Below are 112641 nucleotides of genomic sequence, written 5' to 3'. Positions count from 1 at the left end.
GGGCGGTTGGGGTTGAGCTTGGTGATCGACACCCCGATCAGGACCACGGACAGACCGGTGGCGACGAAGCCGACCACCTGCCACACACCCTTGCTGGACTCACGGCGGTCGATCATCTCGTCGTAGCTGAACGTGCCCCCGCCGCCGCGATTGGAGATGATCTGGCACACGTTGTTCCGGGTCATCGTCTTGCCGTCGCAGTCCGGGGCGCTGGTCGGGTCGGACTTGCCGACGACCAGCGCCAGGAAGAGCCCGAGGCCGGCCAGCAGGACCAGCACCACCACGGCCGTCGTCCGGCTGCGGCCGGTGTGCAGTCGGGTGCGCTCCTTCACCGCCGTTTCGATCACAGCGTGAGCCATGTTGCTGCCGTCGACCGCCACCACGTGTCTCCTGTTGTTCGCGTTCTGTGCCTCGTTGTCCCCCGGCGGACCGGGGCCGACACGAACCCACCATCATCAGGGCTTTCCCGCGCGGTACTTGGTGAGAGCTTGACCCTGCCGTGACAGCTTCGACACCGGGCCCCTGGCATTGGCCCCGCTGCCCGGCCCCGGCACCCGCGTTCAGCTCCGGGGTCCGCTCCGGGTGCTCAGCCCCGGGGTGCCAGCGACGTCAGGTAGGCGGCGGCCTTCTCCGGGTCGAGCAGCCACTGCTCGACGTCCGCCGGGTCGTCGAAGGAGTTGGCGAACCGGTCCGCCACCGCCTGGAACCGGCCGGCCGCGCCGAACAGCTCCACGGCGTGCGCGGGCGCCGGGCGGAGCATCGCGTTCGACCAGTCGGTGACGGCCCGGGCGGTGTCGGCCCAGAAGCGGTCGAAGGCGGCCTGCTGGAAGTCCCGGTCGAAGGGCTTGTCGCCGTGCGCGAGGATCGCGTCCAGGTAGCCGGCAGCGCACTTGGCGGCGGCGTTGGCGCCCTGCCCGGTGATCGGGTCGTTGGTGACGACCACGTCGGCAACGCCCAGCACCGCGCCGCCGCCCGGCAGTTCGCCGACCGGCCGGCGGACCACCGGGGCGAAACGGCCGGCCAGGGTGGCGCCGGCGTCGGTGAGTTCGACGCCGGAGCGGGTCCGCTCGTACTCCCAAGGAGTGAAGGCCTTCATCAACTCCAGCATCACCCGCAGGTGTTCGCCCGGGTCGCGGAGCCCGTCGAAGGCGTCCGCCGGACCGCCCGGCTGGGCCTCCCAGAGCAGGATGTCGCAGGGCCCGGCGGCCGTCAGGGCCGGCATGCTGAAGAACTCGCCGATGCCGGGCACCAGGTTGCAGCGCACCGCCGGGAACTCCTGGTCGGGGCGCGGCGCGAGCCCGTACACGTAGCTCACGGCGAGTGCGCGCTGCGGCCGCTGGTACGGGGAGCGCTCCTCGTCGCGCTCGAACAGCGCGGCCAGTCTGCCCTTGCCGGAGGCGATCAGCACCAGGTCGTAGGAGCCGGCGAGGTGTTCGACGTCGGCCGGGCTCACCTGCCGCACCTCGACCCGGCCGCCCCGGGCGGCGTAGAGGTCCAGCCAGGTGGACATCTTCAGCCGTTGGTCGACGGACTGGGCGTAGGCGTCGAGCCGTCCGGTCCAGTCGATCACCCGGGTCGCGTCCGGGCCGCTGATCGACAGGCCGATGCCCTCGATCCGCGGCGCCTGCTCGGCCCACAGGTCCAGGCCGAGGGCGCGCTCGGTGTGCAGCGCGGAGTCGAACATGCACTGACTGGACAGCACCCGCCCGTCCCGCACCTCCTGGGCGTCCCGGTCGGTCAGCAGCGTGACGTCGTAGCCGTGGGACTGCAGCCCGAGGGCCAGTTGGAGGCCGGCCTGCCCGGCGCCGACGATCAGAATCCTGCGCATCGCCCCTGCTCTCCTGATGGTCCGTCCGGCCCGGGCCGCCCGCCCGGCCCGGTTGCCAGGGTTTGGATATCAGGCCGGAGCCTCCGCGTCCACGGCGCGGACGGAGCGGGCGCGCGCCGGTTGGGGGCGCGGGAGCGGCCGGAGGGCGCGGGGTGCCGGGATGTCGATTTGAAAAATTCTTCAAGTTCATACAGGCTGGCGTGCCGCCGACCCCGTGCCGACCGGACAGAACAGGACAGCCCGCACCCATGAGCGACACCCTGCCCCCGTGCCCCTCGTGCTCCAGCGAGTACACCTATGAGATGAACGCCCTGCTGGTCTGCCCGGAGTGCGGCCACGAGTGGGCGCCCGCCGACTCCGAGGCCGAGGCCGGCGCGGGCGAGCGGGTGGTCCGCGACTCGGTCGGCAACGTGCTGAGCGACGGCGACACCGTGACCGTCGTCAAGGCCCTCAAGGTCAAGGGCAGCGCCTCGGGCATCAAGGCGGGCACCAAGGTCCGCAACATCCGGCTGGTCGACGGCGTGGACGGCCACGACATCGACTGCCGGATCGAGGGCTTCGGCGCGATGCAGCTCAAGTCCAGCGTGGTGAAGAAGGCCTGAGACCGGCCCGGTCCGACCTCTGACGGCCCGTACGAGCGCGTGCTCGTACGGGCCGTCGCCGTTTCCTCCTCAGACCTGCGCGGCGGGGTCCTCCCCCGCCGCGCCGCGACCGTCGGCGGGGGATCGGGCGCGGGCGGCCCGGCGCGGGAGCGGCGGGGCGGGAGCGGCGGGCCGTCAACGCGTGGCCGACCTCGGGAGACCGCAGCAAGCTGGTGTGGTCAGCGTGTGCGGGCCCGCCCCGCGCCGACCTCCGTGAGAAGGATCGCCATGGCTGCCACCACCCCCGCCTCCCCGACCCTTGACGGCGCCGTGCGCGCCGTCCACGTCGCCGCCCCGGGCGGGACGCCCGAACTGGTCGAGGTCCCCCTCCGCACGCCCGGCCCGGGTACCGTCCGCATCACCGTCGAGGCGTGCGGCGTCTGCCACTCGGACCTGCTGATCGCCGGCGGCCTGCTGCCCGGCACCACCTTCCCGGTCACCCCCGGTCACGAGATCGCGGGCCGGATCGACGCCCTCGGCGAGGGCGTCGAGGACTGGCGGGTCGGTGACCGGGTCGCGGTGGGCTGGTTCGGCGGGAGCTGCGGGCGCTGCGAGGCCTGCCGGGACGGCGACGCCATCCTCTGCCCCCATCTGAAGGTCCCCGGCGCCGCCTACCCGGGCGGCTACGCCGATTCCGTCATCGTGCCCGCCGACGCGCTCGCGGCCGTGCCCGACGGCCTGACCGCCGCCGAGGCCGCACCGCTGGCCTGCGCCGGGGTGACCGTCTTCAACGCCCTGCGCCGCTCCGCCGCCCGCCCGGGCCACACCGTGGCGATCCTGGGCCTCGGCGGCCTCGGCCATCTGGGCGTCCAGTTCGCCCACGCCATGGGCCTGCGCACGGTGGCGATCGCCCGCGGCGCGGAGAAGGGCCCGCTGGCGCACCAGCTCGGCGCCGACCACTACGTCGACAGCACTGCCGGGAACGTCGCCGAGGCGCTCCAGGCACTGGGCGGCGTCAAGGTCGTACTGGCCACCGTCACCGACTCCGGTGCCATGTCCCCCACCGTCGACGGCCTGGGCCGCCGCGGCGAACTCGTCATCGTCGGGGTGTCCCCCGACCCGCTCGCGATCAGCCCGTTCCAGCTGATCGCCGCGGACCGCAGGGTCTACGCCCACTCCTCCGGCTCCGCCCTCGACACCCAGGACACCCTGCGCTTCGCCGAGCGGACCGGCGTCCGGGCCTGGATCGAGGAGCTGCCGCTGGCGGAGACCGCCGCCGCCGTCGCGAAGATGAGCAGCGGGCGGGCCCGGTTCCGGATGGTCGTGACGACCGGCCGCTGACCGGTCGGCCGCCAGCCCGATCCTCGGGTCAAGCGTTGGCAAAGACCCCGCCGTCGAACGCCCGATCGACGACGCTTAGGCTGGTCCGCGCCCGAACGACCGGGCCGGCGGCCGCACGACCGGACCGGCCGGTACCGGGACGGGCCCGCAAGCAGAGGAAGTAACCAGGGGGGACACAGAGCCATGCACCACGACCACGCACGCGAAGAGTACGAACCGTACGAGGACCACGGCTACGACGACCACCTCGTCTCCGCCGACGGCCACCAGGAGGACCGCAGCCGTCGGCGCTCGCGCCGGATCTGGCTGGTGGCGATCGGCGGGGTGTTCACCACGCTGCTGGTGGTCGGCGGCTACGGCGCCTACAACGTGATGACCGCCGTGACCGGCGGGTCCACCGCGGGCGGGGGCGGCGCCGACCCGACGGCGTCCAAGGGTCCGCAGACGCCGCCGAGCGCCGAGCAGGCCGACGCCGTCGCCAAGGACTTCCTGGCGGCCTGGGGCCGCGGCGACCTCACGGTCGCGGCCGGACTCACCGACCGCCCCGAGGCCGCCCGGATGGCGCTCACCTCCTTCCACGACGGCGTGTCCGCCCGCTCGCTCACCCTGAGCGGGACGGGCCCCGCGCCCGCCGGCACCCCCGCCGAGCCCGCCGTCGGCTACCGGGTACGGGCCGAGTTCGACGGCACCACCGAGACCTGGGAGTACGAGAGCACGCTGGGCGTCGTCCGGGCCTCCGACGGGCGCGTGCTGGTGCGCTGGGCGCCGACCGTGGTCCACCCCAAGCTCGGCGCCGGCCGGACCATCGCCGTGAAGGCGCTGCCCGACCCGGTGTCGAAGCCGGCCGACCGCAAGGGCCGGTCGCTGGAGGCGTTCCCGTCGCTGAGGTCCGTCCTGCCCCAGATCGCCCCGCCGGACGGCGCGAAGGTGGTCACCGGGCAGGCCGTGGTGCTCTCCGGCGGCGGGCAGGAGGCGGAGCAGCTGTTCGTCCTCACCCCGCCGACCGCGCCGCAGGTGAAGCTCACCCTGGACGCCGACCTCCAGCAGGTCGCCGAGGAGGCGGTGAAGCAGCAGTCGGCCGGTGGCAAGCCCGCCTCCCTGGTGGCGATCCAGCCGAGCACCGGCAACATCCTGGCGATGGCCTACGCCCCGCAGGACGGCTTCAACCGCGCGGTCGGCGGCGGGCAGCCGCCCGGTTCGACCATGAAGGTGATCACCGCGGCCGCGCTGCTGGAGGCCGGCGTCACCCCGGACGCCGCCGCGCCCTGCAAGGAGACCACCAACTCCCCCAGGAGCTGGCACAACGACGAGGGCGGCAACCACCTCGACTACACCCTCAGCGACGACTTCATCCACTCCTGCAACACCGGCTTCATCGACAAGGGCCTGGAGAAGCTCCAGCTCAACACCCTGACCTCGGTCGCCCGTGACCAGTTCGGCCTGGGCCTGCAGTGGCGGATCGGCATCCCGAGCCGCGACGCCACCATCCCCGTGCCGGGGAACAAGGACGAGGCGGCGGCCGAGTACATCGGCCAGGGCCAGATCCAGGTGAACTCGCTGGCGATGGCCTCGGTCGCGGCCACCGTGCAGAGCGGAACGTTCCGTCAGCCCGTGCTCCGCGAGGACGCCAAGCGCGTGACGGCCCCCGGGAAGCTGCCCGGCGACGTCGCCCAGGGGCTGCGCTCGATGATGGCCAGGACGGCCACCCAGGGCACCGCCCGTACCCCGATGTCCGGGCTCAGCGGCCAGATCGGCGCCAAGACCGGTACCGTCGAGGCCGGTTCGAGCCAGGCCACCAACAGCTGGTTCATCGCCTACCGCAACGACCTCGCCGTCGCCGCCGAGGTCGAGGGCGGCGGCCACGGCAACAGCGCGGCCGGCGTCGCGGCCGCCCAGGTGCTGAAGGCGGGCGGCAAGGGCTGAAGCCGCCCGAGCTCAGAGCGGCTCGACCTGCTCCGGGGTCACGCAGTGGGTGGACCCGCCCGCCTCGACGGTGTACCCCGTCGGCGGCTCCAGCAGGCTCTGCCACCACAGCCCGGTGACCACCCCGACCGCCGTGACCGACCCGGCGGGCGGGACGGCCCCGGTCGGCCCGCCCTCCGGGGCCGGGTCGACCGTGGCCGGGTCGACCGGGATCCGCACCCGGGTGCCCTCCGGCAGGTCGCTGCGGTAGCGGGGCGGCAGGTCCGCCGGGTCGCCGCCCAGCGCGGTGAGGAACTCCGGCCGCAGCCGCCAGGGGCTGCCGTCCTCGGTCACCACCCGGTAGACCGGCCCGACCCGGCCGTCACACCCGTCATGCCCGTCGCGCTCGACCTCGCAGCCGACCACCACGCCCCGGCTGCCGAGCAACTCCGCACCGAGCCAGCCCAGTTCGGGCGTCGGCGGCTCGGGCGAGGTCAGCTCCACCCGTGCGCCGTACGCCAGCCCGGCCTCCTCCGGCCACGGCGTCTCGTCCAGCGGCCAGCGGTGCGCGCCCGTCACGTCCGTCCTCCCGATCCCTGCATCCCCGCCGCTAACGGTCGGCCTCCAGCAGCTCGGGGCCGTCCTGCCGCTGACCCGCCTCCGGCGCCCCGGGCCGGGTGCGCTCGGCCCAGGCGGCCACCGGCGGTCCGGCCGCACCCAGGGCGGCGAAGAACACGCCCAGCAGCAGCCAGCCCGGGTGCCCGAGCGCGAGGACGGCCCCGGTCAGGACCACCGGGGCGAGGGCCTGGCCCGCGTTGAAGCCGATCCCGAACAGGCCCTGGTACTGACCCTGGGCGTGGTCGGGTGCGAGGCCGAAGGCCAGCGCGTAGCCGCCCGAGGACTCCCACACCTCTCCGACGCTGTGGACGCACACCGCGAGGACGGCCAGCACCGGGGCGACCCAGGCGGGGACGTCGGCCGTCAGCGCCATCAGCGGGCAGCTCACCAGGAACAGCAGCCCGGCGAGCCGGAAGGCCCGCCCGCCCTGCCGCGGGGTCTCCACCGTGGCACCGAGCCTGCTCTGGAGCAGCGCGCAGACCCCGCTGTTGACGGCGTAGACCGCCGCCACGGTCCAGCGCGGCGCGTCGGTGTGGGCGCTGAGCCAGATCGGCAGCAGCAGGGAGACGGTCTGGTACTGCAGGCCCATGGCGCTGTAGAGCGCGACGAAGGACACGTACGGCCGGTCCGCCAGGACGGACCACCGGCGGTGCTCCGCGGGCTGGGGCAGCGGCGGGTAGTCCGGGACGCCGAGGAAGGCGATCAGTCCGGCGCCGGCGAAGCTGGCGGCGTTGGCGAGGATCAGCGCGGTGTAGGCGGCGCGGGTGTCGACCTGGATGGCGACGGCCGCCCCCAGGGTGCCCGCGACCACACCGAGGTTGACGAAGGTGCGCAGCCTGGCCCGGAACGCGGCCGGCCGGTCACCGCCCGCGCGAGCGATCAGCGCACCGCCCGCGGCGCCGCTCGCCGTGGCGGCCAGCCGGTCCAGCGTGGCGACGAGCGTGAAAGCGAGCCAGCCGTCGATGAGCACGAAGGACGCCATGGTGACGGCCTGCAGCCCGAGCCCCACCAGCCATACCGTACGCGGCCCATGGCGGTCGGCCAGGTTGCCCGCCGGTATCCCGGCCGCCAGCCCGCAGAGCCCGGCGACCGTCAGCCCCACCCCGACCTGGGCGGCGGGCAGGTGCACCACGAGCGTGAAGTAGAGGACGGCCGCGGTGTTGAAGAGCCCGTTGCCCACCCGGCTGACGAAACTGGCCGCGATCAGAGCCCGTTGCGCCCCGGAAGCCGAACCGCCGTCCACCCCTCGCCCGGACTTCCTCATGATCATGCCGATCAGGCTAACAGCGGCCCTCCACGCCGTCGATCACCCCTTCGAACTCACTCCACTGGACAAGCACTTGCCCGTACGAACGGAGCTGCGGCTCGGGCCGTGACGGCGGCCTGAGCGGTCGGGCATCATGGCGCGATGCCCGAACTGATCACCCCGACCGTACGGCTGCGGACGTCCTTCCTGGCCGCCGTGGCCGAGTTCCACGCCGAACCGGGGCAGCCCGTCCCGTGGTTCGTCAACGACGTGGACCCGCCCGCACTGACCGACCCCGAGGCCTTCGCCCCGTACGTCGCGCGCGTCCTCGCCGAGCGGACCGAGGCGGGGATGCGCGCGGACGCGGGAGTCCCGATGACCACCCTGTGGTGGGCCGAGGGCGACGAACTGCTGGGCCGACTGGCCATCCGCCACCGCCTCACCCCGAGCCTGGAACGCATCGGCGGCCACATCGGCTACGACGTCCGCCCCACCGCCCGCCGCCACGGCCACGCGACCGCGATGCTCGCCGCCGCCCTCCCGGTAGCGGCCGAACTCGGCATCACCGGCGCCCTGCTGACCTGCGACGCCACCAACACCGCCTCCCGCCACGTGATCGAAACCAACGGCGGCCACCTCATCGCCACGAAGGGACCCAAGCTCCGCTACCTCGTCCCGACCAGCGGAGCCCCAACCACCTGACGCCCCCGCCGCAGTTCCCCGTCAGTCCCCGCGCGCCGGCTGGAGGATCCGGTCCACGACGGCCGCGGCCCCCGCCGGATACTCCGCCAACCAGCGGCCGAGCCGCTCCTCGACGGCCCGTGCGACGCAGGCGCGCACGGCGGTGTTGCCCAACCGGTCGCAGGTGGATCCCTCGAACTCGGCCCGCTCCAGGCTCACCGACACGACCGCCGTCAGGCCCCTGGCGACCAGGTCCGCATCGAGGTCGGGATCGTTCGCCGTCAGCAGCCGCCGCTCGCGCGCGTAGGTGTTGACCGCTGCCGCCACGCCGTCCAGGAAGCCCAGCTGATGGGTACCACCACCAGGAGTGGGGCGGCAGTTGGCGAAGGCCCGGACCCGCGGCTCCGGTGAGCGGTGCCACCGCCAGGCCACATCCATCATCCCGGCCATCCCGGGCTCTTCCCGCGTGACGCCCACGACCTCCGGATGGACCGGATCCTCGCCCCGGCCGTCCAGGAAGGTCCGGCCGTCCAGGAAGGTGACGAAGTCCCGCGCCCCGCCCGGGAACCGGAACCGCTCCGCGCGAGGCTCGCCCGGGTGCCGCTCGTCGGTCAGCGAGATGTCCACGCCCCGGTTGAGGAAGGCGAGTTCGCGGAAGCGCTCCGCGAGGCCGTCGTACGAGAACTCCGTCGCCCCGAAGATCTCCGCGTCGGGCCAGAAGGTGACGGTGGTTCCGCTCCCGGCCGTCGACCCTGCCCGGGCGGGCGGAGCGAGCGCGACACCGCGCACGTACTCCTGGACCCAGCGGACCCCGTCGCGTCGCACCTCGGCGACGAGCCGGCTCGACAGGGCGTTCGCGGTGTCGGGCCCGACACCGAAGTAGCTGCGCGTCGAGTCGAGGCGGCCACCGGTCCCGGGCCGGGTCAACACGGCTTCGAGGCCGGGGCTGTCGGCATCCCCCTCACCCTCCACTCGAATGCCCGGTCCGTCGTCGACGACCCGCACCCCGCCGTCCGACCGGAGGATGACCTCGAGGCGACCCGCGCGGCCCGCCAGGATCTCCATCACCGCCCGCTCGGAGACCGCGAACACCAGCTCCCGCAGGCCCCGTTCGCCCGTCGATCCGACGTACATCCCCGGCCGTCTCCGAACGGCCTCCGGCCATTCGTAGACCTTGATCCGCATCCCCTCGTACGGATTGCTCTCCGCGCTCACGACGCCCCCTCCGAAAGTGTCCGTCAGAACTCCCACAGCCTAGGAGAGTTCTGGGAAAACGCCAGGTCAGAGCATATTTGCCGAAGCCGCAACCAGCCGCCTGAGCGCCTGCGGGCGGGAGTCCGACCCAGCTTGTCGCGAACGTCGCCGGAGTGCCGTCGCAGCCCGCGCGAGGGCGCGCACGGCACCGTTCCGGGCGGATCCGAGGTCCCCGATTCCGAGAATTTCCCGCCGTCGGCCGCGGCGCCCCGCCGCACTCCCGGGTCAGCCGAGGGTGACCCGGAAGACCGGGAAGCCCGGGGCGATCCGGAGGAGTTCGGGGGTCGGCGAGTCGGCGTCGATGTCCTCGAAGAAGTAGCCGACCTCCCACTTCCAGCGGCGCAGGTAGGCGCGGAGCACCTCGGGCTTGTCGGCGTCGGGCAGTTCGGTGGCGCGGAAGGTCTCGGTGCGGCGGCCGACCCGCAGTTCGCCGGTGCCGGCGGCCCGGAGGTTGCGGACCCACTGGGTGTGGCCGCGCGGGGCGACCAGGTACTGCGCGCCGTCGTGGGTGAGCAGGTTGACGGGGGTGGTGCGCCATTCGCCGCTCTTGCGGCCGCGGACGGCGAGGACCCGGGAGCCCCAGAGGCTGATGCCGGCCTTGGTGAGGGCGGCGACCGCGGAGTTGAGCAGCTTGCCGGCGGCGATCCCGAGGCGGGTGGTGGGCGCCACCAGACGGGTGGCGGGGTCGGGCGACTGGGCGGGCTGGGCGGGCTGGGCGGGCTGGGACATCGGACTGCCTCGATTCCATGACTACCGCTTCGATTCGAGAGCACCGCTCTCGGCGACGACTCCAGCATGGCACCGGCCTCCCCTCAAAGCAAGAGCAGTGCTCTCGAATGAGGGCACCGATCCGATCTGTGGCAGACTGCCCCCATGCCAGCGATCCGCACCGCACGCGAACGGGCCCGCGAGGAACTCACCCGGGAGATCAAGCAGGAGGCCCGCCGACAGCTCGCCTCGGTCGGCGCCCAGCAGCTGTCCCTGCGCGCCGTCGCCCGCGAACTGGGCATGGTCTCCTCGGCCCTGTACCGCTACTTCGCCAGCCGCGACGAGCTGCTCACCGCGCTGATCATCGACGCCTACACCGAGCTCGGCGAGGCCGCCGAGCGGGCCGTCGCGGCCGAGCCCGACGCGTCCGCGCGCGAGCGGTGGCGGGCCGGCTGGCAGGCGACCCGCGACTGGGCCCGGGCCAACCCGCACGAGTTCGCCCTGATCTACGGCACCCCCGTCCCCGGCTACACCGCGCCGGAGAGCACCGTCGAAGCAGCCGCCCGCCTCCCGCTCGCCCTGCTCGGCGTGGTCCGCGCCGCCCCCCTGCGCCCCACCCCGCCCGGCCCCACCCCCCGGGGCACCCTGCCCGGGCAGCTCGCCGGCCTCGCCGCCGCCGTGGCCCCCGACCTGCCCCCGCCCACCCTGGCCCGCGCCGTCTCCGCCTGGATCCAGCTCGTCGGCCTGATCGGCTTCGAACTGCACGGCCACCTGGTCGGCTCGCTCGACCCGGCCGCCGACTTCTTCGCCTGGACCACCGAGGAGACCGCCGACACCCTCGGCCTCTGACCGACGGCCACACACAACCGACCGCCCGCCTCAGTCCCGCGACAGCCGCCAGGAGGCGAGCGCCAGCCGCGCCCGGGTCACCCCCCGGGGGTCGGCGAGGTCGAAGCCCAGCACCTTCGCGATCTGGTCGAGCCGCCGCGCCACGCTGCTGTGGTGCAGGTGGAGCAGTTCGGCGGCCCGGCGCAGCGAGCCGGTGGCGCAGTACGCGTCCAGTGTCGCCAGCTCCTCCTGGCCCGCCGCGATCCGGCCGACGGCCACCACGTCGCCGTTGTCCCGCAGGGCCGCCGCCGGCACCTCGGCCAGCAGCGCCAGCGCACCCAACCCGGCGTGGCGGACCACGGGTTCACGCTCGGTCGTGAACCGCAGGGCGGTCCGGGCCTCGCGCCAGGAGCGCTCGGGGCTCCCGGCAGCACCGACGCCGGCCCGGAACCCGGCCGGGAGCCCAGCCGTGTCCGGCAGCGCTTCCCGGGCGGCGGCCAGCACGACGCCCACCTCCGCCAGCGGCGCCGCCTTCACCGCGGCGCCCGGGAAGCACAGGGCGGCGGCCCGGTCGAGCGGCAGCGACGACCGTACGGCGACCGCCACCAGCGGCCCGGGGGCGAAGCCCAGCAGCCGCAACGCCCGGGCCCGCGCCGCCTCGTCGCCGTCCGGGCTGATCGCCAGCTCCACCAGGGCGGGGTCGGCCATGGTGGTCCGGGCCGGTCCGTAGCGCTCGACGGCCGCCGCGACGGCGATGGCCAGCCGGTCGAGCACCACCTCGTCCAACGGGCCCGCCGGCCCCGGGCGTTCCAGCCACACCGTGCCGATCTCCTCGTCGTCGAGGGTCACCGGCGCCTCGCTGGAGGCCGGTGCGGGCGCGGCGGTCGGCTCGGTGCCGTGCGGCGAGACCCTGGTCACCCGCCCGGTGCCGTGCAGCCGGATCCCGGTCACGCACTCGGCGAGCCCCGCCGAGGCCCGCGCCAGGGCCGGCAGGTCCACCCGACGGCGCATCAGCGTGTCGTAGAACGTGACGATCCGGAGCGCGCCGTCGACGTACGGATCGAACCCCGACAGCCGTACGGCCAGTGCTTCCATCCCAGCAGGATAGGGGGGTCGGCCCGGTGGCACCCGCACCGATCGGCGCGCGATCGGCGCGGGAGGCGCGACGGACGGCGGGTGACCGGCCGCCGGGCGGCCCGCCAGGATGGTCGGCATGGATCCCGAACTCGAAGCCTTCGTCCCGCTGTTCCCGAAGTCCGACCTCTCCTCCCCGGCCGTCTCCCGCAAGCAGCTCGCCGAACTCGCCGCCTCCGTACCGGTCCCCGACCTCGGGGACATGGTGGTCGAGGACCGTACGGTGCCCGCCGATCCCCCTGTTCCGGTACGGATCTACCGGCCCGCCGGGGCTCGGGGGGCGGTCGTCTGGCTGCACGGCGGCGGATTCGTCATGGGCACCGTGGAGACCGAGCACCCGTGGGCGGCCCGACTCGCGGTCGAATCCGGCGCGCTGGTGGTCTCGGTGGGCTACCGACTGGCGCCCGAACACCCGCACCCGGCCGCCCTGGACGACGCCGACGCCGTCCTGCGCTGGACGGTCGACCACGCGGCGGAACTCGGCGTCGCCCCGGACCGGATCGCGGTCGGCGGCCACAGCGCCGGCGCCGGGATCGCGGCCGGACTCGCCCTGCGGGCGCGCGACGAGCAGGGGCCCGCGATCCGCTTCCAGCTGCTCCACCAGCCCGGCCTGGACGACCGGCACGAGACCTGGTCGGCGCGGAACTTCACCGACACGCCCTGGTTCGACCGCTCCAAGGCCATCGAGGCCTGGCGGCACTACCTCGGCGGCCGGCCCGCCACCCCGTACGCGGCCCCGGCCCGCGCCACCGACCTTACCGGCCTGCCGCCGGCCTACATCGCCACCGCCGAGTACTGCCCCAACCGCGACGAGGACCTCGACTACGCGCTGCGCCTGCTCCAGGCGGGCGTCTCGGTCGAAGTGCACCAGTGGCCGGGCACGTTCCACGGCTCGCACGCGATCGTGTCCGCCGACGTCTCCCAGCGGCAGCACGCCGAACTCGGCGCCGTGCTGCGCCGGGCCCTGGCGGGCTGAACGCAGCCGGGGGAATCCCCCAACGGCCGTTCCGCGCAAGCTTCTTGACGATTGACCGTGCACGGTCATAGCTTCGTGCCCGTCCCGGGGGAACGGGCGCGGACCCGCGCCCACCCGGGACGGCACGTCGAGTCATGAAGGGGAATCATGATCGGCAAGAAGCTCCTCGCCGCGTTCGCCGCCACCCTCGCGGCCGGCACCCTCACCGCCCTGGGCCCGGTCGGCACCGCCTCCGGCGCCACCACCGGCACGTCCTCCCCGGCCTCCTTCGGCTGGTGCGACGGCCGCAACCCCTCCGGCCACAGCGACCCGACCACCCTGCGCAGCGCCTTCGCCCGCGGCGCCCTGCTCGAGCTGCGCTACAGCCCGTCCGCCCGCTGCGCGTGGGGCCGCCTCAACCGCGCGTACAGCACCGACTCCGTCTGGGTCGACCGCTCCTTCGACGGCGGCTCCACCTGGGACGGCCCGCTCGGCACCGTGCAGGGCAACACCTACACCATCGAGTTCGACGACGCCGACGTCATGATGCGCGCCTGCACCAACCACGGCGGCGCCTACACCTGCACCGCCTTCGCCTGACCACCTGCCCTACCTACGCCACCTACACCACCTACACCAGCTGCACCGCCCGGGCCGTGACCACCCACCGTGGTCACGGCCCGCCGTCCCCGGTCCGGCTCGCCTCCAGCCCATCGGAGCTCAGCGGGAACGCCCTTGGCGCCGTCGGGCGTTGGCCGGTCATGGTGATGACGGTGAGCCTGCTCTCCATGGCAGTGCTGGTGATCGTGCCCTTCACACTGGCCTCGGCCCGGCACCTCGTGGTGCGCTCCGGCCGCCCGGGCCGGCTGAGCCGCCGGCTGGCCGCTCGAACGCGGGGCGGCGGCCTCGGGCTCGGCGCCACCGCGACCGAGGAACTGCACGCCTTCTTCAACGCCAACAAGCGCGTGCAGATCGAGCGGCGGCAGGCCCAACTGGTCCTGCGGGACGACGACCACGCCTGCGCCCCGCCCCGCACGGGCATCGACCTGGACGGCGGCACCGCGGTGATCCACCGGCAGCGGTAGCCCGCGCCGATCCGGCGCCCGGAGAACGTGGACCGAGCCCCCTCCCGCTCGATAATTCCGGCGACACCGACCGGCCGTCCCGGGATACTCCTCCCCATGGATGAGGTCGAGGTCGTTGTCGCCCACTCCGAGCGCGCGACCCTGCGCGTCGGTGACGTGTTCCTGAAGGTGGACGCCGATCAGGCCCGGATGGACGTCGAGGTCCAGGCGATGGCCCTGGCACCGGTCCCGACCCCGGAGGTCCTCTGGCGCAAGCCGCCCGTACTCGCGCTCGCCGCGCTCCCGGGGGCGGCGCTCGGCCATCTCGGCAAGCCCTCGACCGCCTCGCCGGCGGCGTGGGCCGCGGCGGGGGCCGCCGTCCGGGTCCTGCACGACGCGCCGCTGCCGCCCTGGCCCGGCCGGGGCCCCGCCGAGTTGGCGGCGCGTCTCGACGCCGAGTGCGAGTGGCTGCTGACGAACGGCGTCCTGCCCGCCGACCTGGTCACCCACAACCGCCGGATCGCCGAGGCCGCGCTGCGGCCGTGGACCCCGGTGTTCATCCACGGCGACCTCCAGCCCAGCCATGTGTTCGTCGACGGCGACGAGGTCACCGGCATCATCGACTGGTCCGACGGCGGCCCCGGCGACGCCCTGTTCGACCTCGCCATCCTGACGCTCGGCCACGAGCGGCACCTCGACGACGTCCTCGCCGGCTACGGGGCTGACGTCGACGTCGACGTGATCCACGCGTGGTGGTCACTGCGGAGCCTGGTGGCGGTCCGCTGGCTGGTCGAGCACGGCTTCGACCCCTCCGCGCCGGGCTGCGAGGTCGACGTATTGAGATCCCGGATGTGAGCCCGCCCGGGCCCGCCAACGCTCCTGGGCCGCCTACGGCACCTCCGGCCGTCTGCGCCACCACCCCTCAACGCCCAGGGGCGGCCCGGGGATCCGCGGCCCGGACATGAGCGCGCTCCGGCGGTCGAACTCGGCGTCGAGCCGGGCGACCAGGCGCCCGAGGTCCACCCGAGCACCCCTGGGGAGCCAGCGCAGCACGGCCTCCAGCTCGTCCCGGGCCAGTACCGGGTTGCACTCGTCGCACCCGACCTCGGGCTCCGGCAGCACCCGCCCGGGCTGCGCGAGGTACCGCCGACACTCGGCCAGCGCCCAGAACACCGCGTTCGGGCCGAGGCGTTCGTCCTCCACCCGCCGGATCGCCGCCCGGGTCAGCCCCGAGACACCACGGATCCGGCGCACGGGCACCGTCTGCCGGGGCCGCCATCGCTCCGCGCGCAGCCCCTTCGGCCGCCTACGCGGCATTGCTCCTTGAGATCAGCATGCGGCCATCCTGGCACCGGAACGCCGCCCTCCACCACCGGTTTTCCGACGGTCCGGAGGCTCCGCCCGGAGCCCCGGACGGTCAGTGCCGCCGCCCCCACCACAGCGCCAGCGCCTCCCGTTCGGCGGCCGTCATCAGATGGCCGACCACGGCCTCGGCGGGCCGCCCCTGCCGCACCAGCATGTGGGTGAGCTCCCCGACGGCACCGTACGCGACGGAGGAGCGCAGCAGCTCCAGGGCCTCCTCCACCCGCCCGTCCTTCTCCAGCAGGACCGCCAGGTCGATGTCCCACTCCCCCGGTTCCGTGTCCGGCCGGGCCGCCTCGAGCTCCGCCTCGATCTCCGCGACGGCCTCCCGGCTGCGACCCGCCTCCCCCATCAGCCACCACCGGTTCGACCGGACCCAGAGCGGGTCCTTCCGCAGCCACGCCCCGCCGCACTCCGTCAGCAGCACCAGTGCCAGGTCCGGCCGGCCGTGGTCGGCCAGCAGGTGCAGCGCCGACTCCAGCAGGTTCCCGTCGCCGTCGGCGTCGTACCCGAAGGTGTGCCGGGCCGCCGCGATCCCCTCCTCCAGGCGGCCCTGCCGGGCCAGCAGGCACATCAGGGCCGCCGCCCGGCTGGAGTGGCGGTCGGGGTCGTCGGTGGGCCGCCGGAGGAAGGCCTCGGCCTCGGCGGCCCGCCCCTGCTCCTCCAGCACGGTGACGTAGCGCGGCCAGAAGACGTTCCCGCGGTCGCCGACCGCCAGCTCGTACAGCTCCCCGACCCGCCGGTGCCGCACCAGCAGGTCCGCGTGGGCCACCAGCGTGTTCTGCGAGCCGTACCGCCTCTCGGCGAGGTCCTCCCCCAGCAGCCGGATCGCCTCGTCGGCCCGGCCGGACCGCTCCAGCACCTCCGCTTGGAGGATCAGCGCGTTCCACGGCTCCCGGAGGCTGTCGGCCTCCGCACACCGGAACCGTTCGGCCGGCCCGGCGAGCAGGGCGAGCACCCGCTCGTCCCGCCCCCGCCCCTCGGTGATCCGCACCAGGTGGCGCAGCAACTGCCAGTCCTCGACGTGGGGTTCGAGCAGGTCGATCGCCTCGTCCACCCGCCCGGCCCGCGCCAGCAGCCCGACGAGGATCTCGGTCTCCTCCCCGTCCGGCTCCCGACCCGCCCAGGCCCCGCGTGCCAACGCCAGGGCCGCCTCGGCCCGTCCGTACGCGAGCAGCACGTCCGCCGTCGCCCGGATCCCATGCCGCCAGCCGGTGGCGGAGAACGGCTCCAGCACCTCCAGGGCCCGCGCGAACTCCCCGGCCGCGCAGAGTCCGCGCACGGCGGCCTGCGCGCAGGCCCACTGGCCGCGCTCGCGCGCCGCCCACACCAGCAGCTCCAGGTGGCCCTGCTCCAGAAGCGTGTCCGCCAGCCGGGTGCTGATCCCGCCCCGGCCGCGCCGCTGCCGTTCGAGGTCGTCGATGTCCATCCCGGCACCCTAGGGACTGACACCGACAACAGGCGCGGACAACAGGCACGGACACCAGGCGCAGACAGCAAAGGCGAGGAGGTCAGAGCCTCCCCGCCACTATCAAGGTACCGCGCCCGGGGGGCCTTGCCGCAAGGCCCCCCTCAGGGCGCACAATCGTCGACCGAGGCCGGATCCTGGCGATATACGCGGTTCGCACCGAACGTGCACCGCTGCCCCGATCCACCGGCCTCGTACGACACTCACTGGGGGATGTTCTGATGATCGACGTGATCGTGGTCGGTGGCGGGCCGACCGGCCTCATGCTGGCGATCGAACTGCGGCTGCAGGGCGTGCAGGCGGTCGTGCTGGAGCGGCTGAGCGAGCCGACCCGGGAGTCCCGCGGCCAGGGCCTGCACGTGCGCAGCGTGGAGATGATGGACCAGCGCGGCCTGCTGGACCGGTTCCTCGCGGAGGGCCGGAAGTTCCGGATCGGCGGCTTCTTCGGCCACATCCACAAGCCGTGGCCGGAGACCATGGACACCGCCCACGAGTACGGCCTGTCCATCGAACAGCCGGTCACCGAGCGGCTGCTCGGCGCGTACGCCCGTGAACTGGGCGCAGAGGTCCGGCGCGGCCAGGAGGTGGCCGGGCTCGAGCAGGACCAGGACGGGGTGACGGTCGAGCTGGCGGACGGCACCCGGCTGCGCTCGCGCTACCTGGTCGGCTGCGACGGCGGCCGCAGCACGGTGCGCCGCCTGCTCGGCGTCGACTTCCCCGGCGAGCCGTCCCGGGTCGACACCCTGCTCGCGGAGCTGTCGCTCGCCGAGGACCCGGCGACCGTCGAGGCCGTCGTCGCCGAGGTCCGCCGGACCGAACTGCGCTTCGGCGCCGTCCCCCGGGGCGAGGGGCTCTACCGGGTGATCGTGCCCGCCACGGACGTCGCCGAGGACCGCACCGGGGGCCCCACCCTGGAGGAGTTCTGGCAGCAGCTGCGCGCCGTCGCCGGGACCGACTTCGGCGCCCACTCGCCCCGCTGGCTCTCCCGCTTCGGCGACGCCACCCGGCAGGCCGAGCGGTACCGGGTCGGCCGGGCCTTCCTGGCCGGCGACGCGGCGCACATCCACCCGCCCACCGGCGGCCAGGGCCTCAACCTCGGCATCCAGGACGCCTACAACCTCGGCTGGAAGCTCGCGGCCGCCGTGCACGGCCGGGCCCCCGCGGACCTGCTGGACAGCTACCAGGCCGAGCGCCACCCGGTGGGCGCCCGGGTGCTGGCCAACACCCGGGCCCAGATGACGCTGCTGGGCTCGGAGCCCGGCGCGGTGGCGCTGCGGGAGCTGCTCTCCACGCTGATGGACTTCGAGGAGGTGAACCGCTACATGACCGAGATGGTCTTCGGGGTCGGGGTCCGCTACGACTTCGGCGAGGGTCCGGAACTGCTCGGCCGACGGCTGCGGGACGTGCGGCTGAAGCAGGGCCGCCTGTACGAGCGGATGCACGGCGGCCGGGCGCTGCTGCTCGACACCACTGGCGGCCTCTCGGCGGCGGGCTGGGCGGACCGGGTCGACCATGTCGCCGAGCCCGTCGAGGAGTTGGACGTCCCCGCCGTACTGCTGCGGCCCGACGGGTACGTGGCCTGGGTCGGCGAGGACCAGCGGACCCTGGACGAGGCGCTGGCCCGGTGGTTCGGCGCCGCCGCCTGAACGGGGCGGGCGCGCTGAGTTCCCCGTCGGCGGCACCTGAGTAGCCGTACTCATGCGGCGCGGGGAGCGCGTCGGCGAGGCTCGATCCGTCCTTACCGACGCGCTCCTCCGAAGGAAAACCCCATGACCGCACCGTCCGTGCCCCTGGCCGATCGGGTCCTGCCCGCCCGGCTGATGCTGACCGGGACCTGGCTCTGGGCCCTCGCGACCTGCTACGCGCTGATCGCCCGGCCGTGGCTCGGCAGCCACCTGCCGCCCCGCGACCAGTGGGGCGCGGCGGAGGAGGAGACCGCCCAACTCGACGGCCTCGTCATGGGATTCACCGGCTTCCTGATCATCGTCCTGGGCGCGGCCGCGGCACTGGCCTGGGCCTGGGCGACGCACCGGCTGCGGCAGGGGTCGTCGAGCGCTCCGGTGGTGGTCTGCCTCACCGCGCTCGGCACCGCCGTCCTGGCGTTCCACGGCAGCACGACAGTCTTCCCCGGCCCGCTCGACACCCGGGCGCTCGCCGCCCTCGCCCCGCTGCTGCTGATCAGCCTGGCCGCACCGGCCGCCACCCTCCGGGCCTGGTCCCGGCACGCCCGGACGCGCGGCTGAGCACTCACCCGGCGGCCGGCGGGCTCGGGTCGATCCTGAGCAGCGAGCGCTGCACCGTCCCGTCCGGCTGGTAGACGGTGCGGTACAGGTACGGGCGGTCCGAGCCGGGGAGCAGCACGACGCCCTCCTCGACCAGCGGCCGCTGTTCGGCGATGGCCCTGAGCCGGTGGTCGGCGTCGGCCGGGAGCTCGGGCTCCGGCGGGCGGCGGTGGCGTCCGGCCACGGCGGCGCTCCGTTCTCTCCTGGTCCGTTGTCCTGGACGGCGACGCGCCCCGCCCGCCCGGAGGGGTCCGGGCGGGCGGGGCGTTCGGGTGGGGCGTTCGGCCGGGGCGTTCGGCCAACGCGACTTGGGTGACTACATCGGGCGGACCTTGATCATCGCGAAGGGGGCGCCCTGCGGGTCGGCGACCACGGTCATCCGGCCGGCCATCATGTCGAAGGGCGGGGCGAGGACGGTGCCGCCGCGCTTGACCACGACGTCGGCGCAGGAGTCCACGTCGTCGACCGAGAAGTAGGTCAGCCAGTGCGCGGGAGTGCCGGGCGGGTCGTTGGCGAGCAGCGAGACCCCGCCGACGGAGCGGCCGCCGACCTTCTGCTCCCAGTACTGCTCGTTGCCCTCCATCGGCTCGATCTCGATGCCGAAGGCCTCGCCGTAGAAGGCGGTGGCGCCGGGGACGTCGCTGGTGTGCAGCTCGTTCCAGGTCAGCGCGCCGGGCTCGTTGACCACCTGGGCGCCGGAGAACTCGCCGGGCTGCCAGACGCCGAACACCGCGCCCTGGGGGTCGGCGGCGATCAGCATCCGGCCGAGCGGGCCGACGTCCATCACCGGGACCAGCAGCGTGCCGCCCGCCGCGACGATGGCGTCCTGGGTGGCCTGGGCGTCGGTGGTGGCCAGGTAGCTGGTCCACACGGTGGGCGGTTCCGGCGCGCCCTCGGGGGCCATCGCCGGGCCGATGCCGGCCGCGGCCTTGCCGTTGAGCTCGCAGACGGCGTAGCCGCCGAACTCGGCCGGGCCGGGCTGCCCCTGCCAGCCGAGCAGGTCGCGGTAGAAGTCCAGCGCGGCCTGCTGGTCCTGCGCCATCAGGTCGACCCAGCACGGGGTGCCGGTCACGTACGGGGTGGTGACTTCGGGCATGCTCGCTCTTTCCTCTTCCTCGTGAGGTCCCCCGCCAGTCACCCTCCCGTCCCTCCCCGGGATCCGCCACCCGACACGCCGCCGCCGCGAGCCCCGTCGGACCCTCGCCCGCCACTCACCCGTTCGGCGCAACGGGGGCTCACGAACGGCCCGTGCGGGCCTCCGACCACCGGGTTTGACCGCGACCGCTCATTGTTGTGACGCTAGGTCAACACAGCGTGCACCGTTGGCTCCTGGGGGGACCGTGGACGAACCGCTCCGAATCCGTGTGACCGACGCCGACCGCGGCGCCACCGCCTCCCTGCTGGCCTGGCTGCGGGCGGAGGACGAGCTGCGCGGCCGGGTCGCGCTGGAGGCCGCCCCGCCGCAGCCCGGCTCGCTGGGCACCCTCGCCGACGTGCTCACCGTCGCCGTCGGCGCCGGCGGTGCCGTGTCCGGCCTGACCAGCGCACTGATCGCGTGGATCCGGCGCCGGGCCGGCGAGACGGTGGTCCAGGTGACCCGCGCGGACGGCAGCTCGGTCGAGCTGCGGGCGACGGCCGTGCACGGGCTCAACGCGGACGGCGTCGCGGCCCTTGTCCGCGAGGTCGGCCAGTCGCTCGCCGACCGTCCCGGGTCGGCCGCCCTGCCCTCGGACCCATCCGGCCCGGCCGCCCTGCCATCGGACGCCGATGAGTGACCCGGCGGTGAGCGATCCGGCGGTGGGCGATCCGGCGATCAGTGCCGCCGGGCTGCCGCTGGGGCTCCCCGGCGCCCGGGCGCTGATCATCGGGACCGGCACCCACGTCCCCGGCTCCGTCCTGCCCGACGTCCCCGCCGCGGCCGCCACCGTGCGCGCCCTCGCCCAGGAGCTGGTCGCCCGCTGCGGCCTCGCCCAGGAGCACGTACGAACCGTGGTCGACCCGGAGAACCCGGTCGTGCTCGGCGAGGAAATCACCGCCGCCGCCGAGTCCGCGGACTCCGTACTGCTGGTGTACTACGTCGGCCACGGCCTGGTCGGCGACGACAACGAGCTATACCTGGCGACCCGCGTCACCGACCACCTCACCCGCGGCCTCGCCTACAAGGGCCTGCGCTACGCCACCCTGCGCGAGACCCTGGCGGGCTCCCAGGCACGCTCGGTCGTGCTGGTCCTGGACTGCTGCTTCTCCGGCCGGGCGGCGCCCGTCGGCGGCGCGGGCCGCGCCTTCGAGGCCTCCTACCCTGGCGGCGGGTTCGTCCTGGCCTCCGCCGCACCCGAGGAGCTCGCCCTCGCACCGGTCGGTGCCCCGTACACCGCGTTCAGCGGCGAGCTGCTGCGGCTGCTGAGCGAGGGCGACCCGACGGAACCGCCGCTGCTGACCCTGGACGACCTCCACCGGGCCCTGTCCCGCACCCTGCGGGACCGGGGCTTCCCGGCGCCGCGCCGCCAGTCCGACGGGCGGGCCGGGGAGCTGGTCCTGGCGCCCAACCCGGCCTACCGGCCGCCTGATTCCGGCCCTGGCCCCCGCCCCCGCCCCGGTCCCTGCCCCTACCGGGGCCTCGCCGCGTACGGCGCGGAGGACGCCCGGTACTTCTTCGGCCGCGAGGAGCTGACCGCGAAGCTGGTCGCCCGGGTCGCCGCGCGGCTCGGCGAGGGCGGGCCGCTCGTCGTCGTCGGCCCGTCCGGCGCCGGAAAGTCCTCGCTGCTGCGCGCCGGACTGCTGCCCGCGCTCGACCACGGACTCCCCGAGGCGCTCCGGGCTCGCCGCTGGCCGCGCGTGCTGCTCACCCCGGGCGAGCGACCGGTGGCCCGGCTCGCCCGCGCCCTGGCCGAGCTGCCCGGACCGAACGGACCGGCCGGGTCGGAGCACGGCGATCCCGAAGCCATCCGGGCCGCGCTGATGGCGGCACCGGAGTCGATCCTCGCCCGGCTGCCCGCGGACGGGTCGCGGCCCGTCCTGGTCGTCGACCAGTTCGAGGAGCTGTTCACCGCCTGCACCGACGAGCGGGAACGGGAGGCCTTCATCGCGGCGCTGTCCGCCGCCTGCGGCCGGGGCCCGGAGCCGGGCGCCTTCCCCCGCGCGGTGGTGCTGCTGGGGCTGCGCGCCGACTTCTACGGCCACTGCGCCGCGTACCCGGTGCTCGCGGACGCGCTGCAGGACGGCCAGCTGCTGGTCGGCCCGATGCGGACCGGGGAACTACGCGACGCCGTCGAGAAGCCCGCCCAGCTCGCCGGACTGGCCCTGGAACCCGGCCTGGTCGACCTCCTCCTGCGCGACCTGCGCACCGGCGGCGACCGGCAGCACGGGCCCGGGGCAGCGCTGCCCCTGCTGTCGTACGCGCTGCTGGCCACCTGGCAGAAACGTGCAGGCCGACTGCTCACCATGGCGGGCTACCAGGCCTCCGGCGGCATCTGGGGCGCCGTCGCCCAGACCGCGCAGGCCACCTACGACGGGCTGGACGCCGAGGCGCAGCGGGCCGCCCGGCAGATCCTGCTGCGGATGGTGCACGTGGTCGACGGCGCCGAGGACACTCGCCGCCGGGTCCCGCTTGACGAGCTGGGCCGCGACGCGGACCCGGCCGTACAAACGGCGCTCGACGCGCTCGTCGCGGCGCGGCTGGTCGTCCTCGGCGACGACCACGCCGAACTCGCCCACGAGGCGGTGCTGCGCGCCTGGCAGCAGCTGCGGGACTGGATCGAGCACGATCGGGCCGGCCTGCTGGTCCGCCAGCGCCTGCACGACGCGGCCGACGCCTGGGAGCGCGACGGCCGCGACGAAGGGGCGCTCTACCGGGGCGTCCGGCTGGCCACGGCCGTCCAGTGGATCGAGGAGTCCGCACAGCGGCACGGCACCACCCCGACGGCCCGCGCCTTCATCGCCGCCGGCCAGGCCCGCCAGGCCGCCGAGCGGCGCGCCGAACGGCGGCGCACCACCCGGCTGCGGGCCCTGTCCGGCGTCCTGGCCGTGCTGCTGCTGGTAGCGGTCGCCGGGGTCGGCGCGGCGGCCTGGCAGAAACGGGTCGCCAATGAGCAGCGGGACTTCCTGGCCTCCAAGGTGGGCGCCCAGGCTGTCACACGCGTACGGCCGACCGATCCGACCCTGGCACTCAAGATCGCGCTGGCGGCGCGGCAGGTCGCGGACACTCCGGAGGCGCGCGGCAGCCTCCTCGACTCGGCGCTGACGCCGTACTACACGCCGGTCGACGAGCACACCGGCCCGGTCAAACAGCTGGCCTACCGCCCCGAGCGGCACCTGCTGGCCGGCGCGAGCACCGATCACACCGTCCGGCTCTGGGACCTCTCGGACCCGCTCCGAGGGCGCCTCGTGTCCAGCACCGCGAGCGCCGGTGCGACTCTGGCACTCGACCAGGACGGCCGGCTGCTCGCGACCCAGGACACCGAGACCTCGGTACGGCTGTGGAATGTGACCGATCCCGCCCACCTGGAGGCCGTCGCCACCCTGCCCGACACCTCCGGCGCCCTCGCCCTCAGTCCGGACGGGCACCGGCTGGCCGTGCTCGGCCAGAGCGGGTCCGTGCTCTGGGACCTCACCGACCCCCGCCGCCCGGTTCGGGTCGCTGCGCTTCCCGCCGCCATCGTCCCGATCCAGTCCGGCGCGTTCAGCTCCGACGGACGCCTGCTCGCCCTCGCGCACTATGAGTCCGAGGACTCCACGTCCGTCCAACTGTGGAACGTCGCGGACCCGGCCAAACCGGCGCTCGCCGCCACCCTCACCGACACCCACGCGCTCTCCGTGGCCTTCAGCCCCCGCAGGCCCCTCCTGGCGATCGGCACGAACGGCCGGGGCGTGGGGCTCTGGGACACCGGTGATCCGACCAAACCGACCCCGGTCACCGAGCAGGGCTACAACGACCCGGAGCCGGTGGTGATCGACTCGATCCAGATCGTGGCAGCCCTCGGCTTCTCGCCGGACGGCCGAACCCTGGCCCTCGGCGCCTCGGCCGACACCGACGCCCAGAGCAGTCACGTCGAGGCCGTGGACATCGGCGATCCGCACAAGGCGGTCCGCACCGTTCGCTACCCCACCCCCGGGGCCGTCTACTCGGTCGTGGTCGCCGACAACGCGCAGACCCTGCTCGATGCGGGAGCGGAGCCGGTGATCCGCAGCTGGCATCCGGCGCCGTCCGTCGTCCTGGGCTACACGGGTGCCGACGGAGCGTTCACCGAGGACAGCCACACCCTCGCCTGGGGCCTCTCCCCGCCGTCCCGAGGGCCCGTCCCGGAGGATCGGCAGTACCGGCTGTGGCGCACCACCGGCCCCTACGACGCGCGCCCGGCCGGGACGTTCCCGGTCCTCCACGGAGGCATCGTCCGCGCGGTCGACGCCCGCACCCTGATCGCGTACAGCGATGTCGGCCTCCCCCAGCTCTGGGACGTCGCCGATCCGGACCACCCCCGGCAGGGCGGCACGCTCAACGAGCTCGCGGAGTACGTGGAGCACGCCGGGGACCTCGCCACGTTCACCACCAACCTGGCCATCGGAAACGACGGGCTGGTCGTCACCAACGGCCGGGACGGCCGGACCCACATCTGGGACGTCGGCGACGCGCACGCCCCGAAGGAGCTCTCGTCCTTCGAGTCCCCGAAACCGCCCGGCAGGCTCTACCTCACCAATCGGACGCTGCTCTCCCTGGACCGGGTCGAGGCGCACCGGATGAGCATCTGGAGCCTCAGCGACCCCCGGCATTCTGCCGCCCTTCCACCGATCGACCTCAGCGACAACATCGCCTCGGAGGACGGCGCGTCGAGTCTGCTCGCAGTCGCCGTGGCCAAGCTCAAGGAATCGAACCCGAAAACCATCCAGCTGTGGGACATCAGCGACCCCCGGCACCCCGACCACGGTGCACTCCCCCCGAGCGTCGTCAACGCCTTCGCCCTCAGCCACGACCGACGCACTCTCGCGGTGGCCACCGACAAGACCATCGACCTGTGGGACGTCACCGACATCCACCACCCGGCGCCGGTCTCCTCCCTCGCCGCCGAACGGCAGTACGGCCTCGAGTTCAGCCCCGACAACCGGACGCTCCTGAGCCACGTCAGGACCTCCCTGTCCTCCGACCCGGATATCGCCCAGATCCACCTGTGGCGGGTGGCCGACCCCCGTCGGCCGGTCGAGCTCGGCATGCTGGCGCTCCCTCACAGCACCTACGCCACGGGCTTCAGCCCCGACGGGAACAGCGTGCTGGTCAGCGAGTCCGGCGGGAGCGACGACCCGAGCCAGGTCGTCCTCATCGACCCCGACATCGACCGCCTCACCCGCCGTCTCTGCGACTCCGTGGGCGCCACCATCACCGACGACCAGTGGAAGCAGTACTTCCCCGGCACCCCGTACGACCCGCCCTGCCGCTGACAACTCCACCCCGACTGTCCGTCAACTACCGCTCTCCCGTAGGTTCGTACCACAACGGACCCGCGCGACCTGGGAGCAGCCATGGAGAACCCCCGTACCGGTGAGGAGGCGGCCGCCCTGGCCGCGCTGGGCAGTCGGGTGCTCGCCGAGGCGGGGCACGGGGACATGGTGTGGGGGCACCTGGCGGTCCGTGATCCGGAAGGGCGCGGGGTGTGGATGAAGGCCTCGGGCTGGGGCCTGGAGGAGATCGGCCCCGGCCGCGTCCTGCTGGTCTCCTGGGACGGTGAGCGGCTCGCGGGCGGCGAGGAGCTCGACGGCGGCGGACGGGTGCACCTGGAGTACCCGATCCACACCGAGGTGATCCGGGCCCGCCCGGACGTCCACGTCTCGCTGCACACCCACTCGGGCACCGTGAACGCCTTCTCCTCCCTCGGCGAGCCGCTGCGCCCGCTGAGCCACGACGCGGTGGTCTTCACCGAGCACGGCCTGCCGAGCTTCGGCGCGACCGCCGGCCTGGTCCGCAGCGGGGAGCTGGGCCGGGCCCTGGCCTCCGACCTCGGCGCGGCCCGGGCCTGCCTGATGCCGCAGCACGGCCTGCTGACGGTCGGCCGGGACATCGCCCACGCCGTGATGTACGCCGTCCTGCTGGAACGGGCCTGCGGCCTCCAGCTGAAGGCCCGCGCGGCGGGCGGGCCACGCCACTGGACGGACCGCGAGGAGAGCCTGGAGAAGGACGCGACCGTCTGGCCGCCCAGCCAGATCGAGGCCGGCTGGCGCTACTGGGTGCGGCGCACCCAGCGCTGACCCCGGCCCCGGTCCCGGGCCGCCTCACCCGCCGGCCCGGTAGCGGCCCGGGGTCGTGCCGACGAGGTCGGTGAACGCCGCGATGAAGCCGCTGGGGTTGGCCCAGCCGCAGGCGTGGGCGGTGTGGGTGGTGTCGTGGCCCTCGGCCAGCAGCACCAGCGCGTGGTGCACCCGCAGCTGCGTGCGCCATTCGTAGAACGTCATGCCGAGTTCCTCGCGCAACAGCCGGCTCAGGGTGCGGGCACCGGCCCCGACCTGCCGGCCGAGCGTGGCCAGCGTGCTGGTGTCGGCCGGGGTCCGGGTCAGGATCCGCTCGACCGCCCGCAGCCGGTCGTCGCGCGGGTGCGGCAGGTGCAACGGCTGCTCGTCGGCCTCGCGCAGTTCCTCGACCAGCACCCGCAGCAGCCGCTCACGGGCAGCGCGGCTGTACCCGGGAGCCGACAACCCACCCCTGCCCCCGCCGCCCGTGCCGTCGCCGCCCGTGCCGTCGCCGCGAGGGCCGGTCAGGACGAGCAGGACCTCCCGCGCCAGGCCGGAGACGCAGAACACCGCTGGACGCCCCGGCACCAGCCGGGCCAGGGACGGCGGCAGGAAGACGATCCGCATGTCCGTGTCCCCGTGGGCACGGTGACGGTGCGTGAACCCGGCCGGCGTCCAGGCGACCCGGTTGGCCGGCACGATCGAGGTCCCGCCCTCGGTGTGCAGCACCAGGACCCCGCTGGCCGCGTACACCAGGTGGCCCCGCTCGTGCACCGACTCGCCGCTGCTGCCGCCCGACGGCCACAGGTGACGCCCGCCGGAGGGCCAGGTCAGCGACGTGGCGCCGGCATCGGGGCGGGCTTGGCGAGGTACAGGCATCACTTGGCATCCTATCGGTAGCACGCCATGACCCGCGCCGACGAGACTTTCCGTCATGAGCGGTGGCCCCCGGTGCCACGGCCGAGCAGGAAAAGGGAATCCCATGGCGACGTTCGTTCTCGTACCCGGCGGTTGGCACGGCTCCTGGGCGTTCGAGGCGGTGGCCCCGCTGCTGGAGCGGGCCGGCCACACCGTCCACGCGCTGACCCTGACCGGCCTGGACCCCCACGACGACCCCGCCACGATCGCCGCGGCCAACCTCGACACCCACGCCGAGGACGTGCTGCGCCTGTTCGAGCGCGCCGACCTCGACGACGTGACCCTGGTCGGCCACAGCTACGGCGGGATGGTGATCACCGCCGCCGCCGACCGCGCCGGCGGCCGGATCTCCCGCCTGGTGTACCTGGACGCCTGCGTGCCGCGCGACGGCGAGTCCTGCTGGTCCCTCATGAACGAGGGCTACCGGCAGTCGTTCGTCGCCGGCGCCGCGACCACCGGCTACGCCGTCCGACCCCCGTGGCGGCCGGACGGCGACCCGCGCCGCCGCCCCCACCCGCTCGCGGCCTTCCTACAGACCGTCCGCCTGACGGGCGCCCATGCCGACGTCCCCCGCCGCGAGTTCGTCTACTGCTCGGGCTGGGAGGACCGCACCCCGTTCGCCGACCAGCGCACCCGGCTGCTCGCCGACCCGGGATGGACCGTCCACGAGCTGCCGACCGGCCACAACGTCATGCGCGAGGCCCCGCAGGCGGTCGCCGCTCTCCTGCTCGACGAAGCAGCCGCGCTCGCCGGGCCTTTGAGCCTCACCCACGCTTGAGGTCACGGCACTTGGAGCTCCGCCGGAGCCGGATCGTCCGGAGTCCCAGCCTGAACCGGAGCCGGAGCCGGAGCCGGGGCCGGTGCCTGAGCCGGTGCCTGAGCCGGTGCCGAAACTGACGCAAGGGACCGGATCCGCAGCACCGGCGAGGGCAGCAGCCACAGCAGCGACAGCGCCCCGCCGACGGCGGCCGTGATCAGCGTGGCCCTGAGCCCGATGACCGTGGCGAGCCCGCCCCCGACGAGGGCGCCGATCGGCCGCATCCCGTAGTTCACCGTGCCGTAGGTGCCGGCCACCCGGCTGCGCATGCCGTCCGGTATGACGGCGGCCTGCAGCGAGTTGAGGTTGACGTCGAAGAGCATCACCCCGACACCGGAGAGGAACTCGGCGGCGCCCAGGACGGCCGCACCGGCCCAGCCGGGGCCGCTCGCGGCGGCCACGAGGGCGATGGGGGCCGGGAACAGGACGGCGCCCACCGCGATGCTGCGGCCGACCCCGATCCGACGCGAGACCTTCGGCGCGATCACCGCCCCCACCAGGGCTCCGGTCGATCCGATGCCGAACGCCAGTCCGACGATCCCCGCCGAGAGTCCGAGCTCCCGGACGGCGAACAGCACGATCAGGTTGGTGCCCGCCGCGAAGGTGAAGAAGTTGAGGGTCGTCGCACAGCCGAGGCCGGCCCCCAGCACCGGGTGGCGGACGACGAAGGCCAGCCCTTCCCTGACCCGTCTCAGCAGCGGCGGTCCGGCCGGTCCGTCGGCGCCGGCCGCCGGTTCCTCTACCCGGATCGGACGCAGCAGCACGGCCGAGGCCAGGAAGGACAGCGCGTCGGCGATCACCGCGACGGGCGCGGTGAGGAGTTGGACGAGGGCACCGCCCACCGCGGGGCCGAGGACGAACGAGGCGGACCGGCTGGCGCTGAGCTTGCTGTTCGCGTCGACGTAGGACGAGCGCGGCACCAGGTGGGCGAAGAAGGGCGGGTACGCGGTGTTGAACAGCACCGCCGCAGCACCGGTCAGCAGCGCCACCGCGTACAGCTGGAGGAACGTCACGCTGCCGAACAGGTGGGCGACGGGCAGCGTGAGCAGCACGCCCGCGCGGACCAGGTCGGAGAGGATCATCAGCCGACGCCTGCCGACGTGCTGGTCGACCCAGGCGCCCACCACGACGGCGAGGAGGTTCGGGGCCCAGGCGAGCGCGGTCAGCCAGGCGACCTGGCCGGCCGAGGCGTTCAGCGCCGCCACGGCGATCAGGGGTAACGCGAGTTCGGAGATCCGGTCGCCGAACTGCGACACCGACTGCCCGGCCCAGAACCGGACGAAGCGCCGGTCCCGCCACAGCGATGCCGAACCAACCTTTTCCTGAGGGGAGTTCACGCCGTCTCACCCACCCCGTCCGTCGCGGCCCCGTCCGCAGCAGCCCCGTCCGTGCCAGCCTCGGGCAGGACGTAGCGCAGCAGCCGGACGCCCCGGCTGCCGCCCGGCCGCTGCGCCGGGTCGCGCGTCACATAGGGCGCCAGTACGCCCTCGATCGCGTCCTCGATGGCGGCGAGCTCCTCGGGGGACACCACGATGCGGGCGTTCGCCAGCCCGGCGGCCTCGCGCCACTCCGGGGCGAGCCCGGGCTCGGTCTCGGCCACCCACCGCTGCGGCAGGTCGGCGGCGCGGGCGAACAGCTCCCGGGAGAGCACCCGCGCGGCCGCCCGCCCCGCCTCGTCCTCCGGCGCACCGAACCGGAACCCCCGCGCCACCGCCTCCCACCGCCGCTCCCGACGGTCCTGACGATCCGCCCCGGTCCCGACCCCGGCCCCGACCTCGGCGTCCCGGACCAGCCCGTAGCCCGCCAGGTGCCGGAGGTGCCAGCTGGTCACCGACGGCGTGGCCCCGACCTCCGGTGACAGCTGCGTGGCCGTCGCCGGCCCGTCCCGGGTCAGCCGTTCCAGGATCGCCAGGCGCACCGGATGCGCCAGCGCTCGCATGGCCTTCGGGTCGGTGATCTCGATATCGCCCAGGCGATTCCCGTTCTCCATGACCTGAGAGTGTTCTCTCACAATGCGTGAGAGTCAACTCTCATACCTCATCAGGTACGGCGGAGCCCGGATAGGGTGCCCACGTCACGGTGACAGGTCACAGTGACGGGTCGCGGTGACGGGCAACGGGGAGGCGAGGCGCGCAGATGGCAGCCGAAACGGCAGCGGTGCAGGCGGAGTTGGCGGCTGCGGCGCAGGCCGCCCTGGGTGGTGGGCGACGACTGACGGCCGTACAGCGGCTGGCAGGCGGCAGCAAGAAGGGCGTGTACCGCCTGGTGATGGACGACGCCACGACGGCGATCGCCTACCGCTGGTGCGCCGCCGAGAACTACTGGCCGGCGGCCGAGGGCGACGACGACCTCGCCGACCCGTTCTCCCCCGGCCTCGGGCTCGACGTGTTCGAGGCCGCGCACGCACGGCTGGACGGGCTCGGCGTCCGCGTCCCGGCGATCCGGCTGGTCGACCGCAGCGGGGCCCGCGGCCCGGCCGAGCTGGCGATCGTCGAGGACGTCCGGGGCGAGAGCCTGGAGTCCCTGCTGGCCCGCGACCGGCGGGCCGCGGCCCCGGTGCTGGAGCGGCTCGGCGGGGCGCTGGCGGCGATGCGCGACCACCGCGCGCCCGGCTACGGCAAGGTCGTGGTGGTCGACGCGGGCGCCCGCTCGCACGGGAGTTCCTGCGAGCAGGTCGTCCTGGACCGGGCCCGGCGGGACCTCGCCGAGGCGGCGGCGCGCGACCCCCGGGTGGCGGAAGCCCGTGACCGGCTGGCGGATCGGCTGTCGGCACTGGCCGAGGCGGTCCGGCCGCGCGCCGAGTACGCCCTGGTGCACGGGGAGTTGGGGCCCGACCACGTGCTGGTCGACCCGGCCGGGCGGCCCGTGGTGATCGACATCGAGGGCACGATGTACTTCGACGTCGAGTGGGAGCACGTCTTCCTGCGGATCCGGCTGCACGACGACTATCGGCCGCTGGAGCCCGCCGGACTGGACGAACACCGGTTCGCCCTCTACCTGTTGGCCCAGCGGCTCTCCCTGACGGCGGGCCCGCTGCGGCTGCTGGACGGGGACTTCCCCCACCGGGCGGCGATGGCGGGCATCGCCGAGTACAACCTGAACCGGGCGCTGGAACTCGCCCGCTGAGGAGCGGGCTCACCCTCGGGCGCTCTCCCTCCGCCCGTACACACACCCGCCCGCCCCGGATGGCGGAAATCGTCACCTCCGTGTCCTTGCCGCCATCGGGGCGTGCGGCCAGGCTGGAGGGGTGAGCAGTCCACGCATCGTCTTCGCGGTCTTCCCCGGCTTCCAGATCCTCGACCTGACCGGGCCCCACGAGGTCTTCACCCAGGCGGGGCGCCTGACCGGCGGCATCACCATCGACACCGTGGCCGCCGCTCCCGGTCCGGTGCCCGCCAGCGGCGGTATCGCCGTCTCCCCGACCCTGACGATCGACGAACTCGACGACCACAACGCAACCGACGGCGCCGGCGCCCCGGTCGACACCCTCATCGCCGTCGGCGGCACGGGCGTCCACCGGGCCTGCGAGGACCGCCGCTTCGTCGACTGGTTCGCCCGTACCGCCGGGCGCGCCCGCCGTACCGCCTCGGTGTGCAGCGGCGCGTTCCTCCTGGGAGCGGCCGGACTGCTGGACGGGCGGCGCGCGGTCACCCACTGGTCGCGCTGCGCCCAGCTGGCCGAACGGTACCCGCTCGCCACGGTCGACCCCGACCCGATCTTCGTCCGCGACGGCGAGCTGTGGACCTCGGCCGGGATCACCGCGGGCATGGACCTCGCGCTCGCCATGACCGAGGCCGACCACGGTCCGGAGGTCTCCCGCGCGATCGCCCGCCAGCTGGTGATGTTCGTCCAACGCCCGGGCGGACAAGCCCAGTTCAGCGCCCAGCTGGCCGCCCAACGGCCTGAGCGGGCACCACTGCGGGAGGTCCTCGACTGGATCGCCGACCACCCCGGGGAGGACCTCGCCGTCCCCGCCCTGGCCGCCCGGAGCGCCATGAGCGAACGGAACTTCACCCGGGTCTTCCGGGCCGAGACCGGCCGCACCCCCGGCGCGTACGTCGAGAGCGTCCGGATCGAGGCCGCCCGGAGGCTGCTGGAGACCACCGCGGCGACCCTCGACTCGGTGGCCCACTCCTGCGGCTTCGGCACCGTCGAGACCCTGCACCGCAGTTTCCGGCGCACCCTGCGCGTCACCCCCGGCGAGTACCGCCGGCGCTTCTCCGCCCGGTGACGGCCACCACCCCGCCCGATCCGCACCACCCCACCCACCACACCCGAAAGGCCAGAACCCCCATGCGCATCGCCATCCCGCTCTTCGACGGTTTCACCGCCCTCGACGCCGTCGGCCCGTACGAGGTCCTCCGGATGCTGCCGGAGGCCGAGGTGGTGTTCGCCGCCGCCGCTGCGGGCACCTACACCGACGGCGAGGGCTCGCTGGGCCTCCGCGCCACGGCCGCCTTCACGGACGTCACGGCGGCCGACGTCCTGCTGGTCCCCGGCGGGCCGGGTGCCCGCCGGGGCGTCACCGACGGGCCGTTGCTGGACTGGATCCGCCGGATCGACGCGACCAGTTCCTGGACCACCTCGGTGTGCACCGGCTCCCTGCTGCTCGGCGCCGCGGGCCTGCTCGACGGTCTGGAGGCCACCACCCACTGGAGCGCCGTCGAGGCCCTGGAGTCCTACGGCGCCCGCTACACGCCGCAGCGCGTCGTGGAGCAGCCCGGCGGCGTCATCACCGCCGCCGGCGTCTCCTCGGGCATCGACATGGCCCTGCGGCTCGCCGAACTGATCGCCGGTCGGGTCGCCGCCGAGGCCTTCCAGCTCGCCATCGAGTACGACCCCCAGCCGCCCTTCGACTCGGGCTCGTACGCCAAGGCCTCCGACGAGGCGAAGGCGTACCTGGCGCAGCGCGGCCAGCGGGTACGCGACAACCGGTGACCGTACGTCAGTGCCGCCCCCGCACGCCCGGGCAACGGCCCGCCCTCAGCGGTACCAGGTGCGGATCGCGGTCGCGGTCTCCCGGACGTCGGCACTCCCCGCGCGGATCCGGGCGGCCAGGTCGACGGCCTGCTTGGGTTCGGCGGTGACGATGACGCCGGAGGCGCTCAGATAGGAGGCGGCGACCACGGCGGCGAAGTGCTCGTTGGCGGACTCCAGCGCCGGGACCCGGATCAGCTGGTGCATGAGTGCGGCCGCGCGCTGGTGCACGGCGCCGTAGACGGGCACGTCCATCACCTCGTCGGCGTGCCGGGCCACGGCGGCGGCCAGCGTGCCGTAGTCGGTGATGTCCGGGTCGCTGGGCAGGAACTGGTGGGCGATGTCGAGCAGCCAGACCCGGTCGATCCGCAGGATCACGCCGCGTCCGCCGTGGCGTCGCGGGTGCTGCGCGGGTACGGCCCGAACTCCTCCTCGAACGCGGGCCCCCAGGCCTGCGCGAAGTGGGCGGCGGCGGTCAGGAACCGCTCGCGCCGCTCGTCCGCCTCCTCGGCCAGCACCTTGCGCGCGTAGTCCGGCAGGCTCATCCCGGCGGCCTCCGCGCGCTGCTCCAGGGCCTCGTGCACGGCGTCGTCCAGTCGGACGTTCAACTGCTTCATGGCGGTGAGCGTAGCCGCAGGTACGGCCCGCTACAAGGCGGCCTCCCGGCCTCGGAACACTGACAGGACACGGTCAGCCACGCTCAGAACACCGGGGGCCGGCCCAGCCGGGTCATCCGCCACACCGTGCTCCAGCGGATCGGGCGGCGGGGCGGGCACGGGGTGCGGACGCCCTCCAGGAAGCCGGCACCCCAGGCCCGCAGCCCGGCCCCGGGCGGGCGTCGGCTCAGGGTGAGGAGCGTCCAGGAGGCCAGGTAGAGCGGCACCAGGACGGCGGGCAGGTGCCGCTTGGCCAGCCAGACCCGGTTGCGGGCCGTCCGGCGGTAGTAGCCGGCGTGCCGGGCCGGGTCGGTGCGCGGATGCTGGAGCAGCAGGTCGGCGCGGTAGTGGACGCTCCAGCCCGCGTCCAGGACCCGCCAGGCGAAGTCGGTCTCCTCGTGGGCGTAGAAGAACGGCGCGCAGAACCCGCCGAGCTCGGCGAAGACGTCCGCCCGGATCGCGTGGCCGCCGCCCAGGAAGCCGGTGGTCTCGCCGGAGCGCAGCGGGTCGGCGGCCCCTGGGCGCGGGACGTGCCGGCGCTGGGTGTGCCCGGTCTCGTCGGCGATCCGGAAGCCGACCACGCCCAGGCACGGGTCCTGCTCGAAGGCCTCCCGCAGACGCCGGAAGGTGTCGGTGCGGGGCAGCAGGCCGTCGTCGTCCAGGTTGACCAGGACGTCGATGCCGCCGAGCCGGCGCAGCCACTCCGCGCCGGCGTTGCGGCCGCCGGGGATGCCGAGGTTCTCGGGGAGTTCCACCGCGTGCACCCCGGGCGGGAGTCCGGGCAGCGGGGCGCCCTGGCCGAGCACCACGACGGTGGCGCGGTCGCCCTCCTGGGCGGCCACCGAGTCCAGCAGTGCGCGCAGTTCCCGGGGGCGGTCCCCCATCGTCAGGACCACCACGCCCAGTGTCACGCCCATCCGCACCCGCTCCTCGCCGCCCGCTACCCGCCGTCCCGCCCGGCGGACCCGATCCGCTCGCCCGGCACCCGCTCGTCCAGCACCCGGACGTCCAGGGCGGGCCAGTGCGCCGCCCACCGGGTCAGCCGGTCGGCGTCCAAGGAGCTCATCGGGAGCAACGAGGTGTCCGGGTGGAAGGTCACGCAGGTGCCGGTGGTGCCGTCCGGCTCGACCGGGTCGAGGCCGGTGACCGGGAGGCCGTGTTCGTAGCGCTGGGTCCAGGCGCCGCCCCGCCGGCGGTTGGTGTGCAGCAGCCGGGTGCTGAGCGCCGCGACTACGGACATGCCCCGGCGCGGGTGGCCGTCCGGGAGCGCCTCCGCCCCGGGGTCGTCGAAGAAGCGCAGGTCCTTGGTCGCCATGACGGGCTTCTTGACCACCTCGCCGTACTCGTCGACCCGGGTGTCGGTGCCCCGCCCGTCGTCGCGGACCGAGACCGAGCCGTCGGCGTGCAGGGTGACGACGCATCGGCCCGCGCCGCGCGCCTCCGCCTCGTCGGCCGGGTAGGCGAGCACCTCCAGCACGAGATGCGCCACCCCACCCGGGGCGAACCCGCCCGCACCCGCCCGGACCTCCTCGAGGTGCCCGGCGTCCACGGCGGCCGCCCAGTCGTGGGTGGTGTTGGTCCAGGTGTCCCTCGCGGTTCCGTCCATCCGAGGAGTATGCCCGAAGGGGTTTGCCCGACCGGTCAGCCGCCACCCGCCACCAGCTGGTCCCCCAACGCGCTGCGCCGGTACAGGACTTGCCGGCCGTCGCGGGCCCGGGCGACCAGGCCGGTGGCGTGCAGCACCCGCAGCTGCTGGGAGACGGCGCTCGGGGTGACGCGCAGCCGCCGGGCCAGCTCGACGGTGGGCAGGGGTTCCTCCAGCAGGACGAGCAGCCGGGCGCGCGGGGCGCCCAGCAGGGTGGTGAGGGCGGTCGGGTCGGGGGCCGGCGGGGTGTCCCAGAGGGTGGCCACGCCGCGGCTGGGGTAGACCAGGCGCGGTGGCACGTCCGGGCTGACCGGCGGCGCGGGCTTGTGGGCGAAGACGGACGGCAGGAGCAGCAGGCCCCGGCCGGACGGCGCGACCCGGTGGTGGCCGATCATCCGGTCGACGTGCAGCACACCGCTCTCCCAGCGCAGGTCGGGGTGCATGTCGGCGAAGAGCAACCGAGCGCCGCCGAGGGCGAGTTGGCGGGCGCGGTAGGTCATGTCCGCCTCCAGCACCAGCCGCATCCGCGGCCAGAGCGGCTCGATCGCCGACTCCCAGTAGCCGCGCAGCAGTTCGCAGATCGCGTCACGCAGCCGAAGGACTGTCGCGTCGTCCTCGGCGAGCGCGTCGCGCAGCGCCTCCGGCAGCGCGTCGGGCGCGTGGGCGAGCTGCAGGTCGTGCCGCAGCTCCGCCGCCGGCGCCCGCCGGACGAGGGCGAGTTCCTCCTCGAAGCCGGGCGCGAAGCCACCGGCCGCCGGGGTGAGGACATCCGGCAGGGTGCGTCTGCGGGCCACCAGCGACATCAGCAGTCCGGTGTCCAGAGCGCCGAGCCGGCCGAGCACCGAGCGCCGCCAGGGCAGGTGCAGCGCGGACAGCCCCGGGTCCTGGAGCACCCGGAGGCTGAGCACCGTCTCGTGCAGCGGGGAGAGCGCGAAGCGGGTGTCGGCGAGGTCCTCGACGTCGAGCTCGAAGCTGATCATTAAGCCCCACGCTACATCCGTTGGCACGGCCCGGGCGATGCCGTGCACTGCCTCCATGGCCTCCCACCCAGCTACGGCTTCAGTCCGATGACCCGCCCCATGACCCGCCCGATCGTCCCCCTGCTCACCGTCACCTGCGCCGTCGCGGTCGGCAATCTCTACTTCCCGCAGGCCCTCGGCCCACTGATCGCCACCGGCCTGCACGTGTCACCGGACGCGGCCACCACCGTGGTCACCGCAACCCAGCTCGGCTACACCGCCGGCATCGTCCTGCTGGTGCCGCTCGCCGACCGGCTGCCCAACCGCCCGCTGCTGGTCGCCCTGCTGGGCGTCAGCGGGCTCGCCCTGCTCGCCGCCGGCTGCGCCCCGGCGCTGCCCGCGCTCGTCGCGGCGAGCGCGGCGGTCGGCCTGACCACCATCGCCGCGCAGGTGGTCGGCCCGCTGGCGGCCGGACTGACCGCCCCGGACCGTCAAGGGGCGGTGATCGGCATCCTGTTGAGCGGTTCGACCGCCGGGATGCTGCTGGCCCGCACCTTCGGCGGCGCCCTCGGCGCCTGGCTGGGCTGGCAGGCCCCGTACCTGGCCGCCGCGGCCGCCGCCCTGCTGCTCGCCGCGGTCCTGGCGAAAGCCGTCCCGACCACCACGCCGAGCTCCCGGCAGCCGTACCCGGCCCTGTTGCTCGGACCGTTGCTGCTGCTGCGCCGCGAGCCCGAGCTGCGCCGCTCCAGCCTGTACCAGGCGACCGTCTTCGCCGGGTTCTCCGCCGTCTGGACCTGCCTGGCGCTGTTGCTGACCGGCCCGGCGTACCGGCTGGGCGCCCCGGCGGTGGGCCTGCTCGCGCTGGTCGGCGCGGCGACGGTCCTCTGCACGCCGTACGCGGGCCGCCTGGTGGACCGGCACGGGCCGGACCCGGTGAACCTGGCCTGCCTGCTCGGGGTCCTCGCCGCGGCCCTCGTGCTGCTCCCGGGGGCCGGCGGCGGACCGCTGGGGCTGGCCGCGCTGGTACTCGGCACGCTGCTATTGGACGTGGCGATGCAGTGCGGCATGGTGGCCAGTCAGGCCCGGGTGTACGCGGTACGGCCGGAGGCGGCGGGCCGACTCAAGACCGCGTACATGACCTGCGCCTACCTGGGCGGCAGCGCGGGCTCCTGGCTCGGCGTGCGGGTCTGGGACCGGGCCGGCTGGTGGGGCGTGTGCGCGCTGCTCGCCGCGCTGGCCGCGCTCGCGCTGGGCCGCCACCTGCTGGCCGTACGGCCGTCCGGGCCTCGGCCGTCGACCGGTGACCAGCCAGCGGGCACCGTCACCCGGTGACCAGGCGGCGACCGCTGATCTCGGCCGGGCGGATCCGGACCCAGCGGGGCCGGTCGCCGCCTGCCCACGGGGCCGCGCCGGGGAGGCCGTCGAGGCGGTGCAGCTCCTCCGGGTCGTCCACGTAGGCCACCGAGCCGAGGGCGAGCACGCTCCAGCCGCGTCCCAGGTACTCGTCGATGCGGTCGACCTGGAAGGACACCTCGGCCCCCGGTTCCGGGGCGGTGGCGGCGTGTTCGCTGGTGCGGTAGGCGAAGGTGGCGTGGTCGACCACGTAGTTGACGGGGTAGACCGCCGGGCCGGGGCGCACCGGCAGGGCGATCCGGCCGATCCCGTGGGTGCCGACCAGTTCCCAGCACTCGGCGTCGGTGAGGTCGAGCAGCCGGGGTCGCGGGCCGGGTGCGCCGCGGCCGGGCGGGGCGTCCGCGCGGCCCTCCAGGAGTTCCTCCCGGCTGGTGCCGAGGGCGGCGGCGATCCGGACGAAGCCGCCGGGGTCGAAGGCGGGGCCGGCCACGAGCAGGTGGCGCAGGTACTGGGGGGCCATCGCGGCCCGGTGGGCCAGCGCGTCCTCGGTGAGGCCGAGTTGCTCGCGGCGTTCGGCGATCCGGTCGGCCACGGCGGTGGGGTCGGGATCGGGGGTGTCGTTCACGGTGGTGGCTCCTCGGCTCGCCAAGGGGGGTGCCCGGACCGGTGTCCGGGCGGTGACCAGGCCGGATCCATCCAAGCGTCCGGCCCACTCCGAGTCGAGGAACGGCGGGGCCCCGTGCGTGTCGGCCCCTCCCGCACCCGGCGACGGGAACCCCGACCTTGATCCCCCCTCCCCCGCCTGCGATCATCCCCCCTGACGTGGAATCAAGTCCGCGTCGGCAACGGGGAACAACGGGGAAGCAAGGAGACACATCCGTGATCGTCGTGACGGGTGCCACCGGTACGGTCGGCTCGAAGATCGTCGTCGGGCTGCGCGAGCGCGGCCTGGAGGTGCGGGCGCTGGTGCGCGCCGGGTCCGCGGGCCCGGCCGAGTGGGACGCGGGGGTCGAGCGGGTCGCTGCCGACTTCACCGACCCGGCCTCGCTGGACGCCGCGCTGGACGGCGCCGACACCGTCTACCTGCTGGTCGCCGTGCACCCGGAGATGGCCCAGCACGAGCGGAACGTGATCGACGCCGCCGTCCGCACCGGCCGCCGCCCGCGGATCGTGCTGCACGCGGCCGCCGGTATCGAGTACCGGCCGGAGGGGGTGCGCTTCGTCGGCTCGCACGTGGCGGGCCTGGACCACCTCAAGGCCTCCGGCCTGCCGTGGACCGTTCTCGGCCCGAACGGCTTCCACCAGAACTTCCTCGGCACCGCCCCGACCGTCAAGGCCGGCCACCTGGCCGTGCCGGGCGGCGAGGGCGCGGTGTCGTACGTGGACGCCCGGGACGTCGCGGCCGCCGCCGTCGAGGTGCTGGCGACGGAGGGGCACGAGGGCGCGGTCTACACCCTGACCGGCCCGGCCGCGCTCACCCACGGCGAGCTGGCCGAACAGCTGGCCGCCGTCGCGGGCCACCCGGTCTCGTACACCGCGCTCACCCCGGAGGTCGCCCTGGACGGCCTGCTCGGCATGGGTTGGGAGCCGTGGCGGGCCGAGGGCATGGTGGAGCTGTACGGGCTGTACGCGGCCGGGACGGCCTCGGCCGTCAGCCCGGACGTCGAGAAGCTGACCGGCCGTCCGCCGCGCTCCTTCGCCGAGTTCGCCGCCGAGCACGCGGACGCCTTCCGCGCCTGAACCGAGCCCTGAGTCGAGCCCTGAACCAAGCCCGGGGCCGCGCCACAGCCGCCGACGTCGCCGCCGCCGTTGCCGTGAAGCGGCAGCGACGGCGCGGCCCCGGTGCCCGGATCGAGCGGCGTCGTCAACGCTGCGTCAAGATCCCCCTGCACACGCCTTACCGTGCCCGCCGGCCGGGAGCATACTGTGCTGCGCGCGGCGAGCGCCCGGCGACAGGGCCACTCCGGACCCGGCCCGGCCGCACCGCGACGGGGAGAAGGTAGAACTGGCGTGGCATCAGTACTCGTGATCGTCGCCGTGGTGGTCCTCTTCTTGCTGACGACCGGCGTGCGGGTGGTGCAGCAGTACGAGCGCGGCGTGGTGTTCCGGCTCGGCCGGGTGCGCGGGACGGTCCGCGAGCCGGGCCTGACGCTGCTGGTGCCGGTGCTGGACAAGATGCGCAAGGTGAACGTCCAGGTGGTCACCATGCCGGTGCCCACCCAGGAGGGCATCACCAAGGACAACGTCTCGGTGAGCGTCGACGCGGTGCTGTACTTCCGCGTGATCGAGCCGATCAGGGCCACCGTGGACGTGCAGAACTACAACTTCGCGATGCTGCAGGTCGCCCAGACCTCGCTGCGCTCGATCATCGGCAAGAGCGAGCTGGACGACCTGCTGTCCGGCCGGGAGAACCTCCACCACGACCTGGAGGTCATGCTGGAGAGCCCCGCGACGGGCTGGGGCGTGCACATCGACCGGGTGGAGATCAAGGACGTCAGCCTGCCCGACTCGATGAAGCGCTCGATGGCCCGCCAGGCCGAGGCGGACCGTGAGCGCCGGGCCCGTATCATCACCGCGGACGGCGAGTTCCAGGCGGCCGCCAAGCTCGCCGAGGCGGCGGCCAAGATGTCCGAGACCCCGGCGGCCCTGCAGCTGCGCATGCTGCAGACGGTGGTCGAGGTGGCGGCGGAGAAGAACTCGACGCTGGTGCTGCCGTTCCCGGTGGAGATGCTGCGGTTCTTCGAGGCGTCCGCGAACCGGCTCACCGAGGGCGCGGCCGCCCCGACCGCACCGGCACCGACCGTCCCACCGCAGGTGCCCGCCACGCCCACCGCTCCGGCCGACGCCGACTGACGTCCGGCCGGCCCGGGAAGTTCCCGGGCCGGCCATAGGTCGGCTCTATGAGGTCATAGATCGACACCGCCTACACCTCCGCGCGACCAGCGGGTTGGCTGCAAGGGTCCAGACCAGTCGGCCCCCGCCGTGTGCCCGCCCGGAGGATTCACCCGCATGACCCGCTCGATCCGAGTCGCCATAGTCGGAGCCGGCCCCGCCGGGATCTACGCCGCCGACGCCCTGCTCAAGTCCGACGCCGCGAAGGCGCCCGGCGTCTCGATCGACCTGTTCGAGCGGATGCCGGCCCCCTTCGGCCTGATCCGCTACGGCGTGGCCCCGGACCACCCGCGGATCAAGGGCATCGTCACCGCCCTGCACCAGGTCCTCGACAAGCCGCAGGTCCGCCTGTTCGGCAACGTCGACTACCCGACCGACCTCACCCTGGACGACCTGCACCGCCACTACGACGCCGTGGTCTTCTCCACCGGCGCGATGGCCGACCGCTCGCTCGACCTGCCCGGCATCGACCTGGACGGCTCCTACGGCGCGGCGGACTTCGTCTCCTGGTACGACGGCCACCCGGACGTGCCGCGCACGTGGCCGCTGGAGGCCAAGAAGGTCGCCGTCCTCGGCGTCGGCAACGTCGCCCTGGACGTCGCCCGGATCCTCGCCAAGACCGCCGACGAGCTGCTGCCCACCGAGATCCCCCCGAACGTGTACGAGGGCCTGAAGGCCAACCGCGCCGTCGAGGTCCACGTGTTCGGCCGCCGCGGCCCGGCCCAGGCCAAGTTCAGCCCGATGGAGCTGCGCGAGCTCGACCACTCGCCCACCATCGAGGTCATCGTCAACCCCGAGGACATCGAGTACGACGAGGGCTCGATCGCCGAGCGCCGCGCCGTCAAGCACGTCGACCTGGTCGCCGCCACCGTCGAGAACTGGGCGATCCGGGACGTCGGCGACCGCCCCCACCGGGTCTACCTGCACTTCTTCGAGTCCCCGGTCGAGGTGCTCGGCGAGGACGGCAAGGTCGTCGGCCTGCGCACCGAGCGCACCGAGCTGGACGGCACCGGCAATGTGCGCGGCACCGGCCGGCACACCGACTGGGACGTCCAGTCGGTCTACCGCGCCGTCGGCTACTACTCCGACGAGCTGCCCAAGCTGCCCTTCGACCCGGTCTCCGGCACCGTCCCGCACCAGGCCGGCCGCGTCCTGGACGGCGACGGCTCGCACGTCCCCGCCGTCTACGTCACCGGCTGGATCAAGCGCGGCCCGGTCGGCCTGATCGGCCACACCAAGGGCGACGCCAACGAGACCGTCGCCTGCCTGCTGGAGGACCACGCCACCGGCCGGCTGCCCGGCGCCACCGAGCCCGACCCGGCGGCGATCGAGGAGCACCTGCGCGCCCGCGGTGTCCGCTTCACCACCTGGGACGGCTGGAAGCAGCTCGACGCCCACGAGCGGGAGCTCGGGCAGGCCGAGGACCGCGAGCGCGTCAAGGTCGTCGAGCGCGACGACATGCTGCGCCACAGCGGGGCCTGAGGCACGCCCGCGGTCACCGGCGGACGATCGGCAGCAGCACCTCGTCGACGATCGCCACCGGATCGAGCTCCACGGCGCCCCCGCCGCACATCTTGATCCGGTACAGCATCAGCGCCGGCACCGCGTCGGTGACCATCGGGGTGACCGCCCCGGGGCGGACCTCGCCCCGGGCGGTGCCCCGGTCGAGCACCTCGGCGATCAGCGCGGTGGTGGGCTCGACCACCCGCTCCTGCACCAGCTCCAGGAAGACCCGGGCGCGCTGGTGGTCGATCTCGCTCATGATGGCGCGGACGGCGGCGCCCAGGTCGCTGAACATCGCGGTGCGCAGCCCGGTCACCACCTCCAGGAGGTCCCCGCGCAGGCTGCCGGTGTCCGGGGCCGGCCGGGCCGGGGGCAGGGCGGCCCGCAACGCGTCCATGACCAGCTCCTCCTTGGAGGACCACCGCCGGTAGAGCGCGGCCTTGCCGGTCTGCGCGGCGGCGGCCACACCCTCCATGGTGAGGCGGGCGTAGCCGTCGGTGGTGAGCTGCTGGAGGGCGGCCCGGTAGATGGCGCTCTCCAAGGCCTCGCCCCGTCGGCGGGCCGGGGCGGCGGCCACGATTGCTGCTGCTCCTGCGCGCACGGTGCCGCCCTCAGCGCTTCGGGCTTCAGCGGACATGGCTGCACACCTTCCGGGGGTTCCCTGTTCACCAGGCCTACGGCCAATGTTAGTGAACGAATCCGTTCCCTCCCAAGCACCGCGCGCGGTTCGGCCCCCGGGACCGGACGGCGGCCCCGGGGGCCGGAGGGGCGTGGGTTCAGCGGTCGGCCTGGTAGGCGTTGAGCTTGCTCAGCGGGCCGTAGCTGCCGTCGGAGTAGACCGGCTGCATCTGGACGTCGCCGTAGATCTGGAACAGCTTCTTCGCCGGGTCGGCGGCGGTCGGGTTGCAGTTCGGGAAGCCGGTGTACCAGTAGATGCTGGCCACGCCATCGCCCTGCACGGGCGGCGAGACGGTGGTGTAGAAGGTGACCACGCCCTTCTTGGCCGGATTGGGCCCGTTCGGGTCGTGCAGCTCCCAGGCGCCGGAGACCGTGGCGGGGGTGGCGTTCGAGGTGACGGTCAGCGTCATGTCGTCGTTGAACTGGACGGCCGAGATGCCGAGCCAGGTGCTGATCACGTCGTCGAACTGGTAGGCCCGGGCCGGGTAGGTGTAGTCGGCCACGTTCCCGCCGCACTGGCCCGCCGCCCGGGTCGCCGCCTGTGCCGTGCCGCCCTGGGCCAGGGTGCCCGCCGCGGCGATCAGCACGGCCAGTGCGGCCAGGCTCTTGCGGGTCGTCATGTGCTTCATGGTGCTCAAGTCCCTTTGCTCGGTGGTGGTTCGCCTGATGCGTCGACGGAACCCGCCGACGCCACCAACTAGCGCATCGGCCACCACGGGCCGCAAATCCCATGAAGCAATCAGATGACACGTATACATAGGGATCGATTCGTGCGCCGCCCCTGCGCTGTTGGAACGACTCCCGGGCCGGTCGCCCGTCCGTCGACGGGCGCTTCCGCTACCAACGAGGGACGCCCCCCCATCGAAAGGCGGCTCCCTTCGTGCCCGTACCCACCACCTTCGACCAGAGCGCGACCGGCTACAGCCTCGCCCACGCCTACTGGCTGGCCAAGGCCGCGGACCTCGCCTACCAGAACGACGCCACCATCGACCGGCAGGCCCGGGACTGGGGCTTCGACACGGTGCGCCACCACCAGACCCGGTTCACCCCGCCGTTCCCGCTCCAGGACACCCAGGCGTACACCATGGCGAGCGACCGCATGATCGTGGTCGCCTTCCGCGGCACCGAGCCCAAGGAGATCCGCGACTGGCTCACCGACTCCACCACCCCGCCCTGGCCCGGCCCCGCCGGCACCGGCTACGTCCACTACGGCTTCGGCGAAGCGCTGGAGTCGGTCTTCCCCGACGTCCTCAAGACCCTCACCGAACTCCGCACCGACGACCAGACCGTCTGGCTCACCGGCCACAGCCTCGGCGGCGCCCTCGCCATGCTCGCCGCCGCCCGCCTCAGCCTGGAGGACCCCCGGCTGACGGCCGACGGCGTGTACACCTTCGGCCAGCCCCGCACCTGCGACCGGCTCCTCACCGCCGCGTACGACAAGGCCTTCCAGGGCCGGAGTTACCGCTTCGTCAACAACAACGACATCGTCCCCCAGCTGCCGCCCGAGCCGGCCTTCACCCACGTCGGCGCCCTGCGCTTCATCGACTCGGCCGGGACGGTCCACGAGGGCGCCAGCGGCCTCCTCGCCGGGGTCGCCAACCGGGCCAAGGGCCTGACCTCGGCCGCCTTCGAGCCCACCGGCGAGGGCGTCCGCGACCACTTCATGCGCAACTACCTGACGGCCCTGGAGAAGAACCTGTGAACGCCCGCCTCGCCAAGACCGCGCTCGCCCTGCTGCTCACCCTCGGCCTCGCCCCGGCCGCCGTGCCCGCGCACGCCGTCACGGCCACCCGGGCCCCGGCCGCGCTCCTCCAGCCGCCGCTGCCGCTCGACGCCTTTCCGCCGCAGGTCGCCCAGTCCTGCGAGACCTGGCGCCAGCTGGAGTGGCCGGCCACCCCGGAACCCATCACCTACCGTCTCCCGGACGGTGAGTTCATCCGCGGCGGCAACCCGTACGGCAACCGCAGCGGCGACCTGCCGCACTCCACCACCTACCACGAGTACGACGTCAACCCCCGCCCCACCGCCAACACCCACCGGGACGCCGAGCGCATCGTCCGCGACACGGTCTCCAAGCGGGTCTACTACAGCGACGACCACTACGCCGACTTCCGCGAGATCTCCTACGGCTGCTGACCCGCAGCCCGCCCCGGGCACCCGCCGCCACCGCGACGGGTGCCCGCTTCCGTGTGCGGCGCTCGTACGGGCGGCACGCCGTGCGGGGCGGGCGGCCCCCGGCGAGACTCGGTCGCAGGACGGGGCCCAGCCACGTGAGAAACCCGAAGGAGCGGTGAATGCCGGAGCCCGAGCCGCCCGACGCGCCCCCGAGGCAGGGCGACGGCGGCCCCACCCTGCGCGAGGTGCTGCTGCACCGGGGCTACCTCGGGCTGCTGCTGGTCGCGGTGCTGGTCGGCATCCCGATCTCGCTGGTCGCCTTCGGGTTCGTCGGCCTGGAACACGAGCTGCAGCACTGGATCTGGGAGAGCCTGCCGGACACCGCCGGGTTCGACCGGGCGCCCTGGTGGTGGCCGCTGCCCGCGCTGGCGCTGGCCGGGCTGCTGCTCGCCCCGGTCGTCACCCGGCTGCCCGGGCGCGGCGGGCACGTGCCGGTGGACGGCCTCGGCGGCGCGCCCAGCCTGCCCCGGGACGTCCCCGGGGTGGTGCTGGCAGCGCTCGTCGGCCTGCCGCTCGGCGCGGTGCTCGGCCCGGAGGCGCCGCTGATGGCGCTCGGCGGCGGACTCGCGCTGCTCGCCGTCCGGGCGCCGACCCGGGCCCGGAACCCCCGGGTCGTACCGGTGCTGGGCACGGCGGGGGCGTCGGCGGCGATCTCCACCATCTTCGGCAGTCCGCTGGTGGCCGCGGTGATGATGATCGAGGCGGCCGGGCTGGGCGGCCCGCAGCTGGTCGCGCTGATCCTGCCCTGCCTGCTCGCCAGCGGCGTCGGCGCCCTGGTCTTCACCGGCTTCGGACACTGGACCGGGCTGGCGGTCGGCGCGCTCTCGCTGCCGCACGTGCCCGCGACCGGCACCCCGGATCCCGGCGACTTCCTGTGGGGCGTTCCGCTGGCCGTCGCGGTCGCGGTGGTCTGCGTAACGGGGCAGGCGCTCGGCCGCCGGGTGAAGGCCTTCACGACGGGCGGTCCCGGCGTCGGTTCGACCACTCGACGGACCGCCCTCCGCACCGTCGGCTGCGCGGTCGCGGTCGGCGGCTGCATCGCCGCGTACGCGCTGCTCACCGGCCGTTCGCCGGAGGAGGCCGCGCTCTCCGGCCAGGCCACCCTGGGCGCCCTCGCGGCCGATCCGGCCGCCTGGCCGATCGGCGCGCTGCTCGCGCTGGTGCTGTGCAAGACGCTCGGCTGGGGCATCGCGCTGGGCAGTCTGCGCGGTGGGCCGATCTTCCCCGCGATCCTGATCGGCGCCGCCCTCGGGGTGGCCTGCGCGCCGCTGCCGGGCCTGGGCACCGCCTCGGCGCTGGCTGCCGGGCTGGCCGCCTCCGGCGCGGCCCTGACGAGACTGCCGGTGACCAGCACGGTGCTGGCCACGATGCTGCTGGGCGGGCAGGCGGCGAACGCGATGCCGCTGCTGATCGTCACCGCCGTGACGGCCTTCCTGACCGCCGAGCTGCTGCGCGGACGGACCGGGCCGACCCGAGAGGCATCGGCAGCACCGGCACCGGTCGAGCACCCCTGACGCCCCTGTTCGGCGCTCTTGTCAATGTTCGGTGCCGCGGAAACCCGTCCGGGGGACGGCAGATGAACAAACGCCGATTCCCCGGCACCGCGCCCGGCCCGTGCCCGATAACGGAGTTGCTCCTGGCCGACCCCACCCGAGGAACCACCCCATGCCGATCAGCAACTACGGCGTGCTCACCGCCACCGCCGTCGACCGGCGCCGCGAGGGCGCCACCGGCACCCCGCACTACCAGATCCACCTGCGCGACGCCGCCGGCACCGACTACCGCGCCGCCGTCAACGTGCTCTCCCAGCAGGCCCCTTCGGACCTGCTCTACCTCGCCGACGAGGACTTCCGGCACCCGGTCACCGACCTGCTCCCGCCCGCCGGCAGCGGCTGGACGGAGCTGGACTCCCGCCCCGGCACGGCGAGCCTGGACTTCGTCCGCGGCAAGCTCTTCGACCACTCGGCGATGCACGTGCTGCCGCCCGACCTCCCGGGCCCGGACGACGACCTCGCCGACCTGCTCGACCACTACGTCCAGCACGCGATCGCCGACCGGAACGCCGCCGTGTACGTCTTCGGCCAGCGCTTCGGGCCCGAACCCGGCGTCCCCGACAAGGTGTTCGGCTTCCTGCCCGGCAACGGCGTGCACGACGTGCACATGAACCAGGGCAACAGCGGCCAGTTCCGCAAGGACGACGGGGTGTACCAGGACGGCGCCCTGCTGATCCACCTCCCGGACGAGAACCGCTGGGCGGCGGTGTTCCTCGCCTTCCAGTCGCAGTCCTGGCACACCGACGACCACACCGGCCACGGCCTGCCCGGCGCCGTCCCGCACCCCACCCGGGCGCCGCAGGACTCCCCCAACGCCCAGGCGTAGCACGGCAGAAGCGGCGCCCGGGGCCGCGCCGCGACGGACCCGGGCGCCCGCCGGCGGATCAGCTGGCGATCGGCGGATTGGGCCTCGTCAGTCCGCGGTCGTAGGCGAAGATCACCGCCTGCACCCGGTCCCGGGCGCCGATCTTCGCCAGCACCCGGCTGACGTGGGTCTTGACGGTCGATTCGGCCAGCACCAGCCGCTGGGCGATCTCGCTGTTGGTCCAGCCCTGGGCGATGGCCACCAGGATCTCCCGCTCGCGCTCGGTGAGCGCCTCCAGCCGGGCGTCCTCGACGGGCGCCGCGCCGGCCGGGCGGACCGGCAGGTGGTGGGCGTAGGCGTCGAGCAGCCGCCGGGTGATGGCCGGGGCCACCACCGCGTCGCCCTCGGCGACAGCGCGGATCCCGGCGAGCAGTTCCTCCGGCCGGGCGTCCTTGAGCAGGAAGCCGCTGGCCCCGGCGCGCAGCGCGGCGTGCGCGTACTCGTCGAGGTCGAAGGTGGTGAGGACCAGGATGCGCGAGCGCCCGCCGCTGGAGACGATCCGGCGGGTGGCCTCGATGCCGTCCATGCCGGGCATCCGGATGTCCATCAGGACGACGTCGGGCCGCAGGTCGGCGGTGAGCCGGACGGCCTCGGTGCCGTGCGCGGCCTCGCCGACCACCTCGGTGTCGGGCTGGCTCTCCAGCAGCATCCGGAAGCCGTAGCGCTGCAGTGGCTGGTCGTCCACGATGAGGACGGTGGTCACGGGTGGCCGCCTGTCGGGTCGGGGGTGAGGTCCAGTACGGCCTCCACGGTCCATCCTGCCCCAGGGCCGGGGCCCGCCGTGACGGTGCCGCCGTAGAGGGCCGCGCGTTCGCGCATCCCGGCCAGGCCGTGCCCCTCGCCGTCCGGGCGCGCCGGTGGGCGGGCGCCGCCGGGCGGGCCGGCGTCCTGGACCCGGACCCGCAGCCGGGTGGCGTCGACGGTCAGGGTGACGTGCGCCCGGGTGTCCGCTCCGGCGTGCTTGAGGGTGTTGGTGAGCGCCTCCTGGACGATCCGGTAGGCCATCAGCTGGACGCCGCGGTCCAGCCGGTCCGGGTCGCCGGAGACGGTGTACACCACCTGGGGTCCGGCGGCGCGGATCCGGGCGCACAGCCCGTCCAGGTCGGCGATGCCGGGCTGGGGGTTGAACTCGGCGGTCTGGTCGGCCTGGTCGCGCAGCACGCCGAGCATCCGGCGCAGCTCGCCGAGCGCCTGGCGGCTGGTCTCGCCGATCAGCTGCAGCGCCTCCCGGCCGCGCTCGGGGTGGGTCTGGGCGGCGTAGGCGCCGCCGTCGGCCAGGGTGACGATGACGGACAGGTTGTGGCCGATGATGTCGTGCATCTCCCGGGCCACCCGGGTGCGTTCGGTGGCGGTGGCCAGCCGGCTGCGCTGGTCGCGCTCGATCTCCAGCCGGGCGGCGCGCTCGCGCAGTCCGGCCAGCTGGGCGCGGCGGATGCGCACCGCGATGCCCAGGGCCACGCCTGCCGTGGCGGCGCTGACCAGGAAGAACAGGGCGTCCCCGACCGGCAGCCCGCCGCCGGACACCTCCACCGCGGCCAGTGCCATCGCCCCGACCATCACCAGGCAGGACCAGGCCAGGTGCCGCAGTCGCCCGTGCAGGGCCAGGCTGTAGAGCGCCACCAGCAGGGCGGCGTCGGCGCGCAGGCCCACGCCAAGCGACCACTGGAGCACGAACACCGCCATGATCGCGGCGAAGGCCGCCGTGGGCCGGCGCCGGCGCCACAGCAGCGGCAGCACCAGGCCGGCCTGGAGGGCCAGGGTGGCCGGCAGCGGGAGCCGGACCAGGTTGAGCCGGTGCTCGTGCGGGCCGCCGTCGCCGTGGCCCGGGAAGAGGTCGGGCAGGGCGAACACCAGGAACACCACGGCCACCACGGCGGCGTCCAGCACCCAGGGGTGGTCGCGGTCCGCCTCGCGCAGCCGCTGGCCGATCCGGGCCAGCCGGGCGAACAGCGGGTGGCCGGACAGCGCGTCGGTGGCCGCGAACGGGCCGGCGGAGGCGGAGTGGTCCTCGCTCACCGGGGGTTCTCCCTGCTGGTCGTACGAACGGAACGGGATGGGACAGAACCCTACGGAACTGGATGAAGCGGTGCGGCGCCGGTCTGGTCCGGCGCCGCACCGCGAGTGTCTCAGGCGCCGGAGCGCCCGGGCTCAGGCGTCGCTGCGCACCAGCCGTACGGCGGCACCGGCGAGCGCGAGCACCGTCCAGCCGAGGAAGACCAGCAGGCCGGCCGTCGGCGAGAGCGTGGTCGAGTCGTGGTGCAGGGCGAACATCGCCTCACCCGCGTGGCTGGGCAGGTAGGGGCTGATGTGGCTCTGCCAGGACGTCGGCAGCAGCGAGGTCAGGCCGGGGATCAGCATCAGCGAGGCGACCAGGACGGCGATGCCGCCGGCCACCGAGCGCAGCAGCGCGCCGAGGGCCACGCCGATCACGCCGACCAGGCCCAGGTAGAGCCCGGCACCGAGCAGGCTGCGCACCACGCCGGTGTCGGAGAGGGTGATCGCCGCCCGGGTGCCGGACAGGATGCCGCTGTCCGCGGTGAAGGTGACGAACACCCCGACGGTGCCCAGCACCAGCGCGATCACGCCGTACACCGCCGCCTTGGACCACAGCACCGGCAGGCGGCGCGGCACGGCGGCCAGGGTGGAGCGGATCATGCCGGTCGAGTACTCGCCGGCCGCGACCAGGACGCCGAGGACGCCGAGCGCCAGCTGGGCGAAGTTGGTGCCGAACAGCGACAGGCTGAGCGCGCTCGCGTCGGCGAAGTCCCGGTCCATCGGGCCGCCGGAGTTGATCCGCGACTTGTAGTGGAAGGCCGCGATCAGGCCGAAGGCGACCAGGAACAGCAGCGCCAGCCCGAGGGTGATCCAGCTGGAGCGCAGCGACCACAGCTTGGCCCACTCCGAGCGCAGCACGCGCGCGGCCGTCACCTTGTAGGCGGGGCTCGCGGGGCGCGTCCCGGCGGGCGTGGACGACGTCTGGCTGGGGGCGATGGTGCTCATGCCGCGCTCCTCTGGGTGTCGACGGTGCTCTCGACGGTGGTGGTCCCGTGGTACTCGACGGCGTCCCGGGTCAGCTCCATGAACGCCTCCTCCAGGGAGACCGTCCGCGGGGTCAGCTCGAACACCGCGATGCCCTCCTCGGCGGCGGTGAGGCCGATCTCGCGGGCCGTCCGCCCGGTGACCAGCAGCTCCTCGGAGCCGGAGCGGCCGGTGATCTCCACGCCCGGTCCGGCGAGCGCCGAGCGCAGCCGGGTCGGGTCGGCGCTGGCGACCTTGACGACGTCGCCGCCGGCCTGCTGGACCAGCTCCTGCACGGTGGTGTCGGCCAGCAGCCTGCCCCGCCCGACGATGATCAGGTGGTCGGCGACCAGCGAGACCTCGCTCATCAGGTGCGAGGAGACGAAGACGGTGCGGCCCTCGTCGGCGAGCGAGGTGAGCAGGTTGCGGATCCACAGCACGCCCTCGGGGTCGAGCCCGTTGACCGGCTCGTCCAGCATCACCGTGGCCGGGTCGCCCAGCAGGGCGGCCGCGATGCCGAGGCGCTGGCCCATGCCGAGCGAGAACGCCCCGGCGCGCTTGCGGGCCACCGACTGCAGGCCGGTCAGCTCGATGACCTCCTCGACCCGGCGGCGCGGGATGCCGTGGGTGTGGGCCTGGGCCATCAGGTGGTTGAAGGCCGAGCGGCCGGGGTGGATGGACTTGGCCTCCAGCAGCGCGCCCACCTCCTGCAGCGGCGCGGCGTGCTCGGAGTACCGGCGGCCGTTGACCCGGACCGACCCGCTGGTGGGCGCGTCCAGTCCGACGATCATCCGCATCGTGGTCGACTTCCCCGCCCCGTTGGGGCCGAGGAACCCGGTCACCGCGCCCGGTCGGACCGTGAAGTCCAGCCCGTCCACGGCGGTCTTCTCCCCGTACCGCTTCGTCAGCTGGTGCGCCTCGATCATCGCTAGCCCTTACGTTCAGGGGCCGGGCCCTCCCGGCCGCCCACGGTTCCACGCTAGGGCCCGGCGGGGCCCGATCCGTGGCACTGCGGACTGATCATCGGACGCCGCGTAGTACCGCGGTACCACTCCGTCGCCATACCCGCGGAAAAGCGGTTTCGCCGGGCCCGTCCGCTCGCCGAGGATGGTGCCATGGACGATCGGAGAGTGACCCTGCGTCGGATGACCCCGGCCGAGTACCAGTCGGCCACCGAGATCCGCGAGGCCGAGACCGTCGAGCAGCTCGCCGAGCGGATGCCGGCGGAGCTGGCCCGCGAACAGACCCGTCAGGGCACCGCCAGGTTCCTCCCGGACGGCGCGGACACCGCCGGCCACCACCTGGTGGTCGCCGAGGACGAGGCGGGCCGCACGGTCGGCACCGCCTGGATCGGCCCCGACCCCCGCGCCGGGGCGGGCGCCGCCACCTCCGCCTGGCTCTACCACCTCCGGGTCCTCCCCGAGTTCCGCCGCCAGGGCTACGGCGCGGCCGTCCTCGCCGCCGCCGAGCAGCTCGCCGTCCGTGTCGGCTGGACCGACCTCGCCCTGAACGTCTTCGGCGGCAACGAGGCCGCCATCGCCCTCTACCAGCGCTGCGGCTACGGCATCTCGTCGATGTACCTGAACAAGTCCCTCCGCGCGTAGCCCGGCAGCCCCCTTGCTCTGGCGGCCAACTACCCTGTGGCGGACGGCCGTCGGGGCCGTTCACGGGAGTCGAGGGGGAGGCGGGATGGAGACCTGCGGGGAGTGCGGTGCACGGGGGTGCCCGGAGCTGTTCCACCGGCTGCTGGCGCTGGATCACGCGCGGGCGGAGCCGTGGGGGCCCTTGCACGGGGTGTCGGTGTCCTGCTTCCTGCTGCAGCATCCGGCCCGGCTGCCCGGGGACGGCGGGGCGGGGGCCCGGGAGTTCCTGCGGGCGTACCTGGACGGCGGGCTGCCGGCCGTCGAGCGGCTGGTCGGGCGGGCGCGCCGGGCGAACTCACACCGGGTGACCGGCCAGGCGGCACCAGGTGGGGCGGCCCGGCCCGTACGGGAGGCGCCGCACGGCGGGTTCGCGGTGACGATCGAGCAGGTCGCGGTGGACGGGACGTTCCCGGCCGAGGGGTTCCCGGAGCGGGTCGAGGCGTGGGCATCGGCCACGCTGGCGGCCTGGGGGCACGACGGAGCGTAGCCGTGGCGGGACTCGGACGGGACCGTGGCCCCATGCGCATGGGTCAGGGGTGGCGGTGCCATGGAGGGGCGGGTCGACCGGCCTGCGGAATCCGTCCCGGAGGACACCATGAGCGCCAGATCGGTCAACTCGGTGGCCGTCGCCGCCGGAGCTGCTGGGGTCGTCGTCTTCGCCGTCGTGGTCGCCCGCGCCGCCCGGTGCTGCAAGGCCTGTGCCGAGCACGAGGCGGCCGCCGAGGAGGGGCGCAGGGGCCGCGCTCACGGTCATCGCCACGGCCACGGTCTCGGCAAGAACCGCGGCCACGGTCACGGTCACGGCAAGGGACACGGCCACGGCCACGTCCCGTGCCCGAACCCGCCGAACTGCGACTGACCCCCGCCCGGCCCGCGGCCGCTCCCGTCAGCCCGCCGCCGGGTTGCGCGGCAGCACCGCGTGCACCCGGGTGCCCCGGCCGAGGCCCACGGCGGGGTCGACGGTGCAGCTGCCGCCGATCTCCGCCGCCCGGTCGCTCATCGACCGCAGCCCCACCCCCGGGAACGCCGCGTCGCTGCGGCCGGGGCCCTGCCCGTCGTCCTCGACGATCAGCTCCAGCCGCCCCGGGTCGACCCGGACGGTCACCGTGGCACTGCTCGCCCGGGCGTGCCGCAGCACGTTGTTGAGCGCCTCGGCGGTGATCCGGTAGACGGCGACCTCGACGGCGGCGGGCAGGTCGGGCAGCGGGTCCGGGGCGAGCCGGGCGGTGACGGTGAGCTCGTCGCCGCTGAAGGTGTCGGCGAGTCGGCGCAGCGCCCGGGTCAGCCCGTAGTCGCCGAGCGCGGTGGGCCCGAGCCGGTCGGTGATCCGCCGGACCTCGCGGACGGCCGTGGCGAGGTCGTCGGCGACGTCCTCCAGGGCGCGGGCGAAGCGGGCCGGGTCGTCCACGGCGGCCGCGCCCTGCAGCCGCAGCCGCAGGCCGGCCAGCAGCGGGCCGAGTCCGTCGTGGATGTCGCGGCGCAGCTGGCGGCGCTCCTCCTCGCGGGCGGCGACGATCTGCTCGCGGCTGGCCCGCAGGTCCTCCATCAGCTGGAGCGAGGCGACGGCGGGCGCGGCCTGGTCGGCGAGGGAGCGCAGGATGTCGCGGTCGCTGTCGTCGAGCGCGCGCTGGCCGGGGCGCGGGGCGACGGTGAGCCGGCCGATCTCGCTGCCGCGGTGGACCAGGGCGAAGCGCTCGCCGCCGACGGGGTGCTCCCCCACGGCGGCGAGCCGGCGTTCGCCGCCGCGGGTGGAGACGGTCAGGTCCACGCCGGGCAGCCGCAGTTCGTCCCCGACCGTGGCGCACAGCACGGTGGGCACGTCCTGCGGGTCGACGGTCTGGCTGACCCGTCCGGCGAGGCTGCGCAGCACCTGGTACGGCTGGGCGCGCGAGCCGTAGTACCAGCGGTCGACGATGCCGGACGCCCAGCGCACGCCCCGGGGCAGACCGCCGGCGAGCAGGAAGACCACGGCGACCACGCACAGCGCGCCGAGGCCCCGGCCGGGCAGCAGCATGGTCGACAGCGCCCCGGCCAGCAGCACGAAGACGACGGCCAGCCCGGCGGCGACCAGCAGCCCGACGAGCACCCGCCGGGCCGAGCGGTCCAGCCGCCAGGAACCGTCGCGCACCACCACGGCGGCGAGGGTGACGGTCCACAGGGCGGAGGCGGCCGCGTAGGCGGCGTACGAGGCGGTGCTCTGGCCGTTGAAGTAGTAGCCGGCCTCGGCGCCGGCCCAGAGCAGGTAGACGGCGATCGCGATCAGCACGTTCTGCCGGCGGCGCCGGGACACCCGGCGGGTGCGGGCCAGCGGGACGAGCACCACCAGGGCGGTCAGGGCGACCCATACGACCAGTTGGGTGATGTGCAGCGTGCCGTTGACGTGCCGCAGCCAGTCGGCGAGGGTGCTGTCGGCGAGCGGGTTGGGGCGGCCGAACACGGTCGGCTGGTAGACGTAGTAGCTCGCCTGCGGCAGCATCCACAGGCCCACGGCGCCGATGGCGAGCCACCACCGGCGGTCGGTCAGCCGGCCGTACGGCAGCCAGAGCGGCAGCGCCTGCCAGATCGTGCCGCTGACGGTGTAGCCGACCGACTTGAGCACCACCACGGCCCCGACGTAGCGCGGGTCGCTCACCTCCGTCCACACCGGGGTCTCGGCGGCGAGCGGCAGGATCAGCGCGGACCCGTACGCCAGCAGCACCCAGCCCAGCTCCAGGCCGGGGCGGTGGACGTGCACCAGCACCCCGCCGGCGACGGCGGCCAGCCCGTACCCGAGCACCGCGAGGTGCCGGGTCGGCTGGGCGATCCCGGGCGTGCCCAGATGGCCCAGCACGTACCCGGCCCACAGCCCGCCCGCGGCCAGGCAGACCAGCGCGCACAGCCCCGCCGTCGCCAGCTGCCGTTCCGCCCGCCCGGGCCGGGGCCGCCACCAGAGGCTCCGCGCGCTCTCCGCACCCATGACCGCCCTCTTCTCACCCGCGACCGGCCGCATGGCAGCAGTCTCGTCCACCCGGTGTCCCGGGCGCATGGGGCAGCGGCCCCTGGAGTGACGGACCGCGGGCGCCCGGCACCCGTGCGTCACGGGCCGGGCCTCGGCGGGGCGGACGCCGCTGCCCGCGGCGGGCGCCGGTTCGAGGCCGGATCGTAGTCCCTGACTGTCAGTGGTCTGCGGCAGAGTGCCGACCATGTTCAAGGGGATGCACGAGATCGACTGGAGCCGGCTGCGCCACGCGTACGGGACGGCGGAGGAGGTGCCCGAGCTGCTGCGCGCGCTGGGGTCGGCCGACGAGGAGGAGCGGGGCGAGGCGCTCCGCCGGTACTACAGCGCCGTCCACCACCAGGGCGACATCACCGCCTGCACCACCGCCACCCTGCCGTTCCTGTTCGAGCTGGCCGCCGACGCCGGACGCCCCGGGCGGGCCTCGGTCATCGAACTGCTGGTCGACATCGGCACGGTGGCCGTCGAGCGGGCCGACCCGGCGGGTGAGGACTGGGAGTACGGCGGCCACAACGGCGCCGCCACGTACCTGCGCGGACGGGCCGAGGACTTCATCCGGTTCGCCGCCGACGACGACCGGCTGGTGCGGCAGGCCGCGATCCCGGCGCTCGGGCTGCTCGTGGACGACCCGGAGCGGGCGGCGCGCCTGCTGCGCGAGCGGCTGCCCGCCGAAACCGGCACCGTCGAGAGGCAGTTGGTCGCGGAGGCGATGGCCACGCTCGCCCTGCGCCTGCCCGCGGCGGCACCGGCGGCCACCGCCTGGCTCGGCGCGCTCGCCGACGACCGGGCGCTCGACCCCACCACCCGGCTCGCCGCACTCGTCCACCGGGCCCGCTGCGCCCAGGAGTTGATCGGCGAGGAGATCCTCCCGGCCGCGCTCGCCCTGCTCGGCGAGCCGGTCGAGCCGGACCCGGACTGGTGGCGGACCGCCACCCCCGCCCACCAGACGCCCGACCCCGAACCGGGCAGCGCCCCGCCGTACGTCCTCGCCGCGTTCCTCGAACTGGACCGCCACGGGCAGATCCACGCACCGACCACGAAGCTGCTGCGCACCTTCCACCAGGTGCTGGGCTTCCGGGCCCCGGAGCGCAGCGCGCTGCTCCTCCAGCAGCTGCGCAGCGCCGACCCCGGCGCCCGGCTGGACGCACTGCGGATGACCACCGACCTCGTCAACTCCACGCGCGGCGACTACGGTTCGCTGATCGCCGTGGTCGCCGAGCAGCTCGACGACCCCCACCCCGAGGTGTCCGCCGAGGCCGCCCACGCCCTCCACCGGTGCCACCCCGTCGCGGAGCCGGCCCGCGCGGCGCTCGCCGGGTACGTCACCGCCCACGGGCCGCGGGCCTGGGCCTCGCGTCACCCGGAGCTGCGCCGCGCCCACCAGGAGGCCGTCCTCGCCCTGGCCGAACTCGGGGACGAACGGGCCGTCCCGAGCCTGCGGTTCGCCCTGGAGGACGGGACGGACGTCTGGCGGGCCTACCCCGCGCTCGGTCTGCTCCCCCGGGCGGCCGGGCAGCTGCTGCCCGGCCTGGCCGCCCGGATCCGCGGCCTCCGGCCGAGCCCGCCCGGGGAGTGGTCCGAGCTGGAGGTGGCGCTGAGCGCCCTGGGCCGGCTGGACCCGGCGGCGGCGCTGCCCGCCGTACGGGGGAAGCTGGAGAGCGCGGCGCGGGCGGCCGAGTGGACCGCCGTCACCTCGGCGCTGCAGACCCTGCAGCGCTTCGGACCGGTGGCCGCACCCGCCCTGCCCACCATCCGGGAACTCGCAGCCCACTGCCCGGAGGGCAAGGTGGCGCTCGCCGCGCTGGCCGCGCTCCGGGCCGTCGGGGGCGAGGCGGAGGACGCCCTGCCCCGATTGCTCGACCTGCTCCACGACAACGAGGCCCCGAGCGATGACGTCGCGGACGTCCTCGCCGAGTTCGGCCCGGCTGCCGCGGCCGCCCTGCCACGCTTGCGCGAGCTGCTCACCCACAGCTACGACTGGACGCGCGTGCACGGCGCGGCCGCGATCTGGGCCATCGGCGGCGAGCCCGAGGCGGAGACGGTCCTCCCCGTCCTGCTCACCGCCTGGGAGGGCAACTCCGTCACCGGGCGACTCGTGGTGCCCGCCCTGCAGCGGATGGGCCCGGCCGCCGCGCCCGCCGTCCCGGTCCTGCTGGCCCAGCTCGCCCGCCCCGAGCGGGGCGGCTTCTTCGCGAGCCTCGCCGAGGACGAAGCGCTCCAGCGCCGCTGCCGCGCACTGTTGGCCGAACTCGCCTGACCGCGCCGCACGTTCGTGGTGGCCCGTTCGTGGTGGCCCGTTCGTGGTGGCCCGTTCATGGTGGCCCGTTCATGGTGGCCTGTTCGTGGTGGCCTGTTCGTGGTGGCCTGTTCGTGGTGGCCTGTTCGTGGTGGCCTGTTCGTGGTGGCCTGTTCGTGGTGGCCGTCGACCGCAGGCCGGTCGACGGCCACCACCCGCGGCGGGGCCCTCAGCGCCGGGGCCGGCCCGCGTCGGGAGCGGCGCAGAGGGCGTCGTCGACCAGCTTGCTCTCCGCCTGCTCCACCTGCCGGACCTCCTCCGCGGACCGGGCGCGGACGCCCGACAGCGAGACCGCGACGCTGCGCCCGCCGTCGGCGGTGACACCGGTGGCGGTGATCCAGCCGGCGTCACCGCCCTCGTGGCCCCAGTACACCCCGCCGCAGGACAGCGGGCGGGAGAAGATCCCCAGCCCGTCCCGGGCACCCGGCATGAGCGCCTCGAAGTCCCGACCGACGGGGACGGTCCGCCGCATCTGGGTCAGCTGGGCGGGCGGCAGCAGTCGCCCGCCGAGCAGGGCGCGGAAGAAGCGGTCGAGGTCGGCGGTGGTGGAGACCAGCCCGGCCTCCCCGTTGACGCCCACACCGACCTGCTCGGTGACGTCCACGGGCGCCTCGCCGTCCTGGAAGCTCTGGTAGGTCCGGGCGTGCGGACGGGGCAGCGTGGGTGACGTCCCGGGCCGGAAGGTGTGGGCGAGGCCGAGCGGCCGGACGATCCGCTCCCGCACCTCCTGGTACCAGGGCCGCCCGGTGGTCCGCTCGATGATCATGCCGAGCAGGACGTAGCCGGTGTTGCTGTAGCTCCAGCCCTCGCCGGGCCGGAAGTCCGGCCGGTGGCGCAGCGCCCGGGCGACGCTCTGCTCGGGCGTGGAGGTGTCGTAGCGGTGGCGGCGGAAGTCCTCCGCCGAGGTGAAGTCCGGGTAGTCGTCGTGGAGGCCGCTGGTGTGCTGGAGCAGGTGGCGGACGGTGATCGCCCGGCCGTCGTTGCCGTTCCCGGACACCAGGCCGGGCAGCCACCGTTCGACCGGGTCGTCCAGGGAGAGCCGGTGGTCGCCGACGAGTTGCAGGACCACGGTGGCCACGCAGGCCTTGGTGACGCTGGCCGCCCGGAAGTGGCCGTCCGCCGACACCGGCTGTCCGGTCGTCAGGTCGGCGACGCCGCTGACGGCGGTCACCGTCCGGCCGTCGGCGGTGGTCAGCCGGGCCTGCACGCCCGTCACGCCGAGTGCCGTGAGCGCCTGGGCGTCGCGCCGGAGCAGGCTCCGGTCGTCGGACGGCCGGGCCGCCGCCGCAGCGGGCACGGTCGTGGCGAGGGCGCCGGCCAGGGCGGCGGCCGACACCAGGGTCCGTCGGAGGGAGCGGCCGCGTCGTCGTGCGGCGCCGATGAGTGGGGCGGCGCCGATGAGGGGGTTCGTCATGGGAGGTGACGCTAGGTCCGGCCGCCGCGCCCGGTCGGTACCCCGAGCCGGTCGGAAAACAGGGTAGTGGGCTGTAGTGCCGGGCCGGTTCGCCGTGATCCAGACTTGGGCGGATGAACCTCCCTGCGGCCGAACGGCTTTCGGCGACCTGGCGCGCTCTGGGCTACCTGCTGGGAAGCCTGGTCGCCGCCGCGCTCGCCCTGCCCGCGCTGCCCGTCCTCCTCGTGCCGGCGGCGGCCCGTGCCTGGGCGTCCTGGCACCGCCGCCGCGCCGACGGCCTGCTGGGCACGCCCGGTTCCGGCCCCGTCCGGGTCGGCACCGGGCGTCTGCTCGGGTGGCTGGGCGCCTGGACCGTGACCGGCCTGGCGTTCGGGCTGGTCGCGGTGATGTGCGCGGGCAACACCCTGACCACCGCCGTCACGCTGCCGCTGTGGTGGGCGCTGCCCGCCGGCACCCGGGCGGGCGGCTTCGCCGCCGGTGCTCCGCTGACCGGCTGGGGCACCGCGCTGACCCTGGGGACGGCGCAGCTGCTCGCCTTCGCCGCCCTGACCCACTGGCTGGCCCCCCGGCTGGCGCGCCTGCACGCCCGGGGCTGCGTCGCCCTGCTGTCCCCCTCCGCCGCCGAGGAGTTGGCGCAGCGGGTGGACACCCTGACCGAGACCCGGGCCGGGGCGATGACCGCGCACGGCGCGGAGCTGCGCCGGATCGAGCGCGACCTGCACGACGGCACCCAGGCCCGGCTGGTGGCCATCGCAATGCGGCTGGGCGTGGCCCGGGAACTCCTGGACGAGGACCCGGGGACGGTCGCCACCCTGCTGGCACAGGCCCACCGCACCACCGAGGAGGCCATGGTGGAGCTCCGCGCGGTGATCCGGACGATCTACCCGCCGATCCTCGCCGACCGCGGCCTCGCCGGGGCACTGGCCGCCCTCGGGGCCGATGCCGGGCTCGACACCACCCTCGACGTCGGCAGCCTCGACCCCCTCCCCGCCGCCGTCGAGGCCGTCGCGTACTTCACGGTCGCCGAGGCGCTCACCAACGCCGCCAAGCACAGCGGCGCCACCCGGACGGCCGTCCGGGTCGCCCGCACCGGAGACCGGCTGTCGATCGAGGTCACCGACGACGGGGTCGGCGGCGCCGACGAGACGCTGGGCACCGGCCTGACCGGGATCCGCCACCGGGTCCGCGCCCTGGACGGCACCGTCGATGTCCACAGCCCGGCTGGCGGCCCGACCACGATCACTGTGGGTGTGCCGTGCGGGTCGTGATCGCCGAGGACAACGTCCTGCTCGCCGGCGGGCTCGAACTCCTGCTCACCGCCAAGGGTTTCCACGTCGCCGCGATCGTCCAGGACGCTCCGGGCTTCCTGGCCGCCGTCGCCGAGCACCGGCCCGACGTCGCCATCGTCGACGTCCGGCTGCCGCCCACCTTCCGCGACGAGGGCATCCACGCCGCCATCCGGGCCCGCCGCCGGCAGCCCGGCCTGCCGGTGCTCGTGCTCTCCCAGTACGTCGAGCGGCAGTACGCCGGGGAGCTGCTCTCCGATGGCCGGGGCGGCATCGGCTACCTCCTCAAGGACCGGGTGAGCCGGGTGAGCGAGTTCACCGACGCGCTGCGCCGGGTCGCCGCCGGCGGCACCGTGATGGACCCGGACGTGATCGGACAGCTCCTCACCCGGCCCGCCCACGACCCGATCGCCGCCCTGACACCGCGCGAACGCGAGGTCCTCGCCCTGATGGCCGAGGGCCGCGACAACACCACGATCGCGGCCCGGCTGGTGATCACCGACAACGCCGTCCACAAGCACATCGGCAACATCTTCACCAAGCTCGGCCTCTCCCCCGCCGACAGCGGCCACCGCCGGGTCCTGGCCGTCCTCAGCTACCTCAGCGGGCGGGGGGCCGTCGGGCGGTGAAAGCCGTTGGACGGTGGATCCGACCTGCTGACAAGATCCTTGCGTGCCGACACCGAGCGACTGCGGACCGACCACCGGAAAGGACCGTTCGACTCCCCCATGACACTCTCCGCACCCGGCCCCGGCCTGCTCGACCGCGCCGGACACCTGGCCGTGCACCGCCACGCCGGCACCGTCTTCGACCTCACGGCGCAGCTGCCCGACCAGGTCTTCCGCACGCCCCGGCCGGACACCCTGTTCTGCGACTTCGAACGCTTCATCCGCCCGGAGATCTGGCCCGCGCTCCAGGGGCTGGCCCGGCTGCACGGCGACGACCGGATCGAGCTGCTGGTGCTCCGGCCGGACGCGGAGAGCTACCACCTGCCCGAGTACGGCGTCCACCCCTCGGTGTCGCTGCCCGTCGAGGGCAGCGAGGACGACTACTGGGCCGCCATCGGGTTCGAGCCGAACGACGACTTCGCGGGCTCGCTCGCCGTCGCGGCCGACGTCATCACCGTCACCGGACCGTCCGGCCGCTGGGGCTGCTGGGCCGACCGCGGCCCGGAGGTGGCGGTCTTCCAGGGCTTCCCGGACCGCGCCGCCCTGCGGGCCTGGCACGACGGGTTCGGACCGTTCCAGGACGTCACGGAAGCCCTGGAGTTCCTCCTCCCACCGGTCTTCCGCGGCACGGTCCCGACCGCCTACGCGGCCCGGCTCACCACGAACTACGGCTAACGGCCGCAGCCCGCCCCCTGCTCCGGCGCCCGCCGAGGTGTGCGGGTCCGGGGTCCCGGGAGACGCTGGGAACAGGCCGAGGACGGAGGAGGCAGTCCCCATGAGCCGACCCGCACCAGACCCCCGGCTGAGCCCGCCGTGAGCCGCCCCGGGCCGGGCCGGCGCCCCCGGCCGCTCGGCAGCCGCCCGCCCCGGGTGGCGGTGCGCCGGGCGCGGCCCGCGGCGCCCGCGGAGCACGTCCCGGCCGGGCTGCGCACCGCCGCCGGGTACGCGTGGCGGCTGGGGCTGCTCGGGGTGGCCGCCTACCTGGCCGTCGGGGTGCTCGGCCAGTTGGAGGTACCGGTGATCGCGCTGTTCCTGGCGCTGGTGATCACCTCGGTGCTGCGCCCGCTGGTCGACCTGCTGGCCCGGAGGCTGCCCCGCGCACTGGCCGTACTGGTGGCCTTCCTCTGCGCGGTCGCGGTCGTCGGCGGGATCCTGGCCCTGGTCGGGACGAACGTCGCCGACGAGTGGAACCGGATCGGCGACGAGCTGCGCGGCGGCCTCGGCCGGATCGACCACTGGCTCACCGGCGCCCCCTTCCACCTGCGCGCGGGCACCGTCACCGACCTGCGGGCGAAGGTCGGCGCCTTCGTCTCGGCGCACCGCTCGGCCCTGCTGACCACCGCGCTCAGCGGCGCGGGCCGGGCCGTCGAGCTGGTCACCGGGCTGGCCCTGGCGCTGTTCTGCTCGGTGTTCTTCCTGCACTCCGGCGACCGGATGTGGGGCTGGGCGCAGCGCCAGCTGCCCGCCGGGGCCCGCCCCGCCTGGAGCCGGGCCGGGCAGGCCGCCTGGCGCACCTTCGCCGGGTACACCCGCGGGGTGCTGATCGTCTCGGCGGTCAACGCGGCGCTGGTGGGCATCGCGCTGGCGATCCTGCGGGTGCCGCTGGTGCTGCCGCTGATGGTGCTGGAGTTCGTGGCGGCGCTGGTCCCGCTGATCGGCTCCCCGATCGCCCTGGCGATCGCCGCGCTGGTCGCACTGGCCGCCCGCGGGCCGGTGGTCGCGCTGCTGGTGCTCGCCCTGATCGTGGTGATCGGCCAGATCGAAGGCCACCTGCTGCACCCCCTGGTGCTCGGCTGGTCGGTACGGATCCACCCGGTGGCGATCGCCCTGTCGGTCATCGGCGGCGCCGTCCTGGCCGGCGTCCTCGGCGCGGTGGTCGCCGTCCCGGTGGTCTCGGTGGCCTGGGCCGTCCTCACCGAACTGCGCGACCACGGCGACCCACACATCACGAAGCGCTGAGGCGTACGGAAATGCCGGAAGGCCACCCGTTCGAGTGAAGATCGAACTCCGGAACCCCGTCCCGGCCGACCGTCACCGATGATGCGTGCGGGAGCTCGCGGGAGGGGGTGGTCGGCCGGTCAGGCCTGTCTCTCCACGCCCTCGCGACAGTCAGCACATCCGATGAGGAGACAGAACCATGGAGAAGCGGCTCAAGTCCTGGGGCAACAACCGCGCGGGGCAACTGGGCGACGGCACCTGGACGGACTTCCGCACCACTGCCACCACCGTGCTGGGGCTGACCAGCGCCGAGGTGGTGAAGATCGCCGCGGGCGGTGCCGGCCCGACCAACGGCCACGGCCTGGCGCTGCTGACCGACCGTACGGTCCAGTCCTGGGGCACCAACGGCTCCGGCCAGCTGGGCGACGGTTCGGTGTTCAGTCACAACGCGCCCGGCCAGGTGGTGAACCTCTCCAACGCCACCGACATCGCCGCAGGTGGCTCGCACAGCCTCGCGCTGCTGGCCGACCAGACCGTGGTGGCCTGGGGGAAGAACAACTACGGGCAGCTCGGCAACGGCACCAACATGGACAGCAGCGTGCCGGTGCGGGTCGAGGGCCTCAACAAGGTGATCGCGATCGCGGGCGGCCTCAACCACAGCCTCGCGCTGCGTGAGGACGGCACCGTCTGGGCCTGGGGCTACAACATCAACGGCCAGCTGGGCGACGGCAGTTCGGCCAGTCGCAACATCCCGTCCCAGGTGGTCGACCTGACCGGAGTCACCCTGATCGCGGCCGGCGCCAACCACAACCTCGCCCTGGTCGGAGCGCCGAGCGGTTCGACCAAGCCCGTCGGCGGCAACGCGGTGAAGGCCTGGGGCTACAACGCCACCGGCCAGCTCGGCGACAACAGCACCATCAGCCGCTTCACCCCGGTCGACACCCAGGGCATCTGGCTCGGCGGGGTCTCGCAGATCGCGGCGGGCGCCAACCACAGCCTGGCCGTCACCGACAGCGACAACAAGCTCAAGGCCTGGGGCCAGAACACCTCCGGCCAGATCGGCGACGGCACCACCGACTACCGGATCACCCCCGTCTCCGTCCCTGGCCTGACCGGCGTGCAGCTGGTGGCCGGCGGCCGCGAGCACACCATCACCCTGCTCGGCGACAACACCGTGCGCTCCTGGGGTGCCAACGGCTCCGGCCAGCTGGCCAACGGCACCACCACGGACAGCAGCACCCCGGTGACCTCGCTCACCGCGCTCACCGGCGCCGACAAGATCGCCGCCCCGGTCGGCGGCGACTTCAGCGTCGCGAACTGACCTCGGCCCGGCCCCGACAGCCGACTGCCGGGGCCGGGCAGCCCGTTCTGCACCACCGGTAGGAACCGTACCGGGCTGGGTAGTTGAAGGAGGACAGTCAGCCCTCCGTGCACGAGGCGCACCGGTTCCGGGGCGTCGGCGTGCGTCCGATCCACAGGGAGACCAGCAGCGATGAGCACGTCCGAGGCGCGCCCGGCCGACTCCGCCGATCACGGCGGCGACCGCGAGTTCCGCAACTACGTGGAGATCGTCCTTGACGGACTGTCGGAGGAGCCGGGGCAGGAGGTGCTGGTCAGCGGCGAACGGCGGCTCGGGGCCGCGGAGTTCCGGTCCATGGTGTACCGGCTGGCCCGGGCCCTGCGGGAGCGGGGCGTGGAGCGGGGCCGCACGGTGACCCTGCTGTGCGGGAACGTCCCGGAGACCGTCGCGGTGCGCTACGCCGTCAACCTGCTGGGGGCGCACTTCAACCACCTGTACATCCGCCTGGGCACCGACGTCCAGGCCCGGATCATGGCCGACGTCGAGACCTACGCCTTCATCGTCGACCCCCGCCTCGCGGAGCGCGCCACGGCCCTCGCCGCGGCGGTGCCCGTCAAGCACGTCCTCGTCCTCGGTGAGGCCGGTGAGGCCGGCGAGACCGGTGCGGCGGCGCCGGAGCTGGGCGAGGACCTCCTGGCGCTGGCCGCGGGCCAGTCCGACGCTCCGCTGGCCAGTGCCGCCCGGCCGGAGGACCTGTGCTTCATCCGCCACTCCGGCGGCACCACCGGCCACCCCAAGGGCATCCGCAGCACCTTCGCCCGGATGCAGGGCAACTGGCTCGGCGTCCTGATCACCGGGGAGCGGCGGCGGGACCTGGTGTGCACGCCGCTGTCGCACGCGGCCGGGTTCGTCGCCGACGGCACCCTCGCCGGCGGCGGCACGGTGGTCCTGCACTACGCGTTCGACCCCGGCGAGGTGCTGGCCACCGTCGCCCGTGAGCGCATCACCGACGTCTTCCTGCTGCCCCCGCTGCTCTACCAGGTGCTGGACCACCCCGACGCGGCGTCCACCGACCTCTCCAGCCTGCGGCAGATCACCTACGGCGGCACACCCTCCTCGCCGGTGCGCATCGCCGAGGCGGTCCGCCGCTTCGGCCGGGTCTTCCAGCAGGCCTACGGCCAGTTCGAGGCCGGCATCGTCAGCGTGCTGCCCGCCGCCGAGCACGACCCGGACCGCCCCGACCTGCTGCGCACGGCCGGCCAGGTGCTCCCCGGCGTCGAGGTGGAGATCCGCGACGAGGCCGGCCGCGCGCTCCCGGTCGGGCAGGTCGGGGAGATCTGCGTCCGCTCCGAGAACGCGATGGAGGGCTACTGGCGCAACCCGGAGCTGACCGCCGAGGTCCTGCGGGACGGCTGGGTGCACACCGGCGACCTCGGCCGGCTCGACGAGCACGGCTACCTCGCCGTCGTCGACCGGATCAAGGACATGATCGCCGTCGTCGGCGGCCACGTGTACACCACCGAACTCGAGGACTTCCTCCACACCCACCCGGGCGTACGGCAGTGCGCCGTCTACGGGGTGCGCGGGGAGGGCGGCCACGAACGCGTCCACGCCACCGTGGTGCCCGCCCCCGGGGCGGGCGTGACGGCGCAGGAGCTGCGGACCATGGTCCGGGACGGCCGCGGCGAGATGTACGTGCCCGACGTCATCGACTTCACGGACGCGCTGCCCCTCACCGACACCGGCAAGCCGGACAAGAAGGAGCTCCGGCGCCTCGCCACCCCGGCGGCCTCGTAGGGCACCCCGGGCCGGTCGCCCCGCCGGTGCCGGGGCGGCCCGGCGCCTGCGGGGTGAGACTGGTCGAGGGGCCCCGGAGGCGGGCGGCTACGATCCCGCCCGGCGGGCGGGCGCAGGTTCGTCCTCCCGCCCCCTCCGTCCCCCTTCGCACCGCCCGAGGAGACCCGACATGGCCGACCACTCCCCCGAGCACCTGCTCGCCGCCATCGAACTGGGCGCCTCCGCCCGGGCGCACGGCAACCACCCCTTCGGCGCGCTGCTCACCGGCCCCGACGGGAAGGTCCTGCTGACCGCGGAGAACAGCGTCCTGACCGACCACGACGTGACCGCCCACGCGGAGATCAACCTGGTCCGGCAGGCCTCCCGCACCCTGGCCCCGCACCAACTCGCCGACGCCACCCTGTACTCGAGCACCGAGCCGTGCGCGATGTGCGCCGGGGCGATCCACTGGAGCGGCATCCGCCGGGTCGTCTACGCGCTCGCCGCGACCGAGCTGAACGCCATCGCGGGCGTGGACCCGGACGAGCCGGTGCTGGACCTGCCGTGCCGCGCGGTCTTCGCGGCGGGCGGCAGCACGGTGGAGGTGTCGGGGCCGTACCTCTTCGAGGAGGCCTCCGCGGTGCACGTCGGCTACTGGGGGTAGCCGACGACCGGGGGTGGCCGACGACCACCCGTCCCGCCGACCCCGGGAGGACCCGAGATGGCCGAACGGATCAGCTACCGCAGGATCTACGAGGACTCCTCGCCCCGGGACGGCCAGCGGGTGCTCGTCGACCGGGTCTGGCCGCGCGGCGTGAAGAAGGCGGACGCGCACCTGGACGAGTGGCTGCGCGACGTCGCCCCCTCGACCGGGCTGCGCCAGTGGTACGGCCACGACCCGGAGCGGTTCGCCGAGTTCCGCCGCCGCTACCTCGCCGAGCTGCGCGACGCCGGGCACCGGGAGGCCGTCGACCACCTGCGCGAGCTCGCCGCCCACGACCCGCTCACCCTGCTGACGGCCACCAGGGACGTGGACCACAGCCAGGCCGCTGTGCTGGCCGAGTGGCTGGCGGGCAAGGCGGACTGACCGGTGCCGTCGGTCAGCGGTGCTTCTCAGTGGTGCGTCTCGGCGGTGCTTCTCAGTGGTGCGTCTCGGCGGTGCTTCTCAGCGGTGCGTCTCGATGAAGACGCTCACGGTCCGCACGTACTCGGCCGGGTGGGTGACGTGGGGCGTGTGGCCGGCCCCGGCCAGGGTCCGGACCTGCGCCCGGGGCAGCGCCCGCGCGAGCCGGGCGACGATGGCGGGGAACCAGGGCGGGCTCTGCGTCCCCACGGTCAGCAGGGCGGGGCCCGGGTGGGCGGACAGCCCGGCGAGGTCCAGCAGCGGCCAGCCCGGGTCCTGCTGTTCGTCGAGGAAGGTGGGGGCGTTGGCGACGAGGGTGTCCCGCAGTTCGGGCGGCAGCCGGTCCCAGGCCCCCGGCCCGAAGGCGACCTCGTCCACGAACTGCCGCGCGCCCTCGCGCGACTCGCCCGCGCGCAGGTGCGCGAGCACGGAGTCGATCCGCCCCTCGACCGCCCGCATCACCGGCAGCAGGTCCGGTTCCGGCGGCACGATCGCCATCAGCGGGGGCTCGTGGGCGATGACGGTGCGGAACAGCTCGGGGCGGCGCACCGCCAGGCCCAGCGCCGTCGAGGCGCCGAAGGAGTTGCCCGCGATGTGCGCCGGAGCCAGGTCAAGGGCCTCCACCAGGGCGGCGAGGTCGTCCTCGTCCTCCGTCCGGGAGCCGGGCCCGGGCGGGCGCTCGCTCCGGCTGTGCCCGCGCCGGTCGTAGACCAGGACGCGGTACCGCTCGGCGAGGGCCGGCCGGACCTGGTCCCAGTTGGCGTGGTCGGCCCAGGAGCCGTGCACCAGGACGAGCGGCTCGCCCGCGCCCGTCAGCTCGTAGTGGAGGTCGACGCCGTTCGCCCGGACCTTCGGCATGCTCCCGCTCCTCACCTGGGGACATCCGCCCCCGGTCCATTCAGGCACCGCGCCGCGGCGACGGCAACCAGGTGTGCCGGCGGACGGCGCTCAGCCCCTGGCGGTGAAGCGGCGCCGCCCGAGGACCACCGCCGCCGTGAGCGGCACGGTGGCGACGGCGATCACCCCGAAGAGCGCCTCGAACCGCCCCTGCCCGGCCGCGTCGGCGCCCAGGGCGGTGCCGAGGGCGCTGCCGACGAACAGCGCGGCGACGAAGCAGGAGACGGCCGTCCCGCGCGCCTCGGGCACCACAGAGGTGGCCCACGCCTGGAGCGTCGAGTGGAGGAACGCCCAGCCCGCGCCGAGCAGCGTCACGACCAGCGCGTACGTCCACACCCCGGGCACCAGGGCCGCGGCGGTGTAGCCGACCAGCACGAGGGCACCGCCGATCGCGGCCAGCCCGTGCGCCGGCAGGCGCCGGGTCAGGGCCTTGACGGCACGGGCGAACACCAGCGCCCCCGCGCCGTACAGGGCGGTGATCGCCCCGGCCGCGGCGTCGGACAGGCCGCGGTGCTGCAGCGCGGGCGCGACGAAGGTCAGCCCGGCGAGCAGCACGGCGCCCTCGACCAGGCCGAGCACGGTGACCACGTACGCGAACGGGCTGCGCAGCACCGCGCCGAGCTGGGCACCCAGGCTGCCGGCGGGGGCGCGCTCCGGTTCGACGGCGCGGCGCAGCCCGAGTGCGGCCACCGCGGCGACGAGCGCCGGCACCACGAACACCAGCCGCCAGTCCAGCCAGTCGGCGACCACCCCGGCGAACAGGGCGGCCAGTCCGCTGCCGAGTCCGAGCGCCGCCATCAGGTCGGCGAGCGCGGCCTGGCGCCGCTCCGGGGCCACCGCGTCGCCGACGAAGCTCAGCGAGGACGGGACCACCGCGCCGAACGCGAAGCCGGCCACGATGCGCAGGACGGCGAGCACCGTCAGGTTCGGCGCCGCGGCCGAGGCCAGTCCGGCCACCGCGGCCACGGTCAGGGCCGTCCGGATCACCCGCAGGCGTCCGATCCGGTCGGAGAGCACGCCCCAGACCGGTTGGGACAGTCCGTAGGCGAGCGCGTAGCCGCCCGCCACGGTCACCGCCGAGGCCAGCGGGACGTGCAGCGCGGCCGCGACGGTGACCAGGACCGGGCCGATGGCGAAGCGGTCGAAGTTGGCGGTGAACGCGGCGGCCGTGACCGGGAAGGGCACCCTGGCGTCGGGCCGGTCGACCGGCGGGGCGGCGGTGCGGACGATCTGAGTCATGCGTCCCATCCTCGGGGCGCTCCAAGGCCGTTCCGGCCGCCAGGCGCTGACGGATCATCCTGGGAGTGGGGGTAACAGGCTGGGGCCGTTTTCGGACGCCCGGCGGCCGGACCCTACCCTGGGACCCACCATGAACGATCGTGAAACCCAGCGCCGTACGGCTCTCGGCACCTTCCTGCGCTCGCGGCGGGAACGCCTGACCCCGGGTGAGGTCGGCCTCACCAGCGGGCCCAGACGCCGGACCCCCGGGCTGCGCCGCGAGGAGGTGGCGCTGCTGTCCGGCGTCAGCGTGTCCTGGTACTCGTGGCTGGAGCAGGGGCGCCCGATCACCGCCTCGACCCAGGTCCTCGACGCGTTGGCCACCACCCTGCGGCTGACCGGGGCCGAGCGGCGGCACGTCTTCGACCTGGCGGGCGAGGGCGACGCGACCCCGCACCCGGCGGCCGACGGCTGTCCGGCGGTCGGCGACCACCTGCGGGCCACCGTCGCCGCCCTCAGCCCCAACCCGGCCTTCCTGCTGGACCGGCACTGGGACATCCTCGCGCACAACGAGAGCGAGGCCGCCCTGTACGACGGACTGGACCAACTCCCGGTCCAGCGGCGGAACATGATCTGGCTCTACTTCGGCTGGCCGCCGATGCGCAGTCTCCTGAAGAACTGGGAGGCCGAGTCCTGGGCGGTGCTGGCCCAGTTCCGCGCCTCCGCCGACCGCCACCCCGGCGACCCGCGCTTCGCCGAGCTCGTCGCGGACGTCTCGGCCGCCGACCCCGGCTTCCCGGCCCGCTGGGAGCGCCACGACGTGGCGGGCTTCAACCCGGCGCTCAAGCGCTTCGACCACCCGCGGCTCGGGCTCCTGACCTTCCGCCAGGCCAAGCTGATCGCCGCCGAGGACCCGGACCTGCACCTGGTCGCCCGCCACCCGGCGGACCCGGCCACCCGCCGGGCGGTGGCGGAGGTCGCGGCGGGGAGCTGACCGGACGCGGGCGCGCGGGCCTCGGGAGCTCGGGAGCGCGGTGTGCGGTCATCCGGGTGAGGGCCCGCGAGCCGGGGCCGCCGGGCGGGCGCGGGGTGCGACCGTCGGTCGCATGCCCGTACTGCCCCCCTCGCTCCCCCGGCTCCCCCGGTTCCCGGTGCGCGCCGCCGACCGCCCCATGGTTGTGGCAAGTCGGCACTCGATCACGGGGCCGGCGGGTACCGTGCGGCCACGGGCGGCGGCGCCGACGGCGTCCAGGAATGAGGGGCGGGCATGAGCGACAGCGGAGCGACGCCGAACCTCCCGGCGGGACCGGACCGGAGACGGGTGCTGCGGCTCGCCACCGCACCCCTCGCCGCGCCCCTCGCGGCCCTGCTCGCGGCCTGCGGCGGGCCGGAGCCGAAGCCCTCCCCGGACCCGTCGGCCACCACGGGCACCCCGGGCACCCCGGGCACCCCGGGCACGCCCTCGGCCCGGCCGGGCACGGCGAGCCCCACCCCGGCCGGCCCGGCCGACTGGGCCGCGCTGGCGAAGGACCTCGGCGGCACCGTCATCGGCCCGCAGGACGGCCGCTACCAGGACGCGAGCCGGCTCTACCAGCCGCAGTTCGACGGCCTCCGCCCCGCCGGGATCGTCTACCCGGCCACCGCCCAGGACATCTCGACCTGCCTCGCCTTCGCCCGGCGGTACGCCGTCCCGGTCGCGCTGCGCAGCGGCGGGCACAGCTACGCGGGCTGGTCCTCGGGCAGCGGGATGGTGCTGGACGTCGGGTCGATGGCGGCGGTCAGCGGTGCGGGCGGCGCGGCGACGGTCGGGGCCGGCGCGCGGCTGATCGACGTGTACGCGGGGCTGGCGGCCGAGGGCGTGACCGTCCCGGCCGGCTCCTGCCCGAGCGTGGGCGTGGCCGGGCTGGCCCTGGGCGGCGGCATCGGCGTCACCTGCCGCGCGTACGGGCTGACCTGCGACAGCCTCACGGGCGCGGAGGTCGTGACGGCGGACGGGCGGATCCGGCGGGTGGACGCCGGCGCCGACCCCGAGCTGTTCTGGGCACTGCGCGGCGGTGGCGGCGGCAACTTCGGGGTGGTCACCTCCCTCACCTTCCGCACCCACCCTGCGGTGACCTGCGCGTACGCCTTCCTGTCCTGGCCGTGGTCCGCCGCCGCGTCCGTCGTCGCGGCCTGGCAGAGCTGGGTGGCGGGCGCGCCGGACCAGCTCTGGGCGAACCTGCACCTGGACACCTGGCCGGACGGCCGGCTGCGTCTCACCGGCACCGTCAACTTCCTCGGCCCGCAGAGCGAACTCGCCGACCTGGTCGACCGGTTGGCCGTCGCCCCGGCCACCGCCTCGCTGCACACCGCGCCGTTCCTGGACACCATGAAGGAGATGGGCGGGGTGGCCGGCTGGTCGGAGGCGGCCGCCCACCTGCCGGGCGGCCTGCCCGGGCAGAGCCCGGAGGGCCGGCTGACCAGGGTCTCGTACGCGGCCCGCTCCGACTTCTACACCAGGCCGATCGGCACGGCCGGGATCGCGGCGCTGGTGGCCGCCGTCGACCAGTACGCACAGGCCGCGCCGCAGGGCGGGAGCGCCTCGGTCGCCTTCGACGCCCTGGGCGGCGCGGTGAACCGGGTGGCCCCCGGGGACACCGCCTTCGTCCACCGCAGTGCCCTGTTCGCGGCCCAGTACATCGCCAACTACCCGTCCCCCGGCGCTGGTTCGGGGCCGGGGGTGGAGCAGTCGCAGGCCTGGCTGCAGGAGGTCTGGACCGCCATGCGCCCGTACGCGAGCGGCGAGGCGTACCAGAACTACCCCGACCCGCGGCTCGCCGACTGGGCGCAGGCGTACTACGGCGGCAACCTCGACCGGCTGCGGCGGGTGAAACGCGCCTACGACCCGGACGGCCTCTTCACCTTCCCCCAGGCCGTCACCCCGGCGTGACTCAGCCCCGGGACGGACGGACGCGCCCCGGGCGGACCGTGGCGAGCAGCACCAGGGCGGCGGCCTGGACGGCGATCACGGTGGCCACCAGCGCCGGGACGGACACCGCGTAGAGCGCGCCGGTGAGCGCCCCGCCGGCCAGGGTCGCGACGCCGACGACGGCCGCGAAAACCCCGTAGGCGGTCGCCCGGCGCGGCGCGGGGACGAGGTCGGCGACCATCGCCCGCAGGGTCGACTCCTGGACGCCCAGCGCGGCGCCCCACACCAGCGCGCCGGCCACCGCGGGCGCCACCGCGTCGGCGAAGCCCAGCGCCGGCACCGCCGCGGCCAGCACCGGCAGCGCCACCAGGGTGCGCGGGCCGACCCGGTCGTACAGCCAGCCGGTGACCAGGCTGGCCAGCGCGCCGGCGAGCATCGTCCCGGCGTACAGCACCGGGACGGCGGAGGCGGTGAGCAGGTGGTGCCGGATGAGGTGGAAGGAGAGCACCCCGTAGGTGGTGAAGCCGGTCATGGTCGCCGTGGTGAACGCCGCGTACACCCAGAACGCGCGGGGCAGCGGCTGCCGTCCGGGCGCCGGGGCGGCCGGCGCGGGCTCACGTGCGGCCTCTGACGCGGACCCTGACGCGGACTCGTAGCGGCCCGGGTCGGGCACCCGGGTGCGCAGCCACCACAGCAGGCCGAGGGCGGCCGCGCCCGGGACGACCAGGACGCCGAGCGCGGGCCCGTAGCCGCCGGTGACCGCGAGCACGGCCGCGACGGTGAGCGGCCCGATGACCGCGCCGACCTGGTCGAGGGCCTCGTGGACGGCGAAGCCCCGGCCCCGGCCGGTGGCGGCGGTGGCGTGCGAGAGCAGGGTGTCCTTGGCCGGTGAGCGGACCGCCTTGCCGACCCGCTCGGCGATCACCAGGGTGCAGGCCGCCCCGAGCGAGCCCGCCACGCCGAGCAGCGGGACGGACGCGACGGTGAGCGCGTAGCCGCCGATCGCCAGCCCCCAGTACCGCCCGGTGCGGTCGGCGAGCGGCCCGGACAGCAGCCGCGGGACGAGCGCCGCCGCCTCGCCCGCGCCGGTCACCACGCCGACCAGCGTCGCCGAGGCGCCGAGCGAGGCCAGCAGCGGGCCGGTGATGGAACGGGCGCCCTCGTAGACGAAGTCCGCGAGCAGGCTGACGATGCCGAACCACACCACGAAGCGCCACGGCCGCATACCCGCGCCGCCACCGCCCTGCCCGGCCGTCCGGTCGGCCGTCCGGTCGGCCTGCCGCCGGCCCGCTGGATCGGTGCCCACTCCGCCTCCACGATCGCCACCTGTGCCGAGGCTCCCGCGCGGCTCAGCCGAAGCCGTGCGTGCGGGGCGCCGTGACGTCAAGAGTGTCCCGCAGCATCGCGAGCGCCGCGCCGAGCGGGCTGGACCGGCCGCCGCTCACCGTGATGTCGCCAGCCTCGGGGCAGCCGTAGACGACCGCCTTCTCCGGGCCGGTGAGCGCGTACAGCGGGTCGCCCGGCTCGGTCCGCTCCAGCCGGACCTCGACCAGCAGCGGGCGGTCCGCGCGGGCGCTCGCCACGGCCCGCAGTCGGCGCCCCTCGGCCGCCGCGGCCACCGCCGCCGCGCCCGTCCGCCCGTCCACCGCCTCCGTGCTGACCCGTACCGCCGACGGCTCCCAGCCCCACAGCAGGGCCGCGAGCAGCCGCACCTTGGTGGCCGCGTCGCCGCCCGAGAGGTCGGCGGAGGGGTCGGCCTCGGCGATGCCGCGGCGCTGGGCCTCGGCGACCGCCCGGTCGAGGGGGTCGCCCTCCGCCAGGCGGTCGAGCACGAAGGTGGCCGTCCCGTTGGGGCAGGCCCGGACCGAGCGGCAGCCGAGCCCGCGCACCCCCGTGCGTGCCAGGTCCGCCGCCGGGAGGGCGGCGCCGGTGGCCCCGGAGATCCTGATCAGGCTGCCGCCCGCCCGGGCGGCCTCGCCGAGTTCACTCCAGTGGCTGAGCAGGTGGCTCTTGGTGGCGGTGACGACGTGGACGCCGCGCCGCAGGGCCAGCGCGGCCTCCTCGGCGGCCTGTTGCCGGGCCTGCGGGGAGGACGGGAGCGCCTGCACCAGCACCCGCGCGCCGGTCCGGTCGAGGGTCCGTGCCAGGGAGCCCAGCGGGCCCCACTCGGCGCGCGGCGGGACCGGCCCGCCGTCGCTCGGCTCCACCTCCGCCGAGCCGACCCGTACGGCCGCGAGCCTCGGCCGGACGCCGTGGTCGCGGGCGAGCCCGTCCCCCTCCGTCAGCAGGCGCTCGGCATAGGCGCGGCCGACCGGGCCGTAGCCCGACAGCACGACCGCCGGGTCGTCGCCCGGCGCGGACCGGGGGGCGGCCCCGGCATCTGGTGAAGGCATCCCGGCAGGATACCCCTGGGGCTATCCGCCACTCCGGGGCCGGTCGTTGCCGCCCCTCGCGGCCGTCGGCCCGCGCGCGGCGGCCATCCCACCGGGCCCGGCCCGGTGGCCGACCGGAGGGTCCCGGGGTTGCATGGGGTGACCGAGCCCCGAGCCCGTGGAGGTCGCCGTGTACGAGATGTGGGCCGAGCAGGACCCGGCGGTGTCGCCGCCCGCCGTGGTGTGGCACGTGGTGGCGAAGGACGACGCGTCGGCGTCGCTGTGCGGGCGGTTCCTCGAACCGTCCCAGCGCGTGGTGCCGCCCGGCGACACCGACAGCACCCAGGTACCGGACCGGTACTGCGACCCCTGCCTGCTGACCGTCCGGGAGGCGCTGGCCGCGAGCGGCCGCTGACGGGCCGAATCCCGGCAAGCCCGCACGAATCGGAAACGGTGACGAACCCGCAGGTGGGAGCGGGGGCAGGGGGCGGCTTACCCCGGTGCGCGGGCCGCCCGGGGACCGCTACGATCCTCACTCGTCGCACACCCGTTCACCATGCAACAACCGCGCGCCGCTCACGCCGTCGCGCCCAGGGGGAGGACCACCGCATGGGCGCGCCCCAGCGTTCCACCGCCATGAGCACATCCACCAGAGCCGTCACGGCCGTGGCCCTGCTCATCGGCTTCTACCTGCTCGCCCTCGGCATCCTCGTGGGCCTGATCGCCCTCGACGTCGCCCTGTACCAGGCGTCCGGCGAGTTCCGCCCCGGGCTGCTCAAGCTCTGGGCGCTCAGCGCCGCCGTCGGCTACCCCGTCGCCCGGGTGGTGTTCCTGACCCGCCGTCGCAAGGGCGACGGCGAGCTGCCCGGCGTACTGCTGACCCGCGAGCGGCAGCCCGAGCTCTGGGCCATGGTCGACCGGATCTCCGAGCGCACCGGCGTCCGCGGCCCGGCCGAGATCCGCCTGGTGCCCGAGGTCAACGCGGGCGTCATGGAGGAGACCAGGCTGCTCGGCCTGATCCCCGGCAAGCGCCACCTCGTCATCGGCGCCCCGCTGCTGATCGGCCTCAGCGAGGGCGAGCTGGAGTCCGTGCTGGCGCACGAGTTCGGCCACTACAGCAACCGGGACGTCAAGCTCGCCGCCGTCACCGTCGCCGGCCGCCGCGCCGTCCTGCACACCGTCGGCGGACTCCACCACCGCGCGGACCGGCACCAGGCCCAGGAGAGCGCCAAGCTCGCCGCCAAGGCCGAGAAGCGGCTGGCCAAGGGACGCAAGCCCTCCGACGAGCAGGCCGGCGGCGGCGTCGACCGCGCCCTTGCCGGGATCTTCACCGGCTACGCCAAGCTCTACTTCCGGGTCTCCGAGGCCGTCGGCCGCCGCCAGGAGTACGCGGCCGACCGGGTCGCCGCCCAGCTCGCCGGCCGGGACGCCACCGCCGCGGCCCTGCGCCGGATCCCGGCGCTGGACGCCGCCCAGAACTTCTACCTCAACCGCTACGCCACCATCGGCTGGGACGCCGGCCTGCTCCCGCCGCCCGGCCAGGTCTACGGCGGCCTGCACCACCTGCTGAGCGACCCCGAGCGCCGCGCGGAACTCGCCGAGCACGCGCTCGACCTGCCCGAGCAGGAGCCCGACCCGTACGACTCCCACCCGCCGATCCACCTGCGGGTCGCCGCGATCGAGGCGCTGCCCGACGACGGCCGCGGCCCCGGCGCCGCCGGCCCCGCGCTGGCGCTGCTGCGCGAAGCCGAGCGGGCGCTCGCCGAGCTGGAGGTCGCCTCGCTGATCCCGGAGGCCTCCGGCAAGCAGCGGGTCGACTGGCCCGAGCTGGTCCGCGCGTCGATGCTGTCCCGCGCCCGGGAGGCCGGCACCCCGGCCCGCCAGGCACTCGCCGGACTCGGCCTGCCGCCCACCGCGCACGGCCTGCTCGACGGCATCGACGCCGGCCGCGCCTGGGAGTTCACCGACCGGCTGCCCAAGAGCGAACAGGCCGCCGCGGCCACCGGCCGGGCCGCCCGGGAGTTCGCCCGCCCGATGCTGCGCGAGGAGCTGGCGCACGCCGCCGTCGTCGCCCTGGCCGAGGCCGGCCTGGCCGGCTGGGAGCTCTCCTGGGCCGGACCGGCCGAACTCCGCCTGCCGGACGGCTTCGCCGACGGTTTCGACGCGGCCCTCGACGCCGCCTGCGGGGACACCCCCGACACCGCGCCGCTGCGGGCGCTGCTCGCGGGGGCGGGCCTGGCGGCCGACGTCCCCGCCGTCTGACCTGCCCGTCACGCCCCTCATCACCGGCCCGTCAACCCAGCGGCCCGTCACACCTCGGAAGGAACACCTTTGATCGGCATCATCGTGCTGGTTGTCATCGGCCTCGTCCTGCTCTTCCCGGTCGTCATGACCAAGCTGACCAAGCGCAAGCTGGCCCAGGTGGAGCAGGCCAAGGCCACCATCGCCAGGCACGAGGCGCGGCTCGCCGAGGAAGCCCGGACGAAGAACACCATCGTCCCGGCCGAGCACGGGCTGCTGCTCGGCAGCGAACTCCTGCTGGACGACCAGCCCGGGGCCGAGGAGACCGCCGTCCTCGCCGCTGCCAAGGCCGGCGACTGGCAGGCCGCCGCCGCCTACCTCAGCGTCGAAGCCACCGCCGACCTCCGCTGGCGCCGCCAGCGCGAACTGGCCCAGCTGGCCGCCGAGGACGACGCCTGGCTGCAGGCCTGGCGCGCCGAGCGGCCGCAGGACCCGACCGCCGCACTGCTGCACGCGGACGCCATGGTCTACCTGGCCTGGAACGTCCGGACCAGCGCCCGCGCCAACCAGGTCACCCGTGAGCAGTTCGACGGCTTCCACCGCATCCTGGCGGAGGCCGCGGAGGCCGCCGTCGCGGCCGCCGCGCTCGCCCCCGCCGACGACCCCAACCCGTGGGTCGTCCAGATCCCCATCGCGATGGGCCTCGGCTGGCCCAACGACCGCTTCCGGCAGCTCTGGGCCGAGCTGGTCGAGCGTGACCCGCACCAATGGACGGCGCACGCCCGGGCGCTGCAGTACTGGTGCGCCAAGTGGCGCGGCAGCCACGAGCTGATGCACGGCTTCATCGACGGGGCGATCGCCGCGGCACCGGCCGGCAGCCTGCTCGCGCCGATCAAGCTGGAGGCCTACTACGAGCAGTTCGCCCAGGACGGAGAGAAGGCCACCGCCTGGCAGCGCCCGGAGGTCGGCGCCGCCCTCGACGCCGCGCTCGCCGACCTCGCGGCCGCCGACCCCGACCACCCCCGGATCCGCTACGCCCGCGGCTGGCTCGCGTACACCCTGACCAAGGCCGGGCGGCCCACCGAGGCGCTGGCGCAGTTCCAGGCGCTGGGCCAGTACATCCCGCAGCCGTTCACCAACTTCAACGACCCCCGGCAGGCCTTCATCGACCTGCGGGTCAAGGCCGTCCAGGGCGCTGTGGAGGCGGCCGGGCAGCGGGCCTGACGGCGTCACCTCCGTCGGGTCAGGGGGGCCGGGGTCAGGGGGCAAGGAGGCGGGTGGCGGCGCGTCGGCGAACTCCACCCGGACGAGGTAATCGCCGGTCGTCCGGGCCCCGCCCCCGCTATCCTCCCCGGGCCGACCACTCACCACCGGAAGGGGAACCCATGCGGCACCGCCGCGCCCTGCTCACCAGCACCGTCCTGACGGCCGTGCTCATCACCGGCTGCAGCTCCCGCGGCAGCGCCACCGACCGGGCGGCCGCCGGCCCCTCGAAGGCTTCCCTGGCCGCCGCGCCAACCGTCCCCGCGCCGACGGGCTCCGCGCCCGCGAGTGCCGGGGCGGGGGCGGGGACGGGGACGGGGGCCGCCGAACTGCCCGACGGATACGACGCCACCCGCGACGCCACAGCCGATGTGAAGGCCGCCCTCGCCCAGTCGGCCGGGGACCAGCGCCCGCTGCTGCTCGACTTCGGGGCCAACTGGTGCCCCGACTGCAAGGTCCTCGACAAGCTCTTCCGCTCCCCGCAGGTCAACCCGCTGCTGCGGGACGACTACCGGGTCGTCGCGATCGACGTCGGCAGGTTCGACCACAACCTCGACCTGGCCGCCCAGTACGTCGACCTGCAGAGCAGCGGTATCCCCGCCCTGGTCGTCCTCTCCCCCGACGGCACCGTGCGCACCGCCAGCAACGACGGCGCCTTCGCCGACGCCCGCACCATGAGTGCCACGACCGTCGCCACCTTCCTCAAGCGCTGGGCGCAGGCATGACCCTTGCCCGACGGACCCTCGGCGCGATCGCGGCCCTGCTGGTCCTCGGAGCGGCCGGCTGCGCCGCCGACCCGGCCCCGGCCGCCGCCCCCGCCGCCACCTACCGTGGCGGCGGGGTGACCGTCACCCTCCAACTCACCACCGCGGACGACGGGCGGCGGCAGCTCAGCGCCACCTTCACCCCCGACGAGGCCGGGTTCCACCTGTACAGCGTCGACCTGCCCGCCGACGGCATCGACGGCCTCGGCCTGCCCACCCGCCTGGCCGTACGCGGCGGCCTGGTACCGGACGGCACCGCCCGGGCCGACCGCCCGCTGCGCACCGTCAGCCCGCTCGGCCTCGGCGTGGACCTGCCCGTCTACCCGGACGGCGCGGTCACCGTCACCCTCCCGGTCCGCCGGGCCGCCACCGGGCCGAGCGAAGCCGTCGTCAGCTTCGGCGCGTGCAGCGAACAGCGCTGCCTGATCCCCGTCACCGACCAGGCCGTCCCGCTCGGCACGGTCGGCTGACGAACGGATCACGGACCCGTCACACCGCCCGCACCCGACCGTACGTACCGCTACCGTCGCCCCGACGACCCGCACCACGACCCGGGGAGACCCCATGCGCCGCACCGTTCTCGTCCTGCTCGCCGTCGGCCTGACCGCCACGGCGGCCGCCTGCAGCAGTTCCGGCTCCGGATCCTCCGGTTCCTCCGTCGCCGGACCGGCAGCCACCACCCCCACGGCCACAGGCAGTGCCACCTTCACCATGAACACCCCCTCCGCCGCCCCGACCCGAGTCGCCCCGGGCACGATCGCCCGCAGTGCCGCGGCCACCTTCGCCACGGTCGCCATGGCCGTCCCCAGCACGCAGTTCGGCCGCTCGGTGACCGCCGAGGACGACCCGAACCACCTCCTGGGCCGGCCCGGCCAGTACACCTCGAAGGTCACCTTCACCGACACCCGCATCAAGGCGGCCGACGTCGACGGCGAGGACGCCGACTCGGTGGCCCGCGGCGGCGCCGTCGAGGTCTTCGCCACCCAGGCCGACGCCGAACGGCGCGCCAAGTACGTCCAGGACACCGTCAAGTCGATGCCCGCGCTGATGGAGTACGACTACGTCAAGGGCACCGTCCTGATCCGCGTCTCCAAGCTCCTCACCCCCGCCCAGGCCGCGAACTACCAGGGTGCCATCGGCGCCTGACCGCCCGTCCCTCCTCCCGTCCCTCCTTCCGTCCCATCCTGGAGGGACGCTGGATCATCGACGGTCCCCGCCCTACGGTGGCGCCATGAGCGATCACCGGGAACCGCCCGCCATGCCCGTCCAGGCCTTCGAACCCCCTTACTACCTGGCCGTGTTCACCGCCGTACGGACGGCCGACCAGGACGGCTACCGCGAGACCAACGCCCGCCTGGAGGACTCGGTGCGGTCCATCCCCGGCTACCTGGGGATGGACTACGCCCAGTCCCCCGCCGGACTGGCCATCACCGTCGCGTACTTCCGCGACGCCGAGGCCCTCGACCGGTGGCGCACCGACCTCGAGCACCGCGCGGCCCAGCGGCGCGGACGGGCCCAGTGGTACCGGAGCTACTCGCTGCACGTCGCGAAGGTGGAGCGCAGCCACGGGTTCACGCGCGAGGGGTGACGGCTGTCATGTCGGATCGATGACGGAGCGGCCTGCCGCCCGGGGGGCGGTGTCGGCGAAGCTGACGCTGCAACGGAATGGACGGCAGGCGAGCGGGACGAGGGAGCGCAGCATGAAGGTGTTGGTGGCCGGGGCCGGGATCGGTGGGCTCTGCCTGGCGCAGGGCCTGGTGCGGGCCGGGATCGATGTGCGGGTGTTCGAGCGGGAGGGCGGGGCGGACAGCCGCTACCAGGGGTTCCGGATCGGGCTGGACGCACCCGGGCTGGCCGCTCTGCGGGAGTGCCTGCCGTCCCGGCTGCACGGCCTGCTGGAGGCGGTGACCGGGCCGCTCGCCGGTGAACGGCGGCTGGTGGACCAGCAGTTGACGGAGCTGAGCCGACTCGGCCCGACGGAGGGCGGCACGGCCGCCGACCGGCATGTGCTGCGGCAGCTGCTGCTGGCCGGGCTCGGGGACCGGGTGGAGTTCGGCCGGGCCGTGGTCGGGTACCGGGAGCGGCCGGACGGCCGGGTCGAGGCCCGGTTCGCGGACGGCAGCGGCGTGGTGGGTGACCTGCTGGTCGGCGCGGACGGGGTGGGCTCGGCCGTGCGGCGGCAGCTGCTGCCCGGCGCCGAGGTCACCGCCGTGCCCGGCAGCGCCTTGCTGGGCCGCACCCCGATGACCGAGCGGCTCGGCGCCCTGGTCCCGGGCGCCGGCACCCTCGTCCAGGGGCCCGGGGCCAGCCTGTTGATCGGCCGGATGGACTTCCGCCGGCCGCCCCGGCTCGCGGCGGCCGAGCTGGCGCCGGAGGTCGAACTGCCGGACACCGGGAGCTACTTGCGCTGGGTGGTGATGCTGCCCGAGCCGCTCGCCGCCGGGTCCTCGAGCTGGGCGGAGGTGCGCGACCGGCTGCTCGACCTGATCCACGACTGGCACCCCGACCTGGTCGAGCTGGTCCGGCGGTCCGATGTCGGCAACAGCTCGCCGCTGACGATCCGCTACGCCGAGCCCGTACCCCACTGGGGCACCGGGCCGGTCACCCTGCTCGGCGACGCGGTCCACGCCATGCCGCCGAGCGCCGGCCAGGGCGCCAACACGGCGTTCCGCGACGCCGCGCGGCTCTGCCGCTCGCTCACCGCCGTCCACCGCGGCGAGGCCGAACTGATCGCCACCGTCGAGGAGTACGAGCTGGAGATGCTGGACCGGGGCTTCGCGGCGGTCGCCGACGGCCTGGCCCGACTGCCCGACTTCACCCCGGCGCGCTGAGGGCACGGACGGCGGCGTCAGGGGCGGCCCCGCTCGGCGATGGCCCCGACGACCGCGGCCAGGTGGTGGGAGGTCTCCCAGGCGCGGCGCTGGCCGACGTTGCCGGGGCCGCTCTCCAGCCCGATCGCTCGGCTGTGGATCTCCTCGCGGCCCCAGGACGGGTCCGCGTGAGTGCGGCGCCAGACCTCGGCCCGGGTGAGCTGACGGCACAGCCGGAGGGCTTCCAGGCCCGTCGCGTCGACCGCCCGTACGACGTGCCAGTGACGGCGACCGGTGTAGCGCAGGTTGGCGGGCGCGACCCGGACCCGGGCGGGTTCCGGCGGGTCGGGGTGGGTGACGCCGTGGTCGCCGAAGTCGGGCGGCGGGCCGCCCGCCCGGCGGGCGACGTGTTCCCAGAGGTCCAGCTCGTGGCGGCGCAGCGCGGTCAGGACGTACGGCCGGAACCCTCGCAGGCTCGGCGGGAACGCCCCCGCGGCCAGCGCGATGTGACGCCAGGGCCGTGCGCGGGCCCAGCCGAGGACGTCGAGCGCGCGTGGCACCAGGGCGGTGACCGCGTCGGGGCCGGGCAGGTAGCCGGCGTCGAGCAGCAGGTCCGTGTCCTGCGGCGTGAGCGCCACGGCGGCCAGGACGGCGCGTACGTCCTCGGTCAGTTCCCCCGGGCTGCCGGGCAGGTGGTGCAGGTCGATCCGCAGGCAGCCGCCGGCGCCGTGGGCCAGCTGGGCCTGGCGGATCTCGTCGAGGGAGCCGACCGGGTCGGTGGTGCGGAAGGCCGGGATGAGCGTCTGGAGCCAGTCCTGGAAGGACTCGCTGAGCCACCGCAGGGCGTGGCCGCGGTAGCCGGTCCCCACCGCGCCGTACTGCCAGAGCCGGCCGCAGTCGACGGTGACGGCCAGGCGGGCGGGGAGGTGCTCGCCGGCGTGGCGGGCGAAGGTCCGCACGACGTCGGCCAGGCGCTGGTCGGGGTGGACTTCGAGGAGCGGACGGATGCGTGTCTGCACCTCGGCGCTGATGTTGCGCAGGGCGGTGAACTCGCCCGCCTTGCCACGCAGGATCGGTACGTACTCCATCGGCCCCCCGCTGACGGTCGTGCGTGCACAGTGCGTCGCTGTCGCTCCGTCAGTGTGCGGCGCACGCCGCCGTCCCACCAGGGCGCGTACCGGGCGCACTCGCTCCCGGACGCGCCTCGGCGGTCCCTTCCTCAGCGGGCGAGGAACCGCTCGTCCTCAGCGGGCGAGCAGCCGCTCGCCGTCCTGGGCGCGGAGCACCTCGCAGAGGGCGCGCAGGCCGGTCTCGGCCTGGTCGATCTGCGGGTCGGTGATGTCGACGGAGGGTTCGATCCGCAGGGTGGTCGTCGCGCTGGCGGTCGGGAAGACCCGCAGGGCGTGGTTGTTGAGGAGGTAGCCGGCGGCGGCGTAGCCGAGGACGCCGGCCCGGGACAGCTCGCGCAGGGGCGGGGAGGCGGAGTCGGCCTGGTCGTGGAGTTCCAGGCCGAGCATCAGCCCACGGCCGCGGACGTCCGCGACGACGTCCTTGAAGTCGTCACGCACGCCTTCCAGTCGGGCCAGGATCCGTTCGCCGCGTTCGGCGGCCTGCCGGTAGCGGGCGCCGCCGTCGGCCTCCAGCAGCTCCAGGGCGCGGGCGGCGATCAGGGTGGAGTAGGCGTCCTTGGCGAAGGTGGAGCTGTGCAGCAGCTCGAACTCGGGCCGGTGGCGGCGGTGGTGGACCAGCATCACCGCGGCCTTGGCGAGGCCGCCGCCGAGGCTCTTGGCGAGCACGTAGTAGTCGCCGCGCAGCCCGATCGCGGAGCTCGCCAGGAAGGTGCCGGTGCGGCCCATGCCGCTCTGCACCTCGTCGACCACGATCGGGCAGTCCGCCTCGGCGCAGATCCGCTGGAGTTCGCGCGCGTACCCGGCGGTGAGCGGGCGGACTCCGCCCTCGCCCTGGACGGGCTCCAGCACCAGCGCGCACAGCCGGGGCAGTTGGTGCTCGACCAGGTCCACCGTGCCGCCGGTGAGCGTGAGGCCCAGCACGGTCCGGCGTTCCTCGGCGAGGGCGGCGGCAAGCGCGGCCGGGTCCTCGGCGGGGACGAACCGGCAGGGGGCGGCCAGGGCGCGGAAGGGTTCCCGGACGGCCGGGTTGTGGGTCAGTTGGACGCTGCCGACGAGCTTGCCGTGGAAGCCGCCCGCCAGGGCGAGCAGGACCGGCGGTTCCGCGGCCCGGGGCCGGTTGACGGCTGTGAGGGCGGCGGCCAGGGCCTCGAAGTCCCCGCCCTCGGCGAGCTCCTGGGCGTCCGCGGAGAGGACGGCGCCGTCGCGCACCGCCCGGCGGGCCCGGTCGAGGTCCTCGTCGATCCGGGCCAGCAGCGCGGCGGCCTTCGACCCGCGGTCGAGTTCGGCGTGCTTGACGGCGGCCTCGACCGCCTCGGCGCCGCTGTTGGCGAAGACGGCGGTGTAGGGGCCCGGGTCGCCGGTGTCCCGGTGGAGGATGTCGTTGAGCCGGCGGGCGACGGTCTCGGCGTACGGGTGCAGTGAGAACTGGGCGTGCACCGGCACCTGGGCGGCCAGCAACTCCCGGGCGAGAGCCACCAGTTCGGGGTGGTTGTGGCCGAGGATCGTGGCGCCGAAGCCGCCGACGAGGTCGAGGACGGGGAGCTCGCGGCCGTCGTCGCCGCGCCGGTAGAGCAGGTCGCCCTCGGCGCGGACGTACTCGACGGCCAGGCCCAGGGACTCCAGCTGGGCGCGGAGGAAGGGTTCGGCCAGCAGGGTGGTGGTCATCGCGGTGTCTCTCTCACAGTGCCGGTCAGAGCCGGGTGTCGATGAAGCGGAGGAGTTCGTCGTCGTCGGCGTCGGCCAGTTCGTCGGCTGAGACGGTCGTCTCCCGGGCAGCGGTCGCGGCCGGTTCGAGCCGCTGGAGCAGGGTGCGCAGCCGGGCGGTGAGGTCCTCGCGGGCCTCCTCGTCCACGGCCGTGAGCGTGCGCTCCAGGGTGTCGAGGGCGGCGGCCGCCTGCTGCCGTTCCCGGGCGGAGCCCAGCAGGTGGCGCAGTTGTTCGGCGACGGCGGTCGGGTTGGGGTGGTCGTAGACCAGGGTGGCGGGCAGTCGGGTGCCGGTCAGCTGAGCCAGCCGGTCGCGCAGTTCGAGGGCCATCAGGGAGTCGAAGCCCGCGTACTCGAAGGGTTCCTCGGCCGGGATGTGCTCGTCCGCGCCGAGTACCTCGGCGGCCTCGGCGCGGACCAGGTCGAGCAGCGCGCCCGGGTCGGTGGCCAACAGCCGTACGGCGTGCGGCTCGGGAGCCGTGCTGCCCGGCGTGGGGTCGGCGGTGCCCCGGGTGGAATCGGCGCTGCCGGCTTCGACGAGGTCGCGGAGCATCGCGGGGGCCGGGCGGTGGATCGCGGCGGCGTCCAGGGCGAGCGGGACCAGCACGGCCCGGCCGTCGGCGAGGCCCGCGTCGAACAGCCGCAGTCCTTCGGCGGGTCGGAGCGGCCGTACGCCGGTGCGGGCCAGCCGGGCGCGGTCGGCGCGGCCCAGGGCGGCGGCCATGCCGTCGGGGGCGTCCCAGGATCCCCAGGCCAGCGAGACCGCGGGCAGGCCGGCGGCCCGGCGGCGGGCCGCGAGGCCGTCCAGGAAGGCGTTGGCCGCCGCGTACCCGGCTTGGCCGGCGGTGCCCAGGACGCCCGCGGCGGAGGAGCAGAGCACGAGCGTGACGGGCGCGGGGAGCTCGCGGGTGGCCTGGTCGAGCCAGACGGCGGCATCGGCCTTGGGGCGCAGCACGGTGTCGAGCCGCTCGGGGGTCAGGGAGCCGACCACCGCGTCGTCCAGTACCCCGGCGGCGTGCACCACGACGGTGAGCGGCGCCTCGGCGGGTGCGCCCGCGATGAGGGCCCGCACCTGGTCGCGGTCGGCGACGTCGCACCGGACGGCCTCGGCGCGGGCGCCCAACTGGGATAGTTCGGCGCAGAGTTCGGCGGCTCCGGGGGCGTCCGCGCCGCGTCGGGAGGCGAGCAGGACGCGGCGCAGCCCGTGCCGGGTCACCAGGTGGCGGGCGATCAGCCGGCCGAGCAGGCCGGTGCCGCCGGTGAGCAGCGCGGTGCCGGCGGGGTCGAGCGCCGGCCCGTCCGCCGCCGCAGCGGTGACCGGGGCCAGCCGGGGCACCCGCACGGACGCGCCGCGGAGGGCGAACTGCGGCTCGTCGGCGGCCGCCGCCTCGCCGAGGGCGGCGGCGACCGCTCGGACGCAGTCCTCGGGGGTCGCCTCGGCGGGCAGGTCGAGGTCGGCGAGCAGCAGGCGGCCGGGGTGCTCGGTCTGTGCCGAGCGGACCAGGCCGCAGAGCGCGGCCTCGGCGGGGTCGACCGGTTCGCCGTCCTCGGTGGCGACGCCGTGGCGGGTGGCGACGACCAGTCGGCGGTCCTCGCACCGGGGATCGGCGAGGAAGGCCTGGACGGCCGTCAGCACCCGGGTGGTCGACCGCCGGACGCGCTCCGGCTGGTCGGCGCAGGCGTCCCGGTCGGTGGAGGCATCGCGGTCGCCGGAGGCATCGCGGTCGGTGGAGGCATCGCGGTCGACGCGGGCGTCCCGGTCGCCGGGCGGGAGCAGCAGCCAGTCCGAGGAGTCCGACGGCGCCGCCGCCGGGTCCGCGACCGGCGTCACGGTGACGGGCGCCGCGCCCCGCGCGGGCAGGTCCCGCCAGGCGACGCGGTACAGGCCGCCGCCGCTCTCCGAGGTGGCCGGCGGCTCCGGCCAGTACCGCCGCCCCCGGAACGGGTAGGTCGGCAGGTCGATCCGGCGCGCGCCGGGCGGGAGCAGCGGCGCCCAGTCGACGGGGACACCGCGGACGAACGCCTCCGCGAGCGAGCGGGCGAACCGGTCCCGGCCGCCCTCGCCCCGGGTCAGGGTGGAGCAGACCGCGGCCGCCGGGCCCGCCCCGGCGTCGGCCAGGGTCGCCTCGATCGCCGTGCCCAGCACCGGGTGCGCGCCGACCTCGACGAAGGCCGTGAAGCCCTGCTCGGCGAGTGCCCGGACGGCGGGTTCGAAGCGGACCGGGTGGCGCAGGTTGCGGTACCAGTAGTCGGGCCCGACCGGGCCGGTGACCCAGCCGCCGTCGACCGTCGAGTACCAGGGCACCCTCGGGGCCGACGACCGTACGCCGTCGAGGAGTTGCAGCAGTTCCGGTTCCAGCTCTGCGACCCGGGCGGTGTGCGAGGCGTAGTCGACCGGGATCATCCGCACATCGATGCCGCGCCGCTCCAGCTCGGCGTGGAACGCGCTGAGCGCCGCGCCGTCCCCGCCGACCACGGTACGCTCCGGCCCGTTCACGGCGGCGATCTCGACGCCCCCGCCGCAGGCCCGGATCCAGTCCCGGACCCGGCGCTCGGGCAGCGGTACGGAGAGCATGCCGCCGCTGCCCGCGAGCCGGGCGCCGATGGCCCGGCTGCGCAGCGCGACCGTGCGGGCGGCGTCCGCCAGGGAGAGCGCGCCCGCCACGCAGGCGGCGGCGATCTCGCCCTGGGAGTGGCCGAGGACGGCCGCCGGGCGGACTCCGTACGCCTCCCAGAGGGCGGCGAGCGAGACCATCACGGCGAAGGACACCGGCTGGGCCACGTCCACCCGGTCCAGCGGCGGGGCGTCGGGGGCGCCGTGCACGACGTCGGCGAGCGACCAGTCGACGTGGCGGGCCAGGGCCCGTTCGCAGGCGGCCATCCGCTCCGCGAAGACCGCTTCGCCCTGCCACAACTCCCGTCCCATTCCGGCCCATTGGGCGCCCTGGCCGGGGAAGACCAGGACCACGTCCCGGTCCGCCCGGTCCACCGGTACGGTGCCGGTGACCAGCCCGGGCGCCTCCCCTCCCGCGGCGAGGGCCCGCAGCGCAGCGCGGGCGTCCGCCGGCTCCGCCGCCAGCACGACGGCCCGGTGCTCACACAGGGCCCGCCCGGCGAGCGAGGACAGCGCCACGTCCTGCGGCCTGGCCCCACCGTCCAGCAGCTCGGCAAGCCGCCCGGCCTGGGCGGCCAGCGCCTGCGGGGTCCGGGCGGACACCACCAGCGGCACCGGTCCCCCCTTCGGAGCAGCCTCCTCGACCGGGGCCGGCTCCTCGGCCGGGGCCTGTTCCAGCAGGACGTGGGCGTTGGTCCCGCTGATCCCGAAGGAGGAGACCCCGGCCCGGCGCGGGCGCTGCCGCTCGGGCCAGCGCTCCGTCCCGGTCCGCAGCCGCACCGCGCCGCCGGACCAGTCGACCCGGCTGCTAGGGCGGTCGACGTGCAGGGTGCGGGGAAGCACCCCGTGCTGAAGCGCCAGCACGGTGGCGGCCACGCCGACCGCGCCGGCCGCCGCCTGGGTGTGCCCGAGGTTGGACTTCACCGAGCCCAGCAGCAGCGGCTCGGCGCGCTCCGGCCCGTACGCGGTGATCAGGGCCTGGGCCTCGATCGGGTCGCCCAGCACCGTGCCGGTGCCGTGCGCCTCCACCGCGTCGACCTCGTCGGGGCGCAGCCCCGCGTCGGCCAGGGCCCGGCGGATCACCCGCTGTTGGGCCGGGCCGTTGGGCGCGGTCAGCCCGTTGGAGGCGCCGTCCTGGTTGACGGCGGACCCTCGCACCACGGCGAGCGGCCGCCGTCCGGCCCGGCGGGCGGCGGACAGCCGCTCCAGGACGAGGACGGCCGCGCCCTCGGCCCAGCCGGTGCCGTCCGCGGCCTCCGCGAAGGGCTTGCACCGCCCGTCGGGCGCGATGGCGCGTTGGCGGGAGAACTCCACGAAGGCGTCCGGGGTGACCATCACCGTCGCGCCGCCGACCAGTGCCGTCGTGCACTCGCCGGCCCGCAGCGAGCGCAGCGCCAGGTGCAGCGCGACCAGCGAGGAGGAGCAGGCGGTGTCCACCGCGACGGCCGGGCCGTGGATGCCCAGGACGTACGCGACCCGGCCCGCGGCGATGCTGGTCGCGCTGCCGGTGACCCGGTAGCCGTCCGCCGAGCGGGAGACCGGGACGCGTTCGGTGTAGCCGTTGGCGAACACGCCGGTGAACACCCCGACGTCCTGGCCGCGCAGGTCGGTCGGGGCGATCCCGGCCCGCTCCAGCGCCTCCCAGGTGGTCTCCAGCAGGAGCCGCTGCTGGGGGTCCATCGCGGCGGCCTCGCGCGGGGAGATGCCGAAGAAGTCGGCGTCGAAGAGCGCGGCGTCGCGCAGGAAGCTGCCGTGCCGGGTGTCGGAGCGGCCGGGGGCCTCGGGGTCGGGGTCGGCGAGGGTGGCGAGGTCCCAGCCGCGGTCCTCGGGGAAGCCGGAGACGGCGTCCCGTTCCTCGGTGAGCAGTTGCCAGAGCTCCTCGGGGGTGGTGATGCCGCCGGGGAGGCGCACGGCCATCCCGGTGATCACCACCGGGTCTTCCGCGGCGGCCCGGGGCTCGACCGCCCTTTCGGTGACCGGGGTTTCGCCCAGGCGCTCGCGCAGCAGCGCGACCACGGCCGCCGGGGTCGGGTGGTCGAAGACCAGGGTGGCGGGCAGGGTCAGGCCGGTGGCCTCGGCCAGCCGGTCGCGGAGGGCGACGGCCTTGAGCGAGTCCATGCCGAGCTCGGCGAAACTGGCGGCGCCGTACCTGCGGCCGGGCGGGAAGCCGAGCGCCGACTCGGTCGCGGCCGCGACCAGTGCGGCCAGGCCGTCCGGGCGCGGCGGTCCGGGGGTTTCCGCCGCCGCGGGCAGCAGCCGGCGCAGCGCCGCCTGGTCGGCCTTCCCGGCGCCGTTGCGCGGGATCTCCCCGACCAGGTACAGCCGGACCGGGAGCTTGTGGGGCGCCAGCCGGGCCGCGCCGAACTCCCGTACCCCATCCAGGGTCGGGGTGCTGCCGGGCTCGGCGACGGCCACCGCGACGACGGTCTCGCCCCACTCCGGGTGGGCGGCGCCGAGGACGGCGAGCTCCCGCAGGCCGGGGCAGTCGGCCAGCGCCCGTTCGACCTCGGCGGGGTAGACCTTCTCGCCGTTCTGGATGATCACGTTCTTCAGCCGGTCGACCAGGTAGAGGCAGCCGTCGGCGTCCAGCCGCCCGAGGTCGCCGGTGCGGAACCAGCCGTCCGCGTCCCGGAGTGGCTCCTCGCCGCGCCAGTAGCCGGGCGAGACGTGCTTGCCGCGCACCCAGACCTCGCCCGCCCGCTCCGGCCCGGCGACGTCCGTGCCGGTCTCCGGGTCGACGATCCGCAGCTGGGTGAAGGGCATCGCCCGGCCCGCCGAGCCGGCCTTGGCCAGGGTGAGCTCCGGCGGCAGGTAGCTGGCGAAGCAGGCGGTCTCGGTCAGGCCCCAGGCCTGCTGGAGCATCACCCCGCGCGCCGCGTAGTCACGGACGAGGGCGGCCGGGACGGGCGCACCGGCGACCACGGCGCCGCGCAGCGCGGACAGGTCGGCCTCGGCGAAGCCGGGCTGCCGGGCGAGCAGGGCGTACATCGAGGGGACGGCGAAGAAGGTGTCCACCTTGAGTTCGACCAGGTCGCGCAGGGTCCGCTCGGGGTCGAAGCGGCGGCGCAGCACGGTGGTGCCGCCGTGGCCGAGGTTGCGCAGGGTGAAGCAGTTGAGCCCGCCGATGTGCGACAGCGGGGTGACCACCAGGTTGACGTCGTCCTCGCGGGTGGTCATCGCCGCGTCGATGTTGGCGGCGTTCCACCAGATGTTGCCGTGGGTGAGCCGGACGCCCTTGGGCCGGCCGGTGGTGCCCGAGGTGTACAGCAGGACGGCGAGGTCCTCGGCGTCCAGCGGCGCGGGCTCGCGCGGCGGTTGGGCGGCGGCGGCCAGGGCCGGGGCGAGCGGCGTCCAGTGCGGGCCGGGCGGGCTCGTCACCGGGGCGGCCGGGTCGTCGTCCACGAGCAGCAGCCGGGCCCCGGACGCCCGGTCGACCAGCGGCGCGTGGCCCGGTTCGGCCAGCACGGTGTGCGCCTCGCAGTCCCGCAGCAGCTCCGCCACCTCGGCGGCGCCGAGCCGGTGGTTGACGGGGACGAAGGCGGCGCCCAGCCAGCTGCAGGCGAGGTAGGTCACCAGCAGGGTGGGGCTGTTCAGGCCCAGGTAGGCGACCTGGCGGCCGGCCGTCACCCCGCCGTCGGCGAGCACCTCGGCGAGCCGCCCGGCCCGGTCCAGCAGTTCGGGGTAGCCGATCGCGGCTTCCTCGTAGTGCAGGGCCGGGCCGGCCGCGGGCCGCCGGGCCGCGCGGCGCAGCGCGTCGATCGGGGTGATCTCCAGATGCATGGTCGTCCTCCTGGTCGGGGGGCGGGGCGCGGTCAGGCGGTGGGTACGGGCGGGCCGACGCCGGGGTCCTGCGCAGGCGGGGGCGAGGCCGGGGGCGGCGGCGGCAGCCAGCCGGTCCGGACGAAGAAGTCCACGTACCGCCGGAACAGCGGCAGGTCGATCGGCGGGCAGTGGATCCCGGTGCCGGCGAGCGCCGCTTCGGCGGCGGACACGTCCATCAGCGGGTGGACGGCCTCGTGGCCGGCGATCCGCTCGAACGGGTCGAGCAGCGGGGTGAGCGCGTTGCCCGGGTCGGCACGCACCGTGCGCCGCCAGTGCGCCAGCTCCACCTCCGGCAGCGAGTACCCCAACTCCCTCAGATAGTCGGTCAGTTCACCGTACCCCTCGGTGCTGGTGTTCTGCAGGTGGAAGGTCCGGCCGGCGTTCCCGCGCTGCCCGGCCAGGGTGGTGACGGCCGCGCTGATGTAGTCGACGGGGGCCAGGTGGACGGCGCCCGCGGCCGCGAGCCCGGCCGGGACGGCCCCGGCCTGGACCAGGCCCTTGAGGCTCAGCCAGAAGAAGTCCCTGGTCTGGCAGGCCCCGTGGACCTGGTCGCCGCAGACCACGTCGACCCGGTACACCGTCACCGGCAGCCCGCGCTCCCGCGCGATCCCCACCACCTGTTCGGCCACCCACTTGCTCTGGGCGTAGCCGTTGGCCAGCGCCTGCGGCGGGCCGGTGGGGGCCGACACGGCGCGCGGGCCGGGCTCCGCGCACTCCGCGGCGAACACGGCGGTGGAGGAGACGTGGTGCACCGGCACCGTGCGGTGCCGGGCGGCCAGCCGCAGCACCTCCCGGGTGCCGTCCACGTTGGCGGCCCGGAGTTCGGCGTACGGGCGCAGCCAGTTGACGACGGCGCCGGCGTGGTGGACCACGTCGACGAGCCGGGCGAGCCGGTCGAACTCCAGCTCGGTCAGGCCGAGTCGGGGCTGGGCGAGGTCGCCGACCACGACCGCGAGGCGGTCCGGTTCGATCTCGTCCCACACCCGGTACCAGCGCAGGCGCTCGCGCAGCCGCTCGGCGGCCGCGGCCGGGTCGGCGGCGCGCACCAGGCAGTGCACGGTCGCCTTGGTGGAGCGCATCAGGTCGCGCAGCAGGAAGGCGCCGAGGAAGCCGGTCGCGCCGGTCAGCAGGACCTCCCGGGGCTCGACGGCGTCCGCGACGCACTCGGCGGCCGGGCGGACGTCCTCGTCGAGGCGGACGTCGGCGGCGAAGTCCCCGGCCGGCGCTCCGCTCTCGGCGGGTGTGTCCGGCGGCGCGAGCGCCGCCAGCAGGTGGTCCGCCAGCGCGGCCGGGGTCGGGTGAGCGAACACCGCCCCGGGCGCGAGCCGCAGCCCGGTCAACGCGTCCAGCCGGTTGCGCAGTTGGACGGCGGCGAGCGAGTCGAAGCCCAGCGCGGGGAAGGCGTCCTCGGCGCCGACGGCGGCCGCGTCGGGGTGCCCGAGCACCCGGCCGGCCTCCCGGCGGACCAGCTCGACGGCCTCCGTGCGGCGCCGCTCCGGCGGCAGCGCGCCGATCGTGCGGGCGAACGGCTCCGCCGCGTCCTCCGCCGTGCCGGCGCGGGGCCGGGGCGGCAGCGGCGCGAGGCCGGTGAACACCGTCGGGAGCTCCGCGGGCCGCCGCCGCAGCGCGGCCAGGTCCAGCGGGGCGGCGAGCACGGCGGCCCGCGGCCCGGCCAGCGCCGCGTCCAGCAGGGCCGGGCCGTCGGCCGCAGTGACCGGGCGCAGCCCGCTGCGGGCGATCCGCCGCAGGTCGGCCTCGCCGAGGTGCCCGGCCATGCCGCCCTCACCCTGCCACAGGCCCCAGGCGATCGAGGTCGCGGGCAGGCCGAGGGCGGCCCGGTGCTCGGCGAGGGCGTCCAGGAAGGTGTTGGCGGCGGCGTAGTTGGCCTGGCCCGGGCCGCCGACGATCCCGGCGACCGAGGAGAACAGCACGAAGGCGGACGGCCGGTACGGGAGGGTCAGCTCGTGCAGGTGCCAGGCCGCGTCCGCCTTGGGGCGCAGCACCGCCGCCAGCCGTTCGGGGCTCAGGTCGGCGAGCAGGCCGTCGTCCAGCACCCCGGCCGCGTGCAGGACGGCGGTCAGCGGCCGGTCGGCGGGGACGGCGGCGAGCAGTTCGGCGAGCGCGGTCCGGTCGGCGACGTCGCAGGCCGCCACGGTGGCCCGGGCGCCGAGGGCGGCCAGTTCGGCCACCAGGGCGGCCGCTCCGGGGGCCGCCGGTCCGCGTCGGCCGGTGAGCAGCAGGTCGGTCACGCCGTGGCCGCGCACCAGGTGCCGGGCGAACAGCGCGCCGAGGGCGCCGGTCCCGCCGGTGAGCAGCACGGTGCCGTGGGTGGGCCAGGGGGACGCGGGGGTGGCGAGCGCACGCTCGGCTTCGCCGGCCCGCGCAAGCCGCGGGACCAGCAGCCGCCCGGCCCGGATCGCCGCCTGGGGCTCGCCGGAGGCGAGGAGCGCGGGGAGGGCGGCGGCGGAGGCCGGGTCCTCGTCGAGGTCGACCAGGACGATCCGGTCGGGGGCCTCGGACTGCGCCGAGCGCAGCAGGCCCCACACCGTGGCCGCCGCCGGGTCGGTCGTCCCGGCCACGGCACCCCGGGTCGCCACCACCAGGGGCACCCCGGCAGAGCGCTGGTCCGCCAGCCAGCACCGGGCCAACTCCAGGGCCCTTAGCGCCAGTTCATGGGCCCGCGCCGGGACGTCGGGGTCCGTGTTCGGTGTCAGCGGGGCGAGCACCGCGTCGTACCCGCCGATCGCGCTGAGCACCTCCTCGACCCGCGCGATCCGGTGGGCCTGACGCGGCGCCGGCCCGGGACCGTCCGTGAGCACCGCCCAGCGCAGCGGCGGCGCCGAGGGCGGCGGGGTGAGCGGCGCCCAGTCCAGGTGGAACAGCCCGTCCTGGGCGCGGATCCGCTCCGCCTCGGCCGCCCGTTCCCGCCCGGCGGTCGGCCGCAGGACCACGGCTCCGACGGTGGCGACCGGCCGGCCCGCCGGGTCCGTCAGCCGTAGCGCCGCGCCCTCCGGTCCGGGCGTGATCCGGGCCCGGAGGCGGGTGGCGCCCGCCGCGTACAGCCGGACGGCGCGCCACTCGACGGCGAGCCCGGGGCCGAGGCACCGCGTCGCCGTGTCCAGCAGCTCCGGGGGCAGTCCCCAGTCCTCCGCCCCGGTGGCGTCGGCGAGCGCCAGCTCGGCGAACAGTTCCCCGTCGCGCTGCCACAGCGCCGTCACCCCGTCGACGTCCCCGGGTACGGCCTCCGCGGGTACGGCCTCTGCCCCCGGCGGCGGCCACGCCCCGGCGTCGGCGACCGGCCGCGCGCCGCCCCGGCTGAGCGCGCCCGAGGCGACCGGCGCCCAGGCACCGCTCTCCCCCGCCCGGGTGTGGACGGTGAACGCCCGCCGCCCGCTCCCGTCGGCCGGTGCGAGCACCAACTGCGCCTCCAGCCTTCCTAGTTCGGACGGCACCGGCAGGCAGCGGACGACCAGTTCGTCCAGCACCGCGCACCCGGCCTCCTCCCCCGCGCGCAGCGCCAGCTCCACCAGCTCGGCCGACGACCCGCCGGTCAGCCGTCCGCCGAACACCAGCTCCCCGCGCCCGGCCAGCTCCGTGACGCCGGTCAGCAGCGGGTGCCCGAGCCCCCGCCCGGCGGCCCCCCGCCCCGCGCCGTGCGAGGGCGTCAGCCAGTACCGCTCCCGCTCGAACGGGTACGTCGGCAGCTCGACCGCCCCCGTCCGCCGGGGCGGGCCGAGGACCGCGCGCCAGTCGACCGGCACCCCGGCCGTCCAGAGTTCGGCCAGCGCGCCGATCAGCCCGGGCACCTCGGCGGCACCCGCCGCCCGTACGCCCGGCAGCGCCGTGATCCGCCGCTCGCCGTCGTCGAGGCAGGCAGTCACCAGCGGTGACAGCACCGCGTCGGCCCCCACCTCCAGGGCGGTGCCCACGCCCTGGGCCGCCAGGGTGCGGACGGCGTCGAGGAAGCGCACCGGCCGGCGCAGGTTCGCGGTCCAGTGGTCCGGGGAGCGCAGCTCCTCGGCGGTGGCGAGGCGCCCGGTCACCGTGGACACCAGGGGCAGCGTCGGCGCGGCCAGCCGGACGCCCGCCACGGCGCGCCGGAACTCCGCGAGCAGCGGGTCCAGCCCGGCCGAGTGCACGGCCCGGCTGATCGTCAGGCGGCGTACCCGGCGGCCGCGCTGCCCGATCTCGGCAGCCACGGCGCCCACTGCCTCGGCGTCGCCGGAGACCACCACCGAGGCGGGGCCGTTGACCGCCGCCAGTGACACCCGGCCGCCGTGCTGCTCCAGCAGTTCGACCGCCTCGGCCTCGGAGGCCTCCAGGGCCACCACCGCCGCGTCGGCGGGCAGGGCCTCGACCAGCCGGCCCCGGACGGCCAGGACGGTCGCCGCGTCCGGCAGCGACAGCACTCCGGCGACATGGGCGGCGGCCAGTTCGCCCACCGAGTGCCCGGCGACGACGTCGGGCCGCACTCCGAAGGACTCCAGCAGCCGGAACAGCGCGACCTCGAAGGCGAACACCGCCGCCTGGGCGTAGCCGAAGCGGTCCAGCTCTCCCCCGCCGGACAGCACCGCGCCGAGCGGGGCCGACAGGTGCGGGTCCAGCTGGGCGCAGACCTCGTCGAAGGCCGACGCGAAGGCCGGGAACACCCGGTACAGGTCACGCCCCTGCTCCGGGCGCTGCGACCCGTGCCCGGGGAACAGGAAGGCGAGCCGGCCCGGCCGTACGGGCTCCCCAGGCTCCCCGGGCGCCTCTGCGGCGAGCGCCCGCAGGCGGCGCAGCAGCTCGTCCCCGTCGGTGCCCACCGCGGCCGCCCGGTGCTTGAGCGCGGCCCGAGCGGCCAGGGCCTCGGCGACCTCGTGGGGTGCGGCCTCGGGGTGCTGCTCCAGGTGCTCCAGCAGCCGGGCGGCCTGGGCGCGCAGAGCGGTCCGTGTGGCGGCGGAGAGCAGCCAGGGCAGGGCGGGCAGCGGGACGGGCTCGGGCTCCGGTTCGACGGGCGGCGCCTGTTCCAGCACCACGTGGGCGTTGGTCCCGCTCACCCCGAACCCGGAGACGCCGGCCCGGCGCGGGCGGTCGGTCCGCGGCCAGGGCCGCTGCTCGGTGAGCAGCTCGACCCCGCCCGCGCGCCAGTCGACCAGCGGCGTCGGCGCGTCCACGTGGAGGGTGGCGGGCAGCACGCCGTGGCGAAGCGCCTGCACCGTCTTGATCACCCCGCCGATCCCGGCGGCGGCCGTCGCGTGCCCGAGGTTGGACTTGACCGAGCCCAGCAGCAGCGGCCGTCCGGCCGGGCGGTCCGCGCCGTAGACGGCCTGGAGGGCCTGCGCCTCGATCGGGTCGCCGAGCCGGGTGCCGGTGCCGTGGCCCTCGACCGCGTCGACCTCGGCCGGGGTGAGCCCGGCGTCGGCCAGGGCGCGGCGGATCACCCGTTCCTGGGCCGTGCCGTTGGGCGCGGTCAGCCCGTTGGAGGCGCCGTCCTGGTTGACGGCCGTGCCGCGCAGCAGCGCGAGCACCCGGTGTCCGTGGCGGCGGGCGTCGGCGAGCCGCTCCAGCAGCACGAGCCCGGCGCCCTCGGCCCAGCCGGTGCCGTCGGCCGCCGCGGCGAAGGACTTGCAGCGGCCGTCCGGTGCCAGGCCGCGCTGCCGGGCGAAGTCGACGAAGCCGAGCGGCGAGGCGAGCACCGTCACGCCGCCCGCCAGGGCGAGCGACGACTCGCCGCCGCGCAGGGAGCGGGCGGCCAGGTGCAGCGCCACCAGGGAGGAGGAGCAGGCGGTGTCCACGGTGACGGCCGGGCCCTGGAAGCCGAAGGTGTACGCGATCCGGCCGGAGACGACGCTGCCCAGCCGTCCGGTCAGCAGGTAGCCCTCGTACTCGGCCGGGGTGTCCGGGCCGAGGTAGGACTGCTCGGTGGCGCCTGCGAACACCCCGACGTCCGTGCCGCGCAGCGCCGTCGGGTCGATGCCCGCGTGCTCGAACAGCTCCCAGGCGGTCTCCAGCAGGAGTCGCTGCTGCGGGTCCATGGCGGTGGCCTCGCGCGGGGAGATGCCGAAGAACCCGGCGTCGAAGCGGGTGGCGGTGTCCACGAAGCCGCCCTCGCGGGCGTAGGAGGTGCCGGGGGCCTCGGGGTCGGGGTCGTAGAGGGCGTCCAGGTCCCAGCCCCGGTCGGTGGGGAAGGGCGTGACGGCGTCCCGGCCGTCCAGGACGAGCCGCCACAGGTCCTCGGGCGAGCCGACGCCGCCGGGGAAGCGGCAGGCCATGCCGACGATCGCGATCGGGTCGTCCGGTGCCGAATCGCCCTGGGCGGACTCGAGTTCGGCGATCCTCCGGCGCGCGTCGCGCAGGTCGGCGGTGACCCACCGCAGGTAGTCGACGAGCTTCTCCTCGTCCGACATGCTTGGCTTCCTCTCTCGGCGGGCGTACGGCCGGGCGGGCGTGCGCTGGGACGGGCGTGCCGTCAGGTGCGGGCGTGCCGTCGGGTGCGGCCGTTCCGTCGGGTGCGGCCGTTCCGTCGGGTGCGGGGGTGCCGTCAGGTGCGGGCCCGGCCGAGCTCGTGGTCGATGAGGTCGAACAGCTCGTCCTTGGTGGCGGTCTCCAACCGCCCGAAGCGGTCGAGGAGTTCCCGCAGGCGTTCGGTGACCGCGAGGACCTCCGGGCCGCCGGCCGGCAGCTCCGCCAACGCCCGCTCCAGTCGGTCGACTTCGCCGAGCGCGTCCGGCCGGTCCGGGGCTCGCTCCGGGGCTCGCTCCGGGGCTCGGTCCGCGGCCGCCACCCGGTCGAGCAGGAGGTCGGCGACGGCCTCGGGGGTGGGGTGGTTGAACAGCACGGTGACCGGCAGCTCGATCCCGGCCAGGGCGGCCAGCCGGTTGCGCAGCTGGACGGCGGTGAGCGAGTCGAATCCGAACTCCCGGAAGGGACGCGACACTTCGATGGTTGCGGGGTCGGCGATCCGCAGCACCTCGGCCGCCTCCGCGCGGACCGCGTCGAGCAGGTGGGCGCGCCGCTCCGCGGCGGGGAGGTCGACCAGACTCCGGGCGAGCGCGCCCTCGTCCGCCGAGCGGGCGGGCGGCGACGCGGGCTCGTCCCCGGCGGCCCCAGCGGGTGCGGTCGGTTCCAGCCAGTAGCGCTCGCGTTGGAACGGGTAGGTCGGCAGGTCCACGTGCCGGGTGCCGCTCCCGGCGAAGAAGGCGGACCAGTCGACGGCGGCCCCGGCCACGTGGAGCCGGGCCAGCTCCCGGACGACGGCGCACGGCGCCTCCTCACCGGGCGCGACCTCCAATGCCAGCACCAGCCCCTCCGGCGGCAACTCGCCCTCGGCCAGGGACCGTTCGGCCCAGGCCTCCGGGTCCACCCACCGCTCGGCCGGCTCCTCCCGACCGCTCCCGGCCGACAGCAGGGGCACGGTCGGCGCCGCGAAGGCCAGCCCCGCCAGCTCCCGCCGGAACTCCGCCCGGGCCGCCGGCCCACCGCACTGCCGGAGCAGCCGCTCGCGGGCCTCGAGCAGGACCACCGCGTCGGACTCCGAGAGCACCCCGGCGAGATGAGCGGCCACCACCTCGCCACTGCCCCGGCCGAGCAGCCCTGAAGGACTCAACCCCCAAGCCGCGTACAGCCGGTGGAGCGCCACCTGCGCAGCGAAGCCACCCGACACCCTGGGCGCCGCGACCAGTTCCCGGTACGCCGCGGCGAACACCGGGAAGGCTGCACGGAGTTGGCCCACCGCCCCGGGCGGGAGCCCGTCCCCGTCCGGGCACAGCACGACCGGGCGGACCTCCCCGTCCACCCGCTGAACCCCGTCCACCGTGACCGATCCAGCCAACTCCGCCAGCGCTTCAATCAGTTCAGCAGCGGTACGGCCGACCACCGCCGCCCGGTACGGCAGTGCCGCCCGAGTGGTGGCCAGCGCCCGGGCGATGTCCCGATGGTCCGGGTCGGCGCCCGAACCGCCGACCAGCGCCAGCAGGTCACGCGCCCGTTCCGCCAGGGCCCGGACGGAGCGCGCCGAGAACACCCAGGGCACCACCGGCAGTTCGGCCGTGGGCTCTTCGGCCTCCTCGGGCGGCGCCTCCTCCAGGATCACGTGCGCGTTCGTCCCCCCGAGCCCGAAGGAGGAGACCGCCGCCCGGCGCGGCCGGTCGCCCCGCGGCCAGTCGCGGGGCTCGGTGAGCAGGGCGACCGCGCCCGACGCCCAGTCCACGTGCGGCGAGGGCTGCTCGGCGTGCAGGGTGGCGGGCAGTCGGCCACGCCGCAGCGCCTCCACCGTCTTGATCACCCCGCCCACCCCGGCGGCGGCCTGGGCGTGGCCGAGGTTGGACTTCAGCGAGCCCAGCCACAGCGGCCGTTCCGCCGACCGCTGTCCGTAGGTGCGCAGCAGTGCCCGGGCCTCGATCGGGTCGCCGAGCGCCGTCCCGGTGCCGTGGGCCTCGACCGCGTCGACGTCCTCCGTGGTGAGCCGGGCGTCCGCCAGGGCGGCGCGGATCACCCGTTCCTGGGCGGGCCCGTTGGGCGCGGTGAGCCCGTTGGAGGCGCCGTCCTGGTTGACGGCCGAGCCGCGCACCAGCGCGAGCACCCGTCGGCCGTCCCGGCGCGCGTCGGACAGCCGGGCGAGCATCAGCAGCCCGGCGCCCTCGCCCCAGCCGACGCCGTCGGCGGCCGCCGAGAAGGCCTTGCAGCGGCCGTCCGGGGCGAGGGCGCGCTGGCGCGAGAACCCGAGGAAGGCCGCAGGGGTGGACATCACCGTCACGCCGCCGGCCAGGGCGAGGTCGCACTCGCCGCGGCGCAGCGCCGTGCAGGCCAGGTGGAGGGCGACCAGGGAGGAGGAGCAGGCGGTGTCGACGCTGACGGCGGGGCCCTCAAGCCCGAAGGCGTAGGCGAGTCGGCCGGAGAGGATGCCGGGGGCGCTGCCGCTGAACAGGTAGCCCTCGAAGTCTTCGCGGGGTAGCTGCGGCCGGCTGCCGTAGTCGTTGTACATCACCCCGGCGAACACGCCAGTGCGGCTGCCGCGGAGCTTTTCGGGCGGGATTCCGGCGCGTTCGCACGCCTCCCAGGCGATTTCCAGCAGGATGCGCTGCTGGGGGTCGGTGCCGAGGGCTTCCCGGGGTGACATGCCGAAGAATTCGGCGTCGAACCGGTCCGCCTCGTCCAGGAATCCGCCGTGTTCGACATAACTGGTGCCGACGGTGTCGGGATCGGGGTGGAACAGCGAGTCGAGCGGCCAGCCCCTGTTCGACGGGAATCCGGAGACGGCGTCGACCCCGTCGGCGACCAGCTGCCAGAGGCGTTCCGGGGTGTCGGCTCCCCCGGGGTAGCGGCAGGCGGTGCCGATGACCGCGATCGGCTCGGACTGCCGTTCCTCCAGGGCGCGCAGGCGTTCCCGGGTGTCGACGGCGTCGGCGACCACGCGCTTCAAGTACTGGCGCAGGGTGTCATTGTCGGCCACGTGGGTCTCCGGTCCTGGGCGGGGCGGGCGGGGGGCGGCGCGACGTCGGACAATCGCGCACGCACCTTAGCCGGGTAGCTGATCTCTATCAGATCTGACCCGCCGTCAACATTTTCACCAGGAAAGTATGCAGAGCAGTCAATCGTCCCGGCGTTCCCGACGGCCAGTCAAAGTGCCGAGGAAATAGGCAGATTCGGATACGATCACCAGGCTTTCCCCCCACCCGCTCCGACACCTCGGGAACGCTCTTGGCACTCGGCAGGTCGTCCCGGCTGCCCTCGCTCACCGGCCTGCGCTTCATCGCGGCCGCGGCCGTCGTCGCCCAGCACGCCAGCCTGATCTGGACCCACGGGCACGGCGAGAGCGCCACCCTGCTCCGGCTCGGGTTCGCCGCGGTGACGTTCTTCTTCCTGCTCAGCGGCTTCCTGCTGACCTGGGCCTGGCGGCCGGAGCAGCCCGTCCCGGTGTTCTGGCGCCGCCGGGTGGCCCGCATTCTGCCCACCCACCTGGTGACCCTGCTGATCGGCGCGCTGCTGCTGGCCGCCGCCGGGCAGGCCGTGCCGCTGCGGGCCTGGCTGCCCAACGCGCTGCTCGTCCAGACCTGGCCCCCCAGCTTCGACCTGCTGAACCCCGGGGTGAACGGGGTGTCCTGGTCGCTCTGCTCCGACCTCGTCTTCTACCTGCTGTTCCCCGTCATCGCCCGGCGGGCGGTCTCGATCCGCCCCGAACGCCTCTGGGCCTGGGCGGCAGCGGCCGTCACGGCCATCGCGCTGATCCCGCTCCTGGCCACGGCGGCCCGGGCGTGGCTCAACGGGCCGCCCTTCGGGCTCGGCGTGACGCTGCGCCAAATGTGGCTCTGCTACGCCTTCCCACCGGCGCGGATGCCGGAGTTCCTGCTCGGCGTGGTGCTGGCCCGGCTGGTCCGGGAGGGGCGGCTGGACGGCGTCCGGACCTGGCACGGCGCCGTCGCCTTCGCCCTGCTCTACCCGCTCGACCAGCGCTCCCCGCTGCTGTTCGGCATCGCCGCGATCACCGTGCTGCCGCTGGCCGCGCTGATCGCGGGCGCCGCCAACGCCGACCGACTGAGCCGGCCGTCCCGGCTCGCCCACCCGGTGGCCGAGCGGCTGGGCGCCCTCTCGCTCACCCTGTACCTGTCGCACTACCTGGTGATCGAGCACGGCGACGCGCTGCTCGACCCGTACGGCACGGCCGACGGGCTCCGGCCGCTGCTGTACACGGCCGTCCTCGTCGGCGGGTCGCTGGCGGCGGCCTGGCTGCTGCACGTCCTCGTCGAGGAGCCGCTGGTGCGCGCCCTGAACGCACCCCGCCGCCGCCCCGCACTCGTCACCCTGCCGGACCGCCAGAAGGAGATCCCATGACGAACGACGACCACCCAGCCCCCGTCGCGGTTCTCGGCCTCGGCCTGATGGGCACGGCGCTCGCCGACGCCTTCCTGGCCGCCGGGCACCGCACCACCGTCTGGAACCGTACCGCCGCCCGCGCCGACGGCCCGGCCGCCCGGGGTGCGCACCGCGCCGCGACGCCCGCGGAGGCGGTGGCGGCCGCGCCGCTGGTCGTGCTCTGCCTCAGCGACCACCGTGCCGTCCGCGAAGTGCTCGACGCCGCCGGGGACGCCCTGACCGGCCGGGTCATCGTCGACGTCACCTCCGGCACCACCGCAGACGCCGCCGCCGTCGCCGAGGCGGCGGCCCGGTACGGCGCCCAGAGCCTCGACGGCGCCCTGCTGGCCACCCCCGACGCCATCGGGCTCGACGAGACCACCGTGCTCTACAGCGGCCCCGAGGCCGCCTTCCGCGCCCACGAACCGACGCTGGCCGCGCTCGGCGGCTGCCCCGTCTACCTCGGCGACGGCACCGGGCTCGCCTCGCTGCACGACGTCGCGCTGCTGGCCGTCCTGTGGTCCGGCCTCAACGGCTTCCTGCACGCGGCGGCACTGCTGCGCACCGCCGGGATCGGCGCGACGGACTTCGCCCCGACCGCCGAGTTGCTGTTCGGCAGCATGGGCGCCTTCCTGAACCGCTACGCCCGGCAGGTCGACGAGGGCGACTACCCGGCCGAGGACTCGGCGCTGCGCACCCACCTGGCGGCCGCCGGCCACCTGCTGGACGAGAGCGAGCGGCGCGGCCTCAACCCGGCCCTGCCCCGGCACCTGACGGCCGTCATGGAGGCGGTGGCCGCGCGCGGACACGCCGCCGACAGCTACGTCGCCGTGATCGAGCACTTCGCCAAGCCCACCGCGTAGGCCTTGTCGGCGGCCGGGCTGTCGGACTTCCTGCGGGGCCTGCCCGGGCCGGTCCGCAGGACACGGATCTTCTCCGGTACGGGCTCGAAATGTGTGCAGTCCATTGCCGCATCCGAATGAGGCCGCGATCATTGCGCCATGACGGAGACGATAGAACAGCAGAGCTCGATCGTCCGCCGGATCCTCGCCGGCACGCACTCGGAAGAGGATGCCGCGCAGGCCGACGCGAACTACCAGGTGTGGCTGCGCGAGGCGTGGGACGGGAACGAGCTCCGCGCCCTGGCCGCCTGCATCGAAGCACTGGAGGCGGCGTGCGGACGCGAGTGGAAGGAGTTGACGGAGCGTCAGAAGTCGGCCCACGTCTGGCTCTTCAGCCTGCTCTGCTTCCACCCCCACCGGTTCCGTCGCGAGGCCCGCCACTACCGGCGCGCGGTACTGGAGAACGGGGGGTTCCACGAGTTCGCGAAGCTGATCCGAGGGGTCAGGGGCGAGCCGGAGTAGGCGCGGATCAGCACTGGCCGGGGCCTTCACGCTCGTGCGGGCCCGGACTCCCGGGCCCGCGCGCGACCACTCAAACCGCGACCACTCAAACCGCGGCCGCTCAGGTCGCGGCCGCCGCCTCCCGCAGCCGTCCGGCGCCGATCAGTTCGGCCACCAGCGCGATGTCCCGCTCCATCCCCCGGTCCCCGTCCATCACCGGCGACACCGCGCGCACCGCCGCGTGCACGGCCGCCGTCGGCCCGCTGAGTCGCTCGGGGCCGCGCAGGTCGGCGGCCTGGCACAGGGCGAGCAGGTGGATCGCCGCGACCTCGCGCACCAGCTCGACGACCGTCCGGGCGTCCCGGGCGGCGATGGTGCCCATGCTGACCTTGTCCTGGTTGTGCGCCTCGGTGGAGCGCGAGAAGGAGGTCGCGGGCATGGTCAGCTTGAGCGCCTCGGCGACCAGCGAGGAGGCCGCCAACTGCAGGGACTTGAAGCCGTGGTGCAGACCGGCCTCCCAACTGTCGTCCGGGAAGCGCGGGATGAGGTTCGCGGTGAGGCCGTTGTTGTACTTCTCGTCCACCACCAGCTGCAACTGCCGCTCCAGCAGGTCGCCCACGCTGGCGGCGGCGGTCTTGAGCGAGTCCATCGCCTGGCCGATGTGCCCGCCGTAGAAGTTGCCGCCGTTGACGACCACGCCCGCGTCGGTGTCGAACAGCGGGTTGTCGTTGGAGGAGTTGATCTCGACGTGCGTCCAGTCGGTGGCGAACGCCAGGGTGTCCCGCAGGACGCCGTTGACGTGCGGTGCGCAGCGGATCGAGTACCGGTCCTGGACGGCCTCGGCGAGCCGGCGGTAGCCCGTCCCGTCGGGCATCGGGTCGGCCCGGCCGGCGTCCTCGTCGGCCGCGTACGGGCCGTCGCCGAGCCGTCCGAGCAGCCGGCGCACCGTCCGGGCGGAGTCGGCGGTGCCCGGGTGCGGCTTGTGGTCGAAGACGAACGGGTCGAAGTGGCGCGGATTGCCGTTGAGGACCTGGGAGGCGAGTGCCGTGCACAGGTCGGCGGCGAAGGCCAGTTCGGTCGCGTCGTGCAGCGCCAGGACGGCGAAGCCGGCCATGAAGGAGGTGCCGTTGACCAGTGCCAGCCCCTCCTTGGAGGCGAGCACCACCGGCTCCAGGCCCTCCTCCGCGAGTGCCTCCTCGGCTGACCGCGCCCGGCCCCGGTGGAGCACCGTGCCGTGCCCGGTGAGCATCGCCCCGAGGTAGCTGAGCGGGACGAGGTCACCGCTGGCGCCCACCGAGCCGCGCTCCGGCACGACCGGCAGGACGTCCTGCTCCAGGCAGTCCAGCAGCAGTTGGACGACCTCGGGGCGGATGCCGGAGTTGCCGCGCGCCAGGCAGTTCGCCCGGGCGATCACCGTCGCCCGCACCACCTCGGGTGAAGCCGCCGGGCCCAGGCCGCAGTTGAAGCCGCGGATCAGGTTCGCCTGGAGCGCCTCGACCTTGCGTGGGGAGATCTGCCGGGTGTTGCTGTCGCCGAAGCCGGAGGTGACGCCGTACACCCGCTGCCCGGAGTCGACGATCGCGTTCTTGAGGTCCACCGACCGCTTCATCCGGTGGACCGCGCCGTCTGCCAGGGCCACCCGCCAGCCCGTCGGCCGACGGGCCGCCGCGGCGGTCTCCTTGACGGTGAGCGAGCGGCCGTCGAGCAGCAGGTCCGCTCTGGGGGTACGGGACGTGGACGGACGGTCCTGGACCCACTGCGTGCACTGCGTGCTGTCGGACGACAACTCAACTCTCCTGTCTGCGGGCGCCCCGGGGCGCCCGCCACGGCCAAGGGCGGGGACGTGGTGGAACGGGGGTTCGAGGGCGGGTCCGCGCGGGGCCTGCCGCCGACCGGCTCTCGACTCCCCCCTGTTGACCGCCTATCACCCTACGTCACCACGATCCGCCCGCCGCACCACGGCGCGTCCCCTTCCGGGGAGGTCGCCGCCACCCGGCCCGTTTACGGGTGTCGCTTCCGGGACCGGTCCGCTACGTTTACCGACAGAGTGTCGGAAACATATGAACTTAGGTTAGGCTAACCAAAACTGTCGGGGTCATTCCGACCCGGCCGCATCCGATCCCTGGAGGCCGCATGCCCACGCCCGAGCACGTCCCCTTCTCCACCGTGCTCCGCACCGCCAGCAGCGAGGAGCACCAGGCCGCGGAGCACTCCTCGTTCATGAGCCGCCTGCTGGGCGGACAGCTCGGGATCGAGGCCTACGCCGATCTCACCAGCCAGCTCTGGTACGTCTACCGGGCGCTGGAGGAGCGGGCCGAGCAGCTCGCGGAGCACCCGCTGGCGGGCCCGTTCATCGACCCGGCACTGCTGCGCACCGCCGCCATCGAACGCGACCTGGCGCACCTGCGCGGGCCCGACTGGCGGGCCGGGCTCGCGCCGCTGCCCGCCACCGCCGCGTACGTGGCGCGGATCGAGGAGCTGGCCGCCGAATGGCCGGCCGGCTACCTCGCCCACCACTACACCCGCTACCTGGGCGACCTCTCGGGCGGCCAGATCATCCGGGGCCTGGCCGAGAAGGCCTGGGGCTTCGAGCGCAAGGGCGACGGCGTGCGGTTCTACGTCTTCGAGGAGGTCACCAACCCGGCCGCCTTCAAGCGCGACTACCGCGCCAAGCTGGACGCGGCGGGCGCGGCGATGGACGAGGTGGAACGGCGCCGGGTGGTCGAGGAGTGCAAGCGGGCCTTCGTGCTCAACGGGGCCGTCTTCCACGACCTGGACGGACGCTACCCGCAGAGCGCCTGAGCGGTCCTGCTGTGGACAGGTCGGCCCCCGCGAGCAACCGCTCGCGGGGGCCGGCTGTCGTTCCGCGGGCTCTCCTACCGGTTGCCGACGGTGAGTTGGGAGATGACCCCGAGCACCTCGGTGTCGTCCCCGTCGAGCAGCGAGGCCCGGACGGACACCGGGTCGCCCGCGACGTAGCCATTACCATTCAGGGTCGCGACCGGGACGACGGCCGTCACGGTCGCGCCCGTGCAGCTCGGGGTCAACCGGGCGGTACCGAGGGCGCCGGAGCGCCGGTCCTCGGCGACCACGGTGGCCGACCTGACGAAGCCACCGGCGTCGCAGGAGTACTCGACGGTGACGTTCACCGTCGTCGAGGCGGCGCCGGAGACCGTCGCGCCGTCGACCTGCACCCCGGTACCGGCGTGTGCCGGAGCCGCGCCGAGCAGCAGCCCCACGCCCAGTGCGGGGGCGCCGAGCCAGGTCACGATCCTGCGGTTCATGAGAGCCCTTCCGTCGTCGGTCACCGGTCATGCTACGAACGATCGTGCGCGTCGGTGGGTCCAACGAGGAAACGTTGCACCGGCGTTCATCCAGGCAACCCACCCCGACGCCCCGGCCCCCGCCGACGATTGTCCGCGGGGGCCGGGGCGCTTCTCACCGCCCGGGTCAGACCTGCGCGCCGCTGCGGCGGTTGCGCACCAGGAGGGTGGCGCTGCCGCCGACCAGCAGCAGACCGGCCGCGGTGGCCAGCAACGGGCCCACCGGGGTGTCCGCGCCGGTGGCGGCGAGCGAACCGGTGTCCGTGCCGGTCAGTCCGGCGGTGGTGAGCGAGGGGCCGCCGGCCGTCCCGCCGGCCGTACCACTGCCCGAACCCTGGCCGCCCGCAGCCGGGTTGGCGCCGCCGCCCGTACCGGAGGTTCCGGTGGTCGGCAGCTTGGCGTCCTTGTCGAAGGCCAGGGTGGCGCTCACCGGGTCCAGGGCCGTACCCGCCGGGTAGTTGGAGAACACCGGGACGCCCTCGGCGGTGAGCGTGGCCGGGACGCCGGCGAGGGTGACGACGCCGTTGACCGGCTTGAGGGCGGAGGCCGGTACGTCGAGCCTGGCGATCCGCGCGCCGCTCAGCGCGGTCGCCTTGCCGTCCGGGGACTTGCCGTTGACGTCGGCGGTGAGGAAGGCGCCGTCCTTGTCGATGACCAGGCCCGGCTTGGAGAGCGTGGTGTCGAGCGCCCAGCCGTCCTTGCCCGGGTGGCCGAGGAAGCGCACCGAGCCGGCGAAGGCGGCGCTCAGCGTGTGGTCGGCGGTGTTGTAGGTGCCGGTGCCGCCGCCGAAGCGGTAGTCGGCCGCACCGCCGCCGAACTCCACCTTGCCGGCGGCCATCGGGGATTCGAGGTACTTGCGGAAGCTCTCCTTGACCGTCCAGTTCAAGGTGCCGTTCAGCACGGGCAGCCGGTCGGGGGCGGCGCCGGGGGTGCCGGTCGGCAGGGGTGTCGCGGTGGCGCTCCCGGTCGCGGTCCCTGTCGCGGTCGCCGAAGCGGTGGCGGTGGCGGTGGCGGTCGCTGACCGTGAGGCAGTCGCGGTGGCGGTAGCCGTCGGCGAGGCCGTGCCGGTCGGCGTGACCGTCGGGCTGGCCGTCGGGCTGGGCGTCGCCGGGCTCTGCTTGAGCAGCAGCGACAGCGGGTCCATGTCCGCCCCGGCCTGGTAGAAGCCCGCGAAGGCCCTGGCGCCCTGCTCGGTGAGCTTCGCCGCGGTCGGCACCCCGGTGGTGGTGTCCCGCCCGACGGCGAAGGTCACCAGCGGCACGTCGTCCCGCCGGGTGATCTCGGTGGCGCCCACCGACTCCTTGGAGGCGGTGTCGGCGGTGAGCGTCCCGGTGGTGCCCGAGGTGGTGATCCTCAGGTCGCTGAGCGCGACGTCCAGCGCACCGTGATGGGCGGTGAAGTGCACCCCGCCGGTGAAGGTCGAGCTGAGCGCGTGGGTGCCCAGGTCGTACGTGGCCTTCGCCAGTCCGAAGCGGAAGGTGCCGTCGGCGTTGCGGGTCGCGCCGCCGGTCAGCTCGACCGCCGCGCCCTGGGAGGCCTGGCCCTCGATGTAGCTGCGGAAGCTGGCCTTCACGCCCCAGTCCAGCGCGCCGGTGTCGTACGTGACGCTGCCCGGGGCACCGCCGGCGAAGGCCAGGGCGGGGGCGCCGAGCGCGGTCAGGCCGAGGCCGGCGGTGGCGGCAGCGAGGGCGGCGAGCCGGGTGCGATTGCGGTTGGGGGACATGGTGGTGCTCCGTTCGGAGGATGGGGGGAATGACGGGAGGGGGGAAGGGGTCAGGCCGTGTGGTCGGGGCCCGGGGCGGCGGCCGCGCGGCGGCGCCGTACCAGCAGCCCGCCGCTCACGGCGAGCACGGGTACCAGCACCGCGCCGCCGGCCACGGCGGCCACCGGGAAGCCGCCCGAGGAGGAACTCCCGGCGGACGCGACCGGGGCGGCGGCCGGAGTCACCGGGGCCGCCGAGGTGACCGGGGCCGCCGGGGCGCTGCCGAGGTCGGGCAGCGGGGGCAGGGCGGCGGCCGGGTCTAGGGCGACGGCGAAGCTCAACGGGTCCATCTCGGTACCGGCCGGGTAGAGGCCGCCGAAGGCCTCGGCGCCGCCGTCGGCGAGCTTCAGCGGTAGCTCGACGGCCTTCAGCAGGCCGCCCTCCGGCTGGAGGCCGGCGGCGTCGAAGGTCGCCAGCTCCACGCCGGTCAGCTGCCGGGTGGCGCCGTCCGGGGTCCGTCCGGAGACGTCGGCGAGCAGTCGGCCCCGGCCGTCGGCGACGGTCACGCCCGGGTTGGCCAGGGTGAGGTCCAGGCCGTAACTCCCGCCGCTGTGCAGGCCGGTGAAGCGTACGGTGCCGGTGAACCCGGCGGTGAGCGCGCCGGTCGCGGGGTCGTAGCTGCCCTTGGCCGGGGTCCAGCGGAAGAAGGCGCCGCCGTCGGCCGCGCCGTCGCCGAGCTCCCAACGGCCCTGGGCGATCGTGCCGGTGACGTAGTCGCGGAAGGTGCGGCGCACGCCCCAGTCGAGGGCGCCGTTGCCGAACCCGGTCTTCGCGGGCGCCTGGGCGGTGGGCGCAACGGTCGGCACGGCACTGGGTGTGGCACTGGGTGACGGAGCAGAAGAAGTCGGCTGTGCAGCGGGCAGGTTGACCGCGAGGCTGAGCGGGTCGAGCGCCGTCCCGGCCTGGTAGAAGTTGCCGAAGGCCTTCGCCCCGGCGTCGGTGAGGGTGGCCGGGACGTTGGCGAGGTTCAGGGTGCCGGCCGCGCCGCGCAGGTCGACGCCGGCCAGCGAGAGGTCGGCCAGCTTGGCCTGGCCGGCGGTGCTGACCTGCCCGGTCTCCTTGGACTTGCTGCTGACGTCGGCGTAGAGCCCTGCCGCGCCGCCGGGGACGGCACGGAAGGTGAGCCGTCCGAGGCTCAGGCCGAGAGCGTTGGCGCCGTTCTCCTGGTGTCCGGTGAAGCGGACGCCGCCGGAGAAGGCCGCGGTCAGCGCACCCGTCGCCGGATCGTACACGCCGTTGGCGGAGTGGAACCGGAAGGTGCTGCCGCCGACCGTGGCGGCTCCGCCGGTGAGCGCCCAACTGCCCTTGGCGATAGGACCGGTGACGTAAGTGAGGAAGGACTGTTTGATCCCCCAGTCCAGCCGCCCGCCGGAGACCTTGCCCTCGGCGGCCACCGCCGGGGCCGATGCGAGACCGACCGCCGACAGGGCGGCGAGAACGGCCACCAGGGTGGCGACCAAGCGGCGAAACCGGCAGAACCGGCGGGACAGGGACACGCGGATCACTCCTCGAAGGGGCGCGGGGGGTCACGAGGGCACGGCAAGGCGACGGCCGGGCAGAGGCCGACCCCCTTGCGTGATTTAGGTAAGGCTAACCTAATATGAGAGTCAAGAGCCCCGCCGCCCCGTCACCGCCCGACCGGAGCGGGCGGCAACACCCCACGAAGGGAAGCACGTTGAGCAGCAGTACGATCCGACCCCAGGTGGCCCGCGGGCCAGCCCTCCTGCTGCTGCTCCTCGGCCTGTTGCTCCCCCTCACCGCCTGCGGCTCCCCCACCGGCCCCGCGACGGCCACCACCGCCCGCTCCCCCGACGCGGTCGAGCCACTGCCCGTCGAGCCCGTCCCCCGGCTCCCGGCCACCACCGCCTCCGCCGACGGCCGCCAGGTCACCGTCACCAGCGCGGAGCGGATCATCCCGCTCAACGGCAGCCTCGCCGAGCTGGTCTTCAGCCTCGGGCTCGGCCCCAAGGTGGTCGCCCGGGACGTCTCCACCACCTTCCAGCAGGCCGCCGCCCTGCCGGTGATCACCCAGGCCCATGACGTGTCCGCCGAGGGCGTGCTGTCGCTGCACCCGACCGTCGTCCTCGCCGACCGCTCCACCGGCCCCGCCGAGGCGGTCGCCCAGATCCGCGCGGCCGGCGTCCCGCTGCTCGTCCTGGACGACGCCAAGCAACTCGCCGACGTCGGCCCGCGCATCGACGCCGTCGCCGCCGCACTCGGAGTCCCGGACGCCGGAGCGCAGTTGAAGGAGCGGACCACGCAGCAGATCAACGCCGCCAAAGCCGCTGGACCAGCCACCGGCGGCCGGCCCAAGGTGGCCTTCCTCTACCTGCGCGGCAGCGCCTCCGTCTACCTGCTCGGCGGACCGGCCTCCGGCGCGGCCTCGCTGATCGAGGCGGTCGGCGGCGAGGACGCCGGCACCGCCGCCGGGCTCACCGGCGACTTCACCCCGCTCACCAGCGAGGCCCTGGTCAAGGCCGCGCCCGACGCGATCCTGGTGATGAACAAGGGGCTCGACTCGGTCGGCGGCGTCGACGGCCTGCTCAGGCTCCCCGGCGTCGCCCAGACCCCGGCCGGACTGGACCGCCGGATCGTCTCGATCGAGGACGGCCAGCTGCTCAGCTACGGCCCCCGCACCCCCCAGGTGCTCCGGGAGATCACCGCCCAGCTCCACCCGGCGGTCGCCAAGTGACCACCGCCGCAGGAGAGAAGAGCCGGGTGAGGGCTCTCGCCGCTCCGTCCCGCACCACCCTGATCACCGCCGCACTCGCCGCCGCCTTGGTGCTCTGCGCCCTGCTCGCGGCCGGCACCGGCGCCTACCGCATCCCGCTCGGCGACGTCCTCGCCTCCGCCGCCCACCGCCTCGGCCTCGGCGGGCACGCCCTGGACCGGGTGCCCGAATCGGTGCTGTGGAACGTCCGGCTGCCCCGGGTGGTGCTCGCCCTGCTGGTCGGCGGCTCGCTCGGCTGCGCCGGGGCACTGATGCAGGGCGTGTTCGGCAACCCGCTCGCCGAACCGGCCGTCATCGGCGTCTCCTCCGGCGGCGCGGTCGGCGCGGTGGCCTGCATCGTGCTCGGCCTGGACGCCCTCGGCAGCTGGACGGTCACCGTGTTCGCCTTCGCCAGTGGGCTGTTGACGGTCTTCGCGGTCTACCTGATGGCCCGGGCCGGCGGCCGCACCGAGGTGGTCACCCTGATCCTCACCGGCGTCGCCGTGAACGCCTTCTGCGGGGCGCTGATCGGCCTCTTCCTGTTCACCGCCGACTCCGCCGCGATCAGCCAGGTCACCTTCTGGCAGCTGGGCTCGCTCGCCCAGGCCACCTGGGGCAAGGTGCTCGCCGTCCTGCCCTTCGCCGCCGTCGGACTCGCCGTCGCCCCGCTGTACGCCCGCAGGCTCGACCTGCTGGCGCTCGGCGAACGCCCTGCCCGCCACCTCGGGGTGGACGTCGAACGGATGCGGCTCACCCTGATCACCGTGGTCGCGCTGCTCACCGCCGCGGCCGTCGCGGTCAGCGGCATCATCGGCTTCGTCGGCCTGGTCGTCCCCCACCTGCTGCGGATGCTGGCCGGGCCAGGTCACCGCTTCCTGCTGCCCGCCTCGGCACTCGGCGGGGCGCTGGTCCTGGTGGCCGCCGACCTCGCCGCCCGCACCCTCGCCGAACCGGCCGAACTGCCGCTCGGGGTGCTCACCGCGCTGATCGGCAGCCCGTTCTTCTTCTGGCTGCTGCGCCGGACCAGGACCAAGCAGGGAGGCTGGGCATGAGGCTGGGCATGAGGCTGGGCACGAGGCTGCACCGACCCCGGTCGATCCCCGAACGACCGCTCCCCGGCTCCGAGTTGCTCGCCGCCGAAGCGGTCCGGCTGACCGTCGGCGGCCGCCCGCTGCTGACCGGCGCCTCGGTCCGGGTCGCCGCCGGCGAGGTGGTCGCGCTGCTCGGCCCGAACGGGGCGGGCAAGTCCACCCTGCTCTCCGTCCTCGCCGGGGACGTCACGCCGCAGGGCGGCGGGGTCACCCTGCGCGGCCGCCGGCTGTCCGCCTACGGCACGGCCGAACTCGCCCTGCACCGCGCGCTGTTGCCGCAGTCCGCCGCACTCTCCTTCCCCTTCCCGGCCGACGAGGTGGTCCGGATGGGCCGCGCGCCCTGGGCCGGGACGGCGGCCGCCGCCGAGGACGAGGCGGTGGTCGCCGAGGCGATGGCCGCCACCGAGTCCACGGCCTTCGCCGGGCGCCCCTTCACCGCCCTGTCCGGCGGCGAGCGGGCCCGGGTCGCGCTGGCCCGGGTGCTCGCCCAGCGCACCCCGCTGCTGCTCCTGGACGAGCCCACCGCGGCCCTCGACCTGCGCCACCAGGAGCTGGTGCTGCGGGTCGCGCGGAAGCGCGCGGCCGCCGAGGACGGCGTGGTCGTGGTGCTCCACGACCTGTCCCTGGCGGCGGCCTACGCGGACCGGGTGGTGCTGCTGACGGGCGGCACCACGGTCGCCGACGGCCCGGTGGCCGAGGTGCTGCGCGCACCGCTGCTCAGCGAGGTGTACGGCCACCCCGTCGAGGTGCTGGCCCATCCGCGCACGGGGGTGCCGCTGGTGCTGCCGGAGCGGACCGGCGGGGCACCCGTCTGAACCCCCGGCAGCAGCAGCGCGGCCCGCGCCCCGCAAGGGGTTCGGGGCCCGGGGCTTCGGGGGCCCCGGGCAGTTCCCGTTAACCGGGTCGGCGCGGAACGACGCGGCG

96 protein-coding genes (1 of these 96 only partly in view) are annotated in these 112641 nt (G+C 75.1%); 55 read left to right on the top strand and 41 right to left on the bottom strand.

Annotated elements, in window-relative coordinates; genetic code table 11:
• Positions 1 to 359, bottom strand: partial view of a hypothetical protein gene (locus ACFVXG_RS28755; RefSeq protein WP_387931353.1) — the 5' portion only. 166 nt of this gene lie to the left of the window's left edge; only the first 359 of its 525 coding nucleotides appear in the window; the start codon lies at positions 357 to 359; its stop codon lies off the left edge, out of view.
• 227 nt (positions 360 to 586) lie between these two features.
• Entirely contained in the window at positions 587 to 1828 is a 1242-nt protein-coding gene (locus tag ACFVXG_RS28750) for a styrene monooxygenase/indole monooxygenase family protein (RefSeq protein ID WP_387931352.1), read from the bottom strand.
• Between the two features lie 248 nt (positions 1829 to 2076).
• Between ACFVXG_RS28750 and ACFVXG_RS28745 the strand changes: the two genes are divergently transcribed.
• The 3 genes from ACFVXG_RS28745 (at position 2077) to ACFVXG_RS28735 (ending at position 5673) form a co-directional block, all read left to right on the top strand.
• Positions 2077 to 2430, top strand: a complete 354-nt coding sequence (locus ACFVXG_RS28745; protein ID WP_387931351.1) for a zinc ribbon domain-containing protein YjdM — start codon at positions 2077 to 2079, stop codon at positions 2428 to 2430.
• 267 nt (positions 2431 to 2697) lie between these two features.
• Complete coding sequence (locus tag ACFVXG_RS28740) at positions 2698 to 3750, top strand: alcohol dehydrogenase catalytic domain-containing protein (protein ID WP_387931350.1); 1053 nt, start codon at positions 2698 to 2700, stop codon at positions 3748 to 3750.
• A 183-nt stretch (positions 3751 to 3933) separates the two neighbouring features.
• Positions 3934 to 5673 carry a penicillin-binding transpeptidase domain-containing protein gene (locus ACFVXG_RS28735; protein WP_387931349.1) on the top strand — a complete coding sequence of 580 codons (1740 nt, stop codon included), beginning with the start codon at positions 3934 to 3936 and terminating at the stop codon, positions 5671 to 5673.
• 12 nt (positions 5674 to 5685) lie between these two features.
• Here the strand turns inward: ACFVXG_RS28735 and ACFVXG_RS28730 are convergent, their stop codons facing one another.
• The gene (locus ACFVXG_RS28730) at positions 5686 to 6231 is read right to left on the bottom strand and encodes a hypothetical protein (protein WP_387931348.1); all 546 of its coding nucleotides are present in this window, start codon (positions 6229 to 6231) and stop codon (positions 5686 to 5688) included.
• Positions 6232 to 6262: 31 nt separating this feature from the next.
• On the bottom strand, positions 6263 to 7540 hold the full coding sequence (locus ACFVXG_RS28725) for an MFS transporter (protein ID WP_387931347.1): 1278 nt from the start codon (positions 7538 to 7540) through the stop codon (positions 6263 to 6265).
• A 138-nt stretch (positions 7541 to 7678) separates the two neighbouring features.
• On the opposite strand from ACFVXG_RS28725, the gene ACFVXG_RS28720 reads away from it, so the two are divergent.
• Positions 7679 to 8218 (top strand): GNAT family N-acetyltransferase, encoded by a 540-nt coding sequence (locus ACFVXG_RS28720; RefSeq protein ID WP_387931346.1) that lies wholly within the window; start codon positions 7679 to 7681, stop codon positions 8216 to 8218.
• Between the two features lie 21 nt (positions 8219 to 8239).
• On the opposite strand, the gene ACFVXG_RS28715 is transcribed toward ACFVXG_RS28720, so the two are convergent.
• Both ACFVXG_RS28715 and ACFVXG_RS28710 read right to left on the bottom strand, forming a co-directional pair.
• Positions 8240 to 9412 (bottom strand): DNA gyrase subunit B, encoded by a 1173-nt coding sequence (locus ACFVXG_RS28715; protein WP_387931345.1) that lies wholly within the window; start codon positions 9410 to 9412, stop codon positions 8240 to 8242.
• A gap of 264 nt (positions 9413 to 9676) precedes the next feature.
• On the bottom strand, positions 9677 to 10180 hold the full coding sequence (locus ACFVXG_RS28710; RefSeq protein WP_387931344.1) for a nitroreductase family deazaflavin-dependent oxidoreductase: 504 nt from the start codon (positions 10178 to 10180) through the stop codon (positions 9677 to 9679).
• A 144-nt stretch (positions 10181 to 10324) separates the two neighbouring features.
• Here ACFVXG_RS28710 and ACFVXG_RS28705 point away from each other — a divergent pair, with 144 nt between their 5' ends.
• A complete protein-coding gene (locus ACFVXG_RS28705) occupies positions 10325 to 11008 on the top strand; it encodes a TetR/AcrR family transcriptional regulator (protein ID WP_387931343.1) in 684 nt (227 codons plus the stop codon).
• A gap of 30 nt (positions 11009 to 11038) precedes the next feature.
• On the opposite strand, the gene ACFVXG_RS28700 is transcribed toward ACFVXG_RS28705, so the two are convergent.
• The gene (locus ACFVXG_RS28700) at positions 11039 to 12082 is read right to left on the bottom strand and encodes a helix-turn-helix domain-containing protein (RefSeq protein ID WP_387931342.1); all 1044 of its coding nucleotides are present in this window, start codon (positions 12080 to 12082) and stop codon (positions 11039 to 11041) included.
• Between the two features lie 118 nt (positions 12083 to 12200).
• Between ACFVXG_RS28700 and ACFVXG_RS28695 the strand changes: the two genes are divergently transcribed.
• The 4 genes from ACFVXG_RS28695 (at position 12201) to ACFVXG_RS28680 (ending at position 14995) form a co-directional block, all read left to right on the top strand.
• Positions 12201 to 13097 (top strand): alpha/beta hydrolase, encoded by an 897-nt coding sequence (locus tag ACFVXG_RS28695; protein WP_387931341.1) that lies wholly within the window; start codon positions 12201 to 12203, stop codon positions 13095 to 13097.
• A gap of 147 nt (positions 13098 to 13244) precedes the next feature.
• On the top strand, positions 13245 to 13676 hold the full coding sequence (locus ACFVXG_RS28690; protein WP_387931340.1) for a DUF2690 domain-containing protein: 432 nt from the start codon (positions 13245 to 13247) through the stop codon (positions 13674 to 13676).
• Positions 13677 to 13849: 173 nt separating this feature from the next.
• On the top strand, positions 13850 to 14161 hold the full coding sequence (locus tag ACFVXG_RS28685; RefSeq protein WP_387931339.1) for a DUF6191 domain-containing protein: 312 nt from the start codon (positions 13850 to 13852) through the stop codon (positions 14159 to 14161).
• A 96-nt stretch (positions 14162 to 14257) separates the two neighbouring features.
• A complete protein-coding gene (locus tag ACFVXG_RS28680; protein ID WP_387931338.1) occupies positions 14258 to 14995 on the top strand; it encodes a phosphotransferase in 738 nt (245 codons plus the stop codon).
• Between the two features lie 33 nt (positions 14996 to 15028).
• Here the strand turns inward: ACFVXG_RS28680 and ACFVXG_RS28675 are convergent, their stop codons facing one another.
• A complete protein-coding gene (locus tag ACFVXG_RS28675; protein WP_387931337.1) occupies positions 15029 to 15457 on the bottom strand; it encodes a hypothetical protein in 429 nt (142 codons plus the stop codon).
• A 100-nt stretch (positions 15458 to 15557) separates the two neighbouring features.
• Complete coding sequence (locus ACFVXG_RS28670; RefSeq protein ID WP_387931336.1) at positions 15558 to 16931, bottom strand: hypothetical protein; 1374 nt, start codon at positions 16929 to 16931, stop codon at positions 15558 to 15560.
• A gap of 260 nt (positions 16932 to 17191) precedes the next feature.
• On the opposite strand from ACFVXG_RS28670, the gene rox reads away from it, so the two are divergent.
• Both rox and ACFVXG_RS28660 read left to right on the top strand, forming a co-directional pair.
• Entirely contained in the window at positions 17192 to 18616 is a 1425-nt protein-coding gene (rox, locus tag ACFVXG_RS28665; RefSeq protein ID WP_387931335.1) for a rifampin monooxygenase, read from the top strand.
• A 123-nt stretch (positions 18617 to 18739) separates the two neighbouring features.
• Positions 18740 to 19213 carry a hypothetical protein gene (locus ACFVXG_RS28660; RefSeq protein ID WP_387931334.1) on the top strand — a complete coding sequence of 158 codons (474 nt, stop codon included), beginning with the start codon at positions 18740 to 18742 and terminating at the stop codon, positions 19211 to 19213.
• 4 nt (positions 19214 to 19217) lie between these two features.
• On the opposite strand, the gene ACFVXG_RS28655 is transcribed toward ACFVXG_RS28660, so the two are convergent.
• Together ACFVXG_RS28655 and ACFVXG_RS28650 are read right to left on the bottom strand one after the other, a co-directional pair.
• Positions 19218 to 19436 carry a hypothetical protein gene (locus ACFVXG_RS28655; RefSeq protein ID WP_387931333.1) on the bottom strand — a complete coding sequence of 73 codons (219 nt, stop codon included), beginning with the start codon at positions 19434 to 19436 and terminating at the stop codon, positions 19218 to 19220.
• A 132-nt stretch (positions 19437 to 19568) separates the two neighbouring features.
• Positions 19569 to 20348: a VOC family protein gene (locus ACFVXG_RS28650; protein ID WP_387931332.1), complete on the bottom strand. Its 780-nt coding sequence runs from the start codon at positions 20346 to 20348 to the stop codon at positions 19569 to 19571.
• Positions 20349 to 20616: 268 nt separating this feature from the next.
• Between ACFVXG_RS28650 and ACFVXG_RS28645 the strand changes: the two genes are divergently transcribed.
• From ACFVXG_RS28645 to ACFVXG_RS28635, 3 genes are all read left to right on the top strand, one after another.
• Positions 20617 to 21027, top strand: coding sequence for a hypothetical protein (locus ACFVXG_RS28645; RefSeq protein WP_387931331.1), 411 nt, complete (start codon positions 20617 to 20619; stop codon positions 21025 to 21027).
• Positions 21020 to 25681 carry an AAA family ATPase gene (locus ACFVXG_RS28640; RefSeq protein ID WP_387931330.1) on the top strand — a complete coding sequence of 1554 codons (4662 nt, stop codon included), beginning with the start codon at positions 21020 to 21022 and terminating at the stop codon, positions 25679 to 25681. Before ACFVXG_RS28645 ends, ACFVXG_RS28640 begins: the two co-directional genes overlap by 8 nt.
• Before the next feature lie 81 nt (positions 25682 to 25762).
• On the top strand, positions 25763 to 26485 hold the full coding sequence (locus ACFVXG_RS28635; protein WP_387931329.1) for a class II aldolase/adducin family protein: 723 nt from the start codon (positions 25763 to 25765) through the stop codon (positions 26483 to 26485).
• A gap of 24 nt (positions 26486 to 26509) precedes the next feature.
• Here the strand turns inward: ACFVXG_RS28635 and ACFVXG_RS28630 are convergent, their stop codons facing one another.
• Positions 26510 to 27343: an AraC family transcriptional regulator gene (locus ACFVXG_RS28630; RefSeq protein ID WP_387931328.1), complete on the bottom strand. Its 834-nt coding sequence runs from the start codon at positions 27341 to 27343 to the stop codon at positions 26510 to 26512.
• Positions 27344 to 27446: 103 nt separating this feature from the next.
• Here ACFVXG_RS28630 and ACFVXG_RS28625 point away from each other — a divergent pair, with 103 nt between their 5' ends.
• A complete protein-coding gene (locus ACFVXG_RS28625; protein ID WP_387931327.1) occupies positions 27447 to 28160 on the top strand; it encodes an alpha/beta fold hydrolase in 714 nt (237 codons plus the stop codon).
• Between the two features lie 2 nt (positions 28161 to 28162).
• Here ACFVXG_RS28625 and ACFVXG_RS28620 read toward each other — a convergent pair whose 3' ends face one another.
• Positions 28163 to 29536: an MFS transporter gene (locus tag ACFVXG_RS28620; protein WP_387931326.1), complete on the bottom strand. Its 1374-nt coding sequence runs from the start codon at positions 29534 to 29536 to the stop codon at positions 28163 to 28165.
• Positions 29533 to 30189 carry an ArsR/SmtB family transcription factor gene (locus tag ACFVXG_RS28615; RefSeq protein WP_387931325.1) on the bottom strand — a complete coding sequence of 219 codons (657 nt, stop codon included), beginning with the start codon at positions 30187 to 30189 and terminating at the stop codon, positions 29533 to 29535. Before ACFVXG_RS28615 ends, ACFVXG_RS28620 begins: the two co-directional genes overlap by 4 nt.
• Positions 30190 to 30335: 146 nt before the next feature.
• On the opposite strand from ACFVXG_RS28615, the gene ACFVXG_RS28610 reads away from it, so the two are divergent.
• The 3 genes from ACFVXG_RS28610 to ACFVXG_RS28600 all read left to right on the top strand — a co-directional run bounded on the left by ACFVXG_RS28610 (position 30336) and on the right by ACFVXG_RS28600 (position 33137).
• Complete coding sequence (locus tag ACFVXG_RS28610) at positions 30336 to 31325, top strand: phosphotransferase family protein (RefSeq protein ID WP_387931324.1); 990 nt, start codon at positions 30336 to 30338, stop codon at positions 31323 to 31325.
• Between the two features lie 121 nt (positions 31326 to 31446).
• Positions 31447 to 32430, top strand: coding sequence for a GlxA family transcriptional regulator (locus tag ACFVXG_RS28605; RefSeq protein ID WP_387931323.1), 984 nt, complete (start codon positions 31447 to 31449; stop codon positions 32428 to 32430).
• Positions 32431 to 32492: 62 nt separating this feature from the next.
• A complete protein-coding gene (locus ACFVXG_RS28600) occupies positions 32493 to 33137 on the top strand; it encodes a DJ-1/PfpI family protein (protein ID WP_387931322.1) in 645 nt (214 codons plus the stop codon).
• Between the two features lie 45 nt (positions 33138 to 33182).
• On the opposite strand, the gene ACFVXG_RS28595 is transcribed toward ACFVXG_RS28600, so the two are convergent.
• The 5 genes from ACFVXG_RS28595 to ACFVXG_RS28575 all read right to left on the bottom strand — a co-directional run bounded on the left by ACFVXG_RS28595 (position 33183) and on the right by ACFVXG_RS28575 (position 36457).
• Complete coding sequence (locus ACFVXG_RS28595; RefSeq protein ID WP_387931321.1) at positions 33183 to 33554, bottom strand: fic family toxin-antitoxin system, toxin component; 372 nt, start codon at positions 33552 to 33554, stop codon at positions 33183 to 33185.
• Entirely contained in the window at positions 33551 to 33793 is a 243-nt protein-coding gene (locus ACFVXG_RS28590) for a plasmid mobilization protein (protein WP_350508867.1), read from the bottom strand. Before ACFVXG_RS28590 ends, ACFVXG_RS28595 begins: the two co-directional genes overlap by 4 nt.
• A gap of 83 nt (positions 33794 to 33876) precedes the next feature.
• A complete protein-coding gene (locus ACFVXG_RS28585; RefSeq protein ID WP_387931320.1) occupies positions 33877 to 34749 on the bottom strand; it encodes a glycosyltransferase family 2 protein in 873 nt (290 codons plus the stop codon).
• A gap of 23 nt (positions 34750 to 34772) precedes the next feature.
• Positions 34773 to 35438: an ATP-binding protein gene (locus ACFVXG_RS28580; protein ID WP_387931319.1), complete on the bottom strand. Its 666-nt coding sequence runs from the start codon at positions 35436 to 35438 to the stop codon at positions 34773 to 34775.
• Between the two features lie 35 nt (positions 35439 to 35473).
• The gene (locus ACFVXG_RS28575) at positions 35474 to 36457 is read right to left on the bottom strand and encodes a MarR family transcriptional regulator (protein ID WP_387931318.1); all 984 of its coding nucleotides are present in this window, start codon (positions 36455 to 36457) and stop codon (positions 35474 to 35476) included.
• Between the two features lie 99 nt (positions 36458 to 36556).
• Here ACFVXG_RS28575 and ACFVXG_RS28570 point away from each other — a divergent pair, with 99 nt between their 5' ends.
• Positions 36557 to 37768 (top strand): MFS transporter, encoded by a 1212-nt coding sequence (locus tag ACFVXG_RS28570; RefSeq protein ID WP_387931317.1) that lies wholly within the window; start codon positions 36557 to 36559, stop codon positions 37766 to 37768.
• Here the strand turns inward: ACFVXG_RS28570 and ACFVXG_RS28565 are convergent.
• On the bottom strand, positions 37758 to 38414 hold the full coding sequence (locus tag ACFVXG_RS28565) for a pyridoxamine 5'-phosphate oxidase family protein (protein ID WP_387931316.1): 657 nt from the start codon (positions 38412 to 38414) through the stop codon (positions 37758 to 37760). The genes ACFVXG_RS28570 and ACFVXG_RS28565 overlap by 11 nt on opposite strands.
• 254 nt (positions 38415 to 38668) lie before the next feature.
• Between ACFVXG_RS28565 and ACFVXG_RS28560 the strand changes: the two genes are divergently transcribed.
• The 3 genes from ACFVXG_RS28560 (at position 38669) to ACFVXG_RS28550 (ending at position 42163) form a co-directional block, all read left to right on the top strand.
• The gene (locus ACFVXG_RS28560) at positions 38669 to 39529 is read left to right on the top strand and encodes an NAD(P)H-binding protein (protein ID WP_387931315.1); all 861 of its coding nucleotides are present in this window, start codon (positions 38669 to 38671) and stop codon (positions 39527 to 39529) included.
• Between the two features lie 270 nt (positions 39530 to 39799).
• Positions 39800 to 40642 (top strand): slipin family protein, encoded by an 843-nt coding sequence (locus tag ACFVXG_RS28555; protein WP_387931314.1) that lies wholly within the window; start codon positions 39800 to 39802, stop codon positions 40640 to 40642.
• Positions 40643 to 40798: 156 nt separating this feature from the next.
• Entirely contained in the window at positions 40799 to 42163 is a 1365-nt protein-coding gene (locus ACFVXG_RS28550; protein ID WP_387931313.1) for an FAD-dependent oxidoreductase, read from the top strand.
• 13 nt (positions 42164 to 42176) lie between these two features.
• On the opposite strand, the gene ACFVXG_RS28545 is transcribed toward ACFVXG_RS28550, so the two are convergent.
• Together ACFVXG_RS28545 and ACFVXG_RS28540 are read right to left on the bottom strand one after the other, a co-directional pair.
• Positions 42177 to 42821, bottom strand: coding sequence for a TetR/AcrR family transcriptional regulator C-terminal ligand-binding domain-containing protein (locus tag ACFVXG_RS28545; protein ID WP_387931312.1), 645 nt, complete (start codon positions 42819 to 42821; stop codon positions 42177 to 42179).
• Between the two features lie 139 nt (positions 42822 to 42960).
• Positions 42961 to 43482, bottom strand: a complete 522-nt coding sequence (locus tag ACFVXG_RS28540; RefSeq protein WP_387931311.1) for a hypothetical protein — start codon at positions 43480 to 43482, stop codon at positions 42961 to 42963.
• A gap of 260 nt (positions 43483 to 43742) precedes the next feature.
• Here ACFVXG_RS28540 and ACFVXG_RS28535 point away from each other — a divergent pair, with 260 nt between their 5' ends.
• From ACFVXG_RS28535 to ACFVXG_RS28520, 4 genes are all read left to right on the top strand, one after another.
• A complete protein-coding gene (locus ACFVXG_RS28535) occupies positions 43743 to 44564 on the top strand; it encodes a lipase family protein (RefSeq protein ID WP_387931310.1) in 822 nt (273 codons plus the stop codon).
• A complete protein-coding gene (locus tag ACFVXG_RS28530) occupies positions 44561 to 44998 on the top strand; it encodes a ribonuclease domain-containing protein (RefSeq protein WP_387931309.1) in 438 nt (145 codons plus the stop codon). Before ACFVXG_RS28535 ends, ACFVXG_RS28530 begins: the two co-directional genes overlap by 4 nt.
• A 158-nt stretch (positions 44999 to 45156) precedes the next feature.
• Complete coding sequence (locus ACFVXG_RS28525; protein WP_387931308.1) at positions 45157 to 46551, top strand: chloride channel protein; 1395 nt, start codon at positions 45157 to 45159, stop codon at positions 46549 to 46551.
• 151 nt (positions 46552 to 46702) lie between these two features.
• Positions 46703 to 47416: a DUF2278 family protein gene (locus ACFVXG_RS28520; RefSeq protein ID WP_387931307.1), complete on the top strand. Its 714-nt coding sequence runs from the start codon at positions 46703 to 46705 to the stop codon at positions 47414 to 47416.
• A gap of 58 nt (positions 47417 to 47474) precedes the next feature.
• Here ACFVXG_RS28520 and ACFVXG_RS28515 read toward each other — a convergent pair whose 3' ends face one another.
• The 4 genes from ACFVXG_RS28515 to ACFVXG_RS28500 all read right to left on the bottom strand — a co-directional run bounded on the left by ACFVXG_RS28515 (position 47475) and on the right by ACFVXG_RS28500 (position 51399).
• A complete protein-coding gene (locus ACFVXG_RS28515; protein WP_387931306.1) occupies positions 47475 to 48158 on the bottom strand; it encodes a response regulator in 684 nt (227 codons plus the stop codon).
• Positions 48155 to 49471, bottom strand: coding sequence for a histidine kinase (locus ACFVXG_RS28510; RefSeq protein ID WP_387931305.1), 1317 nt, complete (start codon positions 49469 to 49471; stop codon positions 48155 to 48157). Before ACFVXG_RS28510 ends, ACFVXG_RS28515 begins: the two co-directional genes overlap by 4 nt.
• Positions 49472 to 49603: 132 nt before the next feature.
• The gene (locus ACFVXG_RS28505; RefSeq protein WP_387931304.1) at positions 49604 to 50455 is read right to left on the bottom strand and encodes an ABC transporter permease; all 852 of its coding nucleotides are present in this window, start codon (positions 50453 to 50455) and stop codon (positions 49604 to 49606) included.
• Positions 50452 to 51399, bottom strand: coding sequence for an ATP-binding cassette domain-containing protein (locus ACFVXG_RS28500; protein ID WP_387931303.1), 948 nt, complete (start codon positions 51397 to 51399; stop codon positions 50452 to 50454). Before ACFVXG_RS28500 ends, ACFVXG_RS28505 begins: the two co-directional genes overlap by 4 nt.
• Before the next feature lie 189 nt (positions 51400 to 51588).
• Here ACFVXG_RS28500 and ACFVXG_RS28495 point away from each other — a divergent pair, with 189 nt between their 5' ends.
• The 3 genes from ACFVXG_RS28495 (at position 51589) to ACFVXG_RS28485 (ending at position 52975) form a co-directional block, all read left to right on the top strand.
• Positions 51589 to 52077 (top strand): GNAT family N-acetyltransferase, encoded by a 489-nt coding sequence (locus ACFVXG_RS28495; RefSeq protein WP_387931302.1) that lies wholly within the window; start codon positions 51589 to 51591, stop codon positions 52075 to 52077.
• 85 nt (positions 52078 to 52162) lie between these two features.
• Positions 52163 to 52603, top strand: coding sequence for a DUF5946 family protein (locus ACFVXG_RS28490; RefSeq protein WP_387931301.1), 441 nt, complete (start codon positions 52163 to 52165; stop codon positions 52601 to 52603).
• Positions 52604 to 52711: 108 nt separating this feature from the next.
• Positions 52712 to 52975 (top strand): hypothetical protein, encoded by a 264-nt coding sequence (locus tag ACFVXG_RS28485; protein ID WP_387931300.1) that lies wholly within the window; start codon positions 52712 to 52714, stop codon positions 52973 to 52975.
• Between the two features lie 27 nt (positions 52976 to 53002).
• Here the strand turns inward: ACFVXG_RS28485 and ACFVXG_RS28480 are convergent, their stop codons facing one another.
• Positions 53003 to 55072: a sensor histidine kinase gene (locus tag ACFVXG_RS28480; protein ID WP_387931299.1), complete on the bottom strand. Its 2070-nt coding sequence runs from the start codon at positions 55070 to 55072 to the stop codon at positions 53003 to 53005.
• 226 nt (positions 55073 to 55298) lie between these two features.
• On the opposite strand from ACFVXG_RS28480, the gene ACFVXG_RS28475 reads away from it, so the two are divergent.
• Complete coding sequence (locus ACFVXG_RS28475; protein ID WP_387931298.1) at positions 55299 to 57368, top strand: HEAT repeat domain-containing protein; 2070 nt, start codon at positions 55299 to 55301, stop codon at positions 57366 to 57368.
• A 208-nt stretch (positions 57369 to 57576) separates the two neighbouring features.
• Here ACFVXG_RS28475 and ACFVXG_RS28470 read toward each other — a convergent pair whose 3' ends face one another.
• Positions 57577 to 58821: a serine hydrolase domain-containing protein gene (locus tag ACFVXG_RS28470; RefSeq protein ID WP_387931297.1), complete on the bottom strand. Its 1245-nt coding sequence runs from the start codon at positions 58819 to 58821 to the stop codon at positions 57577 to 57579.
• A gap of 113 nt (positions 58822 to 58934) precedes the next feature.
• Here ACFVXG_RS28470 and ACFVXG_RS28465 point away from each other — a divergent pair, with 113 nt between their 5' ends.
• From ACFVXG_RS28465 to ACFVXG_RS28430, 8 genes are all read left to right on the top strand, one after another.
• Complete coding sequence (locus tag ACFVXG_RS28465) at positions 58935 to 60089, top strand: sensor histidine kinase (RefSeq protein ID WP_387931296.1); 1155 nt, start codon at positions 58935 to 58937, stop codon at positions 60087 to 60089.
• Entirely contained in the window at positions 60077 to 60736 is a 660-nt protein-coding gene (locus tag ACFVXG_RS28460) for a LuxR C-terminal-related transcriptional regulator (RefSeq protein WP_387931295.1), read from the top strand. The genes ACFVXG_RS28465 and ACFVXG_RS28460 overlap by 13 nt, the downstream gene beginning before the upstream one ends.
• 99 nt (positions 60737 to 60835) lie before the next feature.
• Complete coding sequence (locus ACFVXG_RS28455) at positions 60836 to 61450, top strand: hypothetical protein (protein ID WP_387931294.1); 615 nt, start codon at positions 60836 to 60838, stop codon at positions 61448 to 61450.
• 138 nt (positions 61451 to 61588) lie between these two features.
• Positions 61589 to 62734, top strand: coding sequence for an AI-2E family transporter (locus ACFVXG_RS28450; RefSeq protein ID WP_387931293.1), 1146 nt, complete (start codon positions 61589 to 61591; stop codon positions 62732 to 62734).
• 178 nt (positions 62735 to 62912) lie between these two features.
• Positions 62913 to 64034, top strand: a complete 1122-nt coding sequence (locus ACFVXG_RS28445) for an RCC1 domain-containing protein (RefSeq protein WP_387931292.1) — start codon at positions 62913 to 62915, stop codon at positions 64032 to 64034.
• A 171-nt stretch (positions 64035 to 64205) separates the two neighbouring features.
• Positions 64206 to 65810 carry an AMP-binding protein gene (locus ACFVXG_RS28440; protein WP_387931291.1) on the top strand — a complete coding sequence of 535 codons (1605 nt, stop codon included), beginning with the start codon at positions 64206 to 64208 and terminating at the stop codon, positions 65808 to 65810.
• A 169-nt stretch (positions 65811 to 65979) separates the two neighbouring features.
• Positions 65980 to 66453: a nucleoside deaminase gene (locus tag ACFVXG_RS28435; RefSeq protein ID WP_387931290.1), complete on the top strand. Its 474-nt coding sequence runs from the start codon at positions 65980 to 65982 to the stop codon at positions 66451 to 66453.
• 57 nt (positions 66454 to 66510) lie between these two features.
• A complete protein-coding gene (locus tag ACFVXG_RS28430) occupies positions 66511 to 66876 on the top strand; it encodes a DUF488 domain-containing protein (protein ID WP_387931289.1) in 366 nt (121 codons plus the stop codon).
• Between the two features lie 78 nt (positions 66877 to 66954).
• Here ACFVXG_RS28430 and ACFVXG_RS28425 read toward each other — a convergent pair whose 3' ends face one another.
• Both ACFVXG_RS28425 and ACFVXG_RS28420 read right to left on the bottom strand, forming a co-directional pair.
• A complete protein-coding gene (locus ACFVXG_RS28425; protein ID WP_387931288.1) occupies positions 66955 to 67770 on the bottom strand; it encodes an alpha/beta fold hydrolase in 816 nt (271 codons plus the stop codon).
• Positions 67771 to 67860: 90 nt separating this feature from the next.
• The gene (locus ACFVXG_RS28420) at positions 67861 to 69048 is read right to left on the bottom strand and encodes an MFS transporter (RefSeq protein ID WP_387931287.1); all 1188 of its coding nucleotides are present in this window, start codon (positions 69046 to 69048) and stop codon (positions 67861 to 67863) included.
• Between the two features lie 130 nt (positions 69049 to 69178).
• Between ACFVXG_RS28420 and ACFVXG_RS28415 the strand changes: the two genes are divergently transcribed.
• Positions 69179 to 70021 carry a helix-turn-helix transcriptional regulator gene (locus ACFVXG_RS28415; RefSeq protein ID WP_387931286.1) on the top strand — a complete coding sequence of 281 codons (843 nt, stop codon included), beginning with the start codon at positions 69179 to 69181 and terminating at the stop codon, positions 70019 to 70021.
• 273 nt (positions 70022 to 70294) lie between these two features.
• Positions 70295 to 71956 carry an FAD-binding oxidoreductase gene (locus ACFVXG_RS28410; RefSeq protein WP_387931285.1) on the top strand — a complete coding sequence of 554 codons (1662 nt, stop codon included), beginning with the start codon at positions 70295 to 70297 and terminating at the stop codon, positions 71954 to 71956.
• A gap of 1 nt (position 71957) precedes the next feature.
• Here the strand turns inward: ACFVXG_RS28410 and ACFVXG_RS28405 are convergent, their stop codons facing one another.
• Both ACFVXG_RS28405 and ACFVXG_RS28400 read right to left on the bottom strand, forming a co-directional pair.
• Positions 71958 to 73241 carry an MFS transporter gene (locus tag ACFVXG_RS28405; RefSeq protein ID WP_387931284.1) on the bottom strand — a complete coding sequence of 428 codons (1284 nt, stop codon included), beginning with the start codon at positions 73239 to 73241 and terminating at the stop codon, positions 71958 to 71960.
• A 43-nt stretch (positions 73242 to 73284) separates the two neighbouring features.
• A complete protein-coding gene (locus tag ACFVXG_RS28400; RefSeq protein ID WP_387931283.1) occupies positions 73285 to 74328 on the bottom strand; it encodes a homoserine dehydrogenase in 1044 nt (347 codons plus the stop codon).
• Positions 74329 to 74497: 169 nt separating this feature from the next.
• Between ACFVXG_RS28400 and ACFVXG_RS28395 the strand changes: the two genes are divergently transcribed.
• From ACFVXG_RS28395 to ACFVXG_RS28360, 8 genes are all read left to right on the top strand, one after another.
• Positions 74498 to 74722: a hypothetical protein gene (locus ACFVXG_RS28395; RefSeq protein ID WP_387931282.1), complete on the top strand. Its 225-nt coding sequence runs from the start codon at positions 74498 to 74500 to the stop codon at positions 74720 to 74722.
• A gap of 221 nt (positions 74723 to 74943) precedes the next feature.
• Positions 74944 to 76569: a M48 family metalloprotease gene (locus tag ACFVXG_RS28390; protein WP_387931281.1), complete on the top strand. Its 1626-nt coding sequence runs from the start codon at positions 74944 to 74946 to the stop codon at positions 76567 to 76569.
• Between the two features lie 69 nt (positions 76570 to 76638).
• Positions 76639 to 77772, top strand: a complete 1134-nt coding sequence (locus tag ACFVXG_RS28385) for a hypothetical protein (RefSeq protein WP_387931280.1) — start codon at positions 76639 to 76641, stop codon at positions 77770 to 77772.
• A gap of 161 nt (positions 77773 to 77933) precedes the next feature.
• Positions 77934 to 78536, top strand: a complete 603-nt coding sequence (locus tag ACFVXG_RS28380) for a thioredoxin family protein (RefSeq protein WP_387931279.1) — start codon at positions 77934 to 77936, stop codon at positions 78534 to 78536.
• Complete coding sequence (locus ACFVXG_RS28375) at positions 78533 to 79045, top strand: hypothetical protein (protein WP_387931278.1); 513 nt, start codon at positions 78533 to 78535, stop codon at positions 79043 to 79045. The genes ACFVXG_RS28380 and ACFVXG_RS28375 overlap by 4 nt, the downstream gene beginning before the upstream one ends.
• 94 nt (positions 79046 to 79139) lie before the next feature.
• Positions 79140 to 79721 (top strand): hypothetical protein, encoded by a 582-nt coding sequence (locus tag ACFVXG_RS28370; RefSeq protein WP_387931277.1) that lies wholly within the window; start codon positions 79140 to 79142, stop codon positions 79719 to 79721.
• Between the two features lie 85 nt (positions 79722 to 79806).
• Positions 79807 to 80163, top strand: coding sequence for an antibiotic biosynthesis monooxygenase family protein (locus ACFVXG_RS28365; protein ID WP_387931276.1), 357 nt, complete (start codon positions 79807 to 79809; stop codon positions 80161 to 80163).
• A 112-nt stretch (positions 80164 to 80275) separates the two neighbouring features.
• Positions 80276 to 81406, top strand: coding sequence for an FAD-dependent oxidoreductase (locus tag ACFVXG_RS28360; RefSeq protein WP_387931275.1), 1131 nt, complete (start codon positions 80276 to 80278; stop codon positions 81404 to 81406).
• A 17-nt stretch (positions 81407 to 81423) separates the two neighbouring features.
• Here ACFVXG_RS28360 and ACFVXG_RS28355 read toward each other — a convergent pair whose 3' ends face one another.
• The 5 genes from ACFVXG_RS28355 to ACFVXG_RS28335 form a co-directional block, all read right to left on the bottom strand.
• Positions 81424 to 82473: a hypothetical protein gene (locus ACFVXG_RS28355; protein ID WP_387931274.1), complete on the bottom strand. Its 1050-nt coding sequence runs from the start codon at positions 82471 to 82473 to the stop codon at positions 81424 to 81426.
• A gap of 156 nt (positions 82474 to 82629) precedes the next feature.
• Complete coding sequence (locus ACFVXG_RS28350; protein WP_387931273.1) at positions 82630 to 84180, bottom strand: aspartate aminotransferase family protein; 1551 nt, start codon at positions 84178 to 84180, stop codon at positions 82630 to 82632.
• A 25-nt stretch (positions 84181 to 84205) separates the two neighbouring features.
• Positions 84206 to 90613, bottom strand: coding sequence for an SDR family NAD(P)-dependent oxidoreductase (locus ACFVXG_RS28345; protein ID WP_387931272.1), 6408 nt, complete (start codon positions 90611 to 90613; stop codon positions 84206 to 84208).
• A gap of 32 nt (positions 90614 to 90645) precedes the next feature.
• Positions 90646 to 97044: a type I polyketide synthase gene (locus tag ACFVXG_RS28340; RefSeq protein WP_387931271.1), complete on the bottom strand. Its 6399-nt coding sequence runs from the start codon at positions 97042 to 97044 to the stop codon at positions 90646 to 90648.
• A 134-nt stretch (positions 97045 to 97178) separates the two neighbouring features.
• Positions 97179 to 100088 (bottom strand): type I polyketide synthase, encoded by a 2910-nt coding sequence (locus tag ACFVXG_RS28335; RefSeq protein ID WP_387931270.1) that lies wholly within the window; start codon positions 100086 to 100088, stop codon positions 97179 to 97181.
• Positions 100089 to 100336: 248 nt separating this feature from the next.
• On the opposite strand from ACFVXG_RS28335, the gene ACFVXG_RS28330 reads away from it, so the two are divergent.
• The 3 genes from ACFVXG_RS28330 (at position 100337) to ACFVXG_RS28320 (ending at position 102852) form a co-directional block, all read left to right on the top strand.
• A complete protein-coding gene (locus ACFVXG_RS28330; protein ID WP_387931269.1) occupies positions 100337 to 101467 on the top strand; it encodes an acyltransferase family protein in 1131 nt (376 codons plus the stop codon).
• A complete protein-coding gene (locus ACFVXG_RS28325) occupies positions 101464 to 102351 on the top strand; it encodes an NAD(P)-dependent oxidoreductase (RefSeq protein ID WP_387931268.1) in 888 nt (295 codons plus the stop codon). The genes ACFVXG_RS28330 and ACFVXG_RS28325 overlap by 4 nt, the downstream gene beginning before the upstream one ends.
• Positions 102352 to 102489: 138 nt before the next feature.
• Positions 102490 to 102852 carry a hypothetical protein gene (locus ACFVXG_RS28320; protein WP_387931267.1) on the top strand — a complete coding sequence of 121 codons (363 nt, stop codon included), beginning with the start codon at positions 102490 to 102492 and terminating at the stop codon, positions 102850 to 102852.
• 100 nt (positions 102853 to 102952) lie between these two features.
• On the opposite strand, the gene hutH is transcribed toward ACFVXG_RS28320, so the two are convergent.
• A complete protein-coding gene (hutH, locus tag ACFVXG_RS28315) occupies positions 102953 to 104617 on the bottom strand; it encodes a histidine ammonia-lyase (RefSeq protein ID WP_387931266.1) in 1665 nt (554 codons plus the stop codon).
• Positions 104618 to 104964: 347 nt separating this feature from the next.
• Here hutH and ACFVXG_RS28310 point away from each other — a divergent pair, with 347 nt between their 5' ends.
• Positions 104965 to 105633, top strand: coding sequence for a heme oxygenase (biliverdin-producing) (locus ACFVXG_RS28310; protein ID WP_387931265.1), 669 nt, complete (start codon positions 104965 to 104967; stop codon positions 105631 to 105633).
• Between the two features lie 74 nt (positions 105634 to 105707).
• Here the strand turns inward: ACFVXG_RS28310 and ACFVXG_RS28305 are convergent, their stop codons facing one another.
• The 3 genes from ACFVXG_RS28305 to ACFVXG_RS28295 form a co-directional block, all read right to left on the bottom strand.
• Positions 105708 to 106115, bottom strand: coding sequence for a hypothetical protein (locus ACFVXG_RS28305; protein WP_387931264.1), 408 nt, complete (start codon positions 106113 to 106115; stop codon positions 105708 to 105710).
• Between the two features lie 166 nt (positions 106116 to 106281).
• Entirely contained in the window at positions 106282 to 107877 is a 1596-nt protein-coding gene (locus ACFVXG_RS28300; protein ID WP_387931263.1) for an HtaA domain-containing protein, read from the bottom strand.
• Between the two features lie 50 nt (positions 107878 to 107927).
• The gene (locus ACFVXG_RS28295) at positions 107928 to 109412 is read right to left on the bottom strand and encodes an HtaA domain-containing protein (RefSeq protein WP_387931262.1); all 1485 of its coding nucleotides are present in this window, start codon (positions 109410 to 109412) and stop codon (positions 107928 to 107930) included.
• Between the two features lie 104 nt (positions 109413 to 109516).
• Between ACFVXG_RS28295 and ACFVXG_RS28290 the strand changes: the two genes are divergently transcribed.
• From ACFVXG_RS28290 to ACFVXG_RS28280, 3 genes are read left to right on the top strand one after another with little or no spacing between them, the layout of a single operon-like run.
• Complete coding sequence (locus ACFVXG_RS28290; RefSeq protein WP_387931261.1) at positions 109517 to 110608, top strand: hemin ABC transporter substrate-binding protein; 1092 nt, start codon at positions 109517 to 109519, stop codon at positions 110606 to 110608.
• Between the two features lie 26 nt (positions 110609 to 110634).
• Positions 110635 to 111678, top strand: a complete 1044-nt coding sequence (locus ACFVXG_RS28285) for a FecCD family ABC transporter permease (protein ID WP_387931260.1) — start codon at positions 110635 to 110637, stop codon at positions 111676 to 111678.
• Positions 111675 to 112532: a heme ABC transporter ATP-binding protein gene (locus ACFVXG_RS28280; protein WP_387931259.1), complete on the top strand. Its 858-nt coding sequence runs from the start codon at positions 111675 to 111677 to the stop codon at positions 112530 to 112532. Before ACFVXG_RS28285 ends, ACFVXG_RS28280 begins: the two co-directional genes overlap by 4 nt.
• The last annotated feature ends 109 nt before the right edge of the window (positions 112533 to 112641 follow it).

The organism is Kitasatospora sp. NPDC058162 (assembly GCF_042884005.1).
Taxonomy (GTDB): domain Bacteria; phylum Actinomycetota; class Actinomycetes; order Streptomycetales; family Streptomycetaceae; genus Kitasatospora.
This window is presented reverse-complemented; position numbering and strand designations above follow the sequence as displayed.

Excerpts from the sequence above, each read along its gene's own strand:
- ACFVXG_RS28750 (WP_387931352.1), bottom strand. The coding sequence starts at position 1,828 with ATGCGCAGGATTCTGATCGTCGGCGCCGGGCAGGCCGGCCTCCAACTG.
- ACFVXG_RS28745 (WP_387931351.1), top strand. The coding sequence starts at position 2,077 with ATGAGCGACACCCTGCCCCCGTGCCCCTCGTGCTCCAGCGAGTACACC.
- ACFVXG_RS28740 (WP_387931350.1), top strand. The coding sequence starts at position 2,698 with ATGGCTGCCACCACCCCCGCCTCCCCGACCCTTGACGGCGCCGTGCGC.
- ACFVXG_RS28735 (WP_387931349.1), top strand. The coding sequence starts at position 3,934 with ATGCACCACGACCACGCACGCGAAGAGTACGAACCGTACGAGGACCAC.
- ACFVXG_RS28725 (WP_387931347.1), bottom strand. The coding sequence starts at position 7,540 with ATGATCATGAGGAAGTCCGGGCGAGGGGTGGACGGCGGTTCGGCTTCC.
- ACFVXG_RS28720 (WP_387931346.1), top strand. The coding sequence starts at position 7,679 with ATGCCCGAACTGATCACCCCGACCGTACGGCTGCGGACGTCCTTCCTG.
- ACFVXG_RS28710 (WP_387931344.1), bottom strand. The coding sequence starts at position 10,180 with ATGTCCCAGCCCGCCCAGCCCGCCCAGCCCGCCCAGTCGCCCGACCCC.
- ACFVXG_RS28705 (WP_387931343.1), top strand. The coding sequence starts at position 10,325 with ATGCCAGCGATCCGCACCGCACGCGAACGGGCCCGCGAGGAACTCACC.
- ACFVXG_RS28700 (WP_387931342.1), bottom strand. The coding sequence starts at position 12,082 with ATGGAAGCACTGGCCGTACGGCTGTCGGGGTTCGATCCGTACGTCGAC.
- ACFVXG_RS28695 (WP_387931341.1), top strand. The coding sequence starts at position 12,201 with ATGGATCCCGAACTCGAAGCCTTCGTCCCGCTGTTCCCGAAGTCCGAC.
- ACFVXG_RS28690 (WP_387931340.1), top strand. The coding sequence starts at position 13,245 with ATGATCGGCAAGAAGCTCCTCGCCGCGTTCGCCGCCACCCTCGCGGCC.
- ACFVXG_RS28680 (WP_387931338.1), top strand. The coding sequence starts at position 14,258 with ATGGATGAGGTCGAGGTCGTTGTCGCCCACTCCGAGCGCGCGACCCTG.
- ACFVXG_RS28675 (WP_387931337.1), bottom strand. The coding sequence starts at position 15,457 with ATGCCGCGTAGGCGGCCGAAGGGGCTGCGCGCGGAGCGATGGCGGCCC.
- ACFVXG_RS28670 (WP_387931336.1), bottom strand. The coding sequence starts at position 16,931 with ATGGACATCGACGACCTCGAACGGCAGCGGCGCGGCCGGGGCGGGATC.
- rox (WP_387931335.1), top strand. The coding sequence starts at position 17,192 with ATGATCGACGTGATCGTGGTCGGTGGCGGGCCGACCGGCCTCATGCTG.
- ACFVXG_RS28660 (WP_387931334.1), top strand. The coding sequence starts at position 18,740 with ATGACCGCACCGTCCGTGCCCCTGGCCGATCGGGTCCTGCCCGCCCGG.
- ACFVXG_RS28650 (WP_387931332.1), bottom strand. The coding sequence starts at position 20,348 with ATGCCCGAAGTCACCACCCCGTACGTGACCGGCACCCCGTGCTGGGTC.
- ACFVXG_RS28640 (WP_387931330.1), top strand. The coding sequence starts at position 21,020 with ATGAGTGACCCGGCGGTGAGCGATCCGGCGGTGGGCGATCCGGCGATC.
- ACFVXG_RS28635 (WP_387931329.1), top strand. The coding sequence starts at position 25,763 with ATGGAGAACCCCCGTACCGGTGAGGAGGCGGCCGCCCTGGCCGCGCTG.
- ACFVXG_RS28630 (WP_387931328.1), bottom strand. The coding sequence starts at position 27,343 with ATGCCTGTACCTCGCCAAGCCCGCCCCGATGCCGGCGCCACGTCGCTG.
- ACFVXG_RS28625 (WP_387931327.1), top strand. The coding sequence starts at position 27,447 with ATGGCGACGTTCGTTCTCGTACCCGGCGGTTGGCACGGCTCCTGGGCG.
- ACFVXG_RS28615 (WP_387931325.1), bottom strand. The coding sequence starts at position 30,189 with ATGGAGAACGGGAATCGCCTGGGCGATATCGAGATCACCGACCCGAAG.
- ACFVXG_RS28610 (WP_387931324.1), top strand. The coding sequence starts at position 30,336 with ATGGCAGCCGAAACGGCAGCGGTGCAGGCGGAGTTGGCGGCTGCGGCG.
- ACFVXG_RS28600 (WP_387931322.1), top strand. The coding sequence starts at position 32,493 with ATGCGCATCGCCATCCCGCTCTTCGACGGTTTCACCGCCCTCGACGCC.
- ACFVXG_RS28590 (WP_350508867.1), bottom strand. The coding sequence starts at position 33,793 with ATGAAGCAGTTGAACGTCCGACTGGACGACGCCGTGCACGAGGCCCTG.
- ACFVXG_RS28585 (WP_387931320.1), bottom strand. The coding sequence starts at position 34,749 with ATGGGCGTGACACTGGGCGTGGTGGTCCTGACGATGGGGGACCGCCCC.
- ACFVXG_RS28580 (WP_387931319.1), bottom strand. The coding sequence starts at position 35,438 with ATGGACGGAACCGCGAGGGACACCTGGACCAACACCACCCACGACTGG.
- ACFVXG_RS28575 (WP_387931318.1), bottom strand. The coding sequence starts at position 36,457 with ATGATCAGCTTCGAGCTCGACGTCGAGGACCTCGCCGACACCCGCTTC.
- ACFVXG_RS28570 (WP_387931317.1), top strand. The coding sequence starts at position 36,557 with ATGACCCGCCCGATCGTCCCCCTGCTCACCGTCACCTGCGCCGTCGCG.
- ACFVXG_RS28550 (WP_387931313.1), top strand. The coding sequence starts at position 40,799 with ATGACCCGCTCGATCCGAGTCGCCATAGTCGGAGCCGGCCCCGCCGGG.
- ACFVXG_RS28545 (WP_387931312.1), bottom strand. The coding sequence starts at position 42,821 with ATGTCCGCTGAAGCCCGAAGCGCTGAGGGCGGCACCGTGCGCGCAGGA.
- ACFVXG_RS28540 (WP_387931311.1), bottom strand. The coding sequence starts at position 43,482 with ATGACGACCCGCAAGAGCCTGGCCGCACTGGCCGTGCTGATCGCCGCG.
- ACFVXG_RS28525 (WP_387931308.1), top strand. The coding sequence starts at position 45,157 with ATGCCGGAGCCCGAGCCGCCCGACGCGCCCCCGAGGCAGGGCGACGGC.
- ACFVXG_RS28520 (WP_387931307.1), top strand. The coding sequence starts at position 46,703 with ATGCCGATCAGCAACTACGGCGTGCTCACCGCCACCGCCGTCGACCGG.
- ACFVXG_RS28505 (WP_387931304.1), bottom strand. The coding sequence starts at position 50,455 with ATGAGCACCATCGCCCCCAGCCAGACGTCGTCCACGCCCGCCGGGACG.
- ACFVXG_RS28500 (WP_387931303.1), bottom strand. The coding sequence starts at position 51,399 with ATGATCGAGGCGCACCAGCTGACGAAGCGGTACGGGGAGAAGACCGCC.
- ACFVXG_RS28495 (WP_387931302.1), top strand. The coding sequence starts at position 51,589 with ATGGACGATCGGAGAGTGACCCTGCGTCGGATGACCCCGGCCGAGTAC.
- ACFVXG_RS28490 (WP_387931301.1), top strand. The coding sequence starts at position 52,163 with ATGGAGACCTGCGGGGAGTGCGGTGCACGGGGGTGCCCGGAGCTGTTC.
- ACFVXG_RS28485 (WP_387931300.1), top strand. The coding sequence starts at position 52,712 with ATGAGCGCCAGATCGGTCAACTCGGTGGCCGTCGCCGCCGGAGCTGCT.
- ACFVXG_RS28480 (WP_387931299.1), bottom strand. The coding sequence starts at position 55,072 with ATGGGTGCGGAGAGCGCGCGGAGCCTCTGGTGGCGGCCCCGGCCCGGG.
- ACFVXG_RS28475 (WP_387931298.1), top strand. The coding sequence starts at position 55,299 with ATGTTCAAGGGGATGCACGAGATCGACTGGAGCCGGCTGCGCCACGCG.
- ACFVXG_RS28470 (WP_387931297.1), bottom strand. The coding sequence starts at position 58,821 with ATGACGAACCCCCTCATCGGCGCCGCCCCACTCATCGGCGCCGCACGA.
- ACFVXG_RS28465 (WP_387931296.1), top strand. The coding sequence starts at position 58,935 with ATGAACCTCCCTGCGGCCGAACGGCTTTCGGCGACCTGGCGCGCTCTG.
- ACFVXG_RS28455 (WP_387931294.1), top strand. The coding sequence starts at position 60,836 with ATGACACTCTCCGCACCCGGCCCCGGCCTGCTCGACCGCGCCGGACAC.
- ACFVXG_RS28445 (WP_387931292.1), top strand. The coding sequence starts at position 62,913 with ATGGAGAAGCGGCTCAAGTCCTGGGGCAACAACCGCGCGGGGCAACTG.
- ACFVXG_RS28440 (WP_387931291.1), top strand. The coding sequence starts at position 64,206 with ATGAGCACGTCCGAGGCGCGCCCGGCCGACTCCGCCGATCACGGCGGC.
- ACFVXG_RS28435 (WP_387931290.1), top strand. The coding sequence starts at position 65,980 with ATGGCCGACCACTCCCCCGAGCACCTGCTCGCCGCCATCGAACTGGGC.
- ACFVXG_RS28430 (WP_387931289.1), top strand. The coding sequence starts at position 66,511 with ATGGCCGAACGGATCAGCTACCGCAGGATCTACGAGGACTCCTCGCCC.
- ACFVXG_RS28425 (WP_387931288.1), bottom strand. The coding sequence starts at position 67,770 with ATGCCGAAGGTCCGGGCGAACGGCGTCGACCTCCACTACGAGCTGACG.
- ACFVXG_RS28420 (WP_387931287.1), bottom strand. The coding sequence starts at position 69,048 with ATGACTCAGATCGTCCGCACCGCCGCCCCGCCGGTCGACCGGCCCGAC.
- ACFVXG_RS28415 (WP_387931286.1), top strand. The coding sequence starts at position 69,179 with ATGAACGATCGTGAAACCCAGCGCCGTACGGCTCTCGGCACCTTCCTG.
- ACFVXG_RS28410 (WP_387931285.1), top strand. The coding sequence starts at position 70,295 with ATGAGCGACAGCGGAGCGACGCCGAACCTCCCGGCGGGACCGGACCGG.
- ACFVXG_RS28400 (WP_387931283.1), bottom strand. The coding sequence starts at position 74,328 with ATGCCTTCACCAGATGCCGGGGCCGCCCCCCGGTCCGCGCCGGGCGAC.
- ACFVXG_RS28390 (WP_387931281.1), top strand. The coding sequence starts at position 74,944 with ATGAGCACATCCACCAGAGCCGTCACGGCCGTGGCCCTGCTCATCGGC.
- ACFVXG_RS28380 (WP_387931279.1), top strand. The coding sequence starts at position 77,934 with ATGCGGCACCGCCGCGCCCTGCTCACCAGCACCGTCCTGACGGCCGTG.
- ACFVXG_RS28375 (WP_387931278.1), top strand. The coding sequence starts at position 78,533 with ATGACCCTTGCCCGACGGACCCTCGGCGCGATCGCGGCCCTGCTGGTC.
- ACFVXG_RS28370 (WP_387931277.1), top strand. The coding sequence starts at position 79,140 with ATGCGCCGCACCGTTCTCGTCCTGCTCGCCGTCGGCCTGACCGCCACG.
- ACFVXG_RS28365 (WP_387931276.1), top strand. The coding sequence starts at position 79,807 with ATGAGCGATCACCGGGAACCGCCCGCCATGCCCGTCCAGGCCTTCGAA.
- ACFVXG_RS28360 (WP_387931275.1), top strand. The coding sequence starts at position 80,276 with ATGAAGGTGTTGGTGGCCGGGGCCGGGATCGGTGGGCTCTGCCTGGCG.
- ACFVXG_RS28355 (WP_387931274.1), bottom strand. The coding sequence starts at position 82,473 with ATGGAGTACGTACCGATCCTGCGTGGCAAGGCGGGCGAGTTCACCGCC.
- ACFVXG_RS28350 (WP_387931273.1), bottom strand. The coding sequence starts at position 84,180 with ATGACCACCACCCTGCTGGCCGAACCCTTCCTCCGCGCCCAGCTGGAG.
- ACFVXG_RS28345 (WP_387931272.1), bottom strand. The coding sequence starts at position 90,613 with ATGCATCTGGAGATCACCCCGATCGACGCGCTGCGCCGCGCGGCCCGG.
- ACFVXG_RS28340 (WP_387931271.1), bottom strand. The coding sequence starts at position 97,044 with ATGTCGGACGAGGAGAAGCTCGTCGACTACCTGCGGTGGGTCACCGCC.
- ACFVXG_RS28325 (WP_387931268.1), top strand. The coding sequence starts at position 101,464 with ATGACGAACGACGACCACCCAGCCCCCGTCGCGGTTCTCGGCCTCGGC.
- ACFVXG_RS28320 (WP_387931267.1), top strand. The coding sequence starts at position 102,490 with ATGACGGAGACGATAGAACAGCAGAGCTCGATCGTCCGCCGGATCCTC.
- ACFVXG_RS28310 (WP_387931265.1), top strand. The coding sequence starts at position 104,965 with ATGCCCACGCCCGAGCACGTCCCCTTCTCCACCGTGCTCCGCACCGCC.
- ACFVXG_RS28305 (WP_387931264.1), bottom strand. The coding sequence starts at position 106,115 with ATGAACCGCAGGATCGTGACCTGGCTCGGCGCCCCCGCACTGGGCGTG.
- ACFVXG_RS28300 (WP_387931263.1), bottom strand. The coding sequence starts at position 107,877 with ATGTCCCCCAACCGCAATCGCACCCGGCTCGCCGCCCTCGCTGCCGCC.
- ACFVXG_RS28290 (WP_387931261.1), top strand. The coding sequence starts at position 109,517 with ATGAGAGTCAAGAGCCCCGCCGCCCCGTCACCGCCCGACCGGAGCGGG.
- ACFVXG_RS28280 (WP_387931259.1), top strand. The coding sequence starts at position 111,675 with ATGAGGCTGGGCATGAGGCTGGGCACGAGGCTGCACCGACCCCGGTCG.